A 114,586-nucleotide genomic window follows, 5' to 3' on the forward strand; every position below is an offset into this window, starting at 1 on the left:
GCAAGACGTGTGATGAGCAGTCCAGTTGTTGGCGGATCAGACTTCCCCATGAGGAGGCGGCGAAGTTCGACGCGGCGCTGGCGTCGCATCGTGAGGCGCTGGTGGCCCAGTGGAAGCAGGATCACGGCGATGGGGAGCGCGCCTCAGAGCAGCGCCCGCCGTTGCCGGGCACTGTGGAGGCGTTTTTGCGCTTGGTGGAGGCGGGCTGGGATGCCGAGGTGGCTCGTCGGCCGCACGGGGCTCAGACCACGGTGGTGGTGCATGTCGATGTGGAGCGGCGCGCTGCGGCGTTGCATCTGGGTCCGCTGCTCAGCGAGGCCGCACGCCAATACCTGACGTGTGATGCCACGTGTGAGGTCTGGTTTGAACGCGACGGCGAGGTGATCGGTGCTGGGCGCGCGACGCGGGTGATCAACCGGCGGCTGCGGCGCGCGCTCGAGCATCGCCATCGCACGTGCGCGGTGCCCGGTTGTGGTGCCAGCCGTGGTCTGCACGCCCACCACATCCGGCATTGGGAAGACGGCGGCCCCACGGAGTTGTTCAACCTGGTGTTGGTGTGTCCGTATCACCATCGGTTGCACCACCGGGGCCTCATCACCATCGCCGGATGCGCCGACGATCTGATTGTCACCGACAGCGCCGGTCAACGGCTGCGCGCGGGATCGCTCGCGCGTCCGCCCAACCTTGCCCCGCCGGCTGTTCCCCCGTGGCCCGGGCCCACCGGCGAGCGCGCCGACTGGTGGTGGTATGAACCGTTCCAGCCGCAGCCACCACCGACAAACAACTAAGTCGGTTATCCGGCCAAACGGGTTCAGGCATAAAGAAATTCGTGTGCACAGGCCCCGCTACCCGCTAATTTGAGCTAAGTCGTGCCCCGAGTAGCGCGTCGTTGTGTTGGCCGACGGCGGGCGGGGGATCGGTGACCGCGGCGTCGAAGCTGGAATACCGTGCCGGCATGCGGATCACGGTGACGGCGTCCGCACCGTCACCCACCGGCAGCGCCAGCTCGTTCTCGGCGAACAGCGGGGTGTCGACCACCTGCTTCCAGGTGTAGGCGAGGCAGGCCATCAGGCCGCCTTCCTGCAGTAGTTCAACCCATTCGGCGGCGGTCTTGGCGGCAAGCGCCGACTCCAATTCCTCGGTCAGCTCGGGGTAATTTTGCGCCCGCGAGCGCTGGTCGGCGAATCGCTCGTCCTCGATCAGGTCCGGCCGGCCGATGATCTGGCACAGCTTGGCCCAGTGCTTGGGCACGTACGCGCTGATCACCAGGTAACCGTCGGCGGCCCGGAACGCGTCGGATGGTTGGGTGGCAAACCCGACTCCCTTGCGCTTCTTGGCCTTTGGCGCGGAGTCGGGTTTGGGGCCATCGCTCGGCTTGTTCAGGTGAATCGTGAGCTGGCCGGCCTGCAGCGCCACCGCGACGTCGTACATCGCGACCCGCACCACGTCGGCCACCCCGTGGCGCTCGCGGTTCAGCAGCGCGGCCAGCACCGCCTGGGCCAGCACGTGACCGCTCGCCGCGTCCACGAGCTGGAACGGGATGATCTGCGGCTTGCCGGTCGGCGTGGGCATCCCGGTGGTCATGCCCGACTCGGCGGCCACCATCAGGTCGACGCCCGGCCTGCTGCCGTGCGGACCGTTGCCGCCGTACGCCGAAAGCCGCGCGTAGACGAGTTTGGGATTGCGCGATCGTAGGTCGTCGGGACCCAGGCCCAGGCGCTCCATCACCCCGGGCCGAAACCCTTCCAGCACAACGTCGGCGGTGTCGGCGAGCTGCAGTATCTGCTGCTTGGCCTCGTCGGTGGTCAAGTCCACCGCCACCGACTTCTTGCCCCGGTTGTGCGGCAGAAACAGCGTGGGCAGCGGCGGTCGCCCGGGCAGGACCGCGGTGATCTGGCGGGCCGCCTCGCCGCCGGGCGCCTCCACCTTGATGACCTCGGCGCCCAGGTCGGCCAGCACCTGGCCGGCCAGCGGGCCGGCGATGTTCTGGGTGAAGTCGAGGACCCGGAAGCCTTCAAGAGGCTTGGGCGCCTCGCTGTTTGGCATATCGGCCATTCTTTAACCTGCCTTGTGCAGCACCGCGGTGCAGTAGTAGTTCTTGGCGAACGGTGCGTCGGGGCCTTCGGGTTGCAACGGTAAACCGTTGTCCGCCAACAGCCGATTCAGCGGCGTGCGGACCGGCCGCCAGCCACGGTCGGCCAGGTATGTTGCCGCGTCGTTGCGTTCGCCGGGGAAGCCCAGGTCACCGAGCGCGATGTCGAGGCCGTTCTCCCGCCACTTCTCGCTGGCGGCGTTCAGCGCGTCCCCGCTGACTCCCGAGTTGAGGAACACCTCGGCCACCAGCCGGCTGCCGTCGGCGCTAAGCTCGGTGATCTGATCCAGCATCCGGTCCTGCGCCTCGGCCGGCAGGAAACCGAGCAGGCCCTCGGCGGCCCAGGCGGCCGGCCGGCCCGTGTCGAACCCGGCCTGCCGAAGCGCGGCCGGCCAGTCGTGGCGCAAGTCGATCGGCACCGCCCGCACCTCGGCCGCGGAGTTGGCGCCGAGTTCGGCGATGGTGACGGCCTTGAAGTCGATCACCTGCGGCTGGTCGATCTCGAATACCGTCGTGCCCGCCGCCCAGGGCAGCCGGTACCCGCGGGCGTCGAGCCCTGAGGCCAGGATCACCACCTGGCGGATGCCTGCATCGCAGGCGTCGCCGAAGAATGCGTCGATGAAGCGCGTGCGGGCGGCCATCATGTCGGTCATGCGCTGCATGCCCCAGGGGGCGCCGAGGACATCGACGTCCGCGGAGCTCAATTCACCGGCGGCCCAACGGGTCATGAAGTCGACGCCGACGGCCCGCACCAGCGGCTCGGCGAACGGATCGTCGATCAGCCCGTCGCGGGTGGCGCGGGCCCTTCCCGCGGCCACCATGGTGGCGGTGGCCCCCACGCTGGTCGCCAGGTCCCACGTGTCATTGTCGGTGCGCGCCATGTCGTCCCTTCTTCGCTCTACTGGTTAGCCACAATAACGATACGGTCTCCGGCCGGTTCGGCGTCCGAGCGGGAGCCCCGCTCGTTTTGGCTGACCGCGCCGTACATCGCCGCCGAATCCATTCGCGAGCTGACCGGCGGGCACCACGCCGAGACTTCGGTGATCGGCATCGGCTTGACGGCCGCCGCCCTGGTGGCGATGCCGATCCTCGGCTGGGCCGACCACGAGCTCGGGTCGCGGTTGGGGTCGGAGGCCACCGAGGGCGCGGGGAACCAGAACTACCTGTGCGCTGCCCAGGCCGCCGGGGTACTGGTCGGCCTTGCCGTCACGGCGCTGTGGGCCGGCGGATGGTGGCTGGACCCGGCGATCGGGCTGGCCATCGCCGGTGTTGCGGTCTGGCAGGGCCTCCGCTCCTGGCGTGGCTACGCCTGCTGCTGCTGAAGCTCCGTGGCCGGGCTCACTGCCGCCCGTCCAGGGATGAGAAGGTGGGTTGCCTCGGCAAATGCCGCAGTCGTGCAACGCGATTCGCTGGCCGGCCCAAGTGCGCGTGATGCGTCGCGAGGATTTGGCCGTGGTCGAAGATCGCCAAAAAGTCACTTCAGGCCAGCGTCCACATGCTCGTGCGTTACCTCAAGCCGTCATTCCCGCTCAGGCCCAACAGTGCGGACCCACCGGTGCCGGGGATACCGAGCGCCGGGCTAACGCGAGCCGGGTGAACGCAAGGATTTCGCAAGCGGTGTGGAGGATCCTCAGGTGGTCAGGCACCGCGGCCCGACCCCCCGGGCAGAGAATCCACTCTTCACCAAAGGGAAACAGATCCATGAACAAGCACACCCTGAAGGGGACCATCGCCGCGACGCTGCTGTCGGGCGGCGTCGCCATGGCAGGATTCGGGCTTGGTGCAGGCACCGCCTACGCAGACCCCGGCTACATAGAACCTGTTGGGCCGTATCACTGGTGCCCGGGAGGACCGCCCATGAATGTCAACTGGGACCAGAGTGTGTGCCACACCTTTTGGCACGTTGGTACCGGCGCCGGCAATGTCGGCGGCCCCGGCGATCTTCATAACAACCTTTACGAGGGCCCCAATCCACCGCGGGTACCCGTAGGTCCGTGCTTCGCCATGTGGATTCCGGCGCCTTGCCCCAACGGTTAGAAGATCGCCCCGCCAAGATTGCTGGGCCGTAGTTCCCCGGCTCGCCGCGTCGCGATTGCCGTTCAGTCCAGGCGGTACCGGATCAGCCGAGAGCTGTTGGCCACCACCGCCACCGACGACGCGTTGTGCAGGATCGCGGCCAGCACCGGGGACAGCGCGCCGCCCGCGCCGATGATCAGCCCGGCGGCGTTGACGGCGATGGACATGCCGTAGTTCTCGCGGATGACGTCGACGGCCCGGGCACCCAGGTCGCGAACGTCGAGCAGGCGATGCAGGTCGTCATTGGCCAGTGCTACGTCGGCGGTCTCGACGGCCACGTCGGTTCCGGCCAGGCCCATCGCGATCCCGATGTCGGCGGCGGCCAGCGCGGGGGCGTCGTTGATGCCGTCGCCGACCATCCCGACGACAAAGCCGTCGCTTTGCAGTTCGCGCACCACCTCGAGCTTGTGCTCCGGCATCACCTCGGCGCGCCACTCGTCGATCCCGAGCTCGTCGGCGACCACCTCGGCGATGTCGGGATGGTCGCCGGTGAGCATGACGATGCGGCGAATCCCGTTGGCGCGCAGCTTCTTCAGCACCTCGGCGGCTTCGGGACGCACCTCGTCACGCAGGCTGATCAGCCCCACCAGGGTGCCGTCCACGGCGAGCAGCAACGGCGTCTCCGCCTGGCGCCGCAGCTTGTCCACCCATTCCGACGCCTTCTTGGACACCTTCACCTTTTCGGCGCGCAGCAGCGACGGGCTGCCCAGCAGCAGGGTCCGGCCGTCGGCCCAGGTCCGCATGCCCAGGCCCACCAGCACCTCGCACTCCTCGTGCGGGGGGATGCTGATGTGGCGCTCCTCGGTGGAGCGGATCACCGCCTCGGCCAGCGGGTGACGGGAGTGGATCTCCGAGCTGGCCGCATACGCCAGCACCTGCTCGGGCTTCCAATCCTTGTGCATGGCAACGATATTGGTGACCACCGGCCGTCCGACGGTCAGCGTCCCGGTCTTGTCGAAGACGATCGCGTCGACCTGGCCGGCCTGTTCGAGGTGGGAGCCGCCTTTGATCAGGATGCCGCGGCGCGCGCCGTTGCCGATCGCGGCGCTGATCGCGGTCGGGGTGGCCAAACCGACCGCGCACGGGCACGCGATCAGCAGCATCGTCATGGCCCGGCGGACGTCGCCGGTGATCGCCAGGGTGATCGCGGAAACGATGAACGAGGTGGGAACGAAACGGCGAGAGAAGTTTTCGCCGACCGTCTGGATCGGTGCGCGGTCGTGCTGGGCCTCCTCGACCCGGGCGATGATGCGGCCGATGGTGGTCTGGTTGCCGACGGCGCTGGCGCGCACCACCACGCGCCCGCGCACCACGACCGACCCCGCGTGCACGGGTGAGGAGACCGTGACGCTGACCGGCAGGGTTTCCCCGGTGATCGCGGACTGGTCGACGATCGCCTCGCCGTCGACGACCTCGCCGTCCACCGGGATCGCGACGTGGTCGTGGACCACCACCTCGTCGCCAATCTGCACGGTGTCGATGGGCACCTGGACCTCAGTGAAGGACTGCGGGCCGTCGGTCAGCCGGATCCAGGCCGTGTCCTGGCTGCCGCGCAGCAGCTCGGAGATGGCCCGCCGGGTGCGCCGCAGCGTCAGGTCCTGCAGGTACTCGCCGATGTTGAGCAGCCACAGCACGGTGAGCGCGACGACGTTCTCCCGCAGCACAAGGCTGGCCACCGTCGCCGCCGAGACCAGGGCGTCGGTGCCGGCCCGGCCGGAGCGCAACGACCGCAGCGCCCCGCGCAGGAAGGGGTAGCCGGTGAAGACGGTGACGCCGGTGGCGAAGATCCGGCCGCTCGGGCCGAGCAGCGGCGGCCGCGCGAACACGTAGCGGCGCACCCCGAGCAGGGCCAGCGCCGCGCCGCCGATGACCATGCGAAGCACGTCGGTGTTGCGGATCTCCTCGGAGTGCGGCGCGCGCGCCGGGATCAGCTCGGCGGCCACGCTCGCCGCGCCGCCGATGGCATCGAGCACCGCGGAGCGGTCGCAGCGCCGGGGCGAGTACCAGACGACGACGGAGCCGGTCCGCGGGTAGGCGTGCACGACCCGCACCCCGTCTTGCTTGGCGACGGCCTCTTCCACCGCGACGGCCCGCCGCGAGTCGGATCGGACCCACTCGACCGAGACCCGCATGCGCCCGGCCGCATCCGAAATGACTTTCAGTGCGGGGACTTCGGCGGTGTCGACCGACATCTCCGCCGATCAGTGGTCGTGCTGGTGGGCGTCGGCCACGGACGGCGTGGGCGCCTCTTCGCCGATGCGTTCCCGGGCCTCGGCCATGACGTCGGCGAGCTTGAGCCGCGCCGACTCGGCGGTCTCCTCGGCCTTGCGGGTGCCGCGCAGTCCCAGCTCGGCGGCCGACACGGCGGTCTCGTGCAGCGGGGCCTTGGCCATGGCCTTGCGGACCACCTCGTAGGCCGTCACGCCGACCAGGCCGGTGACCACCGTTCCCGCCGCCTTCGCCAAGAGACCGTAGACCGCCATGACCGCAACCCTTCCTGTCGTCACACCGTCAGCCGACGTTGGCACGACGTTAACATTGAAATATTGCGATATCAATATGAATCGGCGCCTACAGGACCCGGGTCACCTTCTCGGTCTCGATCCTGCGCGCCTGCGATGACGGGTCGGGATTGGCCACCTGCACCAACGACGCGCCGACGGCCAGGATCGACAGCAGGCCGTCCACCAGCTCGCCGGCGTGGGTCCACGAAGCGGTGGAAAGCACCCGATCGTCGGGCGTCAGTCCCCTTGCCGCAGCGGAACTTTGGCATTCGGCCAGGATCTCGTCGGCCGATCGGCCGGCGAGCGCGGGACCCGGACGGGCTTCGGGAACGATCTGATCACCGTGCACCCGCACCGCGGTGGCGTAGTCGGTGACCCCGATCGGCAGGTCGGGCGCGGGGCGGCCGAACGGATCCAGCGACAGCACCGCCACCTCCCCGCCGGCCGCCAGGGCGTCGGCCTCGTCCAGCCGCTCGGCGGTGCACAGCGCGAAATCGGCCGCGCCGTCGAGCACCGCCTCGGCCCCGATCCACCACACCCCGAACAGGACCGCCGCGGTCTGCCAGTGCGCGGGCAGCAGGATCGCGACCCGGCTGGCCGGGCCGGCGCCCATCTCGTCGCGCAACAGATTGGCGGTCTTGGCGGCCCAGTTGGCCAGCGTCACGCCCGACAGTTCGATGCGCTCGGCCGTGGCGTCGTCGTAGTAGGTGATGCGCGGGCCGACCGGGTCCGTCCGCAGGATCGGCGAAAGGATCGCTTGGGAAAGCGTGGTCAGCGTGCTCAGTTGATGCACTCCGGCTTGTCGGAGCCGGCGGTCAGGATCGGCGACGGCGGCGGGACGTTGGGATCGGCCCCCTGTCCCGGAGCGGCTCCGGCGTTGGACACGCGGGCGGGCATGATGGTTCGGTCGCCGGACAGGCCCGACCCGGGACCGGTGTAGTCGTTGGCCAGCACCACCCGCACGGCGCCGGGCGCCAGGGAGGCGTCGGGGACGATGGGCAGCCCGCCCAGTTCCTTGGCGATCTGCTGCGCGCCCAGGTCGTCGGTCTTGGCGGCACGCACCTGGCTGGTCTTGACGTGGCCGCTTTCGTTGTTGCCGACGCTGCCGCTGGTGAATCCCTTGGAGCTCAACACAGCCGACACGGCCGCCGCCAGCCCGTTGATGTCGGTGTCGTTGACGACGTTGGCGGTGGTCTTGGCGGGCGTGTAGGCCAGTTCCTCGGTCTTGCCCTGGGCCTGGTCCTGCAACAGGCCCCCCACCCAGTCCTGGACCTGGTGCGCGTCCACCCGCACCACGCTTTGCATACCGTCGTCACTCCAGCCGGCGCCGTCGAGCACGGGGATGGTGGCGAAGGCGACGTTGCCGCCGGCCAGCTTCTGCAACTGCTGGACGAAATCCATGATGTCCCAGCCCGACGAGAGCACCACCGAGCGCTGGATGGCGGCCTCCAGCCGCTTGAGCGTGGCGGGGCTGGACAGCGTCTGGTTGGAGATGACCCGGTGGGCCAGCGAGGCCATCACCGCCTGCTGGCGCACCACCCGGTCCAGGTCACCGCGGGGCAGGTCATGGCGCTGCCGGACGAAGCTGAGCGCCTGCGGGCCGCTGAGCCGTTGCTGGCCGGCCGGAAAGTCGGCACCCGAAAGTGGTTCGAACACCGGCTCTTTGAGGCAGACGTTGACGCCGCCGAGCGCGTCGGTGATCAGCGCGAAACCGAGCAGCCCGATCTCGGCGTAGTGGTCGACGGTGACGCCGGTCAGATCGGCGACGGTCTTGATCAGGGCCTCGCGGCCGGCCTCGGTGCCCTGCGCCGACGCGTCCTGCGCGGAAACGCCGGCCTTGACCAGGCTGGCGCGCTTGGCCTCCCGTGTCTGTCCGTAGACGCCGTTGATCTTGGTCTTGCCCAGGCCCGGCGCCGCGACGTAGGAGTCCCGCGGAATCGAGATCGCGGTCGCCGACCTCCCGTTGTTGGGGATCCGGATCAAGATGATGGTGTCGGTGTTGGTCGCTTCCTCGTCGCCGGCCTTCAGCGTCGCCAGCTCCTCGTCCGACAACGGGTTGCCGTGCGCGTCGGTGCGACTGTCCAGGCCGACCAGCAAGATGTCGATCGCGCCGTCGTCGCCGCCCTTGCCCAGCGAGGGCGCGGACATGTGGAAGATGCCGTCCTCGAACGAGCGGACGTTGCTCCACGCGATCCCGGTCCCGAAAACGACCGCGACGGCCAGCACAGTGGCAATCACACGAATCACACGCTGCACAGGCATCACAACAGATTACTTGCGACACAGCAGCTTCTCGGGTAGCCCGCGGCGGCGCGCCCGACCCGTGCCAAACTCGAAACATGTCGGGCAGGTCAACTCGGTTCGTGATCAGCGGCGCGGGCGGCCAACTGGGCGGCTGTTTGGCGGCGATGGCGACCAATCAGGGGCGCGACGCGCTCGCGCTGACGTCGTCGCAATGGGACATCACCGATCCCGCCGCCGCCGAACGGATCATCCGCGCCGGCGACGTCGTCATCAACTGCGCCGCCTACACGAACGTCGACGGCGCCGAGAGCGACGAGGCCGCGGCGTACGCGGTCAACGCGACCGGCCCCGAACACATCGCGCGGGCCTGCGCGCGCGCCGGCGCTCGGCTGATCCACGTCTCCACCGACTTCGTCTTTTTCGGTGACCGCGCGGACTTCAACGGCGACCCGCCCCGGCCCTTCGAGCCCAGCGACGAAACCGACGCGCGCGGCGTGTACGCGCGCAGCAAGCTCGCCGGCGAACGGGCCGTCCTGGAAGCGCAGCCAGAGGCTGTCGTGGTCCGCACCGCCTGGGTCTACACCGGTGGAACCGGCAAGGACTTCGTCGCGGTCATGCGCCGGCTGGCCGCCGGGGACGGCCCGGTCAACGTGGTGGACGACCAGACCGGGTCGCCGACCTACGTCGCCGACCTGGCCGCCGCGCTGCTGCAGGTCGCCGACGACCATGTGCCAGGCCCCATCCTGCACGCGGCCAACGAAGGGGCGGTGTCGCGCTTCGAGCAGACCCGCGCGATCTTCTCCGAATGCGGCGCCGACCCGGCGCGGGTGCGACCGGTCAGCACCGCGGAGTTCCCGCGGCCGGCACCGCGCCCGATCTACTCCGCCCTGGGCAGCCGGGAATCCGCCGCCGCGGGCCTGGTGCCGCTAAGGCCGTGGCGCACGGCGCTTGTCGCGGCACTAGCCGCGGCGCAGACCAACGAGTCAACCGACGCCTCCGCCGATCGACCGTTACCCTCTACGCGTGACTGACGTCCTGCCGGTTGTGACGGTGACCTACTCGCCGGGCCCGCACCTGGAACGGTTCCTGGCCTCGTTGCCGATGGCCACCGAACGGCCGGTCAGCGTGCTGCTGGCCGACAACGGCTCCACCGACGGGACTCCGCAGGCGGCCGTGGAGCGCTATCCGAACGTGCGGCTGTTCGACACGGGCGCCAACCTCGGTTACGGAACCGCGGTGAACCGCGCGATCGCCCAGCTGGACGAGAGCGCAGGGGTGGATGACGACTGGGTGGTGGTGGCCAACCCCGACGTGCAGTGGGGTCCGGGCAGCATCGACGCCCTGCTGGACGCCGCCACCCGCTGGCCGCAGGCCGGCGCGCTGGGCCCGCTGATCCGGGATCCCGACGGGTCGGTGTACCCGTCGGCGCGCCACCTGCCGAGCCTGATCCGCGGCGGCATGCACGCGGTGGTCGGCCCGTTCTGGAAGCGCAACCCGTGGACGGCGGCCTACCGGCAGGAGCGGCAGGAGCCCAGCGAACGCGTGGTGGGCTGGCTGTCCGGCTCGTGCCTGCTGGTGCGCCGGTCGGCGTTCAGCCAGGTCGGCGGGTTCGACGAGCGCTACTTCATGTATATGGAGGACGTCGACCTCGGCGACCGGCTGGGCAAGGCCGGCTGGCTGAGCGTCTACGTCCCGTCGGCCGAAGTCCTGCACCACAAGGGCCACTCCACCGGCCACGACCCGGCGAGCCACCTGGCCGCCCATCACAGAAGCACCTATATCTTCCTGGCCGATCGGCATTCCGGGTGGTGGCGGGCACCGCTGCGCTGGACGCTGTGGGCCTCGCTGGCGGTGCGTTCGCGGCTGATGGTGCGCAGCGCGCTGCGCGGTCGCCGGCGGAACCGGGCGGAAGGGCGGCGCTGAGGTGGGAGTTCTCCAAGTCGATGCGGTGGTGCTGGTCGGCGGCAAGGGCACCCGGTTGCGGCCACTGACCCTGTCGGCGCCCAAGCCCATGCTGCCCACTGCCGGGCTGCCGTTCCTGACTCACTTGCTGTCGCGGATCGCCGCTGCCGGCATCGAGCACGTGATCCTGGGCACGTCGTATCAGGCCGGGGTGTTCGAGGCGGAGTTCGGCGACGGGTCCAAGCTGGGCCTGCAGATCGAGTACGTGACCGAGGAGCGGCCACTGGGGACCGGCGGCGGCATCGCCAACATCGCGGGGCACCTGCGGCACGACACCGTGATGGTGTTCAACGGCGACGTGCTGTCGGGTGCGGACCTGGGCCAGGTGCTCGACTTTCACCACACCCATCAGGCGGACGTCACCCTGCACCTGGTGCGGGTCGGTGACCCGCGCGCCTTCGGTTGCGTGCCCACCGACGAAAAGGACCGCGTCGTCGCCTTTTTGGAGAAGACGCAGGACCCGCCGACCGACCAGATCAACGCCGGCTGCTATGTCTTCAAGCGCGGCGTCATCGACCGGATTCCGCGGGGCCGCGAGGTGTCGGTGGAACGCGAGGTGTTCCCGGCCCTGCTCTCCGACGCCGACGTCAAGGTCTGCGGCTACGTCGACGCCACCTATTGGCGGGACATGGGCACGCCCGAAGACTTCGTTCGCGGATCGGCAGACCTGGTGCGCGGGATCGCCCCGTCGCCGGCGCTGCACGGCCACCGCGGCGAGCAGTTGGTGCACGACGGCGCGGCGGTGTCGCCGGGCGCGGTGGTGATCGGCGGCACGGTCGTTGGGCGTGGCGCCGAGATCGGCCCCGGCGTGCGGCTCGACGGCGCGGTGGTCTTCGACGGCGTCAAGATCGAGGCGGGCAGCGTGATCGAGCGCTCGATCATCGGGTTCGGTGTGCGCATCGGCCCGCGCGCGCTGATCCGCGACGGCGTGATCGGCGACGGCGCCGACATCGGCGCGCGCTGCGAGCTGCTGCGCGGTGCCCGGGTGTGGCCCGGAGTCACCATTCCCGACGGCGGGATCCGCTACTCGTCCGATGTGTGACCCGGCAGCAGCACTTCGATCACAAAGGTTCCTAGCGTGACCCTTGTGTGGTCGCCCGGGCGACCAGGTACGCCAACGCGTGATCGGTTCCCGGCGGCAGCGCGTCGGCCGGCCACCAGCGCAGGTCGTCCGACTCGTCGCTGATCACGATCCGGGCTCCGGCCGGCGCGTGCGCCACGAATTGCAGGTCGAGGTGGCGGGTCGGCACGCCCAGCGAGCACGTGACCGGGTGGACGTGGACGGCGGCGAGTTCGGGCACGATCCGCAGGCCTGCGATGCCGGACTCCTCGGTGGCCTCGCGCAGCGCGGCCGCGACGATGTCGGCGTCGCCGTCGTCGCAGTGCCCGCCGAGCTGCACCCAGCGGCCCACCCGCGGATGCAACGTGAGCAGCACCCGGTCACCCGCGTCGTCGAGCACCAGCGCCGACGCGGTGACGTGGCCCGCCACGCACTCGCGCAAACAGGCGTCGCGGCGCGCCTGCACGAAGGCCAGCACGGCATGCCGCAACGCATCCTGGGCCGGGTCGGGGGCCCGCCACTCGGCGAGGATCGAGAGGGCCGAGTCGCGGACGGTCAACGGGATCCTCGCCTGGTGCGGCGGCCCCGAAGCGAAACCCAGGCCGCGCGGCACGCCGCGACCGCGTCGCCGGACAGCCCGAGCCGGTCGATCAGGACGTGGCGGTCGACCAGGTCGAGCGCCTTGTCGATTTCGCCCGCCTTCAACAGCAGATCGACATCGCGGGCGAGGTCGGCGCCGGCCTGCGCCGGCGGGGGAATGGGCAGCTGCTCGGCCTCGGCGGGTTCGAGCTCCAGGATGCCGCCACCGTAGCTGCGCCCGAGGATTTCGGCGAAGGCGAACGTCACGCTGTTGTGGAACGCCGTGGCCAGCGCGGCCGGGTCGACCCCGTCGAAAACCCGGACCCGGTGCACCGTGTCGGTGCTGGTGGCCGCGGCGGCATTGACGGTCAGCCGTGGCGCGAGGTGGATCTGGCGCAGCATGAACAGGTCGGGGATCCACAGCGACGGCGTGGTCCACCACGGGTTGCGCAGCGAGCACTTGTAGCCGAGGTGCACTCCGGCGGCCTCCCCGGCGTCGATGTGGGCCGCCAGGTGTGGATCGGCCGGGTCGGGTGGGGCGTTGAGCAGCCAGGTGCGGTGGCCGGCGGCCACATCCCCCGCCCGGCAATCGGTGTCGTAGACCAGCCCGGACAGCTGGCTGCTGCGCGCGACGAGCGGCACGCAGTGCGGCCTCAGCCGCAGCTCCTCGGTCTGCGCGTCGGTCAAGGTGAAAAAGCTGTTGCGCCCCGTCACGATCCCGACGTCCACGCCGGCGACCGAACCCAGCCGGGTCAGGGCGTCCGAGCGCTTGAGCGCCCGCAACAGCCGGATCGCGCCGGGGTCCAGGAAGTACTTGGTCCACTTCTCGTTTTCGTGCAACAGGGCCGGGGCGAACTCGACGTCCAGGTCGGCTTCCGTCAACCCGGCCAGCGCACAGGCGTCGGTGAGATGGACGGTGCGGATCCGGGCCGGCCCCGCGCCGCCCGTGTCTCGGACGCCACAGAACAACACGACCTCCTGCAGGACGCCGTCGAACACCAATCGGTGGAACGTGATCAGCGTGATGTCGCGGAAGCGGGCCAGCAGGAACTCGCGCAGCTGCGCCGCAAAGCCGACCTGAAGCAACTCGGCGGGAAGCACCAGCCCCACGCGTCCGCCGTCGCGCACCAGCAGCGTGCTGGCGACGACGAAGGGGACCCAGGCGTTGGTCAGCCTGCTGGGCCGCAGGCCCGCGCGCCTCATCAGCTCCAGCGCCGGGTCGCGCTGGTCGGACGCCCAGTTGCCGAAGCGGATGTAGGGCGGGTTGCCCGCGACCCCGTCCCAGCCGCCGGCTTCGGCTTTGGTGGTCCCGGCCAGCCAGGCGAACAGGTTCGCGGCCTCGACGGGAGCGAAGCGCCGCGCCTTGGCCGCTTCGTGCGCGACGAGTTCGACCCCCTGCACGTCGCCGCCGAGAGCGGCCAGCTCGCGCAGGATCCGGCCGTCGCCGCAGGAGGGCTCGACGATCCGCGGACCGGCGTCGCGGACCCAGCGGGCCAGGAACCGGGCCACCGGGGCCGGCGTGTAGTAGCCGCCGCGGACCTTGTCGGCCGACGCCGCCGCCTTGCCCGCGAACGTTTTCATCGGCTTAAGTATCCCTTCCGGGGCGGCTCACTTGCGGATCAACAGATCCCCGGCCTCGGCGGGGTCGCGCAAACCGGGTGGCTCCTCGGCGTAGCCGATCGCGATGGCGCCCAACGGCTCCCAGTCGGCGGGCAGCCCCAGTTCAGCACGGACCAGGTCGGCGGCGAAGATCGTCGAGCCGATCCAGCAGCTGCCCACCCCCCGCACCGCCAACGCGACCAGCAGGGCCTGCACGGCCGCCCCGACGGCGACGGTGAACATCGTGCGCTCGGCGTCGGTGCGGGCGGCATCGGGATAGGTGTGGGCACCCTCGGGGACTCCGAAGGGGATGACGACCTCGGGTGCGTCGTAGAGGATCTGGCCGCGGGCCACCCGCCGCTCGATCGAGTCGGCGGGCCGCCCGTCGCCGGCGAGGTCGTTGCGCCACTTGTCTTTCATGCGGTCCAGCAGCCGGGTCCTGGTCGCGCGGTCCTGCAGCCACACCAACCGGACGGGCCGGGTGTGGTGGGGCGCAGGGGCGGTGAGCGCCTCGGCGACGGCCTCCTCGACCAGCTGCGGCGGGACCGGCTCGGCGCTGAACCGGCGCACCGACCGGCGCAGCAGCTGCGCCTGCCGGCGGCCCAGGTCGATGGCCTCGGCCGTGCCCAGCCAGAACAGGTCTTCGGAGCCCGGCCGCAGCAGTTGCCGGGCCGTCGCGCCGTCGTCGGTCACCGCGTGCCGGGGCAGCCCGCGCACCACGGCGACCGGCATCGCGGTCAGCTTGCCCTTCACCAGGTCGGCGGCCGCGGCGACCTCATCGGCGATCGCGACCTCGGTGACCAGCAGCTCGTTGCCGTGCCGGTCGACGGCCCCCGAATAGCTGTGCAGCACAGTCAGACCGGCGGAGCCGACCGCCGCGTCGATCTGGCCGTTGCGCCAGGCGCGGCCCATCGTGTCGGTGACGACCACTGCGACATCGACGCCGAGCCGCTGCCGCAGCCCGGCGCGCAGCGTCGAGGCGCTGGCGTCGGGGTCGACCGGCAGCAGCGCCAGCTCGTCGCGGCCGACATTGGATCCGTCCACGCCGGCGGCGGCCTGGACCAGGCCGAACCGGTTCTCAGTGATCAGCGTTCGGCCCTTGCGCGCCAGCACCCGCACCGCCTCGTCGTCGACCAGCTTGCGGCGCAGCTCGTCGCGCTCGGCGGCGTCCAGCGGCGCCGGGACCAGCCGGCCCTCGCACTTGGACACCACCTTGCTGGTGACCACCACGACGTCCCCGTCGCGCAGCCAGGGCGCGGCCGCCGCGACGGCCGCGGCGAGGTCGTCACCGGGCCGGAACTCGGGGAGGCCGGTGACCGGCAGGATCTCGACGGCCGAGCCGGTGCCATGCTCGGTCACGCTCACGCCGCTCACGCTCCCAGGCCCGCAAGCTTGAGCCCGGCGCTGACCATCTCGGCCGTCGCCTTCGGGTCGCTCATCAACAGCTGGACCGCGTGCACCGCGACCCCTTCGATGTCGGCCGAGTCGCCCTCGTGGATCAGCCAGCAATCCAGAATCCCGGTGGCCGCGCGCGCCCCGTAGTGCCGGCCGACCGCCGCCGCGGTGGACTCCACCCCGATCACCGACAGGCACGCATCGGCCATGCCGCGCAACGGTTTTCCGCCGATGATCGGTGAATAGCCGACGACCGGCGCGGTGGCCGCCCGCAGCGCGCCGCGGATGCCGGGGACGGCCAGGATGGCGCCCACGCTCACCACCGGGTTGGACGGCGCCAGCAGGATGACGTCGGCGTCGGCGATGGCCTGTACCACTTCGGTTGCGGCGCTGGCATTTTCCGCGCCGACGAACGCGAAGCTCTGCGTGGGCACCTGGGCCCGGTAGCGCACCCACCACTCCTGGAAGTGGATCGCCCGGCGGCTGTCGTCGGCCGGATCGGTGATCACCGCGTGCGTCTCGCAGCGGTCGTCGGTGGCGGGCAGCAATCGCGCGCCCGGTTGCCACCGGTCGCACAACGCGGCGGTGATCTGAGACAGCGGGTAGCCCGCGTGCAGCATCTGGGTGCGCACCAAATGGGTGCCCAGGTCGCGGTCGCCCAGCTGGAACCAGTCCGGCTGCACGCCGTAGGCCGCCAATTCCTCTAGCGCATGCCAGGTTTCGTCCCGGTGACCCCACCCTCGCTGCGGGTCGACCCCTCCACCTAAGGTGTACATGCAGGTGTCCAGATCCGGACAGACGCGCAGCCCGTGAATCCAGGCGTCGTCGCCGACGTTGACGACGGCGGTCAGCTCGTGGCTGTTGGCATCTGGGCGCTGTTGAGTCTGGAACTGCCCCAGCCCGAGCAGCTGTTGAACACCCAGCAGGAAACGGGCGCCCCCGACCCCACCGACCAGAACGGTAACCTTCACTTGAGCTTCACAGGGCTTGACAGTACTGCCCCGCGATGGGGCGGTCCGCAGGCCGGTTTCGAGGTGCCGTGCACACTGTGATCGACACGCCGACTGCCCAAAACAACAGAAACGCCGAAATTTCGTCACAAGATGATATGGAAATACGGCATAACGCTTGACGATGCAGGTCAACAAGTGTCTAATCACATCAGTGTCATTTCCCGGTTGGCCAGCCGATTCCGGTGTCGCAGACCGAGATTCGATCACTTGTTCGAATGGTCTGTACATCAGAACAGCGGGACACACTCACTCTCCCAAAAATCAAAGCTGAGGAGGCGGACGAAGCATGTCTTATGAGCACCTTCGGGGCGTTATGACAGGCACACCGCACACCACTTTTGGCTCGGCGCCGGCGGCGTCCGCCCGTCCGCACTTGACCGTGGTCCCTGACGCGCCAGTGGCTTTCGAACCCGAGCCCTTGCCGCCGGCGACACCGGACCAGTGGCAGGACCGGGCGCTGTGCGCGCAAACGGATCCCGAGGCCTTCTTCCCGGAGAAGGGCGGCTCCACCCGGGAGGCCAAGAAGATCTGCCTCGGTTGCGAGGTGCGTCATGAGTGCCTGGAATACGCACTGGCACATGACGAACGCTTCGGCATCTGGGGCGGTCTCTCCGAGCGCGAGCGTCGCCGCCTCAAGCGCGGCATCATCTAACCAGCGAGCCCGCGGCGCAAGCTCATTCGTCGTCGATCGTCGGGTCGATGACTGACGGCTCGACGTCTAGGTAGATGGCCACCTGAGCCACCAGGATCTCGTGCAGCAGGTCGCCGAGCTCGACGGTGTCCTTAGCCCGTCGCTCAATCGGCTTGCGAAACAACACAATTCGTGCACGCGTGGCGTTGCCGCGCACGTCCACGCCCGCCGGGATCAACCGGGCCAGGGCGATCGGCCCATCGGCGATGACCTCCGGCGGCCACTGCACGCTGTCGGGGTCCTTGGCGGCCATGCGCGGGATTTCGTCGACCGCCACGTCGAGGTCGGAGACCCGGTCCTGCCAGCGCCGCTCGATGGGTTCGTAGGCCTCCAGCACGGCCATGTCGAACCGCTCGGCCCGGCTGCGCCAGCCCGGCACCGTCGGGGGCAGCAGCGGGCCGCGCATGTCGCGGCCCCGTCGTGATGCCCGCCGCGCGGCCGACCGGCGCCGCCACCGATCGCTTTGCGGGGAGCTGCGCGAATCGCCCACGCGCCGATGGTAACGGTTGGGAATCGCGGGTCGAGCGGATGCGCGTGTCCAGCGCTTCGGCGGCGTTTGTGCACGATAGCCTTTCGGTCGTGAACGTTCCCCGTCGCTGCTGCCGGCCCGGGTGTCCGCACTACGCCGTGGCGACTCTGACGTTCGTCTACTCGGACTCGACGGCGGTGGTGGGCCCGCTCGCCACCGCGCGTGAACCGCATTCGTGGGACCTGTGCGTGGGCCACGCCGGCCGGATCACCGCACCCCGCGGGTGGGACCTGGTGCGCCACGCCGGGCAACTCCTTTCTGAGCCCACCCATCCCGACGAGGACGACCTGGTCGCCCTGGCCGATGCGGTGCGCGAGGGCGGCCCGCGTGAGCGCGCCCGGGCCCACGGGGCCACCGGCACGCCGCTGAACGGCTTCGATGGCTTTGCCGATTCCCACATTCAGCACGCCGGGGCCCACGCCGCGGCGCCTTGCAGTAAGCCCAGCGCTGGCCTGCTCGCGCCGGCCGAGCACCGTTCCGGGCGCCGCCGTGGGCATCTGCGGGTGTTGCCCGACCCCAGTGACTAGAGCGTGGCCCCTCCGCCGTGCACCGTTACGGCGCGCACTTTTCCCGGGCCGATAGGCTGGCGCCAAGAGGCGAAGGTATCTATGGCGTCAGGAGGCCCGCATGTCTCGGCCTGCCGCGACCGTCCGCCGTGTCGTCAAGGCGTATGACGTGCGAGGGCTGGTCGGCGAGGAGCTCGACGAGCCGTTGGTCGCCGACCTGGGCGCCGCCTTCGCCAAACTGATGCGTGCCGAGGGCGCGCGGCAGGTGGTGATCGGCCACGACATGCGTGACAGCTCCCCGGCGCTGGCCGCCGCCTTCGCGGGCGGGGTCACCGGCCGGGGCCTGGACGTGGTGCGCATCGGCTTGTCGTCCACCGATCAGCTGTATTTCGCCTCCGGGCTGCTGGACTGCCCCGGTGCCATGTTCACCGCGAGCCACAACCCGGCGGCCTACAACGGGATCAAGCTGTGCCGGGCCGGGGCCAAACCGGTCGGCGCCGACACCGGCCTCAGCCTCATCAGCGACGACGTGATCGCCGGGGTCGCGCCCTGCGACGGACCCACGGGGGCGATCGCCGATCGTGACGTGCTGGCCGACTACGGGAAGTTTCTGCGTTCGCTGGTCGACACGTCGGGGCTGCGGCCACTGCGAGTGGCCGTGGACGCCGGCAACGGGATGGCAGGGCACACCGCCCCGGCCGTCCTCGGCGCCATCGACTGCATCACCTTGTTGCCGTTGTACTTCGAACTCGACGGCTCGTTTCCCAACCACGAGGCCAACCCGCTCGACCCGGCCAACCTGGTCGACCTGCAGAACTTCGTGCGCGACAGCGGCGCCGACATCGGGCTGGCCTTCGACGGCGACGCCGACCGGTGCTTCGTGGTCGACGAACGCGGGCAAACCGTGTCGCCGTCGACGGTGACCGGCCTGGTGGCCGCCCGCGAGCTGGGCCGCGAGATCGGCGGGACCGTCATCCACAACGTCATCACCTCGCGCGCCGTGCCCGAGCTGGTCACCGAGCGCGGCGGCACCCCGCTGCGATCCCGGGTGGGGCACTCCTACATCAAGGCGCTGATGGCCGACACCGGCGCGATCTTCGGCGGCGAGCATTCGGCGCACTACTACTTCCGTGACTTCTGGGGCGCCGACTCCGGGATGCTGGCGGCGCTGTATGTGCTGGCCGCCCTCGGCGAGCAGCAGGAGGCCCCGGGGCCGCCAAGACCACTGTCGGAGCTGACCGCCGACTACCAGCGCTACGAATCGTCGGGCGAGATCAACTTCAAAGTCGCCGACGCGTCGTGTTGCGTGGATGCCGTGTTGAAGTCGTTCGGCAGCCGCATCCAGTCCATCGACCACCTGGACGGGGTGACCGTTGATTTGGGCGACGACAGCTGGTTCAACCTGCGCAGCTCCAACACCGAGCCGTTGCTGCGGCTCAACGTGGAGGCCCGCACCACCGAGGAGGTCGACGCGCTGGTGAACCAGATCAGCACTGAAATCTCTGCCGTCACGGCCGGCCGGAACGGCGCGACGTGAGCGCCACCCGGGCGATCGACCTCGAAGACACCGACGGCCTGCTCGCCGCCGACCGGGAGGGCCTGCTGCGGGCCACGTCGTCGGCGGGTGCGCAGGTCCGCGCCATCGCCGCCGCGGCCGACGAGGGCGCGCTGGACTTGCTGCGGGTGGACGACCCAGCGCGCAGCGTGATCTGGGTGGCCGGCCGCGGGGCGGCCGAGACCGCCGGGGCCATCCTCGCCGCGACGTTGGGTGCGGCGGCCTCCGAGCCGATCGCGCTCGTCGGCGAGGCGCCGCCCTGGGTCGGCCCGCTCGACGTGCTGATCGTCGCGGGCGATGACCCCGGCGATCCCGCGCTGGTCTCCGCCGCGGCGACCGGCGTGCGCCGGGGCGCGCGGGTTCTGGTGGTGGCGCCGTACGAGGGCCCGCTGCGCGACTCCACCGCCGGCCGCGCCGCGGTGCTCGAGCCGCGGCTCAGCGTTCCCGACGACTTCGGGCTGTGCCGCTACCTCGCCGCCGGCCTGGCCGCCTTGCGAACCGTCGATCCCAGGCAGGGCACCGATCTCGTGTCGCTCGCCGACGCCCTGGATGACGAGGCGCTGCGCAACAGCGCCGGCCGCGAGTTGTTCACCAATCCGGCCAAGGCAATCGCCGCGCGCCTGGCCCATCGCCGGTTGGTGCTGGCCGGCGACTGCGCCGCGACGCTGGCGCTGGCCCGGCACGGCAGCTCGGTGCTGCTGCGGGTCGCGCACGAGGTGGTCGCCGCCACGGGGCTGGCGGACGCGCTGGTGGCCCTGCGCGCGACCTCGGCACTCGGCGATGCCCCCTCTTCGGTGGACGCCCTCTTTCACGACGACCAGATCGACGGGCCGCTGCCCGAGCGACTTCGGGTGCTGGCGCTGACGCTGTCCGCCGAACAGACGGTCGTGGCCGCCCGGACCGCCGGGCTCGAGGACGTCTACCTGCTCGCCGCCGAAGACGTGCCCGACGGGCCGGGCGGGTCGGCGGGCTCCACGGTCGCGCCCGCGTTGGGGGGCGCCATCACCGCCGAGCAGCAACTGGCAGTATTGGCCGTCCGGCTGGAGATGGCCGCGGTTTACATGCGACTGGTGCGGGGATAGATAGACAAGTGGAACTGCTTCGCGGGGCCTTGCGCACGTACGCCTGGGGATCGCGCACCGCCCTCGCCGAATTCACCGGGCGTACGGTCCCGGCGGCTCATCCGGAGGCCGAGCTCTGGTTTGGCGCACACCCCGGCGACCCGGCCTGGCTGCAAAAGGGCAACGGCAAGAAAGATGAGGTCTCGTTGCTGGAGGCGCTGGTCGCCGACCCGGACGGGCAGCTCGGCCCGGCGTCGCGGACCAGGTTCGGCGACGTGCTGCCGTTTCTGGTCAAGGTCCTGGCGGCCGACGAGCCGCTGTCGCTGCAGGCCCATCCCAGTGCCGAGCAGGCGGTCGAGGGCTACCTGCGCGAGGAGCGACTGGGCATTCCGGTGAACTCGCCGGTGCGCAACTACCGCGACACCTCCCACAAGCCGGAGTTGTTGGTGGCGCTGCAGTCGTTCGAGGCGCTGGCCGGGTTTCGCCCCGCGTCGCGGACCGTCGAGCTGCTGCGGGCGCTGGCCGTCTCCGACCTCGACCCCTACATCGATTTGCTCAACGACCAGTCCGACGCCGACGGCCTGCGCGCGCTGTTCACCACCTGGATCACCGCGCCGCAGCCCGACATCGACGTGCTGATACCCGCCGTGCTGGACGGCGCCATCGCCTACGTCAGTTCCGGCGCAACGGAATTCGCGGCCGAAGCCAAGACGGTGCTGGAGCTGGGCGAACGCTATCCCGGCGACGCCGGCGTGCTGGCGGCGTTGTTGCTCAACCGCATCACGCTGGCCCCGGGCGAGGCGATCTTCGTGGCGGCCGGTAACCTGCACACCTACCTGCGTGGGTTCGCCGTTGAAGTAATGGCCAACTCCGACAACGTGTTACGCGGCGGGCTGACCCCCAAGCACGTCGACGTCCCCGAGCTGCTGCGGGTGCTGGACTTCAATCCCACCCCCGAGGCGCAGCTGCACCCGCATGTCCGCCGCGAGGGATTCGGCATGATCTACGAGACGCCCACCGACGAGTTCGCGGTCGCCCTGCTGACGCTTGAAGGCGACTACCTCGGCCACGAGGTCGACGCGTCCAGCAGCCACGAGGGCCCACAGATCTTGTTGTGCGCCGAGGGCTGCACGGCGGTGCACGGCAAGTCCGGATCGCTCACGCTGGAACGCGGGATGGCCGCCTGGGTCGCGGCCGACGACGGACCCATCCGGCTGGTGGCACGCGAGCCGGCCAAGCTGTTCAGGGCGACCGTAGGGCTGTGACTGCCGCCGATGAGGGCGAGCCGCTTCGCCCGGCTCCGCGGCGCTCGCGATCGCCACGTCGGTCGCGGGTCGCCTCCCGGCGCTCGCGCAGCCACAGCCGCATATTGTGCGCCATGGCCCGGCCGACGATCCGCGGCGGCGGGACCATGTACAGGCTGTCAAGCAGTGAGAACCGGCGCAAAAACCATTCGGCCAGAACCGCTTCCGTTTCGGCGGCGCCGAGGAATTGGTCGAACAGCGTCGCGGACGGCCGCCACCACCAGGGCACGTGGGCCTTGGTGGTGGCGTGGTGGAAGTGCAGGTCGGCGACGCCGTTCATCATCCACACCGGGTAGGTCGTCCTGGCCGTCGCGCCGTTGAGCGCCGCGGCCACTTGGTGATCCGGGAACTGCAGCGCCCACTTCAGATGACCGGCCTGCAGCGACGTCATCGTCATGCCCTGCCCGAAGGTGGGATTGAAGCTGGCGACGGCGTCGCCGAAGGGCACGATGCCAACCGGGAAGCGGTCCAGCTTGTGGTACCGGCGCCACCTGCTGGCCGGAAACGCGTGAAACGCCGGCTCGCCAATCGGTTCGGACCGCGCCAGCGCGGCGCTGAAATGGGCCGGCAGCAGCTCGTCGGCCAGCGCGAGCATCTCGGGAAACGTCCGGGGCGGTTTGGCGCCCGCCACCCCGAACGTCGTCAGCACCCAGCTGCGGTCCTCGTAAAACAGCATGCCAAGCCCGAGCGACTGGTCGTGGGAGGCGCCGGCGACCACCACCTTCTCTGCGATCAGGCCCTCGGGCATCCGGAATCGGTGGGTGGCGTAGTTGATGCCGATGTCTATCGTTTGCTCGACCGGGCGCGCATAGCCCCACTGCTCCAACCAGACCGGCAGCCGGGTGCCCCGGCCCGCCGCGTCGACCACCAGGTCGGCGGGCACGAACTCCGGCTCCCCGCCCGTCACGCGATCCACCAGCACACCGGTCACCCGCTCCCGCGCCGGGTCGAACCGCGGCTCGGCAACCGAGCGCCGCACGATCTGCGCGTTGTCCAGGTCTTGCACCCGCCTGCGAAGCTGCCACTCGAGATGCGGCCGGCTGGGCACGTAGGCGGTGAACTCGTCGCGCAGCGTGTGCCCCGTGCCGAGGACGTGGCCCGCCGCGCCCAGGTGGATGCAGTCCGGCCGGTTCTCCAGCATGGGCACGCCCGCGTCCACCATGTCCTCGAGCAGCCCGGGAAACAGGCTTTCGAACTCGTTCGCCCCGCGGGCCATCAGCATGTGCAGGTGCCGGTCCTGCGGGACGGCCGCGCGGTTCGCCGCCCCGCTCGGCAATTCGTCGCGCTCGTAGACCGTCACCCGGGCGTAGTGATCCGAAAGCACCCGCGCGGCGCACAGTCCCGCGATGCTGCCCCCGATGACCACCGCGTGGTTTCGCGCGTTGTTTCTTTCCGGCATGCCCGCAGACTACCCAGTACTGTGACGGACCAATGGGTTCCCAGCGGATGGGAAGGCGGGTGGATGGCCAATCGCTGGCGCACGAAATCGGTCGAACAATCGATCGCCGACACCGACGAGGCGGAGACCCGGCTGCGCAGGGAGCTCACCTGGCGGGACCTGACCGTGTTCGGCGTCGCCGTGGTGATCGGCGCCGGCATCTTCACGGTGACGGCGTCGACGGCCGGGGACATCACGGGGCCCGCGATCTGGATTTCCTTCGTCATCGCCGCGATCACCTGCGCGCTGGCCGCGTTGTGCTACGCCGAATTCGCCTCGACGCTGCCGGTGGCGGGCAGCGCGTACACGTTCTCCTATGCCACTTTCGGGGAGTTCATGGCCTGGATCATCGGCTGGAACCTGCTGCTGGAATTGGCGATCGGCGCGGCCGTGGTGTCCAAGGGCTGGTCGAGCTATTTGGGTTCGGTGTTCGGATTCGCCGGCGGAACAAGCAAATTCGGTTCCTTCCAGCTCGACTGGGGCGCGTTGGTGATCGTCGCGGTGGTGGCGACGCTGATCTCCCTTGGCACCAAGCTCTCGTCGAGGTTCTCCGCGGTGATCACCGCCATCAAGGTGTCGGTGGTGGTGCTCGTCGTGATCGTCGGCGCCTTCTACATCAAAGGGGCCAACTACTCGCCGTTCATTCCGAAGCCGGAAGCCGGGCGCGAGGCGACCGGGATCAATCAGTCGGTGCTGTCACTGCTCACCGGGGCAACCAGCAGCCACTACGGCTGGTACGGCGTGCTGGCGGGGGCGTCGATCGTGTTCTTCGCGTTCATCGGATTCGACATCGTTGCCACCATGGCCGAGGAAACCAAAGAGCCGCAGCGCGACGTTCCGCGGGGGATCCTGGTGTCGCTGGGGATCGTCACCCTGCTCTACGTCGCCGTCGCCGTCGTGCTGTCGGGAATGGTGTCCTACACCGAGCTCAAGACCCAGCCCGGCGGGAAGCCGGCGAACCTGGCCACGGCCTTCACGGCGAACGGGATTCACTGGGCGAGCAAGATCATCGCCATCGGCGCGCTGGCCGGGCTGACCACCGTGGTGATGGTGCTGATGCTCGGGCAGTGCCGGGTGCTGTTCGCGATGGCGCGCGACGGGCTGTTGCCCCGGCCGCTGGCCAAGACCGGTTCGCGCGGCACGCCGGTCCGGATCACCGTGCTGGTTGCGCTGGTGGTGGGCGCGACGGCGTCGGTGTTTCCGATCAGCAAGCTCGAGGAGATGGTCAACGTCGGCACGCTGTTCGCCTTCGTCCTGGTGTCGGCCGGCGTCATGGTGCTGCGCCGGACCAGGCCCGACCTGGAGCGCGGGTTCCGGGCGCCGTGGGTGCCGCTGCTCCCGATCGCCTCGATCTGCGCGTGCGCGTGGCTGATGCTGAACCTCACGGCGCTGACCTGGGTGCGGTTCGGCGTCTGGCTGGTGGTGGGGACCGCGATCTATGCCGGCTACGGGTATCGGCACTCGGTGCAGGGGCGCCGGGACGCGGGGCTAGCCTTTACAAAATAATGGTCCGTGTCTAGACAGGAGACGCAGAGCGTCGTATTGTCCAACCTCAAGGTGTAGGACTCACGGAGAGGTTTTGGCATATGACCACACTGCGACCCCAAGCGGGCGGACAGGCCGAGGCGCCGCGCTGGCGGGACAAGAAACGCCGCCTGTGGCTCATGGGGCTGATCGCGCCGACCGCCCTGTTCGCGATGCTGCCGGTCATCTGGGGGCTCAACCGACTCGGCTGGCACGCGGCCGCGGAGGCGCCGTTGTGGATCGGGCCGATCCTGCTCTACGTCCTGCTGCCGATCCTCGATCTGCGCTTCGGCCCCGACGGGCAGAATCCGCCCGACGAGGTGATGGAGCAGCTGGAAAACGACAAGTACTACCGCTACTGCACCTACATCTTCATCCCGTTCCAGTACCTCAGCGTGGTCTTCGGCGCCTATCTGTTCACCGCGTCGGACCTCGGTTGGCTCGGCTTCCCGGCTGGTTCCGCCGGTGCCCTGAGCTGGGTCGGGAAGCTGGGAGTGGCGCTGTCGGTCGGCGTGCTCGGCGGGGTCGGCATCAACACCGCCCACGAGATGGGGCACAAGAAGGATGCGCTGGAGCGGTGGCTGTCCAAGATCACCCTCGCACAGACCTGCTACGGCCACTTCTACATCGAGCACAACCGCGGCCACCACGTGCGGGTGGCCACCCCGGAGGACCCGGCGTCGGCCCGCTTCGGGGAAACGTTCTGGGAGTTCCTGCCGCGCAGCGTCTTCGGCAGCCTGCGGTCGTCGTTGCGGCTGGAGGCGCAGCGGCTGCGCCGGCAGGGTAATAGCCCCTGGAACCCCAAGACCTACCTGTCCAACGACGTGCTCAACGCGTGGCTGCTGTCGGTGGTGTTGTGGGGCGCGCTGATCGCGATTTTCGGTCCGGCGCTGATCCCGTTCGTGGTCATCCAGGCCGTCTTCGGGTTCAGCCTGCTGGAGTCGGTCAACTACCTGGAGCACTACGGGCTGATGCGGCAACAGACCGGCACCGCTTCCGGAAAAGTCCGCTACGAGCGATGCACGCCGCAGCACAGCTGGAACTCCGACCATGTGGTCACCAACCTGTTCCTTTACCACCTGCAGCGGCACAGCGACCACCATGCCAACCCAACCCGCCGCTACCAGACGCTGCGCAGCATGGAGGGCTCGCCCAACCTGCCGAGCGGGTACGCGTCGATGATCGCGCTGACCTACTTCCCGCCGCTGTGGCGCAAGGTGATGGACCACCGGGTGCTTGAGCACTACGCCGGCGACCTCACCAAGGTGAACGTGCAGCCGCGCCTGCGCGAGAAGCTGCTGGCGGCCTCCCACAAGGGCGCGGCATGACGGCCGCCTACCACTGCCCGGTCTGCGACTACGTCTATGACGAGGCCAAAGGCGATGTGCGGGAAGGGTTTCCGCCGGGTACCAAGTGGGAGGACATCCCCGACGACTGGAGCTGCCCGGACTGCTCGGTGCGTGAGAAAGTCGACTTCCAAGACCTAGGAATGAGCCGATGAGCGACTACAGGCTGTTTCGCTGCATCCAGTGCGGCTTCGAGTACGACGAGGCCGTGGGCTGGCCGGAAGACGGCATCGCGCCCGGCACCCGTTGGGACGAAATCCCCGACGACTGGAGCTGCCCGGACTGCGGCGCTGCCAAATCCGACTTCGAGATGGTCGAAGTAGCCCGCCCGTGAGCGCCCCGAACGTTACAGTCGCGCCTGTGAAGCGGATGCCCTACGCCGAGGCGTCGCGCGTCCTGCTGCGTGACTCGGTGCTGGACGCGATGCGGGACCTGCTGCTGGCCCGCGACTGGTCCGCCATCACGCTGTCGGACGTGGCCCGCGCCGCGGGCATCAGCCGGCAGACCATCTACAACGAGTTCGGCTCGCGGCAGGGGCTGGCGCAGGGTTACGCCCTGCGCCTGGCCGATCGCCTGGTCGACATCGTCCACGCCGCGCTGGATGCCAACGTCGGCGACATCCATCAGGCGTTGCTGCGGGGCTTTCGCGCCTTTTTCGCTGAGTCCGCCGCGGACCCGTTGGTGACCTCGTTGCTGACCGGTGTGGCCAAGCCCGACCTGCTGCAGCTCATCACCACCGACAGCGCGCCGATCATCAACCAGGCCTCGGCGCGGCTCGTCTCGGCATTGACCCAGAGCTGGGTGGCCGCGAGTGACGAGGACGCCGGCGTGCTCGCCCGGGCCATCGTCAGGCTCTGCCTGAGCTACGTGCCGATGCCGCCGGAGGCCGACCATGATGTCGCCGCGGACCTGGCGCGGCTCATGACGCCGTTCGTCGAGCGGCACGGCGTCATCAACATTCCCTGAACGTTCCCCGGACCTTCCCTCGTCTAAGGCGCCGACTCGGTGCCGACTACAGTGGCGCAAGAACATACCTAAGCTAAGTACCGCTTGGGCCCAGTGAGCTTGAGAAGGATGACTAACGCTATGAATTCGTTGACCCCCGATGTCCGCAACGGCATCGACTTCAAGGTCGCCGACCTGTCGCTGGCCGATTACGGTCGCCGGGACATCGAGCTCTCCGAGCAGGAGATGCCGGGCCTGATGTCGCTGCGCCGCGAATACCACGACGTCCAGCCGCTCAAGGGCGCCCGCATCTCCGGCTCGCTGCACATGACCGTGCAGACCGCCGTCCTCATCGAGACCCTCGTCGAACTGGGTGCCGAGGTCCGGTGGGCGTCCTGCAACATCTTCTCCACCCAGGACCACGCCGCCGCCGCCGTGGTCGTCGGCAAGCACGGCACCGCCGAGGAGCCCAAGGGCGTCCCGGTGTTCGCCTGGAAGGGCGAGACGCTGGAGGAGTACTGGTGGGCCGCCGAGCAGATGCTGACCTGGCCTGACCAGCCCGCGAACATGATCCTGGACGACGGCGGTGACGCCACCATGCTGGTGCTGCGCGGCGCGCAGTACGAGAAGGCCGGGGTGGTGCCGCCCGCCGAGGACGACGACCCCACCGAGTGGAAGGTCTTCCTGGAGCTGCTGCGCAACCGCTTCGAGACCGACAAGGACAAGTGGACCAAGATCTCGGAGTCGATCAAGGGCGTCACCGAGGAGACCACCACCGGCGTACTGCGGCTCTACCAGTTCGCCGCGGCCGGCGATCTGGCCTTTCCGGCGATCAACGTCAACGACTCGGTGACCAAGTCGAAGTTCGACAACAAGTACGGCTGCCGGCACTCGCTGATCGACGGCATCAACCGCGGCACCGACGTGCTGATCGGCGGCAAGAAGGTGCTGGTCTGCGGCTACGGCGACGTCGGCAAGGGCTGCGCGGAGTCGGTCAAGGGCCAGGGCGCGCGCGTCGTCGTCACCGAGATCGACCCGATCAACGCGCTGCAGGCGCTGATGGAGGGCTACGACGTCGAGACGGTCGAGGACGCGATCGGCTCCGCGGACATCGTCGTCACCGCCACCGGTAACAAGGACATCATCACGCTGGCGCACATGAAGGCGATGAAGGACTATGCGGTCCTGGGCAACATCGGCCACTTCGACAACGAGATCCAGGTCTCCGCACTGGAAAAGTCCGGCGCCACCAAGGTGAACATCCGCCCGCAGGTCGACGTGTGGACGTTCCCCGACACGGGCAAGTCGATCATCCTGCTCTCCGAGGGCCGGCTGCTGAACCTCGGCAACGCCACCGGCCACCCGTCGTTCGTGATGAGCAACAGCTTCTCCAACCAGGTGATCGCCCAGATCGAGCTGTGGACCAAGAACGACGAGTACGACAACGAGGTGTACCGGCTGCCCAAGCACCTCGACGAGAAGGTGGCCCGCATCCACGTCGAGGCGCTCGGCGGCAACCTGACCAAGCTCACCAAGGAGCAGGCCGAGTACATCGGCGTCGACGTCGACGGCCCCTACAAGGCGGACCACTACCGCTACTGAGCCCGGCCGATAGGCTCGCGCGGTGCTGATCGCGATCGAAGGGGTCGACGGCGCGGGCAAGCGGACGTTGTCCAACGGTCTGCACGAGGCGTTCGAGGCGTCGGGCAGGTCGGTGGCCACCCTGGCCTTTCCGCGATACGGGCAATCGGTGACCGCCGACATCGCCGCCGAGGCGCTGCACGGCGAGCACGGCGACCTGGCGTCGTCGGTGTATGCGATGGCGATGCTGTTCGCGCTCGACCGCGCCGCGGCCGTCGCGGAGATCGAGGGGCTGGGCCGCGACCACGACGTGGTGATCCTGGACCGCTACGTCGCTTCGAATGCCGCCTACAGCGCCGCGCGCCTGCGCGAGGACGCGGCAGGGGCGGCGGTGGCCTGGGTGCACCGGCTCGAATACCGGCGCCTGGGTCTGCCCCCGCCCGACTGGCAGGTGCTGCTCGCGGTGCCCGCCGACCTCGCCGCGCGGCGGGCCCGGCATCGCGCCGAAAGCGAGCCGGGCCGGGCGCGCGACAGCTACGAACGCGACGACGAGCTTCAGCAGCGCACCGGCGCTGTGTACGCCGAGCTGGCCGCGGCGGGCTGGGGCGGGCGGTGGCTGGCCGTCGACGCGGACGTCGATCCGGCTGCCCTGGCCGCCACTTTGACCGCCGGATAGCAGATTTCCGGCCGTTTTGCGCCATATTTACGGTGATCGGCCAAGAAACGCCCGTGTGGTGCCCCAATTTTGTCCCGATCTGGTGACACCATGGAGTTCATGAGGCAAAGGATCCTGGTCGTCGATGACGACGCTTCGCTGGCAGAGATGCTGACCATCGTGCTGCGTGGGGAGGGCTTCGACACCGCGGTCATCGGTGACGGGACCCAAGCCCTGACCGCGGTGCGTGAGCTGCGGCCCGATTTGGTGCTGCTGGACTTGATGCTGCCCGGCATGAACGGCATCGACGTGTGCCGCGTGCTGCGGGCCGACTCCGGCGTTCCGATCGTCATGCTGACCGCCAAGACCGACACCGTCGACGTGGTGCTGGGGCTGGAGTCGGGCGCCGACGACTACATCATGAAGCCGTTCAAGCCCAAGGAGCTGGTCGCCCGGGTCCGCGCGCGGTTGCGCCGCAACGACGACGAGCCCGCCGAAATGCTTTCCATCGCCGACGTCGACATCGACGTGCCGGCGCATAAGGTCACCCGTAACGGAGAGCAGATCTCGCTGACACCGCTGGAGTTCGACCTGCTGGTCGCGTTGGCGCGCAAACCGCGCCAGGTGTTTACTCGTGATGTGCTGCTCGAACAGGTGTGGGGATATCGTCACCCGGCGGATACCCGCTTGGTGAATGTGCACGTCCAGCGTCTGCGGGCCAAGGTCGAAAAAGACCCTGAGAACCCGACCGTGGTGTTGACCGTTCGAGGAGTGGGATACAAGGCCGGACCCCCGTGATCCGGCGGCGCCCTATCAACGCCGACGACGATGCAGAGCGCAGCGATGCTGAGGAGTGGCGTCATTGATGTGGTGGGGCTCTCGGCGACGCACTCGTAGCCGCTGGGGGCGTTCGGGTCCCATGACCCGCGGCATGGGTGCGTTGAGTCGGGCCGTGGGCGTTGCCTGGCGCAGATCGCTGCAATTGCGCGTGGTGGCGCTGACGCTCGGGTTGTCGTTGGCGGTGATCCTTGCGCTCGGCTTCGTGCTGACCAGCCAGGTGACCAACCGCGTGCTGGACGTCAAGGTGAAGGCCGCGATCGAGCAGATCGAGCGGGCCCGCACCACCGTCGGCGGCATCGTCAACGGCGAGGAGACGCGCTCGCTGGACAGCAGCCTTCAGCTGGCCCGCAACACGTTGACGTCCAAGACCGACCCCGCCTCGGGTGCGGGGCTGGCCGGCGCGTTCGACGCGGTGCTGATGGTGCCCGGCGACGGCCCGCGCGCGGCGACCGCGGCCGGACCCGTCGATCAGATACCGAGCTCGTTGCGCGGTTTCATCAAGGCGGGGCAGGCGGCGTATCAGTACGCCACCGTGCACACCGACGGCTTCTCCGGGCCGGCCCTGATCGTCGGCACCCCGACGTCGTCGCAGGTGGCCAACCTCGAGCTGTACCTGATCTTCCCGCTGAAGAACGAGCAGGCCACGATCCAGCTGGTGCGCGGGACGATGATCACCGGCGGCGCCGTGCTGTTGGTGCTGCTCGCCGGGATCGCGCTGCTGGTGTCGCGCCAGGTGGTGGTGCCGGTCCGGTCGGCTTCCCGGATCGCCGAGCGGTTTGCCGAGGGCCATCTGTCCGAACGCATGCCGGTGCGCGGCGAAGACGACATGGCCCGGCTGGCGCTGTCGTTCAACGACATGGCCGAGAGCCTGTCCCGCCAGATCACGCAGCTGGAGGAGTTCGGCAACCTGCAGCGCCGGTTCACCTCCGACGTCAGCCACGAGCTTCGCACTCCGCTGACCACCGTGCGGATGGCCGCCGACCTGATCTATGACCACAGCGCCGATCTCGATCCGACGCTGGCCCGCTCCACCGAGCTGATGGTCAGCGAGCTCGACCGGTTCGAGACGCTGCTCAACGACCTGCTGGAGATCTCCCGGCACGACGCCGGGGTGGCCGAATTGTCGGTCGAGGCGGTCGATTTGCGCACCACCGTGCAAAACGCCCTGGGCAACGTGGGTCACCTCGCCGAGGAGGCCGGCATCGAGCTGCTCGTCGACGTGCCCGACCACGAGGTGATCGCCGAGGTCGACGCGCGCCGGGTGGAACGCATCCTGCGCAACCTGATCGCCAACGCGATCGACCACGCCGAGCACAAGCCGGTGCGCATCCGCATGGGCGCCGACGAGGACACCGTCGCCGTCACCGTCCGCGACTACGGGGTGGGGCTGCGGCCCGGCGAGGAAAAGCTGGTGTTCAGCCGGTTCTGGCGCTCGGACCCGTCGCGGGTGCGTCGGTCCGGCGGCACCGGGCTGGGCCTGGCGATCAGCATCGAGGACGCGCGGCTGCACCAGGGCCGGCTGGAGGCCTGGGGCGAACCCGGGCAGGGCGCCTGTTTCCGGCTGACGCTGCCGCTTGTTCGTGGCCACAAGGTCACCACCAGCCCGCTGCCGTTGAAGCCCATCCCGGACGCGGCGCAGCCGGCGGAACCGACCGCACCGCCGCGCGCGGACCGTCAGCGAGCCCGTGAGCCCGCCGAGAGGAGCGGCTGATGCGGAAGCTCGATTGCCCGGCTTCTCCTCGGGCCGCTTCGGCCCGCATCGTCGCCGGGCGGAAGCTCCTCGCGCTGTTCGGGCTGCTGGCGCTGGCACTGTCGCTCGCCGGCTGCGCCGGCGTGCCCAGCTCGTCGGCCCCGCAGGCCATCGGCACCGTCGAGCGACCGGCGCCGTCGAACCTGCCCAAGCCGACCCCGGGCATGGACCCCGACGTGTTGCTGCGCGAATTCCTCAAGGCCACAGCCGATCCGGCGAACCGGCACCTGGCGGCGCGGCAGTTCCTCACCCAGTCGGCATCCAACGCGTGGGACGACGCCGGTAGCGCGCTGCTGATCGACCATGTGGTTTTCGTGGAAACCCGTGCCGCCGAACGGGTTTCGGCCACCATGCGGGCCGACATCCTGGGCTCACTGTCGGACGTGGGGGTGTTCGAAACCGCCGAAGGCGTGCTGCCCGATCCGGGACCGATCGAGTTGGTCAAGACGTCGGGCGGGTGGCGAATCGACCGCCTGCCCAATGGGGTCTTCCTGGACTGGCAGCAATTCCAGGCGACCTACAAGCGCAACACGCTGTATTTCGCCGACCCGACCGGCAAGACGGTGGTGCCCGATCCGCGCTACGTCGCGGTGTCCGATCACGACCAGCTGGCCACCGAGCTGGTTTCCAAGCTGCTGGCCGGCCCGCGGCCGGAGATGGCGCACACGGTCCGCAACCTGCTTGCCCCGCCGCTGCGGTTGCGGGGGCCGGTGACGCGGGCCGACGGCGGCAAGAACGGCATCGGGCTCGGTTACGGCGGCGCCCGCGTCGATCTGGAGAAGCTGTCGACCACCGATCCGCACAGCAGGCAATTGCTTGCGGCACAGATCATTTGGACGCTGGCCCGGGCCGACATCAGGGGCCCGTATGTGATCAAAGCCGACGGCGCACCGCTGGACGACAGGTTCGCCGAGGGATGGACCACCTCCGATGTCGCCGCCACCGATCCGGGTGTGGCCGACGGCGCGGGGGCCGGGCTGCACGCGCTGGTGAACGGCTCACTGGTCGGGCTCGACGGACAGCACACCACCACCGTGCCGGGGGCCTTCGGGCGGATGGGTGATCAGACCGGCGCCGCGCTGTCGCGCAGCGGGCGGCAGGTGGCGTCGGTGGTGACGCTGCGGCGCGGCGCACCGGACCAGGCGGCGTCGCTGTGGATCGGCGACCTGGGCGGCGAGGCGGTGCAATCCGCCGACGGGCGCAGCCTGACGCGGCCCAGCTGGTCGCTCGACGACGCCGTGTGGGTGGTCGTCGACAACAACAACGTGCTGCGCGCGATTCAGGAGCCGGCCTCCGGGCAGCCCGCCCGGATCCCGGTGGATTCCGCGCTGGTGGCCAGCAGCTTCCCGGGGCAAATCACCGACCTGCAGCTGTCCCGGGATTCCACGCGCGCCGCGATGGTGATCAACGGCCAGGTCATCCTCGCCGGGGTGGAGCAGACGCAGGCCGGGCAGTACGCCCTGACCTACCCGCGGCGGCTGGGCTTCGGCCTGGGCAACTCGGTGGTGTCGCTGTCCTGGCGCACCGGCGACGACATCGTGGTCACCCGCACCGATGCCAGCCACCCGGTGTCCTACGTCAACATCGACGGCGTGAACTCCGACGCGCCGGCCCGCGGGGTGCAGATCCCGGTGACCACGGTTGCGGCCAACCCGTCGGCGGTATACGTCGCCGCCCCCGAAGGGGTGGTGCAGTATTCGGCGTCGGCCCCCGAAAGCCAACAGAATTGGTCGGACGTGTCCGGGCTGACGATGCCCGGAGCGGCGCCGGTGTTGCCGGGTTGAGGCAAACACGCTTTTTGGTCGGCCGGGCCACGTGGCGCGACCTCGACCAGGCCGCCGAGTCCCTAAAAGTGGTCACGTTTAAACCATTTCGAAGCTCATCGGCTGGCTGGGTTGTCCGGGTGGTAGCCGCGGTTGTGGTTAGCGGTTCGCCGTTCTGACGGTCCTTGGGTTGCTCCGGATGGCGCGCTCGACGGAGGCGAAATCATTGTTTGCGGTGACGTCAGTACGCGGGCATAGGCGGGGGCTTTCCGAAGTAAAGTCCGCCCGCCCATTCCCACACCCGTTGGTTGGTCAGGCCGTGCTGGGCGATCATGTTGAGATCGCGCAACTGTCGGCCCAGCGGAGATGACCGCTGCAGTGCCGCCGAGCCAACTGCGTCAACCAGTAATTGGGTCGCATGTCGACAACTTGTGCCGGTGTGAACCACACACCCCGCCCATTGCGCGCGTTGATCGAAGGGGGGCTCTGCACCCGCTTGCAGCGTCTCGAACAGAGCGCCCAGGGTGTCGTAGACGTAGCTGCGCGTCGACCCGATCAATGCCGCCGCCTTGGCCAATGCCGTTCGTACGGTTGGCTCTCCGGTCACACGGCCCATCAACGCTTTGCTGACCTTCGCATCCAACATCTTTCGGGCCACGTCAAGCGCCTCAGCGGCCACCCCGATTGCCACGCCCACGCCCGCGGCCGGCGCCAGCCCAAACCAGGAGTACAGCGGTTCAGTTCGCCTATACTCTCCCGGAATCCACGTGTATTCCTCCGGGACGAAGGTGTCGGTAATTGTGTAGTCGTGACTTCCGCTGCCTCCCAAGCCAGCTGGATCCCACGTCCTAAGCACCTCCCAGCGCGCCGCCGGCAGCATGGCCACCCTGTGGTCAAGCCTTCCGGCTTCGCCGCGACGGGGCCGCCCGTTCTCGATGACGATGGCGCCACCGACAATCACGTCGGCGTGGGTTACACCACTTCCGAATGACCAGCGCCCCGAGAGTCGATAGCCACCGTCGCAGGGTTCAAGCGTACCCGCCGGCCCCAGGAAGCCCGCATTGATGAAATCAAGGTCGGCATACAGTCGGCGCGCGGCTGACTCCTCAATATAGGACGCGAAAAACCCGCTCTCGGAGCCGATCATGGCGCACCATGCCGCAGACGCGTCAGCCCGGGCCAGCCTCTCAATGATCTGCACCTGCTTGCAGATATCAACCTGCGGGCCGCCCCACGCCGAGGGCATAGCCATCCTAAATACACCCGACCACCGCAGCGCATCGACGACTGCAGCGCTCAACTGGCCTTCGCGCTCGGCTTCATCGGCGTGCGCGCGCACAACCGGGTCGATCTTTTCGACGCGGGACAAGATTGCCGTGGCGTCAAGTACCGTTTGCACGTCCTGCGTCATGCTGCCTCCTGGTTGCCATTGCGGTGATTCCGACGCACGTCCGGCCTTCGTCGGGTCAGCTGTATGCGTCGGGCTTGTCAGCTGCGAGAACGAGGAAAGGCTTGATGGACTTCGATATGGCCGACGCGAATGTCGATGACGAGTCCGATGCATCTGAGAGTCGTGAGCATGATGCGAGGCGCTGGTCAGTCGAAGCCGCAACCGGGATTCGGGGCGTCCTCCGCGAGCGGCTTGCCGGGCGGGTTGACGTAGATGACTTGCAGGATCGTCGGGACGGCGCCGAGGTTGCGGCCGAGGTGAACGTGGTCGGCGCCGGCGGGCTCGATGATCGTGTCGCCGGCGTTGTAGACGCCGTCTGTCGAGCAATCCGACGCGTTATGTGTCAGGGTGCCCTGTCTGACGACGCCGATCAGTTTGCCGTCGTGCCAGTGCCAGCCGGTGCTGCCGCCGGGCGCGATGGTGATGTCGCCGGTGAGGTAGTCATTCTCGTTCAGCGACGTCTGGTTCAACATCACCGATTGGATGCCCCGGGCCGGTGTTGCGGACGCCTGGCACGCACAGAGTGTCGCAACGACGACGGCCAGCGCCGCCGGCCCACTCAAACGCACCTGCCGCCCCGCTCCCGGTGAGTGACCCACCTCAATCACCCCCGCAGCTCACCTGGAAGGGGTTCGCGCGCAAGCTGTTCGGTCGCTGTGGCGGCTGGATTTTCTGGCGACGGCGCCGAATACGCAACCGATGTAAGCGGCGGAACTCGCCCATACGCCAACGCCTGCCATTGTGGCAGGTACTGGGGGTGCGGCCACAGATGCACGTCACGCCCGCCGTTCTGTCAGATTAGCGGGCAAGACATTCGAGTTGTTCTTGAAGTCGGAAAGGCACTGGCCCGGAAGCGATTCGCCACCGCTCATAGGCTTCTTTCCAGCTGGGGTAAACGGCTTGTGACGCACGACTTCGACAGTAAGGGGCTGCCCGCATCTGACCTAGATGAATTGCGCAGCGCTTTGGACGAATTGCGCAGCCGGGCGGCGCGTCCCTGAATGTCGGTGAACGCCGAGTTCCAACGGTCACTTCGTAATTCGAGAGGTGGATGAAGACCGGATGACAGGCAGCGCGTCGACGATGCCGTCCTTCGGTGAGCATCGGACCGGCTTGTTGCGGGCGGGCTTAAGCTCGGGTGCGTCGATCCAGCTCACGCAGCGCGGATGACACAAGTTCGGGGACTTCGTACATGGGACTGTGTCCGCAACTTGCCATTATCAAGGAGCCGTCGGGAACGCTGGCGGCCATCACCCGCGCTTCGAAAACGCTACGTACTCGATCGTGCCGACCATGCACGACGGCAACGGGGACCTGCACGGCGCCCAGGCTAGGGAGCAAATCGGTTCGATGCTGGCTGTGTAACACGTCGAGGGCTGCACGTGGCGGTACTGCGAGACCGTAGTCCAGCAGCGCCTGCAGGTCATCGGGCGACGGTTGGATATGAAAGCACCGCTGCAGCACCGCGTGCACGGCAGCGGACATTCGATCTTGCTCGATGTCGGCCACCAAACCAAGAACACCATCATGGTGGTTCATGTTGGGCCCGGTATTGATCAGCATCAGGCCGCGGATCAGATCGGGCCGCAGCCCGGCCAGTCGCAATGCGATTGCTCCACCGGTTGAGTGTCCAATCAGAATCACTTTTCTGAAGTGCTCCTCAATGAAGGAGGCAACCCATTCAGCCAGCTCATCGATGCTCCACGCTGGCGCGTCAGTCATCCAAGACAATGCTTCTAGCTGGTACTCATCCGTGATAATCGCAGCCAGTCGAGCGAAGATCCTCGGAGCACAAAAAGTACCAGGCAAGGCGACGACCGGTGTTGTATGCGCCTTGATGAGTTGTGCCTCGCCGGCTTTGGGTCCGGAGCGCCCGGCTGCACTGAGCGTTGAATCGGCCGCAGGTGAACCCGGGATTGTCGGGCAGGGCGCCGAGCCGCACATCAATGGGGGAAGTTTCGAGAGCTGCTTGTTGGCCATGGCCGCCGTCGAGGGTGACTTCAACGGCTGGAAGCAACGAATGCGGTGCCGCTGGCCGTCGTTTCGAAGCCAGAGCTTCAGTCCATTGCGCATACCGACCGAATATCCAGTTGAGTTAGGCCTTCGTTGCGATCTGCAGTCCGGTGTTGCCATCGTTCAGCATGATGGGTTCGGACGCCGGTCGCAGGCCCGCATCGCGCTGCCAGCCGGCGATGTCGCGCGCGGTCCAGGTGCCGGATCGGCTGGTCACGCCGAAGTACAGCTCGTTCAGTGCGGCCAATTGGTCGACGGCGTCACCCGTGTCGGGTCGGATGGGCTCGATCACCGTGAACACACCGCCGGGGCGCAGGGCGCGTCCCAGCCGGCCGAACAAATCGGCATTCTGCGACTCGTCGAAGTGATGTGCGAGATTTGACAGCAGCACCACGTCGTAGGCATCGGCGCCGAAATCATGGCTCAGCGCGTCGGCCTCGAGGTGGATTACGCGAGGCCCCATCCGCTCGGCCGCCAGCAACGACGCGGCGGCCCTGACGGCCTCGGGCAGGTCCAGCACCACCGACTGCAAGCAGGGATGACGCCGGCACAGCGCAACCGAGTAGTGCCCGTGCGAGCCGCCGACATCGATCATGGCGGTGGCGCCGCGGGGCACCGGAATGTGGTGCGCGACTTCTTCCGCCGACTGGCCGGACAATGCGCGCATGCACCGCTGGTAACGGCCCCACTGGTCCTCGATCATGCGTTCGTGGATGTCAATCGGCGTCCCGGTGCGCACGTAGTTTTCGATGTGGCTCATCAGCTCCCATTCGTCGAACGCGAAGAGCACCGCGTCCACGAGCGAGCGGGGACTTCCGGCAGCCAGCCAGGTGCGGGTCATCGGCGTCAACGCATACCGGCCCTCGCGGACCGATAGGTAACCGGAACCCGCCAAGGCCGTCAGCAGCTTCTGCGTTGCCGCCGGATCGGTTCGGCACCGCCTGGCGGCTTCGGCGGCCGTTGCGGCCTGCAGCGCCAACGACTCGAATACCCCAAGCCTGGTTGCTGTGATGACCGTGTGCGCAAGCCCGAACGCGAAATGAATTTGGAAGAACGGCAACGGGACTCGACCAGATGTCAACGCCTGCCATTCCGCCGGATTGTCGGGGATCAGCCCGAGGTGCATGTCAGACTCCCGGGCCGTTCGTTCTGGCGGGCAGGATGTTCGGATTGCTGCTGAAGACATTGTCGGGGTCGTACTTGGCCTTGATCGTGGCCAGCCGTTCATACTTGCCGTTCCGGTAAGCCTCCCGCACCCGGTGGTCGTCGTCGACGGCCATGAAATTCGAGTACAGGCCTCCGGTCTGCCATGGTGTTATGCCCGCGAAAGTATCTCGCACCCAATCGATGTGGGGCCGCGCTTCGTCTCCTGGCCGCCATCGTCCCAGCACGTTGACGAGGTAATCGGCGTGACGGTCGGTGAACGCGGTGTCGTCTTCACCGAGTCGGTCCTGGGCGCCGTGTTGATAGCCGAACTCGATCGCTGAGAGCCCGTTAGGCAAGCAGTTCGCAGCCTCGATGAGCGCTTCGATGCAGCCGTCGGTCATCTCGCCGGCGTAGCCGCCTTTCGTGTAATTGCATGCGCCGGGCCCGAGGGCGCTGTCGTTCAACGACTGCAGCGCAACATACGGCAGGGTTTGAATGTTCTCGAACACTCTCGGCGCCCCCGCCCACAACTGCTCGTACACACCTGCGGCGTCCGCGGGATCTCCCGTCCAGACACTCACGAACATGCACACGGGCGCATTCAACAAGTCGTGCGGCACGCCGGGTTCGGCCGCTGCGCGACGCAGGTAAATCATGACTTTGAGGTCGTCGCTGGTGTGCAGCATCGTCTGTCCGTGATGACGGATCGCGTCGGCGGCGTCCTCGATGTGGTACAGCGCTACGCCGACCGGGAGCGTCGTACCCACGGTCTGCGCTGCGAATTCGAACTCCGTCACCACACCGAAGTTGGTCCCGGCGCCCCGCAGCCCCCAATACAGGTCGGGGTTCTCGCTGGCGCTGGCGGTCCGCACGCTGCCGTCAGCCAGCACCACTCTGGCCGCGATCAGGTGGTCGCACGTAAGGCCGTGCTTGCGGCTCAGCCAGCCCATGCCGCCCCCGAGCGCCAGCCCCGCGACACCGGTCTGCGACATGACGCCGGCCGGCGTCGCGAGGCCGAAAGCTTGCGTGGCACGGTCCATATCGGCCAGGAGAGAACCGCCACCGACTCGCACCCGCCCGGCACCCGGATCGACGCGGACCTGGCGCATCCGACCTAGGTCGATGATGACACCGTTATCGACCATGGAGTGTCCGGCGACGCTGTGCCCGCCACCCTTGACGGTCAGTCGAAGGGTGCACTCACGCGCGAATTTGATGGCTGCAGCGACGTCGGCATCGCTCGCGCAGCGGACAATCAACGCGGGCCGGCGATCGATCATGTGGTTCCAGACGCGGCGCGCTCGTTGGTAGTCCGGATGTCGCGGATGCACCACCTCGCCGGCGAGCCGAGAGCTCAACGAGGCAAGCTGGCGATTCGAAAAGCGCTGGGGAGTAGCGGATTTAGCGCATCTCATAGGCGCGGTCTCGATATCGGCTCGCGAGGCACGACCTCGACAGTAAGCACCCGCTCGTAGAGCGCCTAGCCGAATAGCGCAGCGCTGTGGACGTTTCGCGCAGCGTCGCTGTCGCCGTATAGCGCAGCAAACTCAGCGGCGCTAGCGTCGCCTGCGCAGGTGTGGAGAGGGGATCTGCGAACGGTGAGCGAAGGCGACCGAATGACGGGAGCGCCGACTGCGGACGCTACCAATACGAAACTATGGACACCGGCGAAGGAGTTCAACGACTTCGCCCTGGTGTGTTGCGGCCGCCCCCACCTGAATCTGCTGACTGATCCCAAGGAATTTTCGCTCACCCAGCGGGTGGGTCGGATGGGTCTGGTCACCGTCTCCGAAATCGTCCTCGGTGCGGATATGTCAATGGACGCCGGCGAGGTGTGCGGCGCCTATCGAATCGTTGTACCGCTGTCCGGCCGCATCGAGGGTGTGTCTCGTGGGTCGTCTCTCACCACCGGGCCGGGCGTCGCCTCCGTGTATGCGCCGGAGGGTCACACCGCAGCGCGTTGGGCCGGCGGCAGTAGGTTGATCTCTTTGAAGATCGACCGCTCGGCTGTCGACGATGCGCTCAGCGATGCACTCGGTCGGCAGGTGACGTCGCAACCCGATTTCACACCGGTGATGCCCACCAACGCGGCGCCTACCCGAAGCTGGGTCAACATGGTGGTGCTGCTCAAGGAGCAGTTGTTCCGGCCAGACGCCGTGTTGAACCATCCGCTGGTCGGATTGCCATTCGTCGACAGTCTGGTGCGTGGGTTCTTGCTCGCCGCGGAGCATCCCCACCGCGGCGCCCTTGGCAGAGACGAACGGCTGGGTGCGCCACGCGCGATTTGTGCCGCGGTCGAGATCATTGAAGGGGAAGCAGATTTACCGTTGACGCTGTCCTCGATCGCCGCACGTTGCCACGTAAGCGTGCGTTCACTGCAGCAAGGGTTCCGACAACACCTGGGCACTTCTCCGATGGCGTACCTGCGCGAGGTCAGGCTGCGACGAGCGCACCAGACGTTGCTCAGGTCCGACCCGTCGACGGTCACCGTGGCCTCGGTTGCTTATCACTGGGGCTTCACCAACCTCGGGAGGTTTGCCGCCGCCCACGCCGCGCGTTACGGTGAGACACCAACCGAGACTTTGCGGCGCAGGGCGTTCCAGCGCAGCGTCGGGGACCACCGATCCGCACGAGGACCCTCCGGCGCTGATCGGTGATCTCGCAGCAAGGTCCCGATACAGCCATGCCGAAAGAGAGGATCGCCATGGCAGACCGGATGACAGGTTCCGCGGTGACACTACAAACCGACACCTGGGTTTCGGTGCGGTCGGTGGACGACTTCGCCGAACTGCGCAGGAGCCAGCTGGAGTCATCGTCGTATTGGTGGCCAGAAATTGGGCCACTCGGGGACGCACGCTCCTTCGCGTTCGCGCACCGAATGCGTCGTCTCGGTCCAATCACGGTCCTGGACGCGGATTTCCACGACGACGTATGGGTGAACGGCGGTGAGACACGTCCCCACTATCACGTCACTCTCCCCGTCGCGAACCCCTCGACAGCCTGGGATAACGATCTTTCGATCGACGCTGTGCCCGGCTCCGTGGCGGTGTATCGGCCCGAGGGCAAAGCCGGCATGTCCCGCTACGTCGGCCGTCTGCTGGCGGTGATGATCGATCGTCACGCCGTCGAAGACGCTCTCGCTGATGCGCTCGGCCGCTCGGTAGCTTCCCAGATTGACTTTCAACCCATCATGCGAACCGCGACCCAAGCCGTCCGGAGCTGGATCACCATGGTGTCGGTCTTCGCCGAGCAGGTGTTCCGGCCTGACAGTGTCCTGCATCGCCCACTGGTGGGGATGCCATACACCGAGGGCCTGGTCCGCGGTCTACTGCTGGCCGCGGATCACTCGTACCGAGGGATCTTGGAGGGCGAGGCGACCGAGCCCCCGCCCGCCGCGATCCGCGCGGCAATCGAGCTCATCGAGGCGGAACCGGACCAGCCGTTGACGGTTTCGACCCTGGCGGCGCGGAGCTACGTCAGCGTCCGTTCCCTGCAGCAAGGCTTCAAGCAGAACGTAGGCACTTCCCCGATGGCATATCTGCGCGACGTTCGGCTGCGCCGAGCGCACCACGATCTGCTGGAAGCTGATCCATCGATCGACAAAGTAGCGTCGATTGCTTTCCGTTGGGGCTTTACGAACTTGGGACGTTTCGCCGCGGCGTATGCGGCCCGCTATGGCGAGAACCCCGCCATGACCCTGCACCGGTCGGCCTACCGTTCAGGCAGACGACAGTCGAGGTCCTTTGCGTAGCTGTGCCGAACCTTAGCGAGATGTCCTCAGGCAGTCGCGGGGCGCACGCTGGCCGCCCATCACATATGCACCCATGGAGGTACAGCAGCGCTGGCACGGGGACCGCGCGCTCAGCCTGCGAGTAGATACGAGCCGAAACGTCCGCAGCGTTTTGCTGGCCCGCAACGGTGATGTCCTGGATAGACAACGCGGTCCGGGCCTCGTATGTCGGTAGGTTGCCGACCACCAGCCGTTCGGCCTCGCGCGCCGACGCAAGATCCGAAGGGGCCATCCTCGGCAGGGCTGCCGCCACCACGGCGACCTCGGGATCAAGACCGTTGAGGTGGTGCCGCCCCTCGGAGCAAAAGCATCATCGGTAAAGCTAGCCGCGTCCCGGCCGAGAGTCCGGGCACCTCATGATCACCATGCTGCGCTCCTCCAACCCGACCCAGCTGCTCGCTGACTACTTGACGGCATTTCCGGCGTCGACCGGCAAGGTGATACCGGTGATGTAGCGGCCCGAACGCCCGCAGAGATAGACCATCGCGTCGCTGATATCGCTCGGCTCAATAAGGGAAACGGGCATAGGGCTTGCAAGTGCCACTTGATATTCAGGTTGATCGGCACGTAGCTGATTAACCGCTTCGTTGACGACCATCGGGGTTGCTACGCCGGTCGGATGCACTGTGCTGACGCGAATGTTCTTCTCCCCAAGTGCGTTCGCGTAATACCGCATCAACCCGACGACACCTTCCTTGGCCCCGACGTAGCCTAAGCCCCCGTGGCATTTCATGTTGAACCGCGCGTGCATGCCCGAAAGGGCAGCGGTTGAACTGGTGATCACGATGGCCCCGCCGTCACCGTGCTGCAGGAGGGAGGGTAGCGCAGCTTCGATGGTGTAATGCACACCCTTGAGCATCACGTCAATCGCGTCATTGAAGGCTGAAATGTGCTGAGCCTGGCTACCCACCATCGGCATGATGCCAGCGTTGGCCAGCACGAAGTCGATCCGGCCGAGTTCCGATACACCCTTTTCCACAACGGTTTTGAGCTTCTCAAAGTCCCGAACATCGGCCCGCTCTGCCACGATGCGGCGGCCGGCCTTCTCGACGAGGTTGACAGTTTCGTCAAGGTCCTCCGGCGTGGCCAACGGGTAGCCAACGCTGTCGATCTGCCGGCAAATGTCGACAGCGATGATGTCGGCGCCTTCTTCGGCAAAGCGGACAGCATGCGAGCGACCCTGGCCGCGCGCAGCGCCGGTGATGAATGCGACCTTGCCCTCGAATTCGCCGTTCAATGATTCCCTCTCAAGACTTTGTTCTCAGCTATACCGCCGACGCTAGGGCCGGCCCACTGATTGCAACCAGCCATCGCACGCAACGTGATGGCCAGCTTGCGCGCATAATGGCTACTGCGCCAACGGTCGCGGCGGCAGCTCAAGCCCGGTGCATCGAAGAGTGGAGCTGGCAATCGCGCGGGCCTTCAAAGCTAATGCTAGGAACGGTTTTCGTTGATAGAGCTGATGACGAGCATCCGCACCAGGTCGTTTGCGTTAATCGACCGTATCCCCGCGCAAAGTGGCTACCTAAGGGACGGGAGAGGGCCGTAGCGTCAGCACCGTGGATGGCGATGATCCTCGTTCGGCGGCGGGCACTGGGATGTGTGATCCTCGCGCTATGAGGGATCCTGCGCCCGAGTGCTTTTCGTTTTTTGCTGCCGCCTGCGCGGATGTGTTGGCGACCGATCGAGTCGGCAATCAGCCGGCCGACAGGGTTCTCTTCGGTCATGGCCTATGCAGAAGCTTTATCTGACAGTATGTTTCGCGATAACCATAGGCACCGGTCAATCTCAAGGTGGAAGATCGACGATGAACACGTCGCGAAACGCCGCAGGTGGGAGCCTCATCTGTCAAACCCGATCGGCGCGGTGGGCATGGGATTTGCGATGGACACACAGATAGCTCAAGCGCTCCGGCCGCTGCTGTCCGCGAATGGGGTCGTGACGCGGCCGCCGGCCGGTGATTGGCGGACTCGGCGTGCGATCTTGCAACGCACTTTAGACCGGGCGGCCGCAACGCTATTGCCGGTGAGCGGAGTCAAGGTCGACCAGTTTGCGACGACCGCCGACGACGGCACTCGGCTGCCATTGTTGCTTTACAGTCGCGCTGATACCAGTCGGCCTGGCAGCGCAGCGCTTTTTCTGCATGGTGGCGGGATGATCATGGGCTGGCACAGGATCTACGACCTGCTTGCGCGGGCATATGTCGCATCGTCCGGCGTTCCGCTGCTGTCCGTCGATTACCGTGTCGCGCCCGAGCATCCATACCTCATTCCGGTCCAGGATTGCTACACGACGCTGGTTTGGCTCGCCGAGCACGCCGCCGATCTCGGCATCGACCCGGCGCGTATCGCGGTGATGGGCGGTAGCGCGGGCGGTGGCCTCGCGGCGGGCGTAACTCTGCTGGCGCGGGACCAAGGCGGCCCTCCGCTGGCCCAGCAGCTGCTGCTCTACCCGATGCTCGACGATCGGACAACGATCTCTGATCCACGCCTGCAGCCCTTTCTCACCTGGGACTATGACGACAACATCACAGGTTGGGGGGCGCTTCTCGGGGATATGGCGGGGAGCGAAGATGTCTCGCCGTACGCAGTGCCTGCGCGCGCCGATGACCTGGCCGATCTGCCGCCCGCCTATATCGATGTTGGCGGCCTCGACATCTTCTGCGACGAGGACCTGGTTTACGCGAGAAGGCTTACGGCGGCGGGGGTGCCGACAGAATTCCATCTGCACCCCGGCGCCCCGCACGCGTTTGAAGTTCTCGCCTCCACAACCGAAGTGGCGCAACGAGTTATGAATGATCGCGTACGTCGTCTCCATTCGCTGTAGCCAAGCGCGACTTGAATGCTTCGACCGAGACTCGATGACAGGAGGGTGTGTCGATGACTCGACGGGCGCTTGTGTCGGGGGCGAACGGGGGAATCGGGTCTGCTATTTGCCAGCGGCTGCGTGCCGACGGTGTGGCGGTGCGAACGATGGACGTTATCGAACCGGCCGATGTCGTGCTGGATCTGACCGCTAACCCAATGCCGCAGTGGCCTGCCAGCGACATTGATATCTGTGTCGCGGTAGCGGGCGTCGTTGATACCTTCGCTCCCGCGCACAAGATGCGCGCCGAGCAGTGGTCGCGCGATATCGACGTCAACCTGACCGGGGCCTTCCGGGTGATCCAGGCCTGCTTACCGGGTATGCGAGAACGCCGCTGTGGTCGCATTGTGGCGATCTCCAGCATGGCGGGACGGATGGGAGCGGCGGGCAAAGTCGCTTACGCCGCATCCAAAGCCGGCCTGCACGGAATGATTCGGACCATCGCCATCGAGAACTGTGCCCATGGCATCACGGCCAACTTAGTGCTGCCGGGCATTACCGACACCCCCAAGCTGAGGTTGTTGCCGGAGGCGGATCGAGAGCGCCTTCGCGCCGCGTTGCCCAGCGGTCGGTTCGCTCGTCCTGAGGAGGTGGCCGATCTGGTCGCCTTTCTGGCCCGCGACGGTGCCGGATACATTACTGCACAAGACATCGGCATCGACGGCGGCCTGGAGCTCAATCCCCTATTTGTGGGACCGACGCACTAGGGCGCGAAGCCCTCTCTAGTAGCGCAGCAGCAGTCGGACTTGGTCATGTTGCCATAACGCCGGATTGGTAGCGCCGGTCGGAGATCTCGGCGGCGAACTCAGCGTATGCCATGCGCAATTCATCGCCGGGCCAGCGGACTGGTAGGAGGTTGTCCGGCAGCACAGGATCTGATATCAGATGTCGCATGATCGTTGCGGCAGCGACAAATTGGCCGAACTCGTCTGAAGCGTTGTTCAGTTCGTCAAGAAGCACTCGGCCGGTCTGCGCCCAACCGGGAAGATCCCACAACAGACCGGCGAGCTCTGCCGGTGCGTTGTCGTATGTGTACAGGATCCTTGCTCGCTCTTCCAGATCGGCGGGCAGGTCGAGCCTGAGATTGTCAGGCCGCATCCACACGCCCTCGCGTAATTCAGCTAACCGGTTGTCGTACAACACCTTCCGCGTATCGGCCCGAGTGCGGGGATCGATCCCGACGGTGGTGATCACGACCGTTAACCAGGCTCCACGCCACACTCGAGTCGGCGGCCGCAGAGCATCATCCTGTCTACGCTGGCGCGCCAATAACCGATCCGATAGGCGGTAGCCGTCAACCGATCGAACCAAGTCGCCGTTGCTGACCATCCGTGTAAGTGCTACCCGCATCGCGGTCTCCGTGATTGCATAGTCCGATGTAAGACGTATCAATTCAGCCGACGTAGCCGCTGGTGGGTGGAGTCCCAGTAACAGGCTCAAGATGACAGAGCGAGCCGTAAGCCGGTCAGAAGAAAGCAGCATCTCGTATACCTCTCAAAACGAGCGACCCCGGTCATCGGCGTCGCCGGCGCCGTTTTGCGGCTCAGCCTTTAGCCGAAAATCCTCGTCCACCCTGCGATGTCCCTGTCGAAGCGGCAGGCCTGTGGAGCGTCAGCGTGGTCTTGCTCGAATCGCCCGGATGCCGATCCGTGGCACGCGACAATACAGCCGCGGCATCCTGGGTTCCTCGGCATAGCGGTTGCCCCCATGCGCCCTTCTGGCATGTACACGATATTACAGTATAAAGACGATCGCACAAGATATGTAATCTGCGATTCGTAACCTTGACGGCTGGGTAGTGCCGTGCGCCCGGGCATTGGAAGGGTGCATTGGGAGCCCGACGCGTCCTGTTAGGGCACTATGCGAGGGGAAGCCGCAGTAGCACCGCCATGCCGCTCCCACGTGCCAGGGTTGATATGCCGATGAACGCTTCCGGGCATCTGGTGACGGGGGGTTACGATGTAGATATGGCTGTATGAAATATGTAAGACACGATGGTGAGTGTCACGCTCGGGGCCAGTCGCTGGCCATCACTACGCAGCGCTGGTGCGCCCCGGGCATCACTCAGGCGTCGTCGGTGCGCCCCTAGGCCGCCGGTGCTACTCGGCCGGTCGTTAGGCCCCCGACTCAATCCCCGACACTACGGGCCGCGTTACGCACCCAGCTGGCGAACTTGTTGAACCTTCGAGTGTCGCTCGAATCGAGTTCGGCTCGCAGTTCGGCAGATGTGGCGCAGCGGACCAGGCCAACGAGTTGTATGGCCTGGAACCGCATTGTTGCCGTCGCGGGCCGTCCAGCCTCGCGGGCGAGTTCCTCGGTGACGCGATCCTCAAAGGCAGACCATCGCCGCAATAATCCGGCCTGCAAGCCGGGCGACTCGCCATAGATTCTGTGCCGGTGAAACATGCCGGCGACAGCTTCGGGTTGCTGGCGGAAGTGAGCGATCAGTGCATCGGCTACCGCCATCGCGGGCGAAGCTTGCTCAGGCCTGGATGCCAATGCTGCCACCAGTGTGTCGAGCAGGTCATCGTCGGAGAAGACGAGGTCCTCTTTGGATCGAAAGTAGACGAAGAGTGTCTTTACCGAAACGTTGGCCGCATCGGCTATCTCGGCGACCGTCACCTTATCGAACCCCCGTTCTGCGAACAGGAGGTCGGCCGCTTCTAGGATCGCGCGGCGAGTCAGCGCTTTCTTGCGCTCACGCAGCGACATGTCAACTTCCATGGACCCTTCATCTGCCAACCGAGCGCATCCTGCGCAACACTAACTTAAGAAACCCGCTTTAGGTTGGACATACTGCTCGCCGAACGCGCCATGCGCTCAAGCTTGCAACGTAGCATCAACCCTAAAGGGTAAGTTACTTACTTTAGCGATTGACTAACCTTCGTTTCTGACTTACGCTAGCCTCGCGCCGTACCACCTAGACCTCATGACGCGAGCTTTGGTGAGGCCAGCGGCGGGCGAGGTCAATCACGGTGCCGACAATGCACGGCGGCATTCGTCGTATGCGCGAATCCGGTTCAGCCGCAAGGGGAGATGCAGTAGGTCATGAAGAGCACGATGCGCGAATCGCCACTGCTGGTGTCGGAAATACTTCGGCACGGCACCACGCTGTGCGCAGCCCAGACGGTGGTCACCGCAACCGTCGACGGTTATCGCGAGGCCACTTTCGAGGAGATCGGCCATCGCGTGGCTCAATTGGCGCACGGGTTGCGCACCCTTGGCATCAGCGGCGATCAGCGGGTGGCGACCTTCATGTGGAACAACCAGGAACACCTGGAAGCGTTTTACGCGGTGCCCTGTCTGGGTTCTGTGTTGCACACTCTCAACATCCGCCTGTCCACAGATCAGATCTCCTACATCGCCAACGAGGCCGAGGACCAGGTGGTGATCGTCAACCACTCGCTGATACCGCTGCTGGCCGATGTGCTGGCCCACCTCGACACGGTGCATACGGTGGTGGTGGTCGGCGACGACGATGTGGACGCTCTAGTCCCGGCCCGCAAGAACATCGTTCGCTACGATGACCTTCTGGCCGGACAGCCGACCGAATTTGATTGGCCAGAACTGAGCGAAACATCCCCAGCGGCAATGTGTTACACCAGCGGCACTACTGGAGACCCTAAGGGTGTCGTGTATAGCCACCGGTCGACGGTTTTGCACTCAATGGCGGTGTGCACAGCAAACGCCATGGCGATCGCGGCCGGAGACCAGGTCCTGCCTATCGTGCCGATGTTCCACGCCAACGCCTGGGGTCTGCCCCACGCCGCCATGATGGCGGGGGCCAGCCTTGTGATGCCCGACCGATACACCCAACCTAATCGGTTGATCGCCGCGATCGAGCAGCACAAGGTGACCGTCGCCGCCGGTGTACCGACAGTCATTAATGACGTCGCACACTATCTACGTGGTAACGCCGGCCACGACGTGTCGTCGCTGCGCCACATCATCTGCGGGGGCTCCACCGTTCCGCACACCCTGATGAAAGAGTTCGAGGACAACTACGGCGTGGCGATCCGTCAGGCGTGGGGGATGACTGAGACGTCGCCGCTGGCCGCCGTGGCTTGGCCGCCGACCGGCATCGCCGAATCTGAGCACTGGGAGCTGCGCAATACCGCGGGCCGGCCAGTGTGTGGCGTCGAGACCCGGATTGTGGCCGACGACGGCCGTGTGTTACCTCGTGACGGCGAATCCGTGGGCGAATTGGAGGTTCGCGGAAACTGGGTCACCGCATCGTACTTCGCGGACAACTATTCATCGCATTCTCACGACGGGTGGCTACGAACAGGCGACGTCGGCAGCATCAACTCGCGGGGTTTCATCACATTGACCGATCGTGCCAAAGACGTGATCAAGTCGGGCGGCGAATGGATCTCGTCGGTCGAGTTGGAGAACCACATCATGGCGCACCCCGCCGTCGTAGAGGCTTGCGTGGTAGCCGTGGCCGATTCGCGCTGGCAGGAGCGGCCACTGGCGGCTGTCGTTTTGAACAAGGGCTTCGAGGTCACCGCCGCAGAACTGCGTAGTTTCCTCAGCGAACGGGTGCCGCGCTGGCAGCTTCCCGAGCGTTGGACGTTCGTCGGCGAGGTCCCGCGCACGAGCGTCGGCAAGTTCGATAAGAAAGCCGTCCGTTCGCGGTATGCCCAGCGCCTATTCGACGTCGTGATCTGCCATGACTAGTGCGCCGAGATTGCCCTGCAGATGCTGCCCGTACTCACGCGGCGCTCTGAGCTGTTGCCTGCGAGCTTGATTGGCAGGCTCTCCTGCAATGTGCGGTGCCGCGTCACGAATTGGCCACACCCTTGTTCGCCGATACCAACCCTCCTCTCGATCCGCGTACGACACGCCAGGTAGATCAATCAACTCCTAAGGAGGAATGCACATGCTGAATACGGCCGCGACCCTAGTTACCGCTCGGGGGCCTTCCGCGACTCACCTCGTAACCAACCAGGTGCCGCCACTGGAGAGCCACAACCTTGCCCTCGATCCCGCACTTCAGGAGGCACTGATCCGCGAGGGCGGCGAATGGGGCCTCGACGAGGTCACCAAATTCGGCGCACTCTGCGGTAGCCGCAAGGCGCTGCGGTGGGGTGAATTGGCCGACCGCAACCGCCCAATCTTGCACACGCACGACCGGTACGGGCACCGGATCGACGAAGTCGAGTACGACCCCGCTTACCACCAGCTGATGAAGCTCGCAATCAGTAATGGCCTGCACGCGGCACCCTGGTCCGACGACCGGCCCGGCGCCCATGTCGTGCGGGCCGCCAAGACGTCAGTGTGGGCCGCCGATCCCGGCATTCTGTGCCCCATTTGGATGACCTACGCGGTCATCCCTGCGCTGCGACATAACACCGAGCTTGCAGCCGTTTATGAACCCTTGCTCACCAAGTGCGCATATGATCCCCGGCCCGATGCCGTCTCTGCGAAGACCGCTATCACCGCCGGCATGTCGATGACGGAGAAGCAAGGCGGCTCTGACCTGCGGGCCGGTAGCACCCAAGGAAACCGGGGCAGTGACAACAGCTTTAGCCTCATCGGACATAAGTGGTTCACTTCGGCACCGATGTCCGACATCTTCCTCGTGCTGGCCCAGGCACCAGGTGGGCTGAGCTGTTTTCTACTGCCTCGGGTGTTACCTGACGGCGGCCGCAACCGGATGTATCTGCAACGACTCAAGGACAAACTGGGCAATCATGCCAACGCTTCCAGCGAAGTCGAATATGACGGTGCCACCGCATGGTTGGTCGGTGAAGAGGGCCGCGGCGTTTCCACCATCATGGAAATGGTCGGCATGGGTCGATTGGACGTCGCGCTGGGCAGCGCCGCTCTCATGCGGGTCGCGCTAACCCACGCTATTCATCATTCCCAGCACCGAAAGGCCTTCGGCGCTAATCTGATCGAACAGCCGCTGATGCGCAACGTGCTCGCCGACCTGGCATTGGAGGCTGAGGCTGCCACCACCGCCACGATGTGGTTGGCCGGTGCGAGTGACAGGGCTATCCGGGGCAGCGAGCGCGACAGTCTATTGAAGCGTATCGGTGTGCCGGCAATCAAGTATTGGGTGTGCAAACGAGCGACTCAGCACGTCGGCGAGGCGATGGAGTGCCTCGGCGGCAACGGCTATGTCGAAGAATCAGGCATGCCGCGCCTCTATCGTGAGGCGCCACTCGCCGGAATTTGGGAGGGGTCCGGCAACGTCACTGCATTGGACACTGTCCGCGCCCTCGCCGTCCCTGGCTGTCTGGAGGTGCTGTTCGAGGAGCTGGCCGCGGCGTCAGGAGCTGACCCCAGGCTAGATGCGCATATCCAGATGCTGCGCCGACAGGTCCTCGATCGTGATCTCGTCGCCTACCGGTCACGAGTCCTCAACGAGAACATCTGTCTGGCCCTGCAGGGTTCACTACTGGTGCGTCACGGAAACTCCTCGGTCGCTGAGGCTTTCGTTGCCACTCGGCTGGGACGTGACTGGGGTGGCGCTTTCGGAACCCTGCCAGCGCAGCTGGATCTGACGACGATTCTGCAACGGGCAATGGCCATAACCGCGGACGGGCCGACGCAGTCGCCCGCCGTTGAGTCTGCTTCGCCGTGGCCTGATCGCGAACCATGATGGATGTTTCGGATACGCGTGTATGGGCGAAGGCGAAAACATTCGACGACTTTGCCGTCATCTGCTGTGAGCAGCCCAAGCTCAAGCTGTTGACTGATCCAGATTCGTTTGCGCTGAGCCATCGGGTGGCTCGCATAGGGCCGGTCACCATGTCCGAACTCATCGCAGGCTCTGACACTTCGATCAAGCGTGGTGAGCTTTGCGACACCTACCGAGTGCTTGTGCTGCAGTCGGGCCACGCGAAGTGTATACATCGAGATTTCGTTGTATCCGCCGATTCCGGTACAGCCGCCGTGTTAGCGCCTGAGGGTGACGCCGCGTCGAGATGGGCCGCGGGCACCCGGATGTTGACCCTTAGATTCGACCGTTGTGTCGTCGAAGATGCTCTCAGCGATGCACTCGGTCGGCAGGTGACATCTCAAATCGACTTCGCACCCGTCATGCCCACCCATGCGCCGTCGACCCAAAGTTGGATCAACTTGGTGGTGCTATTCAAAGAACAGCTTTTCCGACTCGACAGCGTGCTGCATCATCCGCTGGTCGGCTTGCCCTTCGTCGATAGCCTGATTCGGGGGTTCTTGCTCGCAGCGGAGCATCCCTATCGCGACGCGCTGACGAGAGACGAACGGCTGAGTGCGCCGCGCGCGATCCGGTCTGCAGTCGAAATCATCGAAGCGGAAGCGTGTCTGCCGTTGACCTTGAGTTCGATCGCCAATCGCAGTTACGTAAGTGTCCGTGGCTTGCAGCAAGGTTTCCAACGGCACCTCGGTATCTCACCGATGGCATACCTGCGCGAGGTCCGACTGCGTCGAGCGCACCAGGACTTGCTCGAGTCCGACCCGTTAACCGTCACCGTAGCTTTGGTTGCACACCGTTGGGGTTTCACCAATCTCGGCAGGTTCGCCGCCGCCCACGCCGCACGCTACCAAGAACCGCCGTTGAAGACATTGCAGCGCACTGTATTCCAGCGCAGCGCCCAGCTCGGTCAGCCATGAGGAATATTGAAGGTGATAGCGCTCCCGCATCGGGATGACGGCGCGCAGTGCTCGGGGCATGTGCCTCCGACGTCGAAACGGCGCAGCGCGAGCTTTCGGTCGGGGTTTCAACTGCGCGCGATGGCCAAGGCGCCGCGTGCGCTGGCTGGGCGGCACGGCCACGATTCGTTAGAGTTGGTGGCACAACCAGCCGATGGACCGCCTGAGCCGGCAGCAGCTTCGCGGAAGACGCGGCAATCGTGTATTCGCGAGCTGGCCTTCCACAATCAAGGAGAGACATGTCCTAGATTGTGGTTGGCGCGGGGACCAATGATCGCGGCGGAGGCACATTACACTGAATCAGGGTCTGCCGGAAGGGCTTAATCGTAGTGTTTGACGAGGACACCCACGCGAAAATGACTGCCAACGAGCGCAATTGGGATGCTCGCACGCCAATACATGTAAGCAGCGAGTTCTACGGTATTCACGAACGGGACCCGATGAGCTGGTTTGCTCCCTTCGAGTGGCGCGACCTCGGCCAACTTGAGGGCCGCGAGCTCGTCCATCTGCAATGCCACCTGGGGGCGGAGACGATGGCGTTCGCGCTCAAGGGCGCACACACCACCGGGCTGGACTTCTCGGGCGCCTCCGTGCGGGAGGCGCAGCGGGTCGCGCGAGAGGCGGCCCTGCCCATCGAATATGTGCAGGCCGATGTGTACGACGCGGCCGAAGTGCTTGGGACGGACCGTTTCGACATCGTCTACACCGGCAAGGGCGCGTTGTGCTATTTGCCTGATCTAAATGCGTGGGCGCATGGGGTAGCCCGTCTGCTGAAACCTGGGGGCTTCCTGTACCTGGCGGAATTTCATCCGTTACTCAATGCGCTCGGCCCTACCCAGAAGCCCTGTGCTCCCGACGGTCTGGTGATCCACTACGACTATCTCGGCGGGAGGGGCGCCGTGAAACGCGACAGCACCCATAGCTACACCGACGGCCCACCGCTGGCCGGCGACACCCTGCACTATGAGTGGGCACACGGCGTGGGCGACGTCGTCACCGCCATCGCTCAATCCGGGCTTGCCATCGAACGCCTCACCGAGACAAGTCATTTGCCGTGGCGGCGCTGGCCAATGATGGAGCGAACGGACAACGGTTGGTGGGCGATGCCCGAAAGCGCACCCCGGTTTCCCGTCATGTACGGCCTGAAAGCCGGCAAACCCGGCGCCACGACGTAATCGGTTAGTCTGCATCGCCTTAGCTCGAGACGTGAGGCCGAGGGTCGGCCTTCCCAGCTCCCAGGCACCCCAGCGTTGCCCGGTTGTTGATGCCAGTGTTGACGGTACGCCCCTAGCAAACAGCCCGGAATAGGGCGTGCTGCGCACCCTGGCCAAAGATTCGCGTATCGAGGCTAGGCGGCGCTTGACGCGCTCGTTAGCGTTTGCCGCATACCGTCCGCCTGAAGGGTATGAGCCATGAACGCCAATCGAATGTCTTCGACCGACAGCACCTACGTACTCGGGCACGGCACCGCCGAGATCCGGCGCCTGCTGCTGCAAGGGCGTCTGCACGACACATTCACCGAGCACGCACTGCGTCACGCGGGTCTTTCGCCGGGGATGCGGGTGCTGGATGTGGGCTGCGGCCCCGGCGACGTGTCATTCATCGCCGCGCGGCTGGTGGGGCCCGACGGCACGGTACTGGGGGTAGATAGGGCCGCGGACGTCATCCAGGTCGCCCGCAGCCGCGCCGCCGATCGAGGCTTGGCAAGCGTCCGCTTTGAGACAGCGGCGATCGAGGACATACGTATGGACGAACCCGTAGACGCCGTGATCGGGAGGCTGATACTCATGCATCTGCCCGACCCTGTCGCAATGCTTCGCCACCTCGCGGCCCAGGTGCGCGCCGGCGGCCGGATCGCGTTTTGTGAGAGCGACTTAACCGGGTTCTACACCGTCCCCGACTTACCGTTGTGGCGGGCGCTGAAAGGCGCTGTGGCCAAAACATTCGAGGGTGTGGGCTGCGACCCGGCGTTCGGCGCCAGCCTGCACACGCAATTTCGGCGCGCCGGTCTGGGCGCTCCGCGGCTGGCGCTCGGTGCGCCGCTGGGCGGGGCCGACGACACCGATATCTTGGCCTACGTCGTCGAAACCTGGCGGTCGATTATCTTTCCTGTCGCCGAGCGCCTGGGAGTCATCCCGGACGAACTGGCCGATCCGAACACCCTTGGCCAGCGCTTGCGGAACGAAGCCGCCGCCGCGGAAGCAATGCTGGTAATGCCGCCGCTGATTTGTGCCTGGGCCGAGGTGTGAGGCAAGGAGGGATTTCGCTGCGCGATCTGGCCAGCAGGCCGCGCCCTGTGGATAGTCGGCTTGCTTTGGGCTGCCTAGCGTTAACCATGTGAAGCGGTGGGGACTTTCACTGAGTATCGGCAGGAGGGCGGACCATTGCAAGTAATACGTTTACCCCGTACCGACAGCGCGGCCAACAAACATACTGCGCCGCAACGCCCTTCACAACCTGAAAGACGCTGTGACGCCTCCAAGAGCGGCGATGTGTACCAGGCATTGATCGCATCAGGAATCTTCGCCAAGACCCACCCCGCCGTGGTAGCAGCCCTCTCAATGCGGCTGCAACCCGAGCAACTCCCGCGCGGGCGCGTGGTGGGCGCTCAAAGCGACTTTGGTGATCGCGTTTACGTGATCGCCTCCGGGAAAGTCAAAGTCTCATACAGCCGGCCCGACGGTCGCGAGATCGTGCTGACGATCCTGGGCCCCTCCGAAATATTTGGCTTCATAACACTTTTCGACTCCGGCGTACAAGAAATGAGCGTAACGACCCTCACCGAAGTCCTTGCCGTGCCGATTGGACGTGACCAACTCCTCAGGTGGATGGCCGAGCATCCTGAGGTCAGCGAACAGGTGCTGCGCCTCTTCGCTCGGTGGGCGAAGCGCACGACAAACTCCTTGATGGACTTCGCGTACGGCGACGCACCGAGCCGCGTCGCGAGCCGGCTGTTGTTGTTGAGGAAGCGCTTCGGGCGGCGCGACGGCGAGGTCGTGCGTATCGTTCACGACCTGACGTTGGACGACTTTTCGCTTCTCGTCGGCGTCGCTCCGGAGACAATCGGCGCCACGCTTCGCGACTTCGAGCGTCGCGGCTGGATCCGCTTGGAGGGCAACAGCGTCGTAATAGTCGACGGGCAAGCCCTGAGCCGGCTACGTCCGATCAGCCTGCCGGAGGTTTGTTGTGTTTGACCGCTTTCAGTTGGCCGATCTGGGTGTGCGGGTACTCAGCGCGCCCATGGCCGGCGGGCCGTCGACGCCCGCTTTGGCCGCTGCGGTGAGCAACAGCGGTGGGCTTGGGTTTCTCGCTGGGGGCATGTTGGCCGCCGAAGAGCTGGCCGAGGCCATCCTCCAGGCGCGCAGAATGACGGCTGGTGCGATCGGCGTCAATCTCTTTGTGCCTCAACCCCCAATCTGCACCACGCAACAGCTCGGCGAGTTCGCGGCAGCTCTTGCTCCGGAAACCGAACATTACGGCGTGGCGCTTGGTGAGCCCCGCCATGATGACGACGAGTGGACCGCAAAGCTCGACGTCGTGTGCGATGTACGCCCGGAGATGGTCTCTTTCACCTTCGGTTCGCCGACCCAGGCACAGTGTCGCCGCCTCGCTGGTGTCGGCATCTCGATCCTCACCACGGTCACCACAGTCCGCGAAGCGGTGATTGCGATCAGTTGCGGTGCAGATGCTCTGGTGGCGCAGGGGCCCGGCGCCGGTGGGCATCGAGCGACGTTTGACCCGCGGGCCGCCCCGCCCGTCGACCCGCTTGATGATCTGGTGGCGAGCCTCGTCGCTTGTTTTGAGTGTCCTGTCGTTGCGGCCGGGGGACTGGGGACTCGCGCCGACGTGCATCGGCTGCGCCATGCCGGCGCCGCCGCGGTCCAGCTCGGTACGGCCTTCTTGCTCGCGGACGAAGCCGGAACCAACCCGGTACATCGCAAGGCGCTGCGCGACCCAAGATTCACTGAAACCGTGGTGACGCGGGCCTTTACCGGACGCTACGCCCGCGCCTTGCGCAACCGATTCACCGAATTTCACAACGGTCACTCAATATTCGGATTCCCCCAAGTGGCCATGATGACGGCCCCCCTGCAGGCGGCAGCGCTGAAGGTGGGCGATCCGCACGGGGCCGCGTTGTGGGCGGGTACGGCGTTTCGAAACGCGAAGCAGGGTCCGGCCGCGGACATCGTTCGTGAGCTGGCGGGCTGAGTGCGGCGCGGGAGGATACAGACAATGCGATTCGGCGACGAGAAGGTCGCGATCATCACCGGCGCGTCACAGGGAATTGGCGCGGGTTTGGTTGATGCATACCGCAAACACGGCTACCGGGTTGTTGCTAACTCACGGGCCATCGCCGTCTCTCCTCACCCGGAAGTCGCCACCGTCGCAGGCGATATCGCCGATTCTGCGACTGCCGATCGCCTCGTTTCCGAAGCGCTGGCACGGTTTGGGCGGATCGACACGCTTGTGAACAACGCTGGCATCTTCGTTGCCAAGCCTTTCACGCTGTACACGCCCGAAGACTATGCGCGGGTTACCTCGGTAAACGTGCTTGGCTTCTTTCACGTCACTCAGGGCGTCATCACCCGCATGCTCGAGCAAGGCACTGGCGGCCACATCATCAACATCACCACCACCTTGGTCGAGCAACCTTGCGCCGCCATCCCCGCAGCGTTGACCGCACTCACCAAAGGTGGCCTGGCCTCCGTCACAAAATCGCTGGCCATCGAGTATGCCGCAGACGGAATCCGGGTCAACGCAATATCTCCCGGCGTGATCGATACACCCTTGCACGCCGGCGTCGACGCCCCCACCGCCTACGCCGGGATGCATCCTCAAAACCGGATAGGTGCCGTCAGCGACATCGTGCACGGGGCGCTCTATCTAGAGACGGCGCATTTCGTCACAGGCGAAATCCTCCACATCGACGGCGGCCAGCACGCGGGCCACTGATCGCGACAAATCACATTCCAACTACCGAAGGGATAAGCGGTGCTGACCGACTTCGACCGGCGCGTACGCGCGAACCAACGACGCCTTGCCGCTGATTTGACGCACCACTATGACTTCATCGTCTGCGGTGCCGGATCGTCCGGCTCTGTCGTCGCCCGCCGGCTGGCGGACGACCCGGCAGTCAGTGTGTTGTTGCTGGAGGCGGGCGGCGCCGACGAGTTACCCAGTGTCACCGACGCAAACCTCTGGCACACCAACTTGGGCGCTACGACGGATTGGGCCTTCCGGGCCGAACCGAACCAGCATCTCAACGGCAGAATATTAACGCTATCCATGGGCAAAGTCCTCGGTGGTGGCTCCAGCATCAACGTTATGGCATGGGCCCGTGGCCACAAGGCTGATTGGGACTTCTTCGCCGCCGAATCGGGGAATAACGCCTGGAGCTACGCGTCGGTTCTGGACATCTACCGTCGCATCGAAGATTGGCATGGCGTACCCGATCCCGAATACCGGGGGTGCGGCGGACCTGTTTTCGTGCAACCGAAATGCAATCCTCACCCTGCTGGGCCGGCCGTGCTCGAAGCAGCCAAATGCCTGGACATCGTTCCGTTCGACCATCCCAACGGAAAGATGATGGAAGGTAAAGGCGGTGCGGCGATCATGGACCTCCGGGTTCGTGACGGCAAGCGCCAATCGGTATTCCGGTCCTACACATATCCATACATGGACCGGCCCAACCTGACCGTGCTGCCGAATGCGCTGGTGCGGCGCGTGATGATCAATCGCCACAAGGCCACTGGCGTCGAAGTCCGCTATCGCGGCGAAGTGCACCAATTTCAGGCCGGCGTCGAGATCGTGCTGTCAATGGGCGCGATCCATACCCCTAAAGTCCTGATGCTCTCCGGAGTCGGCGACGAAATACGGTTGCACCAATTGGATATTCCTGTCGCTCAACATCTTCCCGGAGTGGGCCGCAACCTTCACGACCATCTTGCCTTCACGTGTGTGTGGGAATCGCCAGGCGACGAGCCGCAGCATCAAACAGGCGATGTCATGCTGTTCTGGCCGAGTCAGGCCGGCAAGGCACAGCCTGATTTCTTCGCGTGCCAAGGCGCGCTGCTGCTCGCCAGTCCGGAAAATGTAGCCCGATTCGGGTTTCCCGACACCGGCTGGATTTTGCACGGTGCGCTCACGCAGCCCAAGAGCCGCGGCGCGGTCGAACTGACCAGCCCGGATCCCGATGAGCCTGTCAGGGTGCGGCACAACGGCTTGTCGCACCCCGACGACCTCAGGCTCGCCGTGAAATGTGTTGAGGATATGCGTGAAATAGGCAACTCCACGCTGCTGCGCCCATTTACGGAGCGCGAGGTTATGCCCGGCGACCTGAAGGGCGAGGCCCTCGTGAGCTATCTGCGTGACGCCGCACTCAGCTTCTGGCACCAAGTCGGCACGGCCAAGATGGGGCGCGATGCACTCGCCGTCGTCGACGGCAGCCTGAAAGTCTACGGCGTGGAAAACCTCCGCGTCGCCGACGGATCCATCATGCCCAGGATCACCAGCGGAAACACCATGGCGCCGTGCGTGATCATCGGCGAACGCGCCGCCGAGGAGATCCGGACGGAGCACCGTCTGGCGGTCTCGGCGTGAGGGGAGTCCGTGACGGCAGCCTGAAAGGCACGACGCGCCGAGCCGTCTCGCGGGATTGGGCGTCGGGGTGACCTGCCCCTTCGTCAGCGCGCTCGAGTCGATCCCGGCCGTATTGACGCCATCACAACACGTTGCACGGCAATGCTTTTAGAGATCGTGGTACCCAGATATGTGATTTGGCTGTCGGTCGAGAAACGGCCAGTTCAACCGAATGATTGGAGTTTTGCGTGTCAACATACGGTCTGGCGCGCTGTCTTGATGTTGGCAAGATGTTCGACATGATGTTCGGCTTTCCGCGCTTCTGATGTCGCCGGCTCGACCGCATGTTGCGCGTTGCTGAATCCAAAACTGCTTCAGGGGAACCACAATGGAACCACAATGGAGCTATGCGAGTTCTACGACGCAAGAGAGGCGAGGCTGTCTTCGCGGGCGGGTGAATGCGTGCGGCCACAGCTGCCGCGTTAGTGAAACTAATGACGTGGCGTTGTCATCCTGAAGTCTGCGAAGTCGAATCCGGGTACCACCACGCAGCTGACCAGGCTGGGTTCACCATCCAGGGGGCGGGCGCGCTGCCAATAACCGGGCGGGACGAGCAACTGCGGCTGCTGGCCGTCGTTGACGGCGGCGCCCAGCGCATACGTCACCGCAGTGGATGGTTCGCAGCCGATATCCAGCACCAGTGGACTACCACGATGGAAGAACCAAAGTTCGGCGCTGAGAACAGCATGCCAGGCGGAAGCTTCACCCGGCATCAGCAGGAATAGTATCGCCGTTCCGGCGCTGCGTGGACCACCGTATTCGGCCGGCAGTGCGGCCTGGCTGATGGTCAGATCGCTGCGCCAAGTCTCCCGGAACCAGCCGCCTTCGGGATGGGCAGAAAGATTGAGAGATTCAGCCCAGTCGGGCAATTCACTCGTCACTATGTGCACGGCCGTCCAAGTCGGTGGCTTTCCGGCGACCGGTGCAGCCTGTCGCCGCCTCGTCAACACTATGAAGTGAACCCAAACCGACCTAGCCATTCCCCGAAGACTGCTGGCCTGATTGCGCCGCTCGATAGCACCAGACCGCCGCGGGGGCGGCGAACGGTCGCTCGCGGAGTTCGACGCGCTGCTCCGCGATGCGGGGCTGCGGCGCCTCGAGGTCAGGAAGATGGACACACCGCAGAGCGTGATCGAGGCGGTGGTTGCCTAGCGCGACCGGCCATGTGCACCGGTGTCCGTGCATCCCAATTTGCGCACATAGCACACGAATTGGCTCGGATAATTACCTCGTGCCCGAAGCAACCCCCGCAGGGCGGCCAGCCGATCGGCTCTCACCCGACCCGGCGGGGCTCCACCCCAATCTCGGCCCTAATTGTTGCGCCATGTCGGTGATGATCTGGACATAGTCTTCCTCGGCGAAGCTGAACGGCAGCGCGAAAGCCACTTCGTCGACGCGTCGAAACGCCGCATGGGCATACAGCGCGTCCGCCAGCTCGTCGGACGTCCCGACGTAGTCGGGACAGACGACGATGCCGCGCGGACCCTGCGGCTGCAGGGTCCGCGCGTAGCGGGCCTGGGCGTAGGCGCGGTATCTCGTATTCTGTTCCGGCGTGGCGGAATCGGTCGGGATCACGACCAAGCCCTGTGACACGCGGGCCGTTTCGGCTCTGGGATGATGCGTCCGGAACGTGTCGATGTGCCGCGCCTGGATCGTGGCGAAGTCAGTCGACTCGCACCCCTCGTTGCTGACCAGATTCGCGGTCAGATAATTAAGCCCCTGGGACCCGGCCCACTTTGCGGACTCCAAGCCTCCGCCATACCAGACACGGCCGGCAAGACCCGGTGAGTGGGGCTGTACGTGGCGGAAGAAGTCGTCCTGGCCGGTCGCGCCCTCGAAGTCGCTCACCGGATCGCCGCGCAGACATGCCACGAGCCGCGCCACCCGTGCCTTCGAGAAATCCTCCACGTCGTGGGTCTCGGGATACAGTGCGGTCTTGAAGTGTTGGTAGAGCAGGGGCACGCCGACCGACACGCCGGCGTTGAGCCGCCCGCCGGACAAGATGTCGACGGTCGCCAAATCCTCGGCCAGCCGTACCGGGTTCTCCCAACCCAGGGGAATCACCGCGGTGCCCAACTCCACCCTGCGGGTCCGCTGGGTGGCGGCTGCCAGCAGGGCCACCGGCGAGGAAACGCCGGGTTGAAAATGTCGCTGGCGCACCCAGACCGTGTCGAAGCCAAGGTCCTCTGCGCGCTCGATCATCCGCAGCGTCTCTTGGTGACCTGGCCCGGGATCCGCCTTTTCGAACCTGCCGATGGTGAGAAAACCCAGTCGACGCAATGGTATTCCGCGTTCAGGCATGGCCTCGCTTCGGTTCTGGCACGGCCCATTCGCCCATGGCCCCGATGGTATGGCGCGGTCGGCGCACCAGCTAACCGCGGCGCGCACGACTCCGGCCGAGATGCGCACGCCGCGCGCTACGCTGAGCCCCGCGAAGACGTTGCGGCGCAACGCGTAGCGCTTTTAGGCCACCCCGACGCGTGCGGTGGCTAGGCGAGTTCCTCTGGTACGCATAGCGTAACCGCATGGGAGCCATGCAACCCACACTCGAGGTCGACTTAACCGACGGCCATTTCTACGCCGACGGCCGCGCCCGCGAAGCGTATCGCCGGATGCGCGAAAACCATCCGGTATTCCGCGACCGCAACGGCCTCGCGGCGGCCGCCTCGTATCCGGCGGTCATCGACGCCGAACGCGATCCGCAGCTGTTCTCCAATGCGGGGGGCATCCGACCCGCGTACCCGCGGATGCCCTACATGATCGACATGGACGATCCCGAACATCTCCTGCGCCGCAGGCTGGTCAGCGCGGCATTCACCGGCAAGCGGGTAAGGGACATGGCGATGCCCATCCTCCGGTTGTGCGACGAGCTGATCGACGCGGTGTGCGAGTCGGGGAGTTGCGACTTCGTCCGTGATATCGCCGCACCGCTACCGATGGCCGTCATCGGCGACATGCTCGGCGTGTTGCCCGAACAGCGCGCGACGCTGCTCAAGTGGTCCGAAGAGCTGGTGGGCGGCCCGAATTCGCCGGACGACGAGGCTTCGGTGCAGGCGGTGATGGAGGCGTTCGCCGCCTACACGGCATTTGCGAAGGACGCCGTCGCCCAACGCCGTTCGGAACCCACGGATGACCTGTTCAGTGTGCTGGCGAATGCCGAAGTCGGCGGACGGACGTTGTCGGACGACGAAATCGTCTATGAATCGCTGCTGATCCTCATCGGCGGTGACGAGACCACCCGGCACACCCTGTCCGGCGGGGTCGAACAGTTGCTGCACAACCGCGACCAATGGGAATGGCTGCGCCACGACCCGACTCTGCTGTCCGGGGCGGTGGAGGAGATGCTGCGGTGGACGTCGCCGATCAAGAACATGTGCCGCACGCTGACGAGAGCGGCCGAGTTCCACGGGGTCCAGCTGCGCGCAGGCGAAAAGATCCTGCTTCTCTTCGAGTCGGCGAACTTTGACGAGACGGTCTTCGGCGATCCCGACAACTTTCGCGTTGACCGGAACCCGAACAATCATCTGGCGTTCGGCTTCGGCACGCACTTTTGCCTGGGCAACCAGCTGGCGCGTATGGAACTGTCGTTGATGCTCGCGCGGCTGCTGGACCGGCTTCCCGACCTGCGGCTTGCCGACGGCGCCGCGGTACTGCTGCGGCCGGCGAATTTTGTCAGCGGACCCGAGTCGATGCCGGTTGCCTTCACTCCATCGAAACCCAGGGCAAAGTGAAGCCCTCGCTGCGACCGGCGCAGCTCTCGGCAATACTGCACGCCTGATGCGTACGGCCGCCGATGTCGGCCCCGCCCGCCACACTGGCAGGCGTGCTCGACCTCATCCTGCCGCTGGAATGCGGCGGCTGCGGGGCGCCGTCGACCCGCTGGTGTGACGCCTGCGCCGCGGAGCTGGCGGTCAAGCCCGGCGAACCGCATGTGATCAGCCCCCGCATCGACCCACAGGCGCCGGTGTTCGCGCTGGGCCGCTACGCCGGCGCCCGCCGCCAGGCGATCCTCGCGCTGAAGGAGCGAGGCCGGGGCGACCTGGTCGCGCCGCTGGCCCGCGTCCTGGCCCTCGGCGTTCACCGCCTGCTGATCTGGGGGATGGTCGAGGCGCCGCTGACGATCGTGCCCGCACCGACCCGGCGCTCGGCGGCGGGCCGCCGCGGCGGCGATCCGGTCACCCGGCTGGCCCGGGCCGCGGTGGCCGGGCACCCGGACGTCACCGTCGTGCCGGTGTTGCGGATGAAGGCGCTGGCCCGCGACTCGGTGGGCCTCGGCACGTCGGCTCGCGAGCGCAACCTCGCCGGCCGGGTCCTGCTGCGTGGTGAGTTGCCGCGTACCGAGGTGCTGGTCTTCGACGACATCGTCACCACGGGAGCGACGGCGCGCGAGTCGGTAGGCACCCTGCGCGCCGCCGGGGTCTCGGTGGCCGCGGTGTTGGCGATCGCGGCCGCGTGAGCTGTGCGCATGTGAAGAACACGCAACAGCTGGCCGAAATTGGTGGCATCCGAAGGCGAACACGAGCTAACGTCGAGATCAACCTAAGACACTTCCTGGCCTGACCACCGGGTCGCGTTTTCCCGGGTTGTGACGCCCTACGCGGAGGGGGTGGTATTCGGCACCTTGCACCGGCGGGCAGCCTGCGGCGGTGATCTTTCAAACCCGCTCAAACCCCGTCGGCGCGTGTTGTAGCAAGCCGGCACGCAGCGCGTGCGTCGTGGAAAAGGAAACGAGTTGTCACGTATGTCAAGGCTTACCGTGGATTCCGGTCAGACTCTCGACCAACCGCCGGCAGAAGTTAGCGCGCCGGCCGAACCGATGACCGACGCCGAAATCGTGTTCAAAGGCCGCAACGTCGAAGTCCCCGATCACTACCGCATCTACGTCTCGCAAAAACTCGCCCGCCTCGAACGATTCGACCGCTCCATCTATCTTTTCGACGTCGAGCTCAAACACGCCCCCAACCGGCGTCAGCGCAAGTCGTGTCAGCGTGTGGAAATCACGGCCCGCGGCCGCGGTCCGGTGAGCCGGGCGGAGGCCTGCGCCGACAGCTTCTACGCCGCCTTCGAGTCGGCGGTCGACAAGCTGGAGAGCAGGCTGCGCCGCGTCAAGGACCGCCGCAAGGTCCACTACGGCGACAAGACCCCGGTGTCTCTGGCCACCGCGACGGCGGTGGCCCCACAGCCGGCAGAATTGTCGGCGGCGGCCTTCGACGCAGAGCCCGCGGAGCCGCACGAACACGACGGCGCCGACCCCAGCCAGCACCGAGTCGGCAAGGACCGCGTGCCCGGACGGGTGGTGCGCACCAAAGAGCATCAGGCCAAACCGATGACGGTCGACGACGCGCTCTACGAGATGGAGCTCGTCGGGCACGACTTCTTCTTGTTCTTCGACAAGCAGACCGAACGGCCCTCCGTCGTCTACCGTCGCCACGCCTACGACTACGGTCTGATCAGCCTCTCCTGACCGGGCCGGGGCCGACGTTCGCCGGCTCAGCGAACGTGTCACCTACCATGGATGGCGCCTCACTTACGAAGACCGACATCCAACAGGGGACATAGCTGTGCTATCGAAGTTGCTGCGCCTTGGTGAAGGCCGCATGGTCAAACGCCTCAAGCGGGTGGCCGACTATGTCAACACGTTGGCTGACGACGTCGAGAAACTCACCGACGCCGAGCTGAGGGCCAAGACCGACGAGTTCAAGAAACGGCTGGAAGAGGGGGAAACCCTCGACGAGCTGCTGCCCGAAGCGTTCGCGGTGGCGCGCGAGGCGGCCTGGCGGGTGCTGGATCAGCGCCCGTTCGACGTGCAGGTGATGGGCGCGGCCGCGCTGCACCTGGGCAACGTCGCCGAGATGAAGACCGGTGAAGGCAAGACGCTGACCTGCGTGCTGCCCGCCTACCTCAACGCGCTGGCGGGCAAGGGCGTGCACATCGTCACCGTCAACGACTACCTGGCCAAGCGCGACAGCGAGTGGATGGGCCGGGTGCACCGCTTCCTGGGCCTGCAGGTCGGGGTGATCCTGGCGACCATGACGCCCGACGAACGCCGGGTCGCCTACCACGCCGACATCACCTACGGCACCAACAACGAGTTCGGCTTCGACTACCTGCGCGACAACATGGCGCACTCGCTCGACGACCTGGTACAGCGCGGGCACAGCTACGCCATCGTCGACGAGGTCGACTCCATCCTGATCGACGAGGCCCGCACCCCGCTGATCATCTCCGGTCCCGCCGACGCCGCCTCCAACTGGTACCTCGAGTTCGCCCGGCTGGCGCCGCTGATGCAAAAGGACACCCACTACGAGGTTGACCTGCGCAAACGGACCGTGGGCGTGCACGAAAAGGGCGTCGAGTTCGTCGAGGACCAGCTTGGCATCGACAACCTCTACGAGGCGGCCAACTCGCCGCTGGTCAGCTACCTCAACAACGCGCTGAAGGCCAAGGAGCTGTTCAACCGCGACAAGGACTACATCGTCCGCGACGGCGAGGTGCTCATCGTCGACGAGTTCACCGGCCGCGTGCTGTACGGGCGCCGCTACAACGAGGGCATGCACCAGGCCATCGAGGCCAAGGAGCACGTCGAGATCAAGGCCGAAAACCAGACCCTGGCCACCATCACGCTGCAGAACTACTTCCGCCTCTACGAAAAGCTGGCGGGCATGACCGGTACCGCCCAGACCGAGGCGGCCGAGCTGCACGAGATCTACAAGCTGGGCGTGGTCAGCATCCCGACCAACAAGCCGATGATCCGCACCGACTGCTCCGACCTCATCTACAAGACGGAGGAAGCCAAGTACATCGCGGTGGTCGACGACGTCGAAGAGCGCTACGAGAAGGGCCAGCCGGTCCTGATCGGCACCACCAGCGTCGAGCGTTCGGAGTACCTGTCCCGGCAGTTCCAGAAGCGGCGTATCCCCCATAACGTGCTCAACGCCAAGTACCACGAGCAGGAGGCGACCATCATCGCCGTGGCCGGCCGCCGCGGCGGCGTCACCGTCGCCACCAACATGGCCGGCCGCGGCACCGACATCGTGCTGGGCGGCAACGTCGACTTCCTCGCCGACCAGCGGCTGCGCGAGCGCGGGCTGGATCCCGTGGAGACGCCCGACGAGTACGAGGCGGCATGGCACGAGGAGCTGCCGATCGTCAAGGAGGAGGCCGGCAAGGAGGCCGCCGAGGTGATCGAGGCCGGCGGCCTGTATGTGCTGGGTACCGAACGCCACGAGTCGCGGCGCATCGACAACCAGCTGCGCGGCCGCTCCGGCCGGCAGGGCGACCCCGGCGAGTCGCGCTTCTACCTGTCGCTGAGCGACGAGCTGATGCGCCGCTTCAACGGCGCCGCGCTGGAGGCGATGCTCAACCGGCTGAACCTGCCCGACGACGTGCCGATCGAAAACAAGATGGTCACCCGCGCCATCAAGAGCGCCCAGACCCAGGTCGAACAGCAGAACTTCGAGGTCAGAAAGAACGTCCTCAAGTACGACGAGGTGATGAACCAGCAGCGCAAGGTGATTTACGCCGAGCGCCGCCGCATCCTCGAAGGCGAGAACCTCAAGGATCAGGCGCTGGACATGGTCCGCGACGTCGTCACTGCCTACGTCAACGGCGCGACCAGCGAAGGCTACGCCGAGGATTGGGACCTGGACGCACTGTGGACGGCACTCAAGACGCTGTACCCGGTCGGGATCACCCACGAGAGCCTGACGCATCCGGACGCCGATTCCGACCGCGACGACCTCACCCGCGAAGAGCTGCTCGACGAGCTGCTCAAAGACGCCGAACGGGCTTATGCCGCAAGGGAAGCCGAGCTCGAGGAAATCGCCGGCGAGGGCGCGATGCGCCAGCTCGAGCGCAACGTGCTGCTCAACGTCATCGACCGCAAGTGGCGCGAGCACCTCTACGAGATGGACTACCTCAAGGAGGGCATCGGACTGCGCGCGATGGCGCAGCGCGATCCTCTGGTGGAATACCAGCGCGAGGGCTACGACATGTTCACGGCCATGCTCGACGGCATGAAGGAAGAGTCGGTCGGCTTCCTGTTCAACGTCACCGTGGAGGCGGTGCCCGCCCCGCAGGTCGCCCCGGTCGAGGTGCCGGAAGGGTTGGCGGAGCTGGGAACCGGCGCTGCCACACCGGAGGACGGCGCCGACGGCACGCCCGCCGCGACGCGTGACGAGGCTCCCCCAAGCACGTTGCGCGCCAAGGGAATCGAAGACGAGGCCCCCGCCCTGACGTATTCCGGTCCATCCGAGGACGGTTCGGCGGAGGTGCAACGCAACGGCGGTGGCGCGCAAAAGACTCCGGCCGGCGCGGCCGCCGGCGGCAGTCGCCGCGAGCGCCGAGAAGCGGCGCGGCGGCAGGGTCGCGGCGCCAAGCCGCCGAAGTCGGTCAAGCGGCGCTAGCCGCAGGCGGGCCGAGCCGGGCACACCCTGTCGAGAAAGGGGCGAGGTTCATGCCCTTCGGCGGAGCGGTGTCCCGGACTGAGGTCCTGGCGGCGCTCTCTCTGGCGATCGACCTTGGGCTCGGGCAGCCGATGGATCACATGCTGCGATCGGCGGTGATGGGTGCGCGGCTCGCCGAGCGGCTCGGGCTGAGCGCGCGAGACCGCGGGACGGTTTTCTACACCGGCCTGGTGATGTGGATCGGGTGTCACGCCGATTCCCACGAGTACGCGCGGTGGTTCGGCGACGACATCGCGGTGCGGCACGACAGCCACTTCGTCGACTGGTCCGGCGCACCATTCCGGCGGTTCCTCGTGGGTAACCTCGGCCGCGGGTCGACGTTGCCCAAGCGAGCCCAGTTGGCGGCCAAACTGTTCCTGGACGCCCGCGGGAATCTGGGCGCGTTGATGCGGTCACACTGCCTGTCGGCCGCCTTGCTCGCCGAGGAGATCGGCCTGGGCGCGGACGTCTGCGCAGCCCTGCCCTACGCGTACGAACGGTGGGACGGCAGCGGCCTTCCGGCCGGCGCCGCCGGCCGCGCGATACCCGTGGCGATGCGGGTGGCGCAGCTCGCCGACATCGCCGAAGTGCACCACCGCGCGTACGGCGCCAGCGCCGCGATCGCGGAGGTTCGCCGCCGCAGTGGCAAACAGTTCGACCCGGACATCGTGGCGGTGTTCACCGCGGCCGCCGACGACCTGCTGCGCGACAACGAGGACGTGTGGTCGACCGCCGCGGGCTTGGCGCCGGATCCTGAGGAAGCGCTCGAGGGTCCTGAGCTGGACCGGCTGCTGCGCGCCATGGGCGACTTTGCGGACCTGAAATGCCCGTTCACCCTGGGCCATTCCCGCGCCGTGGCCGAGCTGGCTGAGAACGCCGGAAAGTGTGCAGGGCTGGCGCAGGACGAGATCAACGTTCTCCGCCGCGCGGGCCACGTTCATGATCTCGGCCGGATCGGTGTGTCCAACCGGGTGTGGGAAAAGGCCGGTGAACTAAGCCACGCCGAACGCGAGCGGGTGAACCTACATCCGTATTTGACCGGCAGGATCCTGGCTCGGGTCGGTGGGCTGAAGGGCGTCCGGGAGGTCGCGGTGAACCATCATGAACGACTCGACGGGTCGGGTTATCCGAACGGTCTGCGGGGTGATGACCTGTCCGTTCGCGACCGGATACTCGCCGCTGCCGAAAGTTATTGCAGCTCAATGGAACCGCGACCATATCGCGATCCACGGGACGTGGAGGCCGCGGCCAGACGACTGCGAAGTGAGGCGGCCCGCGGCCGTCTCGACGGCGACGCGGTCGAAGTCGTGCTGGAGGCCGCGGGCCACCCGCCGTCGCGCAGAGCCGCCAGGCCGGCGGGGTTGACTCGGCGCGAGGCCGAGGTGTTGCTCCATGTCGCACGGGGGCTATCCAACCGGGAGATCGCCTCGGCGCTTTGGATTTCCGAGAAGACCGTGCGCAATCACGTTGAGCACATCTATGCCAAGATCGGGGTCTCGAACCGGATCGGGGCTAGCTTGTACGCGACGCGGCATGGCCTGACCGGCAGCGCGCCCAATTGACTTTGGGGCGGATGCCCCATGTGCAACCGGGAAATCGAGGCGACCATTGCCGCATGACTAGCACTGGGCGGCACCTACCAGCCGTGCGCCCCTCTCCGAACCACGCCTCACGCGGCGGAGGCTTCGATTGGATACGACCGGCGATGTTGCCGCTGCGAAATCGCGCGGATCCCAAGTTGCAAAGCGGTGACGACGTGAACGACGACCGTGCGGCCGTCTCGTCCGAATGGCAAACGGGGGCCTCGTCGGGGCTGTGGGACAAGGTGCTCACCGACGGCCACGCATCCCTGGTCAGAGCACGGCACGCCTTCCGCTACCTGCCCTCTGCGCCGCGCTGCAAGCTATGCAACAACCCCTTTGGCGGACCCGTGGGCCGGCTCTTTGCCGCTGTCGGCTACCGCCGATCGCGTAAGAATCCCAACTTGTGCATGAGATGCTGCGATGCGCTGCCGCGAGGGGGAGCCGAGGTCGATATCGCGGTGCTGTTCGCCGATGTTCGCGGCTCTACTGCGCTCGGGCACCGTCGAGCCGCCACAGACTTCGCCGCGCTGCTCAACCGATTTTACAGCGCCGCGACGCAGACGCTGCTGCGCCACGACGCGGTGATCGACAAGCTCATCGGTGATGAAGTGATGGCGTTTTTCGTCCGAGGCATCAGCGGCCCCCGGTATCGTCAACGAGCCATCGAGGCGGGAGTCGATCTGCTCGACGCGGTTGGCTACGGCACACCAGGTGGGCCCTGGCTGGACGTCGGTGTCGCAGTGCACGCGGGCGTCGCATATGTCGGCAATGTTGGCGGGGCGGTCGTCGACTTCACCGCCCTCGGTCGCCCGGTCAACGCCGCGGCCCGGATGCAACGACGCGCCGCCGGCGGCGAGTTGTTAGTCGCCAGTGGGGTCGCCGACGAAATGACGGCCAACATGCAGCGGCGCACGCTGAACCTGCGGGGACAGGAAGCGCCGACCAACGTCTTCGTCCACAAATTCTGAGCCTGCGTTCGACTCAAATCGTGCACGCTGCGATGGTTGCGAATTTGAAATCTGATGTGCCCCTTTGGGGTTGCCGACGCTGGGGCCCGCGACACCTTCGAGGATCGCGGGCCCGGCGTGGCCGTCATCGCACGGATGCGCCCGGCCGGGATCGCCGGTCCAGCAGCCACGCGGTTGCCAGCGTGAGCGCAACGGCGAACGAGGCGAGCGCGATGAGGCTGGCGGCGTTGCCTCCGGCAAAAGTCTCACGGTACGCGGACATGGCCGGCAGGGTGGTGGTGTAGCGGTCGAGGTCCAGGTCGCGCCCGAGCGCATCGAAGGCGTGGCGATTGGACAGGACCACGCTCATCAGGCGCCCGGGCGCGGCCATCTGGTCGACGGGGACGATGGCCCCACCGAACAGCACCTGAGGAAAGCACAGCATCGGCAGGGCGAGGGCTGCCTGCGCGGCGTTGGAGACGGCGGCCGAGGCGAAAAGGCCCAGGGCCAGTGCCGAGATCGCTTCGATCACAAGCGTCGCGAACAGCGAGGCGTATACGTCGCATCCCGCGGCGGGCAGCCGACCGAGCGCGCGCAGCACAAGCAGCAACACCGCGCTCACCGCCGCGAGAACCGGTAGCAGCGCCGTTATCTTTGAAGCCACGTAGGCGCCCACGCTGAGCCCGGCCACGCGTTCACGTCGGAAGACGGCCATCTCGCCGACGATCTGTAGCAGGCCGTACGTCAACCCGAAGAAGAAGCCATCGAAAGCAATCCAGAACACGATCTGGGCCGGACCGACGCCGGCCGTTCTACCCGGATCGAACGCGCCGCGCTTGAACAGTGTCGCCATCATCGCCGTCACAAGCACCGGTGAGCCGAGCAGGATCGCCAGCGTCAGGCGGTTGCGGAAGAGAACGTCAACGTTGCGTCTTGTGAGTAACCACCATTGCCGGACCATGCCCGTGCGCTTGACGTCGGACCGCGTGGCCGAGGCAGCGTGCCGAGTGAAGCCGGGCCGCGCCTTTTCCTGCACGCGGCTTTCCGCGAATCGTTCGGCCCAGATCTGCGGAGTGTGCTCAGTAGCCAGGCGCTCATACACCCTTGTGAGGGTCTCCACGCCGAAGTAGCGCCGCGCCGCGACCGGACTGCCGGTGAAGGCCAAGTGGCCGTCGCGGGCCAGGAAGACGACCCGGTCGCACTGGTCAATGCCGGCGGGCTCGTGGGTTGTGAGAACGACGGTGACCCCGCGCTGACTGAGCCGGCGCAGCAGGCGCATCACGCCAGCCGCAGTCGAGGGATCGAGCCCGGAGGTGGGCTCGTCCAGGAAGAAGACCCGCGGCCTGGTCAGCAGCTCCACGGCGATGCTGGCCCGCTTGCGCTGGCCGCCGGACAAGGCACGCACCGGCACGTCGGCCCGGTCGGCCAAGTCGAGGTCCTGCATGGTCTCCTCGACGATCCGCTCCGCTTCGACCGCGGATGTGCCCGCGGGAAGCCGTAGCAGCGCCGCGTAGCGCAGCGTTCGGCGCAGGGGCATCTCGAGGTGAATGATGTCGTCCTGGGGCACGTAGCCGACTTTCGCGTCGGCGCCGCCGCGGGCACCACGAACGACGCCATCGTGCCGAACCTCTCCGGCGGACGGCGGTTGCAGTCCCGCGAGGATCTCCAGCAAGGTGGTCTTCCCCGCTCCGCTGCCGCCGGCGATGGCGACCAATTCGCCGGGTTCCACCGAAAGCGACAGCCTGTGGAGGATCTGCCGACCACCGACGCGCCGGCTGACGTCGATTGCATCGACGCGCGCGCCGCACGGCGATTCAACTGGGTGGTCTGATCGCTGAGCACCGAGCGGCTCGACGGCCGGTGCGTTGCATGTCAATTCGCTCATGATCTCTTCTCCGTGCTTTCTCGAAACAGCTTTGTCACAGGCGATCATCGGTCCACCACTTCCACGGCCGCATGAGGCGTTTGCCTCAAATGGCCAAGATCGGCGTTTCGAACCGCATCGGTGCCGGCTGGTGTGCGCTCGGGAACGGACTAGTCAAAATTGCCTAGAGACCGTGGCGCAAAGATGAGGCAGATGACCTATATACCCGCGCGCGAATGCGGTCGACACTGAGGCCATGAAGCGTTACTTGATCATCGGTTACGGCGCGTCGGCTTACTTGCTGTTCCTCGCCGCCTTCCTCTATCTCGTTGGTTTCGTGGGCAACTTCTTGGTGCCTCGAACCGTCGATCGCGGACTGTCCGCGCCCATCGGCGAGGCGGTGCTGGTCGACGTGTTGCTGCTCGCTGCGTTCGGGGTCCAGCACAGCGTCATGGCGCGGCCCGGCTTCAAGAGTTGGTGGACACGATTCGTGCCGCCGTCGATAGAGCGCAGCACCTACGTGGTGCTGTCGAGTGCCGTGCTGGTGCTGCTCTACTGGCAATGGCGAACGATGCCGGCGGTCGTTTGGGACGTGCGGCAACCGGCGGGACGCCTGGCGTTATGGGCGCTGTTCTGGCTCGGCTGGGCGATCGCTTTGGTCTCGACGTTCATGGTCAGCCACTTCGACCTGTTCGGCCTTCGGCAGGTGTACCTGGCCTGGCGCGGAAAGCCCTACACGCACATAGGTTTTCATGCGCGGTGGCTCTACCGGCTGGTGCGCCACCCACTGATGCTCGGGTTCCTCATCGCGTTCTGGGCGTCGCCCGTCATGACGGCCGGACACGTACTGTTCTCGGCCGGGATGACGGCATACATCCTGATTGCCACGCAGCTCGAGGAGCGCGACCTCGTCGCGGCGCTGGGCAACCAATACCGCGATTATCGCCGCAGGGTGTCGATGCTGTTGCCGCTGCCGCGCCGGCACGTGCCCGAAACGGCGGGCCAGCACCAAGTCTCGGGTTAACACCAGCGACGCGGAAACTGCAAGTATTGGGGGGTGGATGTCAAGGAGGTGCTGCTACCGGGCGTCGGCCTTCGGTACGAGTTCACCAGCCATTCCGGTGACCGGATCGGCATCGTCGCGCGGCGCGGCGGCGATTTCGACGTCGTCCTGTATGCCCCCGACGACCCCGACCGGGCCCGTCCGGTGTTGCGTCTCACCGACGAGGAGGCCGACACCGTAGCCCAGATCCTGGGCGCGCCCCGGATCGCCGAACGCTTCACCGAGCTGACCCGCGAAGTGCCGGGCCTCGAGGCGGGTCAGGTCCACATCGAGCCGGGCAGCCCGTTCGTGGACCGGCCGCTGGGAGACACCCGCGCGCGTACCCGTACCGGTGCCTCGATCGTCGCGATCGTGCGCGACGAAGACGTGCTCGCCTCGCCGGGCCCCGCCGAGACGCTGCGCCAGGGCGATGTCCTGATCGTCATCGGCACCGAAGAAGGCATCGCCGCCGTCCAGCAGATCGTCGAAAAGGGCTGAGCCGGTGCAAGTTTCGGGGGCGCTGCTGTTCCAGCTCGGCGCCCTGCTTGCCACGCTGGCCGTATTGGGCACCGTGGCACGCCGATTCGCGTTGTCCCCGATACCGGTGTACCTGCTGGCTGGTCTTTCGCTGGGCAAGGGCGGCCTGCTGCCGGTGGCCGCGGCCGGCGAGTTCATTGCCACGGCCGCGCCCATCGGCGTCGTGCTGCTGCTGCTGACGTTGGGTCTGGAGTTCTCCGCCACCGAATTCGCCAGCAGCCTGCGCCATCACCTGCCGTCCGCGGGTGTCGACATCGTTCTCAACGCCGCACCCGGCGCGGTGGCCGGCTGGCTGCTGGGCCTGGACGGAGTCGCCATCCTGGCCCTGGCCGGCGTCACCTACATCTCCTCGTCGGGCGTCGTCGCGCGCCTACTCGAAGACCTGGGCCGGCTCGGTAACCGGGAGACGCCGGCCGTGCTGTCCGTGCTGGTTCTCGAGGACTTCGCGATGGCGGCCTACCTGCCGCTGTTCGCGGTCCTCGCGTCGGGCGGCGGCTGGCTGGAGGCCGTGGGCGGTATGGCGGCCGCGATCGGCGCACTGCTGGCCGCGTTCGCCGCGTCGTACCGCTGGGGTCACCACGTCGGCCGGCTGGTCGAGCATCCCGATTCCGAGCAGCTGTTGCTCAGGGTCCTCGGGATCACCCTGATGGTGGCGGCGGTCGCAGAATCGCTGCGCGCCTCGGCCGCCGTCGGCGCCTTCCTGGTCGGGCTCACCCTGACCGGGGCAACGGCGGACCGGGCGCGCCAGGTGCTGGGCCCGTTGCGCGACCTGTTTGCCGCCATCTTCTTCCTGGCGATCGGCCTCTCGGTCGACCCCCGCGAGCTGCTTCCGATGCTTCCGGTGGCCCTGGCCCTGGCCGCCGTCACCGCCCTCACCAAGGTGGCCACCGGCGTGCTGGCCGCCCGGCGCGACGGCGTGGCGCGGCGCGGGCAGCTGCGCGCGGGCACCGCCCTGATCGCGCACGGCGAATTCTCGCTGATCATCATCGGATTGGTCGGCACGGCGATGCCCGCCGCCGCGGCGCTGGCCACGGCGTATGTCTTCGTGATGGCGATCGCGGGACCGGTGCTGGCCCGATACGGGGGCGGTTCGCTGCCCGCCGGCGCCGCGCCGCCGAAGTAGCCCGTCTTCAACCAATGTGCAGGGCCACCACCTGCCACCGGTCGGTTGCGCCTCCCACGCCGCGCACCTGCTCCACCCGGCAGGCGATGGCGTGGATCCGGTCGCCGCGGCTGAATGACCCGGAAACCTCGGCGGCGGTCTCGGCGTCGTGGCGACCGGCCGGTTGCACCCGCAGCCGGCGCAGCACGGCGGCGCCCTGCCGCCCGATTGCCGAGCGGCCGATCGCGACCACCGAGTCCACCAGGCTGGGCGCCAGCACCGGTCGCAGCTGGGCGGCCGGACGGCGACGGTCGATGACTTCCAGCACCCGGCGCAGCGCCGCGTCGGCGAAGATCGCCGCCTGACGCATCGGCGGCGACGTGACCGGGGGGATCCCGGTCGCTTGGGGGTGCTTGCCCGGTTGACCGGGGTATGGGCGGCGCGGCACACGCGCGCGACGGCGCAGCGTGGAGCGCGAGGACTGCCGGCACGCGGGGACGTCTCGCCGCGCGGGCTCATAGTCGACGACGGGCGTCACGGCGAACGCCTCGGAGCCGGGCGTTTTCAGGACGGGACTAACGGTCAACGCGCACTCTCCATCTTCAGTGGTCGAAAGGGAGCTGCTGGAGAGTGGCAGACAGTGGTCATCATGGCACAACTCGAGCCAACCCGTACCCGCGCCGAGCTGTGCCCCGGCGGGGCGATTACCGTGGGCTGTACATGCGTTCACTAAATGGCCCCAGGGCGAATTGACAAGGAGGACAGCGCCGATGGTGACCAGGTTGTCCCCGGCGGACGCGTCCTTCTTCCGGCTGGAGAACACCGCGACCCCGATGTACGTCGGATCGCTGTCCATCCTGCGCCGGCCGCGCTCAGGATTGAGCTACGAGACGCTCCTGGCCACCGTCGAACAGCGGCTGCCCCAGATACCGCGGTACCGGCAGAAGATCCGGGAAGTGCGGATCGGCATGGCCAGGCCGGTGTGGATCGATGATGCCGACTTCGACATCACCTACCACGTGCGGCAGTCGGCACTGCCCTCGCCGGGCAGCGACGAGCAGCTGCACGAGCTGATCGCGCGGCTGGCCGCCCGGCCGCTGGACAAGTCGCGGCCGCTGTGGGAGATGTACCTCGTCGAGGGCCTGGCCAAGAACCGCGTAGCGCTGTACAGCAAGTCGCACCAGGCCCTGATCAACGGCATGACCGCGCTCGAGATCGGCCACGTCATCGCCGACCGGACGCGACGGCCGCCGCCGTTCCCCGAAGACATCTGGGTGCCGGAACGCGACCCCGGCAACACCCGCCTCGTGCTCGGTGCGATCGGGGACTGGCTGGCCGGCCCGGGCACCCAGCTGCAGGCCGTCAGCTCGGCGGTGGCCGGGGCGGTGACCAACTACGGCGAACTGCTGGACGCGGGCCGCCGCGTCATCGACCTCGCGCGCGCCGTGGCGCGCGGCACGGCACCCAGCAGCCCGCTCAACGCGACCGTTTCGCGGCATCGGCGGTTCACGGTCGCCAGTTGCCACCTCGAGGACTACCGCACCCTGCGCGCGCGGTACGACTGCGACGTCAACGACGTGGTGCTCGCCGTCATCGCCGGCGCGCTGGGCAACTGGCTGCTGTCGCGGGGGGTGGCGGTGTCACCGACCGCGACGATCCGCGCGATGGCCCCGCTTTCCGTCTACGCCGATGACCAACTGGACTCGACGGGCCCGGGCCAAACCATCAGTCAGGTCACGCCGTTCCTGGTCGATCTGCCGGTGGGGGAGGCGAATCCGGTCGTGCGGCTGTCGCAGATCGCTCACACGACCGAGTCCAACGCGTCGTCGGCCAGCCTGGTCGACGCCAGGACCATCGTCACGCTGTCGGGATTTGCGCCACCCACTCTGCACGCCATGGGCATCCGGGTCGCCACCAGCTTCCCGAGCTTTTCCAAGCGCACGTTCAACCTGTTGATCACCAACGCCCCGGGGGCCCAGTCGCAGATGTACATCGCCGGCACCAAGCTGCTGGAGACCTACGCCGTGCCCCCGCTGCTGCACAATCAGGCGCTGGCCATCAGCGTGACGTCGTACAACGGGATGCTGTATTTCGGAATCAACGCCGACCGCGACGCGATGAGCGACGTCGATATGCTGCCGGGACTGCTCAGCCAAGCGCTGGAGGAACTCCTCGAGGCTTCCCGGTAGTAGTAGGGGTGAAAATCGGTGTCCGGATCTATTATTCGTGAGTGAGCACCCCGACGAGCAACGCCAAGGCGACGAAAAAGAAATCACCGCCGCCGGCCGCGCGCAAAATTTCCGATGCCGTCTACGAAGCCGAATTGTTCGGGCTGCAAACCGAATTCGTGAAGCTGCAAGAATGGGTCCGACACTCGGGAACGCGCCTGGTGATCATCTTCGAAGGGCGCGACGGAGCGGGCAAAGGTGGGACCATAAAACGGATCACCGAATACCTGAACCCCCGCGTGGCCCGCATCGCGGCGCTGCCCGCGCCCAGCGATCGCGAAAGCGGCCAGTGGTACTACCAGCGCTATATCGCCCACCTGCCCGCCCGAGGCGAAATCGTGCTGTTCGATCGGTCGTGGTACAACCGCGCCGGCGTGGAAAAGGTGATGGGATTCTGTACGCCGCAAGAGCATGCGCTGTTTTTGCGGCAGACTCCGGTCTTCGAGCAAATGCAATCGACGACGGGATATTATTGCGCAAGTATTGGTTCTCCGTTTCTGAGGCCGAACAGCCGCGCCGGTTCCGGGCGAGACTGAATGATCCTGTGCGGCAATGGAAACTCAGTCCTGTGGACCTGGAATCGCTGTATCGGTGGGAGGACTATTCGCGCGCCAAAGACGAGATGGTGGCGCGCACCGACACCCCGATCAGCCCGTGGTATGTCGTGGAATCGGACATCAAAAAGCACGCGCGGCTGAACATGATGGCCCATCTGCTGTCGACGATCGAATACCACGATGTGTCGCGGCCCAAGGTCAAACTTCCTAAAGAGCCGGTGGTGAGTGGGCGCTATGAGCGCCCGCCGCGCGAGCTGTCGACGTACGTCGACGACTACGCCGCCACCCTGATCGCGGAGTAGGTGCCCACTATCGAGGTCTACATCCCGGCCACCTTGGCCATGTTGCAGCGGCTCGTCGGCGAGGGGTCGTTGCGGCCCGTCAACGGCACCGCGTTCGCGGTGACGCCGACGCTGCGCGAGGCCTACGCGGAGGGCGACGACGACGAGCTCGCCGAGGTGGCGCTGCGCGAGGCCGCGCTGGCGTCGCTGCGACTGCTGGCCGACGATCTGGCTAACGCGTTGCCGCCGCGGCGCGCGGTGTTGGCCGCCGAGGTCGACTTGGGCGAATCCGGGGTCACCTATCGGCCCGATCTCGACGATGCTGTGGTCAGGCTGGCCGGTCCCATCACCATGGACCAAGTCGTCGCCGCGTACGTCGACAACGCGGCGGCCGAGCCGGCCGTGACGAAGGCGATCGAGGCCATCGACGCCGCCGACCTGGGCGACGAGGACGCCGAGCTGATCGTCGGCGACGCTCAAGACCACGATTTGGCGTGGTACGCCAACCAGGAGCTGCCGTTCCTGCTCGAGCTGCTCTAGCCGCGCGCGTTGACATTGGCCACCGGTGATGCCGCCTAGAGCGGTGCTCCAAGCATGACGTCAATGCTTGTGCCACACCGCAAACGGGGCATGCAGGATGTGGTGCCCGGATGTCAGACGGGGAGCGCCCTGCCCGCCGCCGACTACCAATCCGAATTCGAAATGTGACGCATTCGGGAGTGCTAGGCCTAGCTACGCTTCCGTAAGTTACGGTACCGTAGGTTTCGTGGAGCACACCGAACCGACCACAATGTTGGACGTAAGTCATACGCCGCATAGTGAGCAGGAGCTTCCGCTGGGCAGACGTAACCCCTCGATTAGGGGCAATATCATCGACACCAAGCGGCCGGTTGTCGTCGGGGCCGACCGGCATCCGGGCTGGAATGCGCTACGCAACCTAGCCGCGCGCATCACCACGCCGCTGCTGCCCGACGACTATCTGCATCTGGCCAATCCGCTGTGGTCCGCCCGGGAATTGCGGGGCCGCATCCTCGAGGTGCGCCGGGAAACCGAGGACTCCGCGACTCTGGTGATCAAACCGGGTTGGGGCTTCAGCTTCGACTATCAGCCCGGCCAGTACATCGGGATCGGGCTGCTGGTCGACGGGCGTTGGCGCTGGCGGTCCTATTCGCTGACGTCGTGCCCGGCCGAGGCGCCCGGGTCACCGCGCACCGTGACGATCACCGTCAAGGCGATGCCCGAAGGGTTCCTCTCCACCCACCTGGTGGCCGGCGTCGAGCCCGGGACCATCGTCCGGCTGGCCGCCCCGCAGGGCAACTTCGTACTGCCCGACCCGGCGCCGCGCTCCATCCTGTTCCTGACCGCCGGCTCCGGGATCACGCCGGTGATGTCGATGCTGCGGACGTTGGTGCGGCGCAACCAGATTGGTGACATTACGCACGTGCATTCGGCGCCGACGGAATCCGACGTGATGTTTCGCGCGGAGTTGGCCGCCCTCGCGTCCCACCAGCCGGGCTATCGCCTGCAGCTGCGGGAGACCCGCAAGCAGGGCCGGCTCGACCTCGCTTCGCTCGAGCACGAGGTGCCGGACTGGCGCGAACGCCAGACCTGGGCGTGCGGGCCGGAGGGCATGCTCGCCCACGCCGAAAGGGTCTGGTCGGCGGCGGGCATCGGCGACCGGCTGCACCTGGAGCGATTCGCGGTGTCCAGGGCCGCGCCCGCCGGGGCCGGCGGAACGGTCACGTTCGTCCGAAGCGGGCGCGCGGTTTCGGCCGATGCCGCGACGTCGTTGATGGACGCGGGTGAAGGAGTCGGGGTGCAGATGCCGTTCGGCTGCCGGATGGGCATCTGCCAGTCGTGCGTGGTCAGCTTGGTGGAGGGCCACGTCCGCGATCTGCGCACGGGCCAGGAGCACGAGCCCGGCACCCGGATCCAGACCTGCGTGTCGGCCGCCTCGGGCGATTGCGCGCTCGACATCTAAAGGCTACTCACAGGTAACCTACGGATTCGTAGGTTACGATAACGTAAGTAAGTAAGCGATAACGACAGCAGGGAGAAAAGGACGATGGCGATCACCGACGTCGACGTATTCGCCCATCTGACGGACGCTGACATCGAGAGCCTGGCCTTTGAGCTCGACGCCATCCGCCAGGACATTGAAGACTCTCGTGGAGCGCGCGACGCCCGCTACATCCGCCGCACCATCGCGGCGCAGCGCACGCTGGAGGTGGCCGGCCGGCTGATGCTGGCCGCCGGTTCCCGGCGTTCGGCATGGTGGGCGGGAACCGCGACCCTGGGCGTGGCCAAGATCGTCGAGAACATGGAGATCGGCCACAACGTCATGCACGGCCAGTGGGACTGGATGAACGACCCGGAGATCCACTCCTCGACGTGGGAGTGGGACATGAGCGGGTCGTCCAAGCACTGGCGCTACACCCACAACTTCGTGCACCACAAGTACACCAACATCCTCGGGATGGACGACGACGTCGGCTACGGCTTGCTGCGCGTCACCCGCGACCAGCGCTGGAAGCGCTTCAACCTCTTCAACCTCGTCTACAACACCATGCTTGCGCTGCTCTTCGAGTGGGGCGTCGGCCTGCAGCACGTCGAGCTCGGCAAGATCGCCAAGAAGCGGATGGAGCAGGACGACGCCCGGCAGCGGGTCGACGAGTTCCTGGCCAAGGCCGGTCGGCAGGTGTTGAAGGATTACGTCGCGTTCCCGGCGCTGACCGCGCTGTCGCCCGGCGCGACGTACACCTCGACGTTGAAGGCCAACGCGCTTGCCAACGTGATCCGCAACGTGTGGGCCAACGCCGTCATCTTCTGCGGCCATTTCCCCGATGGCGCAGAGAAATTCACCAAGACCGACATGATCGGCGAAACCAAGGGCCAGTGGTATCTGCGCCAGATGCTGGGCAGCGCCAACTTCGAGGCGGGGCCGGTGCTGCGGTTCATGAGCGGCAACCTCTGCCACCAGATCGAGCACCACCTGTACCCCGATCTGCCCAGCAACCGTCTGCACGAGATCTCGGTGCGGGTGCGCGCGGTCTGCGACAAGTACGACTTGCCCTACACCACGGGGTCTTTCCTGGTGCAATACGGCAAGACGTGGCGCACGATCGCCAAGTTGTCGCTGCCCAACTCCTACCTGCTCGCCGACGCCGACGACGCGCCGGAGACCCGCAGCGAACGGATGTTCGCCGAACTGGAGCCGGGCTTCGCCGGCACCGATCCGGCGACCGGACGGCGCCGCGGGCTGAAGACGGCGATCACCACTGTCCGCGGCTGGCGGCGCGACCGGCGCGCTAAGAAGCAAGCGGAGCGAACGATCAGGGACAACGGCCTGGCGGCCTAGCTTTCCCCTGCGCCGAACGTGCGAAGGCTGCGAAATCGCGCGCGATTTTTCGCAGTGACTGCACACTCGGCGCGGCTACGCTCGAGGAAGCGCAAGGAAAGGCAGCGCCATGCTCGCAGCATTCGGATTCGAGACCCTGGGTGTAGTCGTCGGGGACATGTATTTCGTCGATCCGAGCCCCCTCGCCGGTCAGGAAACCCCGGAACGGGGAGTCAGGCTGGAACTGCGCCTCGTCGACCGGGCCGATCCCCGGGGCTCGATCTACGCAGGCATCCCGATCGCCTTCGGCCGCCCGGTGTGGCGCGTGGACCTGTTCGGATCCACGGAGAGCCCGCCCGGGACGCTGGACCGGGCCCATCACCATCCCCGTTTCGACGGTTGGGAACCCGGCCGTCGGCACTTCGTCCCGGAGCTGTCGGCCGACCCGCCGTCCTGGCTGGCCGCTCAGCTGGCCGACCCGGCGGCTGTGCTGGCCCGCGCGGGCGTCGACGCCGATGAGGTGACCGAAGCCGATGTGACCGGACTCGTCGCGGCCGCGCCGGAGATCGTCGCCGTCGTGAAACGGATGCTCGACGGCGTGCGGAACGGGGAATTGGCACCGGCCCCTGCCGAGCCGGTTGCCGCCGCCCGCACGGGGTGGCTCTAAGACGGTCCGTTCACGACCCGTTGGTCACCTTGGCGGCCAGGGCCGCCAGCTTGGCGTCGAGGTTTTCTGCGGCGCTGAGCAATTCCGCGTTCGGCTCGACCACCATCAGCGATGACGGCTTGACGTAGGTCAGGCTGCTCCGGCCGTCGCCCTCGTCGAGGAGTAGCAACTCGACCGGGGCGAACAAGCCGGCAGTCACGTCGTGCCGCAGCATCGTGATGGCGATCAGCGGGTTGCCGAGGATGACGCGCATCGCCTTGCGGTCGATGCCCGCGTTGGCGATCCAGGCGCCGTGGTCGATCAGGGAGATCAGCATGAATCCGCTTGGTCCGACGTGGGTTTCGACCCGCTGCCGGTAGGAATCCCAATCGTCGGTGGCAATCGCCAATTCGCTGATCGGCACCGGCTTGTCGCCGATGTCGGCCAGCAGCGCGGCGAGCAGCTCGTCGTAGCTCTTGGCAGCGTCGTAACGCACCCGCACACCGTCGAACCGGATCTCCTGCGACATACCTACGCCCCCCTAGAGTCGCTCAATGATGGTGGCGTTGGCCATGCCGCCGCCCTCACACATCGTCTGCAAACCGTACCGTCCGCCGCGCTGCTCGAGCGCGTTGACCAGCGTGGTCATGATGCGCACGCCGCTGGCGCCCAGCGGGTGGCCGATCGCGATGGCGCCGCCGTTGACGTTGGTCTTGGCCAGGTCGGCCCCGGTGTCGTGCGCCCACGCCAGCACGACGGGCGCGAACGCCTCGTTGACCTCGAACAGGTCGATGTCCGCGAGGGTCAATCCGGCGCGGCGCAGCACCCTTTCGGTCGCCGGGATGATCCCGGTCAGCATGTAGAGCGGGTCGGAGCCCACGACGGTGGTGCTGTGGATGCGCGCCAGCGGGCGCAGCCCCAGCTTGTCGGCCACCTCGCTGCTGGTGATCAGGACCGCGGCGCTGCCGTCGGACAGCGGCGAGGAGTTGCCCGCCGTGATCGACCAATTGATCTGCGGGAATCGCTCTTTCATCGCGTCGCTGTAGAACGAAGGCTGCAAGCCGGCCAGCGTCTCCACCGTCGTGCCCGGCCGGACGATCTCGTCGGTGGCAAGCCCCGCGACCGGAATCAGCTCGTTGTCGAAGAGCCCGTCCTTGGTGGCACGGGCGGCCTTGTCATGGCTGGACGCGGAGAACTCGTCGAGCTGGGCGCGCGAAAAGCCCCACTTCGCGGCGATCAGCTCGGCGCTGATGCCCTGCGGCACCAGGCCGTCGGGGTAGCGCCGCGTCATGTCGTCGCCGAACGGGTTGCTGCCGGGCAACACGGAGCTGCCCATCGGGACGCGGCTCATCGACTCCACGCCACCGGCGATCACCAGGTCATAGGCGCCGGCGATCACGCCCTGCGCCGCGAAGCTGATTGCCTGCTGGCTGCTGCCGCACTGCCGGTCGATCGTGACCCCGGGCACTGACTCGGGGAGTCCCGCACCCAACGACGCGTTACGGGCGATGTTGACCGCCTGGTCGCCGACCTGGGTGACGGCGCCGGCGATGACATCGTCGATCTGCGCCGGGTCGACACCGGTGCGCGTCACCAGTTCGCGCAGGCTGTGCGCCAGCAAATCCGCAGGCAGCACACCGTGCAGCGCGCCGCTGGCCTTGCCCTTGCCGATCGGGGTGCGGACGGCACCGACGATGACGGCGTCGCGGCCTTGAACCATGGCTCCTCCTTGAGTCACGCGAGGCTAAGTTTTCTTCGCTGTACCCAGGTAAACACCTTGGTATACTAAATGCAACCCAGAAGGGGAGGTGATTTAGATGACATTTCTGCAAGGCGCGCTCGCCGACCGCGACAAATGGTCGGCGGTGGGAGAGTGCGCGATCGAGAAGACCATGGCGGTGCTCGGTACCAAGTCCGCGATGCTCATCATGCGCGAGGCCTACTACGGCACCACCCGGTTCGACGACTTCGCGCGCCGCGTCGGCATCACCAAGGCCGCCGCAGCGGCCCGGCTGGCCGAGCTGGTCGACCTCGGGCTGCTGACGCGCCGCCCCTACCGCGAGCCCGGACAGCGCAGCCGCGAGGAGTACGTGCTGACCGAGGCGGGTGTCGACTTCATGCCGGTGGTCTGGGCGATGTTCGAGTGGGGCCGACGCCACCTGCCGGGGCGCAACCGGCTGCGGCTCACACACCTGGGCTGCGGCGCCGAAGCGGGCGTCGAAATCCGTTGCGCCGAGGGGCATCTCGTGCCGCCGGGCGAGCTGGGCATGCGGCTGGCCAAGTCCGGTTGAGCACGGGCGCGAGGGTGCACAGTTGTACGCCCTTGCGCGGCGTGTCGCTGTACAGACACGCACGCTCGGCGGGCCGTCACTGTTCCCTGAGCACGGCCAGCAGGCGCCTGGCCGCGGCGACACGGCGCACCGCGGGCCCGGACAGCTCATCCAGCGCGCATTCGGGGTCGGCCGGCGGCCCCATGTGTCCGCAGCCGCGCGGGCAGTCTCGCGTCGCCTCGGCCAGGTCCGAGAACGCCATCAGCACGTCGTCGGGCTCGATGTGGGCCAATCCGAAGGAGCGGATTCCCGGGGTGTCGATCACCCACCCGGACCCTTGTAGAGGCAACGCGACCGATTGCGTCGAGGTGTGCCGCCCCCGGCCGATGTCGGTTACCTCCCCGACGGCCCGGTCCGCCTCGGGCACAAGGCGATTCACCAATGTCGACTTGCCGACCCCGGAATGGCCCAGCAGCACGGTGATCCTGCCGGCGAGCAGGTCGGCCACCGCCAGCAGCGGATCGTCGACACCCGCGGCGACCACCAGCAGGTCCAGGTCCGCGAAATGCTTGGCGAACGGCTCCGGCGGCGCGAGGTCGGTTTTCGTCAGGCACAGGATCGGGGTCAGCCCGCCGGCGTAGGCGGCGATGAGCGCGCGGTCGACCAGGCCGGTGCGCGGCGGCGGGTCCGCCAGAGCCACCACGATCAGCAGCTGGTCGGCGTTGGCCACCACCACCCGCTCGGTGGGATCGGTGTCATCGGCGGTGCGCCGCAACACCGTTCGGCGCTCGCCGCGCCGCACGATGCGGGCCAGGGTGTCGGTCCGCCCGGACACATCGCCGACCAGGTCGACTTCGTCGCCGACGACGATCGGGGTGCGGCCCAGCTCGCGTGCTCGCATCGCCGTGACCCGGCGATCGGGGCGCCCGCCCAGCACGCATCCCCAGCGGCCGCGGTCGACGCTGACCACCATGGCGGCCTGGGCGTCGGCGTGCTCGGGACGGGTCTTGGTCCGCGGCCGCGAGCCCCTGCCAGAGCGGACCCTGACGTCGGACTCGTCGTAATCGCCCGGCCTCAACCGCTGGACTCCACCATCCGCGCCCACAGCTGCGGAAACTCCGGCAGCGTCTTGCTGGTGGCGCCGATGTCGTCCACCTCGACGCTGGCCACCCGCAGCCCGATGATCGCCCCGGCCATCGCCATTCGATGATCGGCGTACGCGCGCCAGGCGCCGGGGCCCAGCGGCGTGGCGGTGATCACCAGGCCGTCGGGCGTTTCCCCGCAGTCGCCGCCCAGGCGGTTGATCTCGGCGCTCAGCGCGGCGAGCCGGTCGGTTTCGTGGCCGCGCAGGTGGGCGATGCCGGAGAGGCGCGACACCGATCCCGGGGTCGCCAGCGCGGCCAGCGCCGCCACCGACGGTGTCAGTTCGCCCACGGCGCGCAGGTCGACGTCAAAGCCCGGATAGTCGGCCGAGCCCCGGACCTCGAGGAACGAATCACCTTGGGTGACAGTGGCATTCAGCTTGCCCAAGACGCTCAGGATGTCGTCGGCGGGTTGCACGCTCGTCGCCGGCCAGCCGGTGATGCGCACGGTCCCGCCGGTCACCACGGCCGCCGCCAGGAACGGTACGGCGTTGGTCAGGTCGGGCTCGATCTCCCAGTGCCGGGCCGCGACCGCCCCGGCGCGCACCTGCCAGCGGTTGGCGACGGAGTCGTCGACGTCGACCCCGGCCTGTCGCAGCATCACGATCGTCATCTCGATGTGCGGCGCGGACGGCAGCGCCGAGCCGGTGTGCTGGATCGTCAGGCCTTCGGTGAACGACGGCGCGGACAACAGCAGCCCCGAGACGAATTGCGAGGACGCCGACGCGTCGATCGCCACGGTCCCGCCGGCGACCGAGCCGTTGCCTTGCACACGGAACGGAAGGCCGGTGCCCTCGATCCGCACGCCGAGGCCGCGTAGGGCGTCCAGCAGCGGCGCGATGGGCCGGGCCCGCGCCTGCTCGTCGCCGTCGAACTCCACCGCCGCGTCGGCCAGCGCCGCCAGCGGCGGAACGAAGCGCAAAACCGTGCCCGCCAGGCCGCAGTCGACCCGGGCGTCGGGGCCGGGCGCGATGCGGCCGCCGACGGTCAGCTCGGGCCCGTCCCCGTCGACGCGCCGCCCCAGGCTGCGCAGCGCCCCGATCATCAAGTCGGTGTCGCGGCTGCGCAGCGCCCCGCTGATGGTGGAGGCGCCGTGGCCCTGCGCGGCCGCCAGCCCGGCCAGCACCAGCGCGCGGTTGGTCTGCGACTTGGAGCCCGGGACCGTCACGGTCGCGCGCACCGGCGTCGTCGGCTGCGGGGCCGTCCACGCGTTTAGGGACTCGGTGCTGCTCACGGCCTTCATCCTGCCGTGTCGGCGGGCGTCGTGGGTAGCAGGCACCATGGGTGGTATGTGCGGACGTTTTGCGGTCACGACGGATCCGGCCCTGCTTGCGCAGAAGATCAAGGCGATCGACGAGGCCACCGGCACCGCGCCCAACGCCGAGGCGCCCAACTACAACGTGGCCCCGACCAGGACCATCGCGACCGTGGTCAGCCGGCACGCCGAGCCCGAGGACGAGCCCACGCGGCGGGTCCGGCTCATGCGGTGGGGCTTGGTCCCGCCGTGGGCGAAGGCCGGCTCCGACGGGGCGCCGGAGTCCAAGGGCCCGCTGCTGATCAATGCCCGCGCCGAGAAGGTCACCAGCTCGCCCGCCTTCCGCTCGAGCGCCAAGTCCAAGCGTTGCCTGGTGCCGATGGACGGCTATTACGAGTGGCGGGTCAATTCCGACGCGCCCGGCAAGAAGTCCCGCAAGACGCCGTTCTTCATGTACCGCGAGGATGGCGAGCCGTTGTTCATGGCGGGCCTCTGGTCGGTCTGGAAGCCCGCGAAAGACGCTCGGCCGCTGCTGAGTTGCACGATCATCACCACCGACGCGCCCGGGGAACTCGCCGAGATCCACGACCGGATGCCGCTGGTGGTGCCCGAACGCGACTGGGACCGCTGGCTGAACCCGGACGCCCCGGTCGACGAGGAGCTGCTCACCCGCCCACCCGACGCCTGCGGCATCCGCATGCGCGAGGTGTCGACGCTGGTCAACAATGTCCGAAACAACGGGCCGGAACTGCTCGAGCCGGTCGAATCGGAGCCCGAGCAAGCCACCCTGCTATGACGGCGCCCGTGTCCTTCTCCCACAGCTTCGAGGACGTCCGCAACCGCCCGGTCGCGGTGATCGGCGCGGGAACGTTGGGCCGCCGTATCGCGCTGGTGTTCGCCAGCCGCGGGGGAACCGTGCGCATCTTCGCCCCACGCGCGGAGCAGCGCCGGTCGGCGGTTCAGTACGTGACCGAGGCACTGCCGAAGCTGGTGGCCGACAGAGGCTTTGGTGAGGCGGGCGTCGCGATGGCCGTGGGATCGCTCGAGGAGGCGATGGACGGCGCGTGGCTCGTCGTCGAGTCGGTCCCGGAAAAGCTCGAGATCAAGATTGCGACGTGGGAGCAGATCGACCAAGCCGCGCCGCCCGACACCATCTTCGCGACCAACTCGTCGTCGTTCCCGTCACGCCTGATGGCCGAAGGCGTGCGCGACAAAACCCGTCTGTGCAACGCGCACTTCTACATGCCGCCGGAGGTCAACGCCGTCGACCTGATGTCCGACGGTCAGACCGATCGGGGCCTGCTCGACACGCTGCTAAGGGTGCTGCCGGAGTTCGGTGTTCATCCATTCGAGGCGCGCAAGGAGTCCACCGGCTTCATCTTCAATCGCATCTGGGCCGCCATCAAACGCGAGTCGCTCGCCGTGGTCGCCGAGGGCGTGGCCCGTCCAGAAGACGTCGACGGGATGTTCAAAGTCAACTGGCGCTTGCCCGCCGGGCCGTTTCAGATGATGGATCTCGTCGGGCTCGACGTGGTACTCGACATCGAGAATCACTACGCCGCACAGAATCCCGGCCTGCCCGAGCACGTGCGAGGCCTGTTGCGGTCCTACGTCTCTGCCGGCAAGCTCGGCGTCAAGAGCGGCGAGGGTTTCTACACCTATCCGAAGCCCTGACAGGCAGCGACTTCAGTTGCTGAGCACCAGGCGCCACGAGCCGGCGGCCGCACGGTCCGGGACGCACCAGAAGTTATTCCAGTTCCCGGGCGTCGTGGCCTTCACTCCGGGGCCGGCGTCCTGACAGGCTTCGCGCGTCGGGTAGCTGCCCTCGGTCTGAATCGTGTCGGCGTGGCTGACGCCCACGCCGACGGTCAGTAACCCGGTGAAAGCCAGCACGGCCGCAGCAACAATCTTTTTCATCGAATCCTCCTGAGGTGCGTGATGCACATATTGCAGAGTGTAGTCACTTGACTACACTCTGCGCAAGGCCCCTTATCGATCGCTACGTGCGCCGCTCTAGACACCGGAGGGCGAGGTGGGCGGCATTGGCACCGCACATGCCGTGCACACCGGGCCCCGGCGGGGTGGCCGCCGAGCAGATGTACATCCCGGGCAAGCCAATGCTATAGGGGGACAACGTGATTCGGGGACCGAACGTCAGCTGGCGAATGTCCTTGGCGCCGGTGATGATGTCGCCACCGACGTAGTTGGGGTTGTAGGTTTCCAGCTGCGTCGTCGAGCGGACCTGGTGTCCGACGATGCGGTCGCGGAAACCGGGGGCGAACCGCTCGATCTGGGCGATGATGGCCTCGCTGGCTTCGCCGGCGTAGCCGTTGGGCACATGGGCATAGCTCCACACGGGATGCGTGTTGCCCACCGAGCGCTGCGGGTCGGCCAGGTATTGCTGACCGACCAGCACGAACGGCCGCTCCGGCATGCGGCCGGCGTGGACGTCGCGCTCGGTCGCGGCGAGTTCGGCATAAGTGCCCGCCACGTGCACCGTGCCGGCCCGGCGGGCGTCGGGGTTGGTCCACGGCACGCCGCCCTCGACGGCGAAGTCGACCTTGAACGCGCCCGGGCCTCGTCGAAAGCTCTTGAACGCGCGCGAGATTCGGCGCGGAAGGCGGTCTTCCAGGATCGCGGCGACCGCGCTGGGCGCCAGGTCGAACATCGCCACGTCAGCCGGCGGCAGCTGCGACGCGTTCTTGACCCGGACACCGGTCTCGATCTTGCCGCCCAAATCAGCCAGTAACCGCACCATCGCGTTGGTGATCGACTGCGATCCGCCCTCGGCCACTGCCCAGCCGTGCCGGTGGCCGGCGGCGATGATGCCGACGCCAATGGCCGACGTCATCGGGTAATGCAGCGGCCGGAAGGCATGCGCCGCAACGCCGCCGAACAGCGCCCGCCCCTGCTCGGTGCGGAACAGCCGGGCGAACGCCGACCCGGGAAGCAGGGTGGGCGCGCCGAAGCGCGCCAGCATCAGCGGATGGTGCGGGACCCGCAGCAGCGGTCCCATGATGTCCTCGCTCAACGCATCGAACCGGGCGGCCGGGTAGCCGAACGCCAGCCGCCACCGCCGGCCGTCGCGCCCGAGGCCGGCCGCGGTCTCTTCCACCGAGCGGCGCACCACGCCGGCGGCGCCGCCGTCGAGGGGATGCACGCAGTCGATCTCCGGCCAGCGCCACGTCAGGCCGTACCGCTGCAGGTCGAATCGGCCCAGGAACGGCGAGCCGACGGCCATCGGGTGGATCGCCGAACAGTGGTCGTGCAGCAGGCCGGGGACGATTCCTTCGCCGCTGCGGGCGCCCCCGCCGACCTCGTCGGCGGCCTCGAGCACGGTGACCTGCACGCCTTCGGCGGCCAGACAGATCGCGGCGGCGAGCCCGTTGGGCCCACCGCCCACCACCACCGCGGTACTCACGCATCCATCTAACAGATATTTTGGCTCAGCGTTGTCCGCGATACCCGCGCGCGATACCGAATTGTGTCGTGCGGGACATTTTCTTTGAGGTCAGAATGGCGAATCATTATTCGCATGACAATTAGCGACAACACCGTTTTCGAAGGTCCGCTGCGGCAGATAGCTCGCAGCGCATGGCAGGTGCTTCTGCTGATCGGCGTCCTGGCGGTGGCCTTGGGAGTGATCGTGCTGGCCTGGCCAGGCAAGACGCTGTTCGTGGCCGGTGTCCTGTTCGGCACCTATTTGGTGGTTTCCGGAATCGGCTACGTATTCGCCGCATTCGGCACACACGCCGGGGCCGCGATGAGGGTGTTGACGTTCATTACCGGCATCGTGTCGCTGGTTCTTGGGTTCTTCTGCTTCCGCGACAAATTCGAGGCGGTCACGCTTTTGGCCATCTGGATCGGCGTCAGCTGGCTGTTCCGCGGGATGACCCTGCTCGCCGCGGCGTTGTCTCTCGACCACATGCCGGGCCGCGGCTGGCAGGTGCTGTCCGGGCTGATCATCGTGATCGGCGGCGCGGTGCTGATCGTTTCGCCGCTTGACTCGATCGCGGTCCTGACCCTGGTCGCCGGTTGCTGGCTGATCGCCATCGGCGTCGTGGACGTCATCACGGCGTTCCAGGTACGGAGCCGGGCGAAAGCGCCGGCGCCCGGCGCGCCGGCGCCGGGCGCGCCGGCGCCGGGCGCGCCGGCGTAACGCCACGGCGAATTCCAGCGCGGATTCTCGCCGTACCGTTACGCCCGCGGAGCCGCAACGGCCTCAGGCCTGAATATCGGCGGTGACCGCGCCGGTCAGCCTGACCAGATCCCGTGGTGAAACCGCGACGTCCCAGCCGCGGCGCCCCGCGCTGCAGTACACCCGATTTCCAGGCGAGCGCGCCGGCGTCGATGACCGTGGGCAACCGCTTGCGCTGCCCGAACGGCGAGATGGCGCCGATAACATAGCCGGTGTCCCGCTGCGCGGAGGCGGGATCTGCCATGCCGGCCCTGGCGAGCCCCAGCGCGGCGGCGGCCGCTTTCAGCGAGAGGCGGGCCGACGCCGCTAGTATCGCGGCGGCGAGCCCGCCGGGCACCGCCATGATCAGGGTCTTGTAGATCTGTCCGGGCGCGACGCCGCCTTCCGTCAGCGCGTGGACGGCCTCGACGCCGAACGAGGGTTCTCGGGGATCGTGATCGAACTTGACCACCTCGTGCGGCACACCGGCTTCGACCAGCGCAGCGATGGCCGGGGTGGCGGCGTGTGCCACGCTGGATCGCTTCAGGTCCCCGCGTACCCCGGCGGGTTGACGCCGTCCACCCAGAAGTCGACGCCGAGCTGCGAACCCGGTATGCAGTTGTAGACCGACAAGTCGGTGACGCCGGATTCCACCAGCACGTCCTCGCACAGCAGCATGTTGCCGGTGTACTCGCGGGCGGGCTTGTTGAGGATCACGTAGGCGGCGTCGGAGTAGACCTCGGGCTTGCGGGCCCGCCCCATCGCTTCTTCGCCGCCGAGCAGGTTCTGCACCGCGGCGGTAGCCACCAGCGTGCGCGGCCACAACGTGTTCGACGCGATGCCCGCCTCACGCATCTCCTCGGCGATGCCCAGCGCGCACAGCGTCATGCCGAACTTGGCCATCATGTAGGCGGTCGGCTTCAGCCACTCCTTGCCGAGCAGCACCGGCGGCGACAGCGTCAGGATGTGCGGGTTCTCCCGGCCCTTCAGGTGGGGGATGCAGGCCTGCGAGACGGCATACGTGCCGCGCACCTGGATGCCGTTCATCAGATCGAACCGCTTCATCGGCACTTCGGTGATGGACCCCAGGTTGATCGCCGACGCGTTGTTGACGCAGATGTCGATGCCGCCGAACTGCTCGGCGGTCTTGGCCACCGCCGACTCGACGGACTCCGGGTCACGCACGTCCCCCACGATCGGCAAAGCCTGTCCGCCCGCCTCCTCCAGCTCCTTGGCCGCGGTGAACACCGTCCCCGGCAGCTTCGGGTGCGGCTCGGCGGTCTTGGCGATCAGGGCGATGTTGGCGCCGTCTTGCGCGGCGCGCTTGGCGATCGCCAAGCCGATGCCGCGGCTGGCGCCCGAGATGAACATGGTCTTGCCTTGAAGAGACATGGCGTCACACTAACGCCCTGTTCGAACCGGCCCGAGCCGGGGACCGCACGGCCCTGATCGCAGCCCGGGAATGAGCGCACCTGCTAATGCTGTTAAAAAAGTTGGTTTCTGATGCACCTGCGGCAGGCCCGGGCAGACACTGTCGGGGGCAGCCTTTAGATTGGAGGAGCAATCGGTGTCAACGGCGACGAGCCTGTTGGGCAGCGCGATGATCGAGGAGCGGTTGACTCGTTCACCTGCGGTTCCGGTTGCGCTTTCGATGCTGTGCGGCGACGTCGCAGCAGAAGGGACCGGGCTAATCAAAATGGCCGACTCTGAAGATGGCCGAGACAGCGTGACGGGGCCAGAAATGGCCGAGCCGGCGCCGCCGGCCGAGACGGACGCGGAACTCACGGCCCGCTTCGAGCGGGACGCGATCCCCCTGCTAGACCAGCTCTACGGCGGCGCGCTGCGCATGACGCGAAACCCCGCCGACGCGGAGGACCTGCTGCAGGAGACGATGGTGAAGGCCTATGCGGGCTTTCGGTCGTTCCGCGCCGGCACCAATCTCAAGGCGTGGCTGTACCGCATCCTGACCAACACCTACATCAACAGCTACCGCAAGAGGCAGCGGCAGCCTGCGGAGTACCCGACCGAGGAGATCACCGACTGGCAGCTGGCCTCTAACGCCGAGCACTCCTCCACCGGCCTGCGTTCGGCGGAGGTCGAAGCTCTGGAGTCGCTGCCGGACAACGAGATCAAGGAAGCGCTGCAGGCGTTGCCGGAAGAGTTCCGGATGGCGGTCTACTACGCCGACGTCGAAGGTTTTCCGTACAAGGAAATCGCCGAGATCATGGATACGCCGATCGGCACGGTAATGTCCCGGTTGCACCGCGGCAGGCGTCAGCTGCGTGGCCTTCTGGCTGACGTGGCCAAAGAGCGGGGCTTCACCCGCGGTCAGCAGGCGCACGAGGAGGTGTCGTCATGAGCGAGTTCGCCGGCCCTGGCGACCTGTGCCCCAACGACCATTCCCACGGCGACGTCGGCTGCGCCGAGGTGATCCGTCAGGTCTGGCTCCTGCTCGACGGTGAGTGCAACCCCGACACGCGTGAGAAACTGCGCCAGCACCTCGAGGCGTGCCCCGGATGCTTCCAGCACTACGGGCTCGAGGAACGGCTCAAGCTGCTGATTGCCACCAAGTGCAAGGGGGAGAAAGCCCCCCAGGGCCTACGCGAGCGCCTCCGGCTCGAAATTCAGCGGACCACGATCATCCGCGGCGCGCAATAGCGGTCGTCCCCGTCAGGAATTGGGCCGCTTGCCGTGGTTGGCCTTGCTGAACTTGCGGTCACGCTTCTTGCGGCCACGCTTGGCCATCGTCTTCAACCTCCGTTGATCGCTCGTCAAACCGGGCGCCACGCGCCCCGTTGGGTTGTCGCCCAGTGTCTCACGGAAGACGGCGTGCGGTGGCCCCGGCCCGGCCCCGCCCGTCAGGGGCCCGCGTGCGGCGGTCCGGACCGGTCCTGTGGTTCGATGTACATGAGCTTGATGTACCAGCAGCCAGCCTGCGCTTGGGCCGGAATGAGTGGGGTGAGGATGGCCGAGGATGTTCGCGCCGAGATCGTTGCCAGCGTGCTCGAAGTCGTTGTCAACGAGGGCGACCAAATCGGCAAGGGTGACGTCGTCGTGCTGCTCGAGTCGATGAAGATGGAGATCCCGGTTCTCGCCGAAGTCGACGGCACCGTCAGCAAGGTGAGCGTGTCGGTGGGCGATGTCATTCAGGCGGGCGACCTCATCGCCGTCATCAGCTAACCCCCAAACAAGCTTGCGCCTTCGTAGCTACCGCTGGGGAACGACGCGGGGGTAATGGATGTCCACTCTCGGTGATCTGCTTGCCGAACACACGATGCTGCCGGGCAACGCGGTGGACCACCTGCATGCGGTGGTGGGGGAGTGGCAGCTGCTGGCCGACCTGTCGTTCGCCGATTACCTGATGTGGGTTCGCCGCGACGACGGCGTGCTGGTGTGTGTGGCGCAGTGCCGTCCGAACACCGCGCCCACCGTCCTGCAAGCCGATGCGGTGGGCAGCGTCGTGGCCGCCGACCGGCTACCGGTGGTCGCCGAGTCGTTCAAGTCCGGCGTCGTCATGCCGGAAAGCGCTGCGGGCCAAGGGCATTCGTGGCAACCGCCCGGCCCGCACGTCCAGGCCTCCCCGGTTCGCTATGGCGGCCACGTGGTGGCCGTGGTGACGCGGCATCAAACCGCGGAAGCGGCCGGCCGCCCCTCGGGCCAGCTGGAAACCGCGTACCGAGAATGTGCCGACGATCTGGTGCACATGCTGGCCGAGGGCACCTTCCCCGACGTGGGCGACGTGGTCATGTCGCGCTCCACCCCACGCGCCGGCGACGGCTTCATCCGCCTCGACGTCGACGGCATCGTCGACTACGCCAGCCCCAACGCGCTGTCGGCCTACCACCGGATGGGACTCACGTCCGAGCTTGAGGGCCATCATCTCGTCGAGGTGACACGGCCCCTGATCTCCGACCCGTTCGAGGCGCAGGAGGTCGCCGAGCACGTGCGGGACTTGCTGGCCGGCGGCCGGAGCATGCGGATGGAGGTCGACGCCGGCGGCGCCACGGTGTTGTTGCGGACGCTGCCGCTGGTGGTTCACGGCGCCAGCGCCGGTGCCGCGGTACTGATCCGCGACATCACCGAGGTCAAGCGCCGCGACCGGGCCCTGATATCCAAGGACGCGACCATCCGGGAAATCCACCACCGGGTGAAGAACAACCTGCAAACGGTGGCGGCGCTGCTGCGCCTCCAGGCCCGGCGGACGGCCAACGCCGAAGGGCGGGAGGCGCTGATCGAGTCGGTGCGCCGCGTGTCGTCTATCGCCCTCGTCCACGACGCCTTGTCGATGTCAGTGGACGAGCAGGTCAACCTCGACGAGGTCATCGACCGGATCCTGCCGATCATGAACGACGTGGCGTCGGTGGACCGGCCGATCCGGATCAACCGGGTCGGCGACCTGGGCGTTCTGGACTCCGACCGTGCGACGGCGCTGATCATGGTGATCACCGAGCTCGTCCAGAACGCGATCGAGCACGCCTTCGATCCGGCAGCCCCGGAGGGGTCCGTCACCATTCGCGCCGCGCGCGCGGCGCGCTGGCTGGACGTCGTTGTGCACGACGACGGCCGCGGGCTGCCCGACGGGTTCAGCTTGGACAAATCGGACAGCCTCGGCCTGCAGATCGTGCGGACCCTGGTGTCGGCGGAACTCGACGGCACGCTGGGCATGCGTCAAGCGCCCGCGCGCGGCACCGACGTGGTGCTTCGGGTGCCGATCGGCCGGCGCACCCGGCTGTTGCTGTAGTTGCCGCACGGATGTACGGGCGCAACAGTGCGGCCCCGACTTTCGTCGGGGCCGCACTGTGTGCCGAGTGGGTCAGACTCCGCTGCGGGCCTTGGTCCGGGCGTTGCGACGCTTGAGTGCGCGCCGCTCGTCTTCGCTCATGCCCCCCCAGACGCCCGAGTCCTGGCCGGTGTTCAGGGCCCAGGAGAGGCACTCCGTGGTCACCTGGCACCGATTGCAGACCAGTTTCGCGTCAGCGATCTGCGCGAGCGCGGGGCCGCTGTTCCCTACCGGGAAGAACAGCTCCGGGTCCTCGTCGCGACAGACCGCCTTGTGGCGCCAATCCATAAGTTGTTACTCCTCACTGAGTGCGCAGCAAGGCGCACGGCCTTTTTTCTTCGGCTGTTAAGCGTGCACAAGAAAAGGGTCCGTGGCCCCTACATGAATTTCTGCATGCAACCTTTCGATCGTTTCACAGGCTCAACAGATGTCAATAGTGCGAGTTGCTCCGGTGGGCTATCTCACGTCATTGATCCTTATTAAAGCCCTTACACCGTTGTACTACACTAGCTGGCCGCTTCCCACGGAAATTTTTGCTGGGCGGCCGCTCGATCCGGCGTTTATGCAGCTCAGGGGTGGTTCTTGCGGGGCGGGGCGGCAACCGGCAGCATGTCGGGAACCGCCCGGAACGTCATGGTTTGGCGCAGGCCGAGGTAATCGCCGTCGAACTGGCTCGCGATGGGCCCATCGACCGAGGTCACCCTCAGGCAAGGGGCGTCGTCGTCGCGGACGAGTTGCTTGTGGGTCCCCTTGGGCCCCTTGGCCAGCAGCTGGCGTACCAGCCGCAGGGTGGGGAACACCTTCATGCCGGTCAGGGCGAAGACCCCCAGGCCCGACTCGAAACTGCACCCCGGGTTGGTCACCATGGGCCGGCTGTTGCTGTAGGTCCACGGGCTCGTGTTGGACACCCACGCGAAGTGCACTCCGGGGATGGGGTCGCGGCCAGGCAGTTCCAGCGTGAGCCTCGGTTCTCGGCGGCTGAAGGCCACCGTGACGGGTATCGCCACGCGCCAGTAGCGCAGCGCGTTGACCTTGACGCCCTTGTCGCGCTGGGCTTCCACAGCGGCCACCACCTCGGCGTCCACGCCCATCCCCGCGTTGATCACCGCCCACCGCTCGCCGCAGTCGATCAGGCTGATCCGCCGCCAGGTCTGATGCCGGCGGTAGTCGTCGAGCAGCTGGATGAGTTGGTTGGTGGCGGCGACCGGATCCGGCGAGATGCCCAACGACCGGGCCAGAACGTTCGCCGAGCCGCCGGGCACCACCGCGACGGCCGGCACCTGGCCCGCGGGAGCGCTGCCGGGGCGGCCGAGCAGCCCGTTGACCGCCCCGCTCACCGTGCCGTCGCCGCCGTGCACGACGACCAGGTCGATTCCGTCCTCGACCGCCTGCTGCGCGATTTCTTGCCCGTGACCCCGATGGGTGGTGTGTTCGACGGTGAGCTCGAGTCGACTTTTGAGGGCGTGCGCCAACAGGTCGCGACCGGCTGCGGTGGTGGAAGTGGCTGTGGGGTTCACGATCAGCACGGCGCGCATGATGCACGAGCTTAGGCGGGGCGATTAAGACCATGCTGGGCAGACGGCGGCCAAACTAAGCTGACGCTGTGACGCCCGCCGCCCCCTCCGCCGTGCGTGCCGCGGGCCTGATTGTCGCGGTGCAGGGTCTGGCCGCGCTGGTGGTGGCGGCGGCGCTGGTGGTGCGGGGGATCGCCGGGGCCGACCAGCGGGTGGTCAACGGCTTGGGCACGGCGCTCTGGTTCATTCTGGTCGGCGCCGTGGTGCTCGCGGCCGGGCGCGCGCTGGTGGTCGGCAGGCGCTGGGGCCGCGGCCTCGCGGTGGTCACCGAGCTGCTCCTGCTGCCCGTGGCCTGGTACCTCGCGGTGGGCTCCCACCAGCCGGCATTCGGCCTTCCCTTGGCCATCCTCGCGCTGGCCGCACTCTTCTTGCTGTTCAGTCCCGCGGCCGTGCGGTGGGCCGCGGGCGGCGATCAGGGCGGGGCCGCCAGCTCGGCCAGCCGCGAGCCGGACAGCCGATAGGTCGTCCACTCCCGCTGCGGCTCGGCGCCGACCCCGTCGTAGAGCGCGACGGCATCGGAGTTCCAGTTCAGCACCGCCCACGACACCCGGGTATAGCCCTTGGCGAGGCATTCTCGCGCCAGCGCCGCCAGCAGCGCGCGGGCCAGCCCGCGGCGCCGAAACCCCGGCCGCACGAAGAGGTCTTCGAGGTAGATGCCCGCCACACCGTCCCAGGTCGAGAAGCTGACGAACCACAACGCCATGGCGCCGATCTGGCCGTCGACTTCGGCGACGTGGCCGTACACGGTGGGTGGATTATCGAAAAGCGCTGTGGAGATTTGCGTTTCGGTCACGGTGCATTGATCGGCGGCGCGTTCGAATTCGGCCAGCGCGTGGATCATTCGCGTAATATCGCCGACGTCTTGCGGGGTGGCGCGGCGGATGTTTTGTCTCATCGGGTGTTTTGTCTCATCGCTCAACTTTCAGCGCGTTCAAAATCGTCGCGAATTTCGTTGTGGTTTCCGCGACTTCGTCGTCGGGGTCGGATTCGGCGACGATGCCGCCGCCGGCGCGGGCGAGGGCGGTGCGGCGGTCCGCCGACAGCTGCGCGCAGCGCAGCGAGACCACCCATCGGCCGTCGCCGCCGGCGTCACACCAGCCCACGGCGCCGGCGTAAAAACCCCGGTCACCCTCCAGCTCGGCGATGAGCTCGACCGCCGCCTTCGTCGGCACCCCGCCGACCGCAGGGGTCGGATGCAACGCCATCGCCAAATCCATTGCGGTGGCGGACGTGTCGCGCAACCGGCCCCTGATCGGCGTGCACAGGTGCCAGACCGCCGCGGTGCGGCTCAGTTGCGGCTCGGGCGCGATCGTCAGGTCGTCGCACAGCGGCTCCAACGCCGCGCGCATGGTGTCGATCACCAGCCGGTGCTCGTGGCGGTCCTTGGCGGAACGGGCCAGCGCGGCCCCGTTGGCGGCGTCGAGTTCGGGGTCGTCGTTGCGCGGCGCCGAACCGGCAAACGGTCGGCACGTAACCACGTCCCCGGAACGCGCGACCAGGAGTTCCGGGCTGGCGCCCACTAGCGCCATGCCGGCGTAGTCGTCACCGGCGGCGGACAGGTCGACGAGATAGCCGTAGGCGGCCGGGTCGGCGGCGACGAGCCGGCGCAGGATGACGCGGGCGTCCAGCGGGCCATCGGCGGCCAACCGCAGCGCGCGGGCCAGCACCACCTTGCTCAGCGAGTTCCCTGGGGAGGCAAGCTCGTCGCGGGCCCGGCTGATCCGGTCGCGGTAGTCGGCCGGCGGCGGCACGGCGTCGGCGACGCGCACGGCGGGGAGCGGGCCCGTCGGCCAGTCGGGCGGGTCCGCAGTCGCGCGCACGGCGCCGGGCACCAGCAACGCCGCCGGTCTTTCCAAGTCGAAAGGTAACGCGCCCAACACTATTGGCGCCGACCCCGACCGCAGCGCCGCCTGCGCCGCGCTCACGTCGCCGTAGCGGGTCCGCACACCCTGGGCGACCAGGGTGCCCGTCGGAGCGCACAGCGCGAACGGTGGTTCGGGCCCCAGATGCTCGGCTCCTCCTCGCGCCGCCGCGCGGCGCGCATCGTCGCCTTGGACGCCGCTCACCCGGGCGCGATCGCCTGCGGCCGGCCGGTCAATCCCAGCGCAGCGAGCTGTCGCCCGCCATGCTCGAAACCGCACACGGCGATGGAGCCGGCGGGCATCCCGAACCGGCTGCCCTCGATGAGCGGCAGCTCCACCCAGCGCGTGATGACCGAACGGGAGAAGTGGCTATGGCCCACGAACACCACGTCGCGCGAGCCCATGTGCTCTAGCGCCAACGCGACGGCCCGGTCGGCGCGGTCGCTGACCTGTGCCACGCTCTCGCCGCCGGGGCAACCGTTCTTCCACACCAGCCAGTCGGGAACCGATTCGCGGATCTGATCGGTCGTCAACCCCTCGTAGTCGCCGTAATCCCATTCGGCGAGCAGGGGAGACACGTCGTCGACGGCGAGGCCGGCCAGCTTGGCAGTGGTCAGGGCGCGTATCCGCGGGCTGCTGATCACCAGCGGGTCAGCGAGTTCCAGTTCACGCAGCACGCCGCCGGCGAACTCGGCCTGCACCCGACCGGTGTCGGTCAGTTCGATGTCGGTTCGGCCCGTGTGCTGGCCAGATTTCGACCATTCGGTCTCGCCGTGGCGCAGCAGTACGAGTCGGTGCTTATCCAGGCCCATGAAGACAGATTCTGCCGCAGACTTGCCGGCCCGTCCCCCTTAGCACCCGGCCCCGAACATGCCAGGATGGGCACTGTGAACGCGCGGCGATGACGCAGAGCCGAGCGATGAGGGGAGCGGCGCTTGTGACTACCAAGACCCGGGTACTGGCGGTGGCCAACCAGAAGGGCGGCGTAGCCAAGACGACGACGGTTGCCTCGCTGGGTGCGGCGATGGTGGACGAGGGTCGGCGCGTGCTGCTCGTCGACCTCGACCCGCAGGGCTGTTTGACCTTTTCGCTCGGCCAAGACCCCGACAAGCTGCCCGTGTCCGTCCACGAGGTTCTGCTCGGCGAGGTCGAGCCCAACGCGGCGCTGGTCGACACGATGGAGGGAATGACGCTGCTGCCGGCCAACATCGACCTTGCCGGCGCCGAGGCGATGCTCTTGATGCGGGCCGGCCGCGAATATGCGCTCAAACGCGCGCTGGCCAAGCTCTCCGATCAGTTCGACGTCGTCGTCATCGACTGCCCGCCGTCACTAGGTGTGCTCACCCTCAACGGCCTGACGGCCGCCGACGAGGTCATCGTGCCGCTGCAGTGCGAGACGCTGGCGCACCGCGGCGTCGGCCAGTTCCTGCGCACGGTCGCCGATGTCCAGCAGATCACCAACCCGGAGCTGCGGATGCTGGGCGCCCTACCGACGCTGTACGACTCGCGCACCACCCACACCCGCGACGTGCTGCTCGACGTCGCCGACCGGTACGGCATGCCGGTGCTCGCCCCACCGATCCCGCGGACAGTGCGCTTCGCCGAGGCCAGCGCCTCGGGGGCGTCGGTGATGTCCGGGCGCAAGAACAAGGGTTCGTCGGCCTACGGCGAGCTGGCGAAGGCCTTGCTCAAGCACTGGAAAACCGGCAAACCGCTGCCGACCTTCGCCGTCGAGGTTTAGCGACGATCGCCAGCGCGGCGCGGCCGGGCGCAGCGGGTCGTCGCCGTCGAGGTTTAGAGACGATCGCCATCGCGGCGCAGCCGGGTGCAGCGGGTCGTCGCCGTGAGTTAGCCGTTTGAGTGTGCGGTGACGGCTTTGAGTGTGCAGTGACGGTGCCCGCGATCGGCGTGTCGCCGCCCTGAGCGCACACACAAGAAAGCTCTTAGCCCAACGCCGCCACGGTATCGCCGCGCTGCTCGAACACCCTGGTCCCAGACACCGCCGGGATCACCGCCGACCTGGTCGGCGCCCGGTTCACCGGGATGTAGCGCTCGCTGGAGCCGCTGACCGGGTCGTAGACGCCGATCGCGCCGGTGACCGGCACCAGCAGCCGGCCCGCCATCATCACGCCCGGCCCCAACGGCGCGGTCGTCTCGCCCGCGGCGATGGTGTAGCGCGGCGTCAGGCTGTTCGCCTCGAAGACCATGACCGAATCGCCGGTCCACCAGGTCACCAGATTGCCCGTCTGCGACACCGCCGCCGATCCCGACGGCGGCTTGGGCAGCAGCGTGCTCGACACGGTGGTGCCGCTGTCATCGATGATCTCGACCCTGGGCCGTGGTGACGGCAGATACACCGCGGTCTTGTTCTCCCAGACGGTCAGCACGCGGGCACCCGAATCGGGCCCGATCCCGGGTTCGGCCACGACCTGCTGCTGGGGTTCGTCGTCCTCCTTGCCCGGGCGCAGCAGGACGAGCCGCAGGTCTGCCTGGGCCGCGCAGCTCTCGAGCACCGAGACCGCCGACGAGCTGGCCGCCGCCGAGACCAGCCGGCAGCCCGAGTGCAGTCCCCGCGCAGACGGTTTGACCCGGGCGTCGGTCTCGCCGTAGGCGAGCGTGCGGACCATGTCCGAGCGCCACAGTTCCAGCCGCGTGTCGCCGGCCGACAACACCGTCGTCCCGTCGGAGGACAGGCGCACGCTCGGGTCGGCGTAGCTGCTGCGGGCCGCCCCACGCCGGCCGGTGGCCCCGTCGAGGCTGCTGACCTGCCCGCATCCGCGGTCGTCCTTGTAGACCGCGACGGCGTAGTGGTAGACCCACGACACCCCGCACAGGTCGCTGTCGCGGGCGTAGCTCCACCGGGACTGACCAGTGCCCGGATCGCGTCCGTCGACCTGGCGGCCGTCGCCGGTGGCGACGGTTCCGCTCACTAGGACGGGCGCGGTGGTGGCGGGGCTCCTGGCGGTCCACAGCTGCTTCAGCGTGGCCGGCACGTCCCGCGCCGGAGTCGGGGCGGGCGCCGGGGTGGCGGCGGGCCGGCTGATGGTGGCCCGGGCGTCGCTGGTCCACCAGATCAGCGACGCGGTTGCGGCGACGACGACCGCGATCGCAGCGGCGGCCACGATGTCGCCCTTGGTCCGGCGCTCCGGTCTGACCATGCCTCGGCGCGGCGCCTAGTTGGCGTGCGCGGTGGCGGTGGCTTCGGTCGGCTTGCGGCGCCGACGACGGCGCCGGCTGGTTGCGGGGTCGCTGGCCGGCGCCTCGGCGGCTGGCTCGCCGCCGGAGCCATTGGTGGCCGCGCCGCCGGCGGAACGTCCGGTGGCGGGTTGGCCCCCGCGGGTGCGGCGCCGGGGTGCGCGGGAGCGCTTGCGGGCGGTCTCCGACCCCTCGCCGCCAACCGTGCCGTCGCGTTCGGGGTCGCGGCGCTTGACCGGCGACTTGCGCGGCACGCCGACCTTGCCCCCGGCCTCGGCGGGGATGCCCAGCTCGGCGTACAGGTGCGGCGAGTTCGAGTAGGTCTCGGCCGGCTCGGGGGACTCGAGACCCAGCGCCTTGTTGATCAGCGTCCATCGGTGTAGCTCGTCCCAGTCGACGAGCGTGACCGCGACGCCCGTCTTGCCCGCGCGGCCGGTGCGCCCGATGCGGTGCACGTACGCCTGTTCGTCCTCGGGAATCTGGTAGTTGACGACGTGCGTGACGTCGTCGATGTCGATGCCGCGGGCGGCCACGTCGGTGGCCACAAGCACGTCGATGTCGCCGGTGCGGAACGCCTTGAGCGCCTTCTCGCGGGCGACCTGATTCAGATCGCCGTGCACGGCGCCGACCTTGAAACCCCGCTCGGACAGCTCGTCGGCGACCTTCTGGGCGGTGCGCTTGGTCCGGGTGAAGATCATGGTCGCGCCGCGGCTCTCGGCCTGCAGCACGCGGCTGACCAGTTCGATCTTGTCCAGCGCGTGGGCGCGGTAGACGAACTGCTCGGTGGTGTCGTGCACGGCCAGGGAATGCGGCGCCTCGGCCCGGATGTGGGTCGGTTGGTTCATGAACGTGCGGGCCAGCGTGATGATCGGCCCCGGCATGGTTGCCGAGAACAGCATCGCCTGCCGGTCGGCGGGGATCTGACGCAGGATGCGCTCGATGTCGGGGAGGAAGCCGAGGTCGAGCATCTCGTCAGCCTCGTCGAGCACCAGCATCGACAGCCCGCCCAGCTGCAGGTGGCCCTGTTGGCAGAGGTCGAGCAGCCGGCCGGGGGTGCCCACCACGACGTCGGCGCCGGCGCGCAGCGCGTCGATCTGCGGCTCGTAGGCCCGCCCGCCGTAGATGGACACCACCGACACGGGTCGGCCATCGTCGGTGGTCAGGTATTTGGCCGCGGTGGCCAGGTCGCCGGTCACCTGCAAGCACAGCTCGCGGGTGGGCACGACGACCAGGGCCCGTGGCGCTCCGGTGAGCGGCCTGGCGTCGGCGCCGGCGGTGATGCGCTGCAGCAGCGGCACGCCGAAGGCGAACGTCTTGCCCATGCCGGTACGGGCCTGGCCGATCACGTCGTCGCCGGCGAGCGCCAGCGGCAGGGTCAGTTCCTGGATAGCAAAGGGGCTTTCGATGCCCTGTTCGGCCAGGGCGCGGACGATTTCGTCGCGAACGCCGAGTTCGGCGAAGGTTGGTTTGGGGGCTAGTTCAGTTGTACTGGTGGGTGTGGTCATACGTGGGTGACAAGCCTTTCGGTGACGGTATCGGTGTCATGTCGGTGTTTCTCTGTCGCGGTCACGCGCGCACGAGTTCCGACTCCGATACGTCGCCGAGTCGCGGCCGCTGCCCAGTCTGAACGGGCTCGGGCCAGCTGTGCACGCACATTTCGCCGGCGCTGGCGGTAAGGAAATACAGCCATTGCCTACCTGCATGATAGCTGGTCGACAGCTGGCGCCAATTTTGTGCTAATTCCGCCGACTAGAGTGTTGCCATGAGCTCGCCCTCCTCCGCCGACCAGGTGGACCATTCGACCACCTCACGGCTGTCGGCAGATCATCCGGGCGTCAACGAACTGTTCGCCGTGCTGGCGTACGGCGAGATCGCCGCGTTCTACCGGCTCACCGACGAGGCCCGGATGGCGCCCGACCTACGCGGACGGATCTCGATGGCCAGCATGGCGGCCGCCGAGATGCAGCACTACGAGCTGCTGCGCGACGCGCTGGAAAGCCGTGGCGTGGACGTTGTTTCGGCGATGTCGAAGTACGTTTCGGCGCTGGAGAACTACCACCGGTTGACCATGCCGAGTACGTGGCTGGAAGCTTTGGTGAAGACTTACGTCGGCGACGCCCTGGCCGCCGACCTGTACCTGGAAATCGCCGACGGGCTCCCCGACGAGGTCGCCGACGTGGTGCGGGCGGCGCTATCGGAGACCGGGCACTCCCAGTTCGTCGTCGCCGAGGTGCGCGCCGCCGTGACCGCCAGCGGCAAGCAGCGCAGCCGGCTGGCGCTGTGGTCTCGTCGCCTGTTCGGCGAGGCGATCACCCAGGCCCAGTACGTGCTGGCCGAACACGACGAGCTCGTCGACCTGGTGGCATCCGGCCCGGGTGGCCTGGGGCAGCTCACCGCGTTCTTCGACAATCTGCAGCAGACGCACGACCGGCGGATGCGCGAGCTCGGCCTGAGCTGAAACCTAGCGGGTACAGGTGGCCATCGCGCCGTTGTTGGCCGACGCCACCACCGCCTGCCCGGCGGCGTTGACGATCGCGCAATTGAGCCGGCCGTAGAAGCTGGTGGCGATCACCGACTCGGTCTGCACGCCCGGGTTCAGCACGACCACCTTCGACCAGGGCAGCGACACGTTGAACTCGGTCTGCGGGTAGCCCCGGGCGTCGGTGTAAGCCACGGTGACCAGGTCCAGCAGCTGCTTGGTCCCGGTCACGGTGTAGATCACGGTGCGCGGGTTCAGCGCGGGCTGGGGCGGCGCGACCGTGGGGGCCGGCGCGGCCGTGGGCGCCGGTGACAGGCCGGGCGGCGCGAGGGGCGGCGTCACCGTGGTGAACGTCTCGGACGGCAGTTGGGCCGCGGATGTGCTGGGCCACGCGCTGGGCGGGGGCATGTGCGTTGAGGTCTTCGGTGTTGGCGGCGCGGTGGTCAGCGTTCGTGGGGCCGGCCCCACCGTCGCCTTGGTCGAGGCACTGTCGCCGCTGTTGATGATCACGGCGGTCGCGACGGCGCCGACCGCGACCACGGCGCCCACAAACGCCACGAGCGGGCGCCAGCGACTGTCGGCCGGCCAGGCGAGCTCGCCGTAGCCGTCGATCCCGGAATCGGCTCCGTCTGCGTCATAGCCCTCGTCGGGGTAGTCGGGGACTTCGCCGCGAACTAGGCCGAGGGGCTCGGTGACCATGTTTCTGATGGTGCCGATGTTACCGATGGGACATGGTGGCGACCGGCCGTCGCGGGCCAGGTTGGCCCAGCTGAAAGCCAATCGTTATGTTGCGACCCGACCGCGTTCGCTTACCGCGAAGCGCGCGACGGGCCCGGGGCGCACTGCCCGCCGGAAGCGTCCACTAGCCTGCTGCTGACACGTCTGCGACGGCATTACCAACGGAAGGGGCGACCGTGGAGGTCAAGATCGGGATCACGGACAGTCCGCGCGAGCTGGTCTTAGCCAGTGCGCAGACGCCCGCTGAAGTGGAAGAACTCGTCACGTCCGCGCTGCGGGAAGGATCGGACCTGGTGAGCCTGACCGACGAGCGCGGCCGCCGCTTCCTGATACAGACCGGGAAGATCGCCTATGTCGAGATCGGCGCCGCCGACGCGCGCCGGGTGGGCTTCGGGATCGGCGCGGAGGCCGCCCGGCTCGCCGGGAAGGTCGCTAAGAACGAGTGAGCGGCACGTGTGACAGCCCGCCCCAGGCGAACTGAACGGTGCCGTCGACGGCGTCGGCCTTGGAAATCGGACGGTCGGAGTCCAGCCAGTACCGGGCGCAGTCGACGCTGATCCCGACCAGTCCCACCGCGATCATCCGGGCGCGGTGCGGGTCCAGGCCCGAATCGGCGCTGATCAGCGCGAACACGGCGTCGATGCACGATTCGGTGGCGACCCGGACCTGCGCGGCGACCTCGGGTTCGGTGACGTAGTCGTTTTCGAAGATCAGCCGGTAACCCTGGCTGTCGTGCTCGATGAAGTCGAAGAACGCCTGGACCGCGGAGTGCAACCGCTGCCGGTTGTCGGTGGTGGCCCGCAATGCCTGCTGAACGCCGGAGACCAGGTTCTCCACGTGCCGCTGCAGCACCGCCAAGTACAGCTCAAGCTTGCTCGAAAAGTGTTGATATAGAACGGGTTTGCTAACCCCCGCCCGATCGGCGATCTCGTCCATGCCGGCCGCGTGGTAGCCGTGGTCGACGAAGACATCGCTGGCGACGATCAGCAATTGGCCGCGACGTTCGTCCCGGGGCAACCGGTTGCCGCGCCGGTTGGCGGCGGCCACGCCGTCCCCCGGCCGGCTGCGGTCAGCCGATCTGACGGCACGTCGTGCCGCCGCCTTGGCGAGATCGCTCATCGAGTCCTCATCTGATCGTGGCAACTGGCCTCGGACACCGCCGGGGCCAGCTGCGCGCGGCTCATCGGAACGACATTACTACCCGTGACCCGTTCGCGATTGTCATCGCCACCATCGCCGCTGGCAGAAACGGTGTCGCCCCCTTCGTTCGGGCGCGCCCAGGGCGGCCGCGGTCTCGGCTGTGCAATCCTGGGGAAATGACGTCCCAGCGGCCCGTGCGTGGCACCGGTCGAGTGCCGGTGCTGCGCGACGAGTGGCGAGAACCGCTTCGGGCGCTGCGCGATCCGATCGCGCGGGACGCGGGCCGGCCCCGCTCCGAGCGGGACCGGGCGCGCCAATGGCGTAAACAAACCTGGCTGGGCCGGTTCGTATCCACCTACGGCTGGCGCGCGTACGCGCTGCCCGCCCTGGTCGTGCTCACCGGACTGGTCATCTACCAGACGGTGACGGGCACCGGCGCGCCCAAACGGACTGCGACGCAGCAAATCCAGGGTCCGCCGGACATCGGCGCGGTGGGCACGGCGATCATCGACGCACCGCCGCGCGGGCTCGCCGCGTTCGACGCGAACCTGCCGGCCGGGACGCTGCCGGACGGCGGGCCCTTCACCGAGGCGGGCGAAAAGAGTTGGCACCTCGTGCCCGGCGCGACGCCGCAGGTGGGTCAGGGCACCGCCAAGGTGTTCCGGTACACCGTCGAGGTGGAGAACGGCATCGACGCCGCCATGTTCGGCGGCGACAACGCCTTTGCCGAGATGGTCGACCAGACGCTGGCCAATCCCAAGGGCTGGACGCACAACCCGCAATTCGCGTTTGTGCGCATCGACGGAACTAATGGAGCCAAGCCCGACTTCCGGATCTCGCTGGTTTCCCCGGTCACGGTGCGCGACGGCTGCGGCTACGAATTCCGGCTGGAAACCTCCTGCTACAACCCGGTATACGGGGCCGACCGGCAGGCGCGGGTGTTCATCAACGAGGCGCGCTGGGTGCGCGGAGCGGTGCCGTTCGAAGGCGACGTGGGTTCCTATCGCCAGTATGTGATCGACCACGAGGTCGGCCACGCCATCGGGTATGTCCGCCACGAACCCTGCGAGCAGCAGGGCGGGCTGGCGCCGGTGATGATGCAACAGACCTTCTCCACGTCGAACGACGACGCCGCCAAGTTTGACCCCGATTTCGTCAAGGCCGACGGCAAAGTGTGCCGGTTCAACCCCTGGCCGTACCCGATCGCCTAGCCGTCGCCGGCCCGCGGGAAGCAACGCGGGTAGTGGGGGTGTTGATCTCATTGCCGTCGTTTACGACAACTGCTGTGATGGTGGTTGGACGCCGCCAGAGCCTGAATCGCGAAGCTAACCGAGGAGATGTTCGGTGTCGACATCACTGCGACCACTAGTCGAGCCCGCAGCCCAGCTGAGCCGCGATGAGGTGGCCCGCTACAGCCGCCACCTGATCATCCCCGACGTGGGGGTCGACGGTCAGAAGCGGCTCAAGAACGCCCGGGTGTTGGTGATCGGCGCCGGCGGGCTCGGCGCGCCGGCGCTGCTGTACCTGGCCGCGGCCGGCGTCGGCACCATCGGCATCGTCGACTTCGACGTCGTCGACGAATCCAACCTGCAGCGTCAGATCATCCACGGGGTGGCCGACGTCGGACGGTCCAAGGCCCGGTCGGCGCGCGACTCGATCGCGGCGATCAACCCGCTGGTCGACGTGCGGCTGCACGAGTTCCGGCTGGATCGCGGCAACGCCGTCGAGCTGTTCGGGCAGTACGACCTGATCGTCGACGGCACCGACAACTTCGCCACCCGGTATCTGGTCAACGACGCCGCGGTGCTGGCCGGCAAGCCGTACGTCTGGGGATCGATCTACCGGTTCGAGGGCCAGGTCTCGGTGTTCTGGGAGGACGCCCCGGGCGGGCGCGGCCTGAACTACCGCGACCTCTACCCCGAACCGCCGCCGGCCGGCATGGTGCCGTCGTGCGCCGAGGGCGGCGTCCTGGGCATCATCTGCGCCTCGATCGCGTCGGTGATGGGCACCGAGGCGCTCAAGCTGATCACCGGGATCGGCGAACCGCTGCTCGGCCGGTTGATGATCTACGACGCGCTGGAGATGAGCTACCGCACCATCAGGATCCGCAAGGACCCCTCCACGCCGAAGATCACCGAACTGATCGACTACGAGGAATTCTGCGGCGTGGTGTCCGAAGACGCCACCGAGGCGGCCAGCGGTTCGACGATCACGCCGCGGGAGCTGCGGGAGTTGCTGGACTCGGGCAAGAAGTTGGCCCTGATCGACGTCCGCGAGCCCGTGGAGTGGGACATCAATCATATTGATGGCGCCCAGCTGATCCCGAAGTCGCTGATCAGCTCGGGCGAGGGCCTGGCCAAGCTGCCGCACGACCGCAAGGCGGTGCTGTATTGCAAGACCGGCGTGCGTTCGGCCGAGGCGCTGGCCGAGGTCAAGAAGGCCGGATTCGCCGATGCCGTGCATTTGCAGGGCGGGATCGTGGCCTGGGCCAAACAGATGCAGCCCGACATGGTCATGTACTGACCCGGTAGGCCCGCCTTATATGGCGGCGACCCGCCGCGCCCGGCTTCGCCGCGCTTGCGATCGCCGCGGGAGCGCTCGTTTAGGCTACGCGTGTGACAGTCGAGCCACCGCCGGAGCATGTGCTGGCGGCGTTCGGTTTGACCGGTGTCAAGCCCGTGGCCCTGGGCGCCAGCTGGGAGGGCGGCTGGCGGTGCGGCGAAGTCGTCTTGTCGATCGTGGCGGACCACGCCCGCGCGGCCTGGTCGGCCCGGGTGCGTGAGACGTTGTTTGTCGACGGTGTGCGGCTGGCCCGGCCCGTTCGCTCGACCGACGGGCGCTACGTGGTGTCGGGGTGGCGGGCGGACACGTTCGTCGCCGGCACGCCGGAGCCCAGGCATGACGAGGTCGTCTCGGCCGCGGTGCGGCTACACGAGGCGACCGGCAAGCTGGAACGCCCCCGATTCCTGACCCAGGGGCCCACCGCTCCGTGGAGCGACGTCGATGTCTTCATCGCCGCGGACCGCGCCGCGTGGGAGGAACGGCCGTTGGCGTCGGTGCCGCCTGGCGCGCGGACGGCGCCCCCGTCGGCGGACGCCCAGCGATCGATCGAGCTGATCAACCAGCTCGCCACGTTGCGCAGGCCGACCAAGAGCCCCAACCAGCTGGTGCACGGGGACCTTTATGGGACAGTGCTTTTCATCGGCACCGCGGCGCCGGGAATCACCGACATCACGCCGTACTGGCGGCCCGCGTCGTGGGCCGCTGGCGTGGCCGTCGTCGACGCGCTCTCCTGGGGCGACGCGGACGACGGGCTTATCGAGCGCTGGAACGCCCTGCCGGAGTGGCCGCAGATGTTGTTGCGCGCGTTGATGTTTCGGCTGGCTGTCCACGCCCTGCACCCGCGGTCGACCGCCGAGGCGTTCCCCGGCCTGGCCCGCACCGCCGCGCTTGTCCGGCTGGTGCTCTAGCCCAGCCGCGTGGCGACCCGCTGCGCCCGGCTTCGCCGCGCTGGCGATCGCCACTAACTCCAGCCGCGTGGCGACCCGCTGCGCCCGGCTTCGCCGCGCTTGCGATCGCCACTAACTCCCGGCCGGGAACTCGTAGCGCGCCTCGGCCAGGGCGATCCGACCGTCGACCGCGAGGACGCCCTCGGCGCGCAGCAATTCCAGCTGCCGGGTGGTCAGGTGTTGCGCGGGGCGCCCCGACGCGGTGATCACGCGGTGCCAGGGCAGGTCGGAGGAGTCGGTCCGCATGATCCATCCGACGATGCGCGGGCTGGAAAGCCCTGCGACGGCGGCGATGTCGCCGTAGGTGGCGACGCGCCCGGATGGGATGGCCGCGACCAGCGACCGCACCCGCTCGACCTGCTCATCGGTCACCGGCGCCACGGGTCAGCCGGCCTCCAGGAGCTCGCGGATCAACGCCGCGACTTCGGTGGGCTTGGCGCTGGGCACCATGTGGTTGCAGTCGAAATCCAGCAGCGCGAAATCGGCTCCCAGGCGTTGTTGTAGCCCTGCGATCAGCCGGTCGCTGACGTACGGCGGCGAGGTCTGCTTTGCGCGCACCAACGTCGTCGCCGTTCCGGCCGGCGGCAGCACGATGTCGCGGGCCAACTCGCTCCAGTACGCCATCATCGCCGGCAGGCTGACCCGCCAGCCGTACCGCCCGTTCGGCAACTCGATCAGATGCTCGTCGATCTCGGCCGCGAGTAGCGCGTAATCCACGTCTGCCCACGATCCGGTCGCCTTCTCCACCCGGGCTTCCTCGGGGTCCGGGTAGTCGGGGGAGGAAAACATGCCCTGGGCGATGTCGCGCATCCGGCCGCCGTCCAACCCGACGGCCGGATCGAGCAGCAGCAGGGCCGCCACGCGGTCCGGGCGGGACGCGGCCAGATTCATCGCCAGCGCGCCGCCGAACGAGTGCCCAACCACCAGCACCGGCGCGTCGGCCTCGGCGTCGAGCAGCGCGCCCAACGCCGCGACGTTGGCGTCGATCGTCCACGGCGCGGCCCACGACGACCTTCCGTGACCCAGCAAATCCGGTGCGGCGATGGCGATTTCGGGCAGGTAGCCAGACAGGTTTCGCCACCGGCCCCCGTAACCGGTCAGCCCGTGAATGGCGAGCATCCGCACCGGACCGGCCGGACCGTAGCGGTGCACGTGAACATGTTGCCGGGTGCCCGGCCTATTGATCGTCGGCCCAATCGTCGTCTGCGGCGGGAACGATGAAAGCCTGCTCGATCACATCGGCTTCGTTGGCGTCGCGATCCGTGGTGTCGGTCAAGTACGTGGTGTCCAGCCCGGCGTCCTCATCAGCGGCAGGCCGGCTCTGTTCCACCGCGTCCGCTTCCGGTACTCCGGCATCGGGACCTGTGCCCTCGACGTCGTTCACGGTCTTCAACCCCTCCTTACCTTGCGAAGTGCTTCGACTTCCCCTCCAGTATCCGGATCGGAGCATCCGTCCAACCCCGACAGGCTGGGACCGACCTGTCAGACCCTCCTGATTGCATGCAGTCATGTCATACACCTGGGACGCCGAGGCGCGTGCGGTTCTGGCGCCTGGCCTGCGCGGACGGGTGCGCGTCCTGGGCGGGCCCGGCACCGGGAAGAGCAGCCTGCTGGTGGACGCCGCGGTCGCCCGGATCGGCGCCGGAGTGCATCCGGAATCGGTTCTGTTGCTTACCGGTTCAGGCCGGCTTGGGATGGCCGCACGCAGCACGTTGACGACCGCGTTGCTGCGATCGGGCACGACGGTTGCCGTCCGGGAGCCGTTGGTGCGCACGGTGCACAGCTACGCGTACGCGGTGCTGCGGCGGGCCGCCGAGCGTGCCGGCGATGCGCCCCCGCGTCTGGTCACCAGCGCAGAACAGGACGCCATCATCCGCGAACTGCTGGCCGGTGACCTCGAGGACGGGCCGCGCGCGGCCTGCGCGTGGCCGGCCCAGCTGCGGCCCGCCCTCGCCACCGCCGGCTTCGCCACCGAGCTGCGAAACCTGTTGGCGCGCTGCGCCGAACGCGGTGTGGACCCGCAGGAACTGGAGCGGCTGGGCCGCCGGTGCCGGCGGCCGGAATGGGTCGCCGCCGGTCAGTTCGCGCGACAGTACGAGCAGGTGATGTTGCTGCGGGCGGCGGTCGGGACGGCGGCACTGCAGGCGACGACCCCGGCGCTGGGTGCCGCCGAACTCGTCGGTGCCGCGCTGGAGGCTTTCGCGGTCGACCCCGAGTTGCTGGCAGCCGAACGCGCCCGCGTCCGCCTCCTGCTGGTCGATGACGCCCAGCAACTGGACCCGCAGGCGGCCCGGCTGGTGCGGGTGCTGGGCGCGGGCACGGAATTGACCCTGGTCGCCGGCGACCTTAACCAGGCGGTGTTCGGCTTCCGGGGTGGCGAGGCTTGCGGGTTGCTGGCCGACGATTCGCCGGTGGTGACGCTGACGGTGTCGCATCGCTGCGCGCCGGCCGTGGCCCGCGCCGTGAGCGGCGTCGCGCGCCGACTGCCTGGCGGCAGCGCCGGCAGGGAAATCGACGGCACCGGGTCCGAGGACGGATCGGTCACGGTGCGGCTGGCCGCCACGGCGCACGCCGAGGCGGCGATGATCGCCGACGCGCTGCGGCGCGCGCATTTGATCGACGGGGTTCCCTGGTCGCAGATGGCGGTCATCGTGCGGTCCCTGCCACGGGCGGGCGCGCGTCTGCCGCGGGCTTTGGCCGCCGCCGGCGTCCCGGTGGCCGCGCCGCCGTTGAACGGGCCGTTGGCCGACGAGCCGGCGCGGCGGGCGCTGCTCACCGTTTTGGCGGCGACCGCCGACGGGCTCAACGCCGAACAGGCGCTGGCTTTGGTGACCGGGCCCATCGGTCGCGTCGACCCGGTGTCTCTTCGGCAGCTCGGCCGCGCCCTGCGGCGGGCCAAAGCCGGCGATCCGACGGATGATCTCGGCGACCTTCTGGTCGGGGCGCTGCAAGCCGACGCGCCGCCGTCTCGCCCCCTGCGGCGGGTGCGTGCGGTGCTCGACGCGGCCGCGCGCTGCCATCGCGAGGGCCAAGACCCGCGCTACACGTTGTGGGCCGCCTGGCAAAGGTCGGGCCTGCAGCGCCGCTGGCTGTCGGCCGCCCAGCGCGGTGGCCCCGCCGGTGCCCAGGCCACACGGGACCTGGCGGCGGTGACAGCGCTGTTCGACATCGCCGATCACTACGCGTCCCGCACGCCCGGTGCGTCCTTGCGCGGGTTCATCGCGCACGTCGCCGGGTTGCAGCTGCCGAGCGCCAACCCCGATCCGGTGAGCGAGGGTGAGCAGGTCAGGGTGCTCAGCGCGCACGCTGCGCTGGGACACGAATGGGACTTCGTGGTGATCGCCGGGCTGCAGGAAGGCTTGTGGCCCAACATGGTTCCGCGCGGCGGCGTGCTGGGCACGCAACGGCTGCTCGACGCCGTGGACGGGGTCACCGAGGACGCGTCGGTGCGGGCGCCGCTGCTCGCCGAGGAGCGCAGGCTGCTGGTGGCGGCGATGGGGCGGGCCCGGCGCCGGCTGTTGGTGACGGCCGTGGACAGCGACTCGGACGGACCCGATCTGGAGGCCGCGCTGCCATCGATGTTCTTCTCCGAGATCGCGCGGTGGGCCGATGCTGAGCCGGATTCCGTTGCTGTGCAACCCGTTTCCGCCCCGCGCGTGTTGTCGGCGGCGGCGCTGGCGGGGCGACTGCGCGGCGTGGTGAGTGCACCCGACGGCGCGGTGGAAGACGCCGTCCGCGGTTGCGCCGCAAGGCAATTGGCCCGGCTGGCCTTGGCCGGTGTGCCGGGCGCCGACCCGGCCGGCTGGCACGGGCTGACCCCGGTCAGCACCGACGAGCCGCTGCGGCCAACCGGCGACCTCGTCACGTTGACGCCATCAACCCTGCAGACCCTCACCGATTGTCCGCTGCGCTGGCTGGCCGAACGGCACGGCGGAACCAACGCCCGTGATCTGCGCTCCACCATCGGCTCGCTGCTCCACGCGCTGATCGCCGAACCGGGCAAGAGCCAATCGGAACTGCTGGCCGCGCTGGAGCGGGCCTGGGCGCATCTGCCCTTCGACGCCCACTGGCATTCGGCCAATGAGCTGGCCCGCCACCGGGCGATGATCGAGGCATTCGTCGAGTGGCGGGCACAGACCCGGGGTGAGCTGACGGAGGTCGGCGTCGAGGTCGGCGTCGACGGGACCCTCGGGGCACCGCGCGAGGACGGCGGCGAGATCCGGCTGCGCGGGCGGGTGGACCGGCTGGAACGCGACGGCGCCGGCCGGCTGGTGATCGTCGACGTCAAGACCGGCAAGACACCGGTCAGCAAGGACGACGCTCAACAACACGCGCAGC

General features: G+C 67.5%; 106 protein-coding genes and 4 pseudogenes (1 of these 110 cut by a window edge). 64 read left to right on the plus strand and 46 right to left on the minus strand.

Annotation, left to right across the window (positions count from 1 at the left end):
* Window positions 1-788 (plus strand): HNH endonuclease signature motif containing protein (locus A5764_RS02405; protein ID WP_156664460.1); only part of this gene is annotated, 788 nt, incomplete at its 5' end.
* A 64-nt stretch (window positions 789-852) separates the two neighbouring features.
* On the opposite strand, the gene A5764_RS02410 is transcribed toward A5764_RS02405, so the two are convergent.
* Together A5764_RS02410 and A5764_RS02415 are read right to left on the minus strand one after the other, a co-directional pair.
* Window positions 853-2,046 (minus strand): CoA transferase, encoded by a 1,194-nt coding sequence (locus A5764_RS02410; RefSeq protein WP_067107979.1) that lies wholly within the window; start codon window positions 2,044-2,046, stop codon window positions 853-855.
* Between the two features lie 12 nt (window positions 2,047-2,058).
* On the minus strand, window positions 2,059-2,973 hold the full coding sequence (locus tag A5764_RS02415; protein ID WP_067107983.1) for a class I SAM-dependent methyltransferase: 915 nt from the start codon (window positions 2,971-2,973) through the stop codon (window positions 2,059-2,061).
* A gap of 81 nt (window positions 2,974-3,054) precedes the next feature.
* Here A5764_RS02415 and A5764_RS02420 point away from each other — a divergent pair.
* Window positions 3,055-3,414: pseudogene (locus A5764_RS02420) on the plus strand (cation transporter); the annotation flags it as partial.
* A 777-nt stretch (window positions 3,415-4,191) separates the two neighbouring features.
* Here the strand turns inward: A5764_RS02420 and ctpC are convergent.
* The 4 genes from ctpC to A5764_RS02445 form a co-directional block, all read right to left on the minus strand.
* On the minus strand, window positions 4,192-6,360 hold the full coding sequence (gene ctpC / locus A5764_RS02430; RefSeq protein ID WP_067107989.1) for a manganese-exporting P-type ATPase CtpC: 2,169 nt from the start codon (window positions 6,358-6,360) through the stop codon (window positions 4,192-4,194).
* Between the two features lie 9 nt (window positions 6,361-6,369).
* Entirely contained in the window at window positions 6,370-6,651 is a 282-nt protein-coding gene (locus A5764_RS02435) for a DUF1490 family protein (protein WP_067107992.1), read from the minus strand.
* Window positions 6,652-6,739: 88 nt separating this feature from the next.
* Entirely contained in the window at window positions 6,740-7,465 is a 726-nt protein-coding gene (locus A5764_RS02440; protein WP_197501176.1) for a TIGR03089 family protein, read from the minus strand.
* Complete coding sequence (locus A5764_RS02445) at window positions 7,453-8,934, minus strand: LCP family protein (protein WP_067107995.1); 1,482 nt, start codon at window positions 8,932-8,934, stop codon at window positions 7,453-7,455. Before A5764_RS02445 ends, A5764_RS02440 begins: the two co-directional genes overlap by 13 nt.
* Before the next feature lie 77 nt (window positions 8,935-9,011).
* Here A5764_RS02445 and rfbD point away from each other — a divergent pair, with 77 nt between their 5' ends.
* Genes rfbD through A5764_RS02460 form a run of 3 tightly spaced genes read left to right on the plus strand, consistent with a single transcriptional unit; the run spans window position 9,012 to window position 11,920 of the window.
* Window positions 9,012-9,947 carry a dTDP-4-dehydrorhamnose reductase gene (gene rfbD / locus A5764_RS02450; RefSeq protein WP_067108000.1) on the plus strand — a complete coding sequence of 312 codons (936 nt, stop codon included), beginning with the start codon at window positions 9,012-9,014 and terminating at the stop codon, window positions 9,945-9,947.
* Complete coding sequence (locus A5764_RS02455) at window positions 9,940-10,839, plus strand: glycosyltransferase family 2 protein (protein ID WP_067108003.1); 900 nt, start codon at window positions 9,940-9,942, stop codon at window positions 10,837-10,839. The genes rfbD and A5764_RS02455 overlap by 8 nt, the downstream gene beginning before the upstream one ends.
* 1 nt (window position 10,840) lies before the next feature.
* On the plus strand, window positions 10,841-11,920 hold the full coding sequence (locus A5764_RS02460) for a sugar phosphate nucleotidyltransferase (RefSeq protein WP_067108005.1): 1,080 nt from the start codon (window positions 10,841-10,843) through the stop codon (window positions 11,918-11,920).
* A 31-nt stretch (window positions 11,921-11,951) separates the two neighbouring features.
* Here the strand turns inward: A5764_RS02460 and A5764_RS02465 are convergent, their stop codons facing one another.
* From A5764_RS02465 to cofD, 4 genes are read right to left on the minus strand one after another with little or no spacing between them, the layout of a single operon-like run.
* Entirely contained in the window at window positions 11,952-12,497 is a 546-nt protein-coding gene (locus A5764_RS02465) for an NUDIX hydrolase (RefSeq protein WP_067108684.1), read from the minus strand.
* Window positions 12,494-14,098, minus strand: coding sequence for a class I SAM-dependent methyltransferase (locus A5764_RS02470; RefSeq protein ID WP_067108008.1), 1,605 nt, complete (start codon window positions 14,096-14,098; stop codon window positions 12,494-12,496). The genes A5764_RS02465 and A5764_RS02470 overlap by 4 nt, the downstream gene beginning before the upstream one ends.
* A 27-nt stretch (window positions 14,099-14,125) precedes the next feature.
* Window positions 14,126-15,481 (minus strand): coenzyme F420-0:L-glutamate ligase, encoded by a 1,356-nt coding sequence (locus A5764_RS02475; protein ID WP_156664461.1) that lies wholly within the window; start codon window positions 15,479-15,481, stop codon window positions 14,126-14,128.
* A 5-nt stretch (window positions 15,482-15,486) separates the two neighbouring features.
* Window positions 15,487-16,482 carry a 2-phospho-L-lactate transferase gene (gene cofD / locus A5764_RS02480; protein WP_067108014.1) on the minus strand — a complete coding sequence of 332 codons (996 nt, stop codon included), beginning with the start codon at window positions 16,480-16,482 and terminating at the stop codon, window positions 15,487-15,489.
* Between the two features lie 355 nt (window positions 16,483-16,837).
* Here cofD and A5764_RS02485 point away from each other — a divergent pair, with 355 nt between their 5' ends.
* A complete protein-coding gene (locus A5764_RS02485) occupies window positions 16,838-17,176 on the plus strand; it encodes a WhiB family transcriptional regulator (RefSeq protein ID WP_067108017.1) in 339 nt (112 codons plus the stop codon).
* Window positions 17,177-17,198: 22 nt separating this feature from the next.
* Here the strand turns inward: A5764_RS02485 and A5764_RS02490 are convergent, their stop codons facing one another.
* The gene (locus A5764_RS02490) at window positions 17,199-17,621 is read right to left on the minus strand and encodes a metallopeptidase family protein (protein ID WP_067108020.1); all 423 of its coding nucleotides are present in this window, start codon (window positions 17,619-17,621) and stop codon (window positions 17,199-17,201) included.
* 173 nt (window positions 17,622-17,794) lie between these two features.
* On the opposite strand from A5764_RS02490, the gene A5764_RS02495 reads away from it, so the two are divergent.
* The 4 genes from A5764_RS02495 to manA all read left to right on the plus strand — a co-directional run bounded on the left by A5764_RS02495 (window position 17,795) and on the right by manA (window position 22,131).
* Window positions 17,795-18,271, plus strand: a complete 477-nt coding sequence (locus A5764_RS02495) for a DUF3499 domain-containing protein (protein ID WP_197501177.1) — start codon at window positions 17,795-17,797, stop codon at window positions 18,269-18,271.
* A 100-nt stretch (window positions 18,272-18,371) separates the two neighbouring features.
* Window positions 18,372-19,787 carry a phosphomannomutase/phosphoglucomutase gene (locus A5764_RS02500; protein WP_067108023.1) on the plus strand — a complete coding sequence of 472 codons (1,416 nt, stop codon included), beginning with the start codon at window positions 18,372-18,374 and terminating at the stop codon, window positions 19,785-19,787.
* Window positions 19,784-20,887, plus strand: coding sequence for a TobH protein (locus tag A5764_RS02505; RefSeq protein ID WP_067108026.1), 1,104 nt, complete (start codon window positions 19,784-19,786; stop codon window positions 20,885-20,887). The genes A5764_RS02500 and A5764_RS02505 overlap by 4 nt, the downstream gene beginning before the upstream one ends.
* A gap of 8 nt (window positions 20,888-20,895) precedes the next feature.
* Window positions 20,896-22,131: a mannose-6-phosphate isomerase, class I gene (manA, locus tag A5764_RS02510; protein WP_067108029.1), complete on the plus strand. Its 1,236-nt coding sequence runs from the start codon at window positions 20,896-20,898 to the stop codon at window positions 22,129-22,131.
* Here manA and A5764_RS02515 read toward each other — a convergent pair.
* Entirely contained in the window at window positions 22,109-23,536 is a 1,428-nt protein-coding gene (locus A5764_RS02515) for an NAD(P)/FAD-dependent oxidoreductase (RefSeq protein WP_156664474.1), read from the minus strand. The two genes, manA and A5764_RS02515, sit on opposite strands and share 23 nt — an antisense overlap.
* Window positions 23,537-23,632: 96 nt before the next feature.
* Here A5764_RS02515 and A5764_RS02520 point away from each other — a divergent pair, with 96 nt between their 5' ends.
* The 10 genes from A5764_RS02520 (at window position 23,633) to lpqB (ending at window position 34,033) form a co-directional block, all read left to right on the plus strand.
* Window positions 23,633-25,114 (plus strand): amino acid permease, encoded by a 1,482-nt coding sequence (locus A5764_RS02520; RefSeq protein WP_067108032.1) that lies wholly within the window; start codon window positions 23,633-23,635, stop codon window positions 25,112-25,114.
* 80 nt (window positions 25,115-25,194) lie between these two features.
* Window positions 25,195-26,460, plus strand: a complete 1,266-nt coding sequence (locus tag A5764_RS02525; protein WP_067108035.1) for an alkane 1-monooxygenase — start codon at window positions 25,195-25,197, stop codon at window positions 26,458-26,460.
* Window positions 26,457-26,633, plus strand: coding sequence for a rubredoxin (locus tag A5764_RS02530; RefSeq protein WP_067108038.1), 177 nt, complete (start codon window positions 26,457-26,459; stop codon window positions 26,631-26,633). Before A5764_RS02525 ends, A5764_RS02530 begins: the two co-directional genes overlap by 4 nt.
* Window positions 26,630-26,812 (plus strand): rubredoxin, encoded by a 183-nt coding sequence (locus A5764_RS02535; protein ID WP_067108040.1) that lies wholly within the window; start codon window positions 26,630-26,632, stop codon window positions 26,810-26,812. Before A5764_RS02530 ends, A5764_RS02535 begins: the two co-directional genes overlap by 4 nt.
* Window positions 26,809-27,444, plus strand: a complete 636-nt coding sequence (locus tag A5764_RS02540; protein WP_156664462.1) for a TetR family transcriptional regulator — start codon at window positions 26,809-26,811, stop codon at window positions 27,442-27,444. The genes A5764_RS02535 and A5764_RS02540 overlap by 4 nt, the downstream gene beginning before the upstream one ends.
* Before the next feature lie 120 nt (window positions 27,445-27,564).
* Window positions 27,565-29,025 (plus strand): adenosylhomocysteinase, encoded by a 1,461-nt coding sequence (gene ahcY, locus A5764_RS02545; protein ID WP_369807266.1) that lies wholly within the window; start codon window positions 27,565-27,567, stop codon window positions 29,023-29,025.
* 22 nt (window positions 29,026-29,047) lie between these two features.
* Entirely contained in the window at window positions 29,048-29,680 is a 633-nt protein-coding gene (locus A5764_RS02550; protein ID WP_067108048.1) for a dTMP kinase, read from the plus strand.
* A 90-nt stretch (window positions 29,681-29,770) separates the two neighbouring features.
* Window positions 29,771-30,457: a two-component system response regulator MtrA gene (gene mtrA / locus A5764_RS02555; protein ID WP_067108051.1), complete on the plus strand. Its 687-nt coding sequence runs from the start codon at window positions 29,771-29,773 to the stop codon at window positions 30,455-30,457.
* 67 nt (window positions 30,458-30,524) lie between these two features.
* A complete protein-coding gene (mtrB, locus tag A5764_RS02560) occupies window positions 30,525-32,210 on the plus strand; it encodes an MtrAB system histidine kinase MtrB (RefSeq protein ID WP_067108054.1) in 1,686 nt (561 codons plus the stop codon).
* Complete coding sequence (gene lpqB, locus A5764_RS02565; RefSeq protein WP_156664463.1) at window positions 32,210-34,033, plus strand: MtrAB system accessory lipoprotein LpqB; 1,824 nt, start codon at window positions 32,210-32,212, stop codon at window positions 34,031-34,033. The genes mtrB and lpqB overlap by 1 nt, the downstream gene beginning before the upstream one ends.
* 220 nt (window positions 34,034-34,253) lie before the next feature.
* Here lpqB and A5764_RS02570 read toward each other — a convergent pair whose 3' ends face one another.
* The 5 genes from A5764_RS02570 to A5764_RS02590 all read right to left on the minus strand — a co-directional run bounded on the left by A5764_RS02570 (window position 34,254) and on the right by A5764_RS02590 (window position 39,979).
* Window positions 34,254-35,423 carry an acyl-CoA dehydrogenase family protein gene (locus A5764_RS02570; RefSeq protein WP_067108057.1) on the minus strand — a complete coding sequence of 390 codons (1,170 nt, stop codon included), beginning with the start codon at window positions 35,421-35,423 and terminating at the stop codon, window positions 34,254-34,256.
* 185 nt (window positions 35,424-35,608) lie between these two features.
* Entirely contained in the window at window positions 35,609-36,070 is a 462-nt protein-coding gene (locus A5764_RS02575; RefSeq protein ID WP_231989577.1) for a cupin domain-containing protein, read from the minus strand.
* A gap of 520 nt (window positions 36,071-36,590) precedes the next feature.
* Window positions 36,591-37,535 carry an alpha/beta fold hydrolase gene (locus A5764_RS27100; RefSeq protein ID WP_197501178.1) on the minus strand — a complete coding sequence of 315 codons (945 nt, stop codon included), beginning with the start codon at window positions 37,533-37,535 and terminating at the stop codon, window positions 36,591-36,593.
* A gap of 22 nt (window positions 37,536-37,557) precedes the next feature.
* Window positions 37,558-38,601: a class I SAM-dependent methyltransferase gene (locus tag A5764_RS02585; protein WP_067108065.1), complete on the minus strand. Its 1,044-nt coding sequence runs from the start codon at window positions 38,599-38,601 to the stop codon at window positions 37,558-37,560.
* A 1-nt stretch (window position 38,602) separates the two neighbouring features.
* On the minus strand, window positions 38,603-39,979 hold the full coding sequence (locus A5764_RS02590; RefSeq protein ID WP_197501179.1) for an FAD-binding oxidoreductase: 1,377 nt from the start codon (window positions 39,977-39,979) through the stop codon (window positions 38,603-38,605).
* A 258-nt stretch (window positions 39,980-40,237) separates the two neighbouring features.
* On the opposite strand from A5764_RS02590, the gene A5764_RS02595 reads away from it, so the two are divergent.
* Both A5764_RS02595 and A5764_RS02600 read left to right on the plus strand, forming a co-directional pair.
* Window positions 40,238-41,278 (plus strand): AraC family transcriptional regulator, encoded by a 1,041-nt coding sequence (locus A5764_RS02595; protein ID WP_067108070.1) that lies wholly within the window; start codon window positions 40,238-40,240, stop codon window positions 41,276-41,278.
* On the plus strand, window positions 41,275-42,372 hold the full coding sequence (locus tag A5764_RS02600) for an AraC family transcriptional regulator (protein WP_156664464.1): 1,098 nt from the start codon (window positions 41,275-41,277) through the stop codon (window positions 42,370-42,372). Before A5764_RS02595 ends, A5764_RS02600 begins: the two co-directional genes overlap by 4 nt.
* Window positions 42,373-42,814: 442 nt before the next feature.
* Here A5764_RS02600 and A5764_RS02605 read toward each other — a convergent pair whose 3' ends face one another.
* A complete protein-coding gene (locus A5764_RS02605; RefSeq protein WP_067108076.1) occupies window positions 42,815-43,648 on the minus strand; it encodes a mycofactocin-coupled SDR family oxidoreductase in 834 nt (277 codons plus the stop codon).
* Between the two features lie 488 nt (window positions 43,649-44,136).
* Here A5764_RS02605 and A5764_RS02610 point away from each other — a divergent pair, with 488 nt between their 5' ends.
* Both A5764_RS02610 and A5764_RS02615 read left to right on the plus strand, forming a co-directional pair.
* Window positions 44,137-45,237, plus strand: a complete 1,101-nt coding sequence (locus A5764_RS02610; protein WP_231989578.1) for an alpha/beta hydrolase — start codon at window positions 44,137-44,139, stop codon at window positions 45,235-45,237.
* 53 nt (window positions 45,238-45,290) lie between these two features.
* Window positions 45,291-45,983: an SDR family NAD(P)-dependent oxidoreductase gene (locus A5764_RS02615; protein ID WP_067108693.1), complete on the plus strand. Its 693-nt coding sequence runs from the start codon at window positions 45,291-45,293 to the stop codon at window positions 45,981-45,983.
* Between the two features lie 43 nt (window positions 45,984-46,026).
* Here the strand turns inward: A5764_RS02615 and A5764_RS02620 are convergent, their stop codons facing one another.
* A complete protein-coding gene (locus tag A5764_RS02620; RefSeq protein ID WP_067108080.1) occupies window positions 46,027-46,758 on the minus strand; it encodes a PaaX family transcriptional regulator C-terminal domain-containing protein in 732 nt (243 codons plus the stop codon).
* A 645-nt stretch (window positions 46,759-47,403) separates the two neighbouring features.
* A complete protein-coding gene (locus A5764_RS02625) occupies window positions 47,404-48,000 on the minus strand; it encodes a TetR/AcrR family transcriptional regulator (RefSeq protein ID WP_082951435.1) in 597 nt (198 codons plus the stop codon).
* A 324-nt stretch (window positions 48,001-48,324) separates the two neighbouring features.
* On the opposite strand from A5764_RS02625, the gene A5764_RS02630 reads away from it, so the two are divergent.
* From A5764_RS02630 to A5764_RS02670, 9 genes are all read left to right on the plus strand, one after another.
* A complete protein-coding gene (locus A5764_RS02630; protein WP_067108086.1) occupies window positions 48,325-49,956 on the plus strand; it encodes a long-chain fatty acid--CoA ligase in 1,632 nt (543 codons plus the stop codon).
* Window positions 49,957-50,158: 202 nt separating this feature from the next.
* Complete coding sequence (locus A5764_RS02635) at window positions 50,159-51,886, plus strand: acyl-CoA dehydrogenase family protein (RefSeq protein WP_082951461.1); 1,728 nt, start codon at window positions 50,159-50,161, stop codon at window positions 51,884-51,886.
* Window positions 51,883-52,881, plus strand: a complete 999-nt coding sequence (locus A5764_RS27105; protein WP_082951436.1) for an AraC family transcriptional regulator — start codon at window positions 51,883-51,885, stop codon at window positions 52,879-52,881. The genes A5764_RS02635 and A5764_RS27105 overlap by 4 nt, the downstream gene beginning before the upstream one ends.
* Window positions 52,882-53,249: 368 nt before the next feature.
* Window positions 53,250-54,095 (plus strand): bifunctional 2-polyprenyl-6-hydroxyphenol methylase/3-demethylubiquinol 3-O-methyltransferase UbiG, encoded by an 846-nt coding sequence (locus tag A5764_RS02645; protein WP_231989579.1) that lies wholly within the window; start codon window positions 53,250-53,252, stop codon window positions 54,093-54,095.
* A gap of 237 nt (window positions 54,096-54,332) precedes the next feature.
* Window positions 54,333-55,169 carry a class I SAM-dependent methyltransferase gene (locus tag A5764_RS02650; protein ID WP_231989580.1) on the plus strand — a complete coding sequence of 279 codons (837 nt, stop codon included), beginning with the start codon at window positions 54,333-54,335 and terminating at the stop codon, window positions 55,167-55,169.
* Window positions 55,170-55,412: 243 nt separating this feature from the next.
* Entirely contained in the window at window positions 55,413-56,114 is a 702-nt protein-coding gene (locus tag A5764_RS02655; protein ID WP_067108092.1) for a Crp/Fnr family transcriptional regulator, read from the plus strand.
* Window positions 56,107-57,129, plus strand: coding sequence for a nitronate monooxygenase (locus A5764_RS02660; RefSeq protein WP_255361000.1), 1,023 nt, complete (start codon window positions 56,107-56,109; stop codon window positions 57,127-57,129). The genes A5764_RS02655 and A5764_RS02660 overlap by 8 nt, the downstream gene beginning before the upstream one ends.
* Window positions 57,130-57,153: 24 nt before the next feature.
* Complete coding sequence (locus A5764_RS02665) at window positions 57,154-57,873, plus strand: SDR family NAD(P)-dependent oxidoreductase (protein ID WP_067108095.1); 720 nt, start codon at window positions 57,154-57,156, stop codon at window positions 57,871-57,873.
* Between the two features lie 39 nt (window positions 57,874-57,912).
* Entirely contained in the window at window positions 57,913-59,520 is a 1,608-nt protein-coding gene (locus A5764_RS02670; RefSeq protein ID WP_067108098.1) for a GMC family oxidoreductase, read from the plus strand.
* Between the two features lie 470 nt (window positions 59,521-59,990).
* On the opposite strand, the gene A5764_RS02675 is transcribed toward A5764_RS02670, so the two are convergent.
* Both A5764_RS02675 and A5764_RS02680 read right to left on the minus strand, forming a co-directional pair.
* On the minus strand, window positions 59,991-60,440 hold the full coding sequence (locus A5764_RS02675; protein WP_067108101.1) for a cupin domain-containing protein: 450 nt from the start codon (window positions 60,438-60,440) through the stop codon (window positions 59,991-59,993).
* Window positions 60,441-60,783: 343 nt separating this feature from the next.
* Window positions 60,784-61,860: an LLM class flavin-dependent oxidoreductase gene (locus A5764_RS02680; RefSeq protein ID WP_067108104.1), complete on the minus strand. Its 1,077-nt coding sequence runs from the start codon at window positions 61,858-61,860 to the stop codon at window positions 60,784-60,786.
* A 224-nt stretch (window positions 61,861-62,084) separates the two neighbouring features.
* Between A5764_RS02680 and A5764_RS02685 the strand changes: the two genes are divergently transcribed.
* From A5764_RS02685 to A5764_RS02710, 6 genes are all read left to right on the plus strand, one after another.
* Window positions 62,085-63,290: a cytochrome P450 gene (locus A5764_RS02685; protein ID WP_067108106.1), complete on the plus strand. Its 1,206-nt coding sequence runs from the start codon at window positions 62,085-62,087 to the stop codon at window positions 63,288-63,290.
* A gap of 92 nt (window positions 63,291-63,382) precedes the next feature.
* Window positions 63,383-64,015, plus strand: coding sequence for a ComF family protein (locus A5764_RS02690; protein ID WP_067108108.1), 633 nt, complete (start codon window positions 63,383-63,385; stop codon window positions 64,013-64,015).
* A 300-nt stretch (window positions 64,016-64,315) separates the two neighbouring features.
* Window positions 64,316-65,023 carry a ribosome hibernation-promoting factor, HPF/YfiA family gene (gene hpf, locus A5764_RS02695; protein ID WP_067108110.1) on the plus strand — a complete coding sequence of 236 codons (708 nt, stop codon included), beginning with the start codon at window positions 64,316-64,318 and terminating at the stop codon, window positions 65,021-65,023.
* A 97-nt stretch (window positions 65,024-65,120) separates the two neighbouring features.
* The gene (gene secA, locus A5764_RS02700; RefSeq protein ID WP_067108112.1) at window positions 65,121-67,964 is read left to right on the plus strand and encodes a preprotein translocase subunit SecA; all 2,844 of its coding nucleotides are present in this window, start codon (window positions 65,121-65,123) and stop codon (window positions 67,962-67,964) included.
* Between the two features lie 50 nt (window positions 67,965-68,014).
* Entirely contained in the window at window positions 68,015-69,565 is a 1,551-nt protein-coding gene (locus A5764_RS02705) for an HD domain-containing phosphohydrolase (protein ID WP_067108113.1), read from the plus strand.
* Between the two features lie 194 nt (window positions 69,566-69,759).
* A complete protein-coding gene (locus A5764_RS02710; protein WP_067108705.1) occupies window positions 69,760-70,554 on the plus strand; it encodes an adenylate/guanylate cyclase domain-containing protein in 795 nt (264 codons plus the stop codon).
* Between the two features lie 124 nt (window positions 70,555-70,678).
* Here the strand turns inward: A5764_RS02710 and A5764_RS02715 are convergent, their stop codons facing one another.
* A complete protein-coding gene (locus tag A5764_RS02715; RefSeq protein WP_082951439.1) occupies window positions 70,679-72,418 on the minus strand; it encodes an ATP-binding cassette domain-containing protein in 1,740 nt (579 codons plus the stop codon).
* Between the two features lie 235 nt (window positions 72,419-72,653).
* Between A5764_RS02715 and mddA the strand changes: the two genes are divergently transcribed.
* The 3 genes from mddA to A5764_RS02730 are packed head-to-tail and all read left to right on the plus strand — an operon-like array spanning window position 72,654 to window position 75,099.
* Window positions 72,654-73,421 (plus strand): methanethiol S-methyltransferase, encoded by a 768-nt coding sequence (gene mddA, locus A5764_RS02720; RefSeq protein ID WP_067108115.1) that lies wholly within the window; start codon window positions 72,654-72,656, stop codon window positions 73,419-73,421.
* 33 nt (window positions 73,422-73,454) lie between these two features.
* Window positions 73,455-73,937, plus strand: a complete 483-nt coding sequence (locus A5764_RS02725; RefSeq protein WP_067108118.1) for a cation:proton antiporter regulatory subunit — start codon at window positions 73,455-73,457, stop codon at window positions 73,935-73,937.
* Between the two features lie 4 nt (window positions 73,938-73,941).
* Entirely contained in the window at window positions 73,942-75,099 is a 1,158-nt protein-coding gene (locus tag A5764_RS02730; protein ID WP_067108123.1) for a cation:proton antiporter, read from the plus strand.
* 7 nt (window positions 75,100-75,106) lie between these two features.
* On the opposite strand, the gene A5764_RS02735 is transcribed toward A5764_RS02730, so the two are convergent.
* Complete coding sequence (locus A5764_RS02735; protein ID WP_067108126.1) at window positions 75,107-75,664, minus strand: Rv3235 family protein; 558 nt, start codon at window positions 75,662-75,664, stop codon at window positions 75,107-75,109.
* Between the two features lie 184 nt (window positions 75,665-75,848).
* Here A5764_RS02735 and A5764_RS02740 point away from each other — a divergent pair, with 184 nt between their 5' ends.
* The 6 genes and pseudogenes from A5764_RS02740 to A5764_RS02765 all read left to right on the plus strand — a co-directional run bounded on the left by A5764_RS02740 (window position 75,849) and on the right by A5764_RS02765 (window position 82,148).
* Complete coding sequence (locus tag A5764_RS02740) at window positions 75,849-77,267, plus strand: wax ester/triacylglycerol synthase family O-acyltransferase (protein ID WP_067108129.1); 1,419 nt, start codon at window positions 75,849-75,851, stop codon at window positions 77,265-77,267.
* A gap of 41 nt (window positions 77,268-77,308) precedes the next feature.
* A pseudogene (gene ppk2, locus A5764_RS02745) lies at window positions 77,309-78,165 on the plus strand (polyphosphate kinase 2).
* A 39-nt stretch (window positions 78,166-78,204) separates the two neighbouring features.
* Window positions 78,205-78,684, plus strand: a complete 480-nt coding sequence (locus A5764_RS02750; protein ID WP_067108711.1) for a hypothetical protein — start codon at window positions 78,205-78,207, stop codon at window positions 78,682-78,684.
* A gap of 253 nt (window positions 78,685-78,937) precedes the next feature.
* Window positions 78,938-80,125 (plus strand): ferredoxin reductase, encoded by a 1,188-nt coding sequence (locus A5764_RS02755; RefSeq protein ID WP_369807268.1) that lies wholly within the window; start codon window positions 78,938-78,940, stop codon window positions 80,123-80,125.
* An 84-nt stretch (window positions 80,126-80,209) separates the two neighbouring features.
* Entirely contained in the window at window positions 80,210-81,502 is a 1,293-nt protein-coding gene (locus A5764_RS02760) for a fatty acid desaturase (protein ID WP_067108132.1), read from the plus strand.
* A gap of 109 nt (window positions 81,503-81,611) precedes the next feature.
* The gene (locus A5764_RS02765; RefSeq protein WP_067108160.1) at window positions 81,612-82,148 is read left to right on the plus strand and encodes a hypothetical protein; all 537 of its coding nucleotides are present in this window, start codon (window positions 81,612-81,614) and stop codon (window positions 82,146-82,148) included.
* Between the two features lie 10 nt (window positions 82,149-82,158).
* Here the strand turns inward: A5764_RS02765 and A5764_RS02770 are convergent, their stop codons facing one another.
* The gene (locus A5764_RS02770; RefSeq protein ID WP_067108163.1) at window positions 82,159-82,656 is read right to left on the minus strand and encodes a DUF302 domain-containing protein; all 498 of its coding nucleotides are present in this window, start codon (window positions 82,654-82,656) and stop codon (window positions 82,159-82,161) included.
* Window positions 82,657-82,668: 12 nt separating this feature from the next.
* Complete coding sequence (locus A5764_RS02775; RefSeq protein WP_067108165.1) at window positions 82,669-83,847, minus strand: acetyl-CoA C-acyltransferase; 1,179 nt, start codon at window positions 83,845-83,847, stop codon at window positions 82,669-82,671.
* A gap of 97 nt (window positions 83,848-83,944) precedes the next feature.
* Here A5764_RS02775 and A5764_RS02780 point away from each other — a divergent pair, with 97 nt between their 5' ends.
* Entirely contained in the window at window positions 83,945-84,418 is a 474-nt protein-coding gene (locus A5764_RS02780; protein WP_067108167.1) for a helix-turn-helix domain-containing protein, read from the plus strand.
* 76 nt (window positions 84,419-84,494) lie between these two features.
* On the opposite strand, the gene rsgA is transcribed toward A5764_RS02780, so the two are convergent.
* Window positions 84,495-85,475: a ribosome small subunit-dependent GTPase A gene (gene rsgA / locus A5764_RS02785; protein WP_067108717.1), complete on the minus strand. Its 981-nt coding sequence runs from the start codon at window positions 85,473-85,475 to the stop codon at window positions 84,495-84,497.
* Entirely contained in the window at window positions 85,472-86,773 is a 1,302-nt protein-coding gene (gene aroA / locus A5764_RS02790) for a 3-phosphoshikimate 1-carboxyvinyltransferase (protein ID WP_231989581.1), read from the minus strand. The genes rsgA and aroA overlap by 4 nt, the downstream gene beginning before the upstream one ends.
* Window positions 86,774-86,828: 55 nt before the next feature.
* Here aroA and A5764_RS02795 point away from each other — a divergent pair, with 55 nt between their 5' ends.
* Both A5764_RS02795 and A5764_RS02800 read left to right on the plus strand, forming a co-directional pair.
* Window positions 86,829-87,590: an SOS response-associated peptidase gene (locus tag A5764_RS02795; protein ID WP_067108720.1), complete on the plus strand. Its 762-nt coding sequence runs from the start codon at window positions 86,829-86,831 to the stop codon at window positions 87,588-87,590.
* Window positions 87,587-88,468 carry a 3-hydroxyacyl-CoA dehydrogenase family protein gene (locus A5764_RS02800; protein WP_067108182.1) on the plus strand — a complete coding sequence of 294 codons (882 nt, stop codon included), beginning with the start codon at window positions 87,587-87,589 and terminating at the stop codon, window positions 88,466-88,468. The genes A5764_RS02795 and A5764_RS02800 overlap by 4 nt, the downstream gene beginning before the upstream one ends.
* A gap of 12 nt (window positions 88,469-88,480) precedes the next feature.
* Here the strand turns inward: A5764_RS02800 and A5764_RS02805 are convergent, their stop codons facing one another.
* Together A5764_RS02805 and A5764_RS02810 are read right to left on the minus strand one after the other, a co-directional pair.
* Entirely contained in the window at window positions 88,481-88,711 is a 231-nt protein-coding gene (locus A5764_RS02805) for a hypothetical protein (RefSeq protein WP_067108192.1), read from the minus strand.
* Between the two features lie 82 nt (window positions 88,712-88,793).
* Entirely contained in the window at window positions 88,794-90,230 is a 1,437-nt protein-coding gene (locus A5764_RS02810) for a phytoene desaturase family protein (protein WP_369807269.1), read from the minus strand.
* A gap of 99 nt (window positions 90,231-90,329) precedes the next feature.
* Between A5764_RS02810 and A5764_RS02815 the strand changes: the two genes are divergently transcribed.
* Window positions 90,330-90,953, plus strand: coding sequence for an HdeD family acid-resistance protein (locus A5764_RS02815; protein WP_067108196.1), 624 nt, complete (start codon window positions 90,330-90,332; stop codon window positions 90,951-90,953).
* Window positions 90,954-91,016: 63 nt separating this feature from the next.
* Here A5764_RS02815 and A5764_RS02820 read toward each other — a convergent pair.
* Window positions 91,017-91,503 (minus strand): annotated as a pseudogene (locus A5764_RS02820) (YbaK/EbsC family protein).
* 11 nt (window positions 91,504-91,514) lie between these two features.
* Window positions 91,515-92,363, minus strand: coding sequence for an NAD(P)-dependent oxidoreductase (locus tag A5764_RS02825; protein WP_067108198.1), 849 nt, complete (start codon window positions 92,361-92,363; stop codon window positions 91,515-91,517).
* Window positions 92,364-92,712: 349 nt separating this feature from the next.
* Here A5764_RS02825 and A5764_RS02830 point away from each other — a divergent pair, with 349 nt between their 5' ends.
* Both A5764_RS02830 and rsrA read left to right on the plus strand, forming a co-directional pair.
* Window positions 92,713-93,330 carry a sigma-70 family RNA polymerase sigma factor gene (locus tag A5764_RS02830; RefSeq protein WP_369807270.1) on the plus strand — a complete coding sequence of 206 codons (618 nt, stop codon included), beginning with the start codon at window positions 92,713-92,715 and terminating at the stop codon, window positions 93,328-93,330.
* A complete protein-coding gene (gene rsrA / locus A5764_RS02835) occupies window positions 93,327-93,629 on the plus strand; it encodes a mycothiol system anti-sigma-R factor (RefSeq protein WP_067108209.1) in 303 nt (100 codons plus the stop codon). The genes A5764_RS02830 and rsrA overlap by 4 nt, the downstream gene beginning before the upstream one ends.
* A gap of 12 nt (window positions 93,630-93,641) precedes the next feature.
* Here the strand turns inward: rsrA and A5764_RS29965 are convergent, their stop codons facing one another.
* Complete coding sequence (locus tag A5764_RS29965; RefSeq protein ID WP_139796895.1) at window positions 93,642-93,716, minus strand: 50S ribosomal protein bL37; 75 nt, start codon at window positions 93,714-93,716, stop codon at window positions 93,642-93,644.
* Window positions 93,717-93,935: 219 nt separating this feature from the next.
* Here A5764_RS29965 and A5764_RS02840 point away from each other — a divergent pair, with 219 nt between their 5' ends.
* On the plus strand, window positions 93,936-94,151 hold the full coding sequence (locus A5764_RS02840; protein WP_044512934.1) for a biotin/lipoyl-binding carrier protein: 216 nt from the start codon (window positions 93,936-93,938) through the stop codon (window positions 94,149-94,151).
* Between the two features lie 58 nt (window positions 94,152-94,209).
* On the plus strand, window positions 94,210-95,712 hold the full coding sequence (locus A5764_RS02845; RefSeq protein WP_067108211.1) for a sensor histidine kinase: 1,503 nt from the start codon (window positions 94,210-94,212) through the stop codon (window positions 95,710-95,712).
* Between the two features lie 72 nt (window positions 95,713-95,784).
* Here the strand turns inward: A5764_RS02845 and whiB1 are convergent, their stop codons facing one another.
* Complete coding sequence (gene whiB1 / locus A5764_RS02850) at window positions 95,785-96,039, minus strand: transcriptional regulator WhiB1 (protein WP_066932419.1); 255 nt, start codon at window positions 96,037-96,039, stop codon at window positions 95,785-95,787.
* 281 nt (window positions 96,040-96,320) lie between these two features.
* Window positions 96,321-97,286: a diacylglycerol kinase family protein gene (locus A5764_RS02855; RefSeq protein ID WP_067108213.1), complete on the minus strand. Its 966-nt coding sequence runs from the start codon at window positions 97,284-97,286 to the stop codon at window positions 96,321-96,323.
* 68 nt (window positions 97,287-97,354) lie between these two features.
* Here A5764_RS02855 and A5764_RS02860 point away from each other — a divergent pair, with 68 nt between their 5' ends.
* Window positions 97,355-97,786, plus strand: coding sequence for a hypothetical protein (locus tag A5764_RS02860; RefSeq protein WP_067108215.1), 432 nt, complete (start codon window positions 97,355-97,357; stop codon window positions 97,784-97,786).
* Here the strand turns inward: A5764_RS02860 and A5764_RS02865 are convergent.
* Genes A5764_RS02865 through A5764_RS02875 form a run of 3 tightly spaced genes read right to left on the minus strand, consistent with a single transcriptional unit; the run spans window position 97,738 to window position 99,999 of the window.
* Window positions 97,738-98,220: a GNAT family N-acetyltransferase gene (locus tag A5764_RS02865; protein ID WP_067108217.1), complete on the minus strand. Its 483-nt coding sequence runs from the start codon at window positions 98,218-98,220 to the stop codon at window positions 97,738-97,740. The genes A5764_RS02860 and A5764_RS02865 overlap by 49 nt on opposite strands.
* 13 nt (window positions 98,221-98,233) lie before the next feature.
* Window positions 98,234-99,331, minus strand: a complete 1,098-nt coding sequence (locus tag A5764_RS02870; RefSeq protein WP_067108724.1) for an isochorismate synthase MenF — start codon at window positions 99,329-99,331, stop codon at window positions 98,234-98,236.
* 56 nt (window positions 99,332-99,387) lie between these two features.
* Window positions 99,388-99,999 carry an acid phosphatase gene (locus A5764_RS02875; RefSeq protein ID WP_067108220.1) on the minus strand — a complete coding sequence of 204 codons (612 nt, stop codon included), beginning with the start codon at window positions 99,997-99,999 and terminating at the stop codon, window positions 99,388-99,390.
* A 125-nt stretch (window positions 100,000-100,124) separates the two neighbouring features.
* On the opposite strand from A5764_RS02875, the gene A5764_RS02880 reads away from it, so the two are divergent.
* The gene (locus A5764_RS02880) at window positions 100,125-100,928 is read left to right on the plus strand and encodes a ParA family protein (protein ID WP_231989582.1); all 804 of its coding nucleotides are present in this window, start codon (window positions 100,125-100,127) and stop codon (window positions 100,926-100,928) included.
* Between the two features lie 202 nt (window positions 100,929-101,130).
* On the opposite strand, the gene A5764_RS02885 is transcribed toward A5764_RS02880, so the two are convergent.
* Together A5764_RS02885 and A5764_RS02890 are read right to left on the minus strand one after the other, a co-directional pair.
* Entirely contained in the window at window positions 101,131-102,345 is a 1,215-nt protein-coding gene (locus A5764_RS02885; protein WP_067108226.1) for a hypothetical protein, read from the minus strand.
* Window positions 102,346-102,360: 15 nt separating this feature from the next.
* Window positions 102,361-103,887 carry a DEAD/DEAH box helicase gene (locus tag A5764_RS02890; RefSeq protein ID WP_067108229.1) on the minus strand — a complete coding sequence of 509 codons (1,527 nt, stop codon included), beginning with the start codon at window positions 103,885-103,887 and terminating at the stop codon, window positions 102,361-102,363.
* 257 nt (window positions 103,888-104,144) lie between these two features.
* On the opposite strand from A5764_RS02890, the gene A5764_RS02895 reads away from it, so the two are divergent.
* Complete coding sequence (locus A5764_RS02895; protein ID WP_067108233.1) at window positions 104,145-104,840, plus strand: ferritin-like fold-containing protein; 696 nt, start codon at window positions 104,145-104,147, stop codon at window positions 104,838-104,840.
* A 3-nt stretch (window positions 104,841-104,843) separates the two neighbouring features.
* Here the strand turns inward: A5764_RS02895 and A5764_RS02900 are convergent, their stop codons facing one another.
* Window positions 104,844-105,560 (minus strand): MmpS family transport accessory protein, encoded by a 717-nt coding sequence (locus A5764_RS02900; protein ID WP_082951464.1) that lies wholly within the window; start codon window positions 105,558-105,560, stop codon window positions 104,844-104,846.
* A gap of 215 nt (window positions 105,561-105,775) precedes the next feature.
* Here A5764_RS02900 and A5764_RS02905 point away from each other — a divergent pair, with 215 nt between their 5' ends.
* On the plus strand, window positions 105,776-106,045 hold the full coding sequence (locus A5764_RS02905) for a DUF3107 domain-containing protein (protein WP_067108242.1): 270 nt from the start codon (window positions 105,776-105,778) through the stop codon (window positions 106,043-106,045).
* Here A5764_RS02905 and A5764_RS02910 read toward each other — a convergent pair.
* On the minus strand, window positions 106,032-106,718 hold the full coding sequence (locus A5764_RS02910) for a TetR/AcrR family transcriptional regulator (protein ID WP_067108245.1): 687 nt from the start codon (window positions 106,716-106,718) through the stop codon (window positions 106,032-106,034). The genes A5764_RS02905 and A5764_RS02910 overlap by 14 nt on opposite strands.
* A gap of 197 nt (window positions 106,719-106,915) precedes the next feature.
* Between A5764_RS02910 and A5764_RS02915 the strand changes: the two genes are divergently transcribed.
* The 3 genes from A5764_RS02915 to A5764_RS02925 all read left to right on the plus strand — a co-directional run bounded on the left by A5764_RS02915 (window position 106,916) and on the right by A5764_RS02925 (window position 110,209).
* On the plus strand, window positions 106,916-107,950 hold the full coding sequence (locus A5764_RS02915) for a DUF3152 domain-containing protein (protein ID WP_082951442.1): 1,035 nt from the start codon (window positions 106,916-106,918) through the stop codon (window positions 107,948-107,950).
* A gap of 133 nt (window positions 107,951-108,083) precedes the next feature.
* Entirely contained in the window at window positions 108,084-109,262 is a 1,179-nt protein-coding gene (gene moeZ, locus A5764_RS02920) for an adenylyltransferase/sulfurtransferase MoeZ (RefSeq protein WP_067108250.1), read from the plus strand.
* A gap of 92 nt (window positions 109,263-109,354) precedes the next feature.
* Window positions 109,355-110,209 (plus strand): TIGR02569 family protein, encoded by an 855-nt coding sequence (locus A5764_RS02925; protein WP_067108253.1) that lies wholly within the window; start codon window positions 109,355-109,357, stop codon window positions 110,207-110,209.
* Here A5764_RS02925 and A5764_RS29970 read toward each other — a convergent pair.
* The 4 genes and pseudogenes from A5764_RS29970 to A5764_RS02940 all read right to left on the minus strand — a co-directional run.
* Window positions 110,204-110,302: pseudogene (locus A5764_RS29970) on the minus strand (hypothetical protein); the annotation flags it as partial. The gene A5764_RS02925 and the pseudogene A5764_RS29970 overlap by 6 nt on opposite strands.
* Window positions 110,303-110,320: 18 nt before the next feature.
* Window positions 110,321-110,629, minus strand: a complete 309-nt coding sequence (locus tag A5764_RS02930) for an MGMT family protein (protein ID WP_067108256.1) — start codon at window positions 110,627-110,629, stop codon at window positions 110,321-110,323.
* 3 nt (window positions 110,630-110,632) lie between these two features.
* The gene (locus A5764_RS02935) at window positions 110,633-111,367 is read right to left on the minus strand and encodes an alpha/beta fold hydrolase (RefSeq protein ID WP_067108725.1); all 735 of its coding nucleotides are present in this window, start codon (window positions 111,365-111,367) and stop codon (window positions 110,633-110,635) included.
* A 58-nt stretch (window positions 111,368-111,425) separates the two neighbouring features.
* Complete coding sequence (locus A5764_RS02940; RefSeq protein WP_067108259.1) at window positions 111,426-111,641, minus strand: hypothetical protein; 216 nt, start codon at window positions 111,639-111,641, stop codon at window positions 111,426-111,428.
* Window positions 111,642-111,756: 115 nt separating this feature from the next.
* On the opposite strand from A5764_RS02940, the gene A5764_RS02945 reads away from it, so the two are divergent.
* Window positions 111,757-114,586, plus strand: partial view of an ATP-dependent DNA helicase gene (locus A5764_RS02945; RefSeq protein ID WP_067108262.1) — the 5' portion only. Its footprint extends 281 nt past the window's final position; 2,830 of the gene's 3,111 nt are visible here — the first part of the coding sequence; it begins with the start codon at window positions 111,757-111,759; its stop codon lies off the right edge, out of view.

It is taken from the genome of Mycobacterium sp. 852002-51057_SCH5723018, from assembly GCF_001667035.1.
In the GTDB taxonomy this organism is placed as follows: domain Bacteria; phylum Actinomycetota; class Actinomycetes; order Mycobacteriales; family Mycobacteriaceae; genus Mycobacterium.

Excerpts from the sequence above, each read along its gene's own strand:
- A5764_RS02410 (WP_067107979.1), bottom strand. The coding sequence starts at position 2,046 with ATGCCAAACAGCGAGGCGCCCAAGCCTCTTGAAGGCTTCCGGGTCCTC.
- A5764_RS02415 (WP_067107983.1), bottom strand. The coding sequence starts at position 2,973 with ATGGCGCGCACCGACAATGACACGTGGGACCTGGCGACCAGCGTGGGG.
- ctpC (WP_067107989.1), bottom strand. The coding sequence starts at position 6,360 with ATGTCGGTCGACACCGCCGAAGTCCCCGCACTGAAAGTCATTTCGGAT.
- A5764_RS02435 (WP_067107992.1), bottom strand. The coding sequence starts at position 6,651 with ATGGCGGTCTACGGTCTCTTGGCGAAGGCGGCGGGAACGGTGGTCACC.
- A5764_RS02445 (WP_067107995.1), bottom strand. The coding sequence starts at position 8,934 with ATGCCTGTGCAGCGTGTGATTCGTGTGATTGCCACTGTGCTGGCCGTC.
- rfbD (WP_067108000.1), top strand. The coding sequence starts at position 9,012 with ATGTCGGGCAGGTCAACTCGGTTCGTGATCAGCGGCGCGGGCGGCCAA.
- A5764_RS02470 (WP_067108008.1), bottom strand. The coding sequence starts at position 14,098 with ATGAAAACGTTCGCGGGCAAGGCGGCGGCGTCGGCCGACAAGGTCCGC.
- A5764_RS02485 (WP_067108017.1), top strand. The coding sequence starts at position 16,838 with ATGACAGGCACACCGCACACCACTTTTGGCTCGGCGCCGGCGGCGTCC.
- A5764_RS02490 (WP_067108020.1), bottom strand. The coding sequence starts at position 17,621 with ATGCGCGGCCCGCTGCTGCCCCCGACGGTGCCGGGCTGGCGCAGCCGG.
- A5764_RS02500 (WP_067108023.1), top strand. The coding sequence starts at position 18,372 with ATGTCTCGGCCTGCCGCGACCGTCCGCCGTGTCGTCAAGGCGTATGAC.
- A5764_RS02520 (WP_067108032.1), top strand. The coding sequence starts at position 23,633 with ATGGCCAATCGCTGGCGCACGAAATCGGTCGAACAATCGATCGCCGAC.
- A5764_RS02525 (WP_067108035.1), top strand. The coding sequence starts at position 25,195 with ATGACCACACTGCGACCCCAAGCGGGCGGACAGGCCGAGGCGCCGCGC.
- A5764_RS02530 (WP_067108038.1), top strand. The coding sequence starts at position 26,457 with ATGACGGCCGCCTACCACTGCCCGGTCTGCGACTACGTCTATGACGAG.
- A5764_RS02535 (WP_067108040.1), top strand. The coding sequence starts at position 26,630 with ATGAGCGACTACAGGCTGTTTCGCTGCATCCAGTGCGGCTTCGAGTAC.
- ahcY (WP_369807266.1), top strand. The coding sequence starts at position 27,565 with ATGAATTCGTTGACCCCCGATGTCCGCAACGGCATCGACTTCAAGGTC.
- mtrA (WP_067108051.1), top strand. The coding sequence starts at position 29,771 with ATGGAGTTCATGAGGCAAAGGATCCTGGTCGTCGATGACGACGCTTCG.
- mtrB (WP_067108054.1), top strand. The coding sequence starts at position 30,525 with ATGTGGTGGGGCTCTCGGCGACGCACTCGTAGCCGCTGGGGGCGTTCG.
- lpqB (WP_156664463.1), top strand. The coding sequence starts at position 32,210 with ATGCGGAAGCTCGATTGCCCGGCTTCTCCTCGGGCCGCTTCGGCCCGC.
- A5764_RS02570 (WP_067108057.1), bottom strand. The coding sequence starts at position 35,423 with ATGACGCAGGACGTGCAAACGGTACTTGACGCCACGGCAATCTTGTCC.
- A5764_RS27100 (WP_197501178.1), bottom strand. The coding sequence starts at position 37,535 with ATGCGCAATGGACTGAAGCTCTGGCTTCGAAACGACGGCCAGCGGCAC.
- A5764_RS02585 (WP_067108065.1), bottom strand. The coding sequence starts at position 38,601 with ATGCACCTCGGGCTGATCCCCGACAATCCGGCGGAATGGCAGGCGTTG.
- A5764_RS02595 (WP_067108070.1), top strand. The coding sequence starts at position 40,238 with ATGACGGGAGCGCCGACTGCGGACGCTACCAATACGAAACTATGGACA.
- A5764_RS02610 (WP_231989578.1), top strand. The coding sequence starts at position 44,137 with ATGGCCTATGCAGAAGCTTTATCTGACAGTATGTTTCGCGATAACCAT.
- A5764_RS02615 (WP_067108693.1), top strand. The coding sequence starts at position 45,291 with ATGACTCGACGGGCGCTTGTGTCGGGGGCGAACGGGGGAATCGGGTCT.
- A5764_RS02620 (WP_067108080.1), bottom strand. The coding sequence starts at position 46,758 with ATGCTGCTTTCTTCTGACCGGCTTACGGCTCGCTCTGTCATCTTGAGC.
- A5764_RS02625 (WP_082951435.1), bottom strand. The coding sequence starts at position 48,000 with ATGGAAGTTGACATGTCGCTGCGTGAGCGCAAGAAAGCGCTGACTCGC.
- A5764_RS02630 (WP_067108086.1), top strand. The coding sequence starts at position 48,325 with ATGAAGAGCACGATGCGCGAATCGCCACTGCTGGTGTCGGAAATACTT.
- A5764_RS02635 (WP_082951461.1), top strand. The coding sequence starts at position 50,159 with ATGCTGAATACGGCCGCGACCCTAGTTACCGCTCGGGGGCCTTCCGCG.
- A5764_RS27105 (WP_082951436.1), top strand. The coding sequence starts at position 51,883 with ATGATGGATGTTTCGGATACGCGTGTATGGGCGAAGGCGAAAACATTC.
- A5764_RS02650 (WP_231989580.1), top strand. The coding sequence starts at position 54,333 with ATGAACGCCAATCGAATGTCTTCGACCGACAGCACCTACGTACTCGGG.
- A5764_RS02665 (WP_067108095.1), top strand. The coding sequence starts at position 57,154 with ATGCGATTCGGCGACGAGAAGGTCGCGATCATCACCGGCGCGTCACAG.
- A5764_RS02680 (WP_067108104.1), bottom strand. The coding sequence starts at position 61,860 with ATGCCTGAACGCGGAATACCATTGCGTCGACTGGGTTTTCTCACCATC.
- A5764_RS02685 (WP_067108106.1), top strand. The coding sequence starts at position 62,085 with ATGGGAGCCATGCAACCCACACTCGAGGTCGACTTAACCGACGGCCAT.
- A5764_RS02705 (WP_067108113.1), top strand. The coding sequence starts at position 68,015 with ATGCCCTTCGGCGGAGCGGTGTCCCGGACTGAGGTCCTGGCGGCGCTC.
- A5764_RS02715 (WP_082951439.1), bottom strand. The coding sequence starts at position 72,418 with ATGAGCGAATTGACATGCAACGCACCGGCCGTCGAGCCGCTCGGTGCT.
- mddA (WP_067108115.1), top strand. The coding sequence starts at position 72,654 with ATGAAGCGTTACTTGATCATCGGTTACGGCGCGTCGGCTTACTTGCTG.
- A5764_RS02740 (WP_067108129.1), top strand. The coding sequence starts at position 75,849 with ATGGTGACCAGGTTGTCCCCGGCGGACGCGTCCTTCTTCCGGCTGGAG.
- A5764_RS02750 (WP_067108711.1), top strand. The coding sequence starts at position 78,205 with ATGTTGCAGCGGCTCGTCGGCGAGGGGTCGTTGCGGCCCGTCAACGGC.
- A5764_RS02760 (WP_067108132.1), top strand. The coding sequence starts at position 80,210 with ATGGCGATCACCGACGTCGACGTATTCGCCCATCTGACGGACGCTGAC.
- A5764_RS02765 (WP_067108160.1), top strand. The coding sequence starts at position 81,612 with ATGCTCGCAGCATTCGGATTCGAGACCCTGGGTGTAGTCGTCGGGGAC.
- A5764_RS02770 (WP_067108163.1), bottom strand. The coding sequence starts at position 82,656 with ATGTCGCAGGAGATCCGGTTCGACGGTGTGCGGGTGCGTTACGACGCT.
- A5764_RS02775 (WP_067108165.1), bottom strand. The coding sequence starts at position 83,847 with ATGGTTCAAGGCCGCGACGCCGTCATCGTCGGTGCCGTCCGCACCCCG.
- A5764_RS02780 (WP_067108167.1), top strand. The coding sequence starts at position 83,945 with ATGACATTTCTGCAAGGCGCGCTCGCCGACCGCGACAAATGGTCGGCG.
- A5764_RS02795 (WP_067108720.1), top strand. The coding sequence starts at position 86,829 with ATGTGCGGACGTTTTGCGGTCACGACGGATCCGGCCCTGCTTGCGCAG.
- A5764_RS02800 (WP_067108182.1), top strand. The coding sequence starts at position 87,587 with ATGACGGCGCCCGTGTCCTTCTCCCACAGCTTCGAGGACGTCCGCAAC.
- A5764_RS02805 (WP_067108192.1), bottom strand. The coding sequence starts at position 88,711 with ATGAAAAAGATTGTTGCTGCGGCCGTGCTGGCTTTCACCGGGTTACTG.
- A5764_RS02815 (WP_067108196.1), top strand. The coding sequence starts at position 90,330 with ATGACAATTAGCGACAACACCGTTTTCGAAGGTCCGCTGCGGCAGATA.
- A5764_RS02825 (WP_067108198.1), bottom strand. The coding sequence starts at position 92,363 with ATGTCTCTTCAAGGCAAGACCATGTTCATCTCGGGCGCCAGCCGCGGC.
- A5764_RS02830 (WP_369807270.1), top strand. The coding sequence starts at position 92,713 with ATGGCCGAGCCGGCGCCGCCGGCCGAGACGGACGCGGAACTCACGGCC.
- rsrA (WP_067108209.1), top strand. The coding sequence starts at position 93,327 with ATGAGCGAGTTCGCCGGCCCTGGCGACCTGTGCCCCAACGACCATTCC.
- A5764_RS02840 (WP_044512934.1), top strand. The coding sequence starts at position 93,936 with ATGGCCGAGGATGTTCGCGCCGAGATCGTTGCCAGCGTGCTCGAAGTC.
- A5764_RS02845 (WP_067108211.1), top strand. The coding sequence starts at position 94,210 with ATGTCCACTCTCGGTGATCTGCTTGCCGAACACACGATGCTGCCGGGC.
- whiB1 (WP_066932419.1), bottom strand. The coding sequence starts at position 96,039 with ATGGATTGGCGCCACAAGGCGGTCTGTCGCGACGAGGACCCGGAGCTG.
- A5764_RS02855 (WP_067108213.1), bottom strand. The coding sequence starts at position 97,286 with ATGCGCGCCGTGCTGATCGTGAACCCCACAGCCACTTCCACCACCGCA.
- A5764_RS02865 (WP_067108217.1), bottom strand. The coding sequence starts at position 98,220 with ATGAGACAAAACATCCGCCGCGCCACCCCGCAAGACGTCGGCGATATT.
- A5764_RS02875 (WP_067108220.1), bottom strand. The coding sequence starts at position 99,999 with ATGGGCCTGGATAAGCACCGACTCGTACTGCTGCGCCACGGCGAGACC.
- A5764_RS02885 (WP_067108226.1), bottom strand. The coding sequence starts at position 102,345 with ATGGTCAGACCGGAGCGCCGGACCAAGGGCGACATCGTGGCCGCCGCT.
- A5764_RS02890 (WP_067108229.1), bottom strand. The coding sequence starts at position 103,887 with ATGACCACACCCACCAGTACAACTGAACTAGCCCCCAAACCAACCTTC.
- A5764_RS02895 (WP_067108233.1), top strand. The coding sequence starts at position 104,145 with ATGAGCTCGCCCTCCTCCGCCGACCAGGTGGACCATTCGACCACCTCA.
- A5764_RS02900 (WP_082951464.1), bottom strand. The coding sequence starts at position 105,560 with ATGGTCACCGAGCCCCTCGGCCTAGTTCGCGGCGAAGTCCCCGACTAC.
- A5764_RS02910 (WP_067108245.1), bottom strand. The coding sequence starts at position 106,718 with ATGAGCGATCTCGCCAAGGCGGCGGCACGACGTGCCGTCAGATCGGCT.
- A5764_RS02915 (WP_082951442.1), top strand. The coding sequence starts at position 106,916 with ATGACGTCCCAGCGGCCCGTGCGTGGCACCGGTCGAGTGCCGGTGCTG.
- A5764_RS02935 (WP_067108725.1), bottom strand. The coding sequence starts at position 111,367 with ATGCTCGCCATTCACGGGCTGACCGGTTACGGGGGCCGGTGGCGAAAC.